General features: G+C 34.6%; 115 protein-coding genes, 2 tRNA genes, 4 pseudogenes, 2 riboswitches and 1 other annotated feature. Of the genes and pseudogenes, 27 read left to right on the forward strand and 94 right to left on the reverse strand.

Annotated elements, in window-relative coordinates; all coding sequences use genetic code 11:
* Window positions 1-95: 95 nt before the first annotated feature.
* Window positions 96-785 (reverse strand): histidine phosphatase family protein, encoded by a 690-nt coding sequence (locus FD18_RS00005; RefSeq protein WP_057717963.1) that lies wholly within the window; start codon window positions 783-785, stop codon window positions 96-98.
* 270 nt (window positions 786-1,055) lie between these two features.
* Between FD18_RS00005 and FD18_RS00010 the strand changes: the two genes are divergently transcribed.
* Window positions 1,056-1,640: a DJ-1 family glyoxalase III gene (locus FD18_RS00010; RefSeq protein ID WP_057717964.1), complete on the forward strand. Its 585-nt coding sequence runs from the start codon at window positions 1,056-1,058 to the stop codon at window positions 1,638-1,640.
* Between the two features lie 236 nt (window positions 1,641-1,876).
* On the opposite strand, the gene FD18_RS00015 is transcribed toward FD18_RS00010, so the two are convergent.
* From FD18_RS00015 to FD18_RS00040, 6 genes are all read right to left on the reverse strand, one after another.
* Window positions 1,877-2,743, reverse strand: coding sequence for an NmrA family NAD(P)-binding protein (locus FD18_RS00015; RefSeq protein ID WP_057717965.1), 867 nt, complete (start codon window positions 2,741-2,743; stop codon window positions 1,877-1,879).
* 306 nt (window positions 2,744-3,049) lie between these two features.
* Complete coding sequence (locus FD18_RS00020; protein WP_057717966.1) at window positions 3,050-3,601, reverse strand: DUF7010 family protein; 552 nt, start codon at window positions 3,599-3,601, stop codon at window positions 3,050-3,052.
* Window positions 3,602-3,675: 74 nt separating this feature from the next.
* Window positions 3,676-4,278 (reverse strand): MBL fold metallo-hydrolase, encoded by a 603-nt coding sequence (locus FD18_RS00025; protein WP_235499833.1) that lies wholly within the window; start codon window positions 4,276-4,278, stop codon window positions 3,676-3,678.
* Between the two features lie 592 nt (window positions 4,279-4,870).
* Window positions 4,871-6,073: an AlbA family DNA-binding domain-containing protein gene (locus FD18_RS00030; protein WP_012845659.1), complete on the reverse strand. Its 1,203-nt coding sequence runs from the start codon at window positions 6,071-6,073 to the stop codon at window positions 4,871-4,873.
* A complete protein-coding gene (locus tag FD18_RS00035; protein WP_057717967.1) occupies window positions 6,073-8,844 on the reverse strand; it encodes a DNA methyltransferase in 2,772 nt (923 codons plus the stop codon). The genes FD18_RS00030 and FD18_RS00035 overlap by 1 nt, the downstream gene beginning before the upstream one ends.
* A gap of 23 nt (window positions 8,845-8,867) precedes the next feature.
* Entirely contained in the window at window positions 8,868-9,830 is a 963-nt protein-coding gene (locus FD18_RS00040) for a hypothetical protein (protein WP_057717968.1), read from the reverse strand.
* Between the two features lie 127 nt (window positions 9,831-9,957).
* Here FD18_RS00040 and FD18_RS00045 point away from each other — a divergent pair, with 127 nt between their 5' ends.
* The 6 genes from FD18_RS00045 (at window position 9,958) to FD18_RS00070 (ending at window position 14,540) form a co-directional block, all read left to right on the forward strand.
* Window positions 9,958-10,269, forward strand: a complete 312-nt coding sequence (locus FD18_RS00045) for a hypothetical protein (RefSeq protein ID WP_057717969.1) — start codon at window positions 9,958-9,960, stop codon at window positions 10,267-10,269.
* Entirely contained in the window at window positions 10,266-11,348 is a 1,083-nt protein-coding gene (locus FD18_RS00050) for an ATP-binding protein (protein ID WP_057717970.1), read from the forward strand. The genes FD18_RS00045 and FD18_RS00050 overlap by 4 nt, the downstream gene beginning before the upstream one ends.
* A 167-nt stretch (window positions 11,349-11,515) precedes the next feature.
* Entirely contained in the window at window positions 11,516-11,878 is a 363-nt protein-coding gene (locus FD18_RS00055; RefSeq protein ID WP_157053590.1) for a hypothetical protein, read from the forward strand.
* A gap of 185 nt (window positions 11,879-12,063) precedes the next feature.
* On the forward strand, window positions 12,064-13,164 hold the full coding sequence (locus FD18_RS00060) for a Rep family protein (protein WP_083486730.1): 1,101 nt from the start codon (window positions 12,064-12,066) through the stop codon (window positions 13,162-13,164).
* A 58-nt stretch (window positions 13,165-13,222) separates the two neighbouring features.
* Window positions 13,223-13,411 carry a hypothetical protein gene (locus FD18_RS00065; RefSeq protein ID WP_057717972.1) on the forward strand — a complete coding sequence of 63 codons (189 nt, stop codon included), beginning with the start codon at window positions 13,223-13,225 and terminating at the stop codon, window positions 13,409-13,411.
* Between the two features lie 76 nt (window positions 13,412-13,487).
* Entirely contained in the window at window positions 13,488-14,540 is a 1,053-nt protein-coding gene (locus FD18_RS00070; RefSeq protein WP_057717973.1) for a site-specific integrase, read from the forward strand.
* A gap of 69 nt (window positions 14,541-14,609) precedes the next feature.
* Here the strand turns inward: FD18_RS00070 and rpsI are convergent, their stop codons facing one another.
* From rpsI to rpsL, 38 genes are all read right to left on the reverse strand, one after another.
* Window positions 14,610-15,005 carry a 30S ribosomal protein S9 gene (gene rpsI / locus FD18_RS00075; protein ID WP_057717974.1) on the reverse strand — a complete coding sequence of 132 codons (396 nt, stop codon included), beginning with the start codon at window positions 15,003-15,005 and terminating at the stop codon, window positions 14,610-14,612.
* Window positions 15,006-15,018: 13 nt separating this feature from the next.
* Window positions 15,019-15,462, reverse strand: a complete 444-nt coding sequence (gene rplM / locus FD18_RS00080; RefSeq protein ID WP_003647806.1) for a 50S ribosomal protein L13 — start codon at window positions 15,460-15,462, stop codon at window positions 15,019-15,021.
* A gap of 102 nt (window positions 15,463-15,564) precedes the next feature.
* Entirely contained in the window at window positions 15,565-16,356 is a 792-nt protein-coding gene (gene truA / locus FD18_RS00085) for a tRNA pseudouridine(38-40) synthase TruA (protein ID WP_057717975.1), read from the reverse strand.
* A gap of 3 nt (window positions 16,357-16,359) precedes the next feature.
* On the reverse strand, window positions 16,360-17,157 hold the full coding sequence (locus FD18_RS00090) for an energy-coupling factor transporter transmembrane component T family protein (protein WP_057717976.1): 798 nt from the start codon (window positions 17,155-17,157) through the stop codon (window positions 16,360-16,362).
* Window positions 17,157-18,020 carry an energy-coupling factor transporter ATPase gene (locus tag FD18_RS00095; RefSeq protein ID WP_057717977.1) on the reverse strand — a complete coding sequence of 288 codons (864 nt, stop codon included), beginning with the start codon at window positions 18,018-18,020 and terminating at the stop codon, window positions 17,157-17,159. The genes FD18_RS00090 and FD18_RS00095 overlap by 1 nt, the downstream gene beginning before the upstream one ends.
* Window positions 17,996-18,844, reverse strand: coding sequence for an energy-coupling factor transporter ATPase (locus tag FD18_RS00100; protein WP_057717978.1), 849 nt, complete (start codon window positions 18,842-18,844; stop codon window positions 17,996-17,998). The genes FD18_RS00095 and FD18_RS00100 overlap by 25 nt, the downstream gene beginning before the upstream one ends.
* Before the next feature lie 178 nt (window positions 18,845-19,022).
* Window positions 19,023-19,406 (reverse strand): 50S ribosomal protein L17, encoded by a 384-nt coding sequence (gene rplQ, locus FD18_RS00105; RefSeq protein WP_003649454.1) that lies wholly within the window; start codon window positions 19,404-19,406, stop codon window positions 19,023-19,025.
* A 26-nt stretch (window positions 19,407-19,432) separates the two neighbouring features.
* A complete protein-coding gene (locus FD18_RS00110) occupies window positions 19,433-20,371 on the reverse strand; it encodes a DNA-directed RNA polymerase subunit alpha (RefSeq protein ID WP_057717979.1) in 939 nt (312 codons plus the stop codon).
* Window positions 20,372-20,416: 45 nt separating this feature from the next.
* On the reverse strand, window positions 20,417-20,806 hold the full coding sequence (gene rpsK, locus FD18_RS00115; protein WP_003647813.1) for a 30S ribosomal protein S11: 390 nt from the start codon (window positions 20,804-20,806) through the stop codon (window positions 20,417-20,419).
* A gap of 24 nt (window positions 20,807-20,830) precedes the next feature.
* Window positions 20,831-21,178 carry a 30S ribosomal protein S13 gene (gene rpsM / locus FD18_RS00120; protein WP_057717980.1) on the reverse strand — a complete coding sequence of 116 codons (348 nt, stop codon included), beginning with the start codon at window positions 21,176-21,178 and terminating at the stop codon, window positions 20,831-20,833.
* Window positions 21,179-21,211: 33 nt separating this feature from the next.
* The gene (rpmJ, locus tag FD18_RS09210) at window positions 21,212-21,328 is read right to left on the reverse strand and encodes a 50S ribosomal protein L36 (protein ID WP_003647815.1); all 117 of its coding nucleotides are present in this window, start codon (window positions 21,326-21,328) and stop codon (window positions 21,212-21,214) included.
* A 14-nt stretch (window positions 21,329-21,342) separates the two neighbouring features.
* Complete coding sequence (gene infA, locus FD18_RS00125; protein WP_003647816.1) at window positions 21,343-21,564, reverse strand: translation initiation factor IF-1; 222 nt, start codon at window positions 21,562-21,564, stop codon at window positions 21,343-21,345.
* A 74-nt stretch (window positions 21,565-21,638) separates the two neighbouring features.
* The gene (locus FD18_RS00130) at window positions 21,639-22,292 is read right to left on the reverse strand and encodes an adenylate kinase (protein WP_057717981.1); all 654 of its coding nucleotides are present in this window, start codon (window positions 22,290-22,292) and stop codon (window positions 21,639-21,641) included.
* Window positions 22,293-22,304: 12 nt separating this feature from the next.
* On the reverse strand, window positions 22,305-23,600 hold the full coding sequence (secY, locus tag FD18_RS00135; protein WP_057717982.1) for a preprotein translocase subunit SecY: 1,296 nt from the start codon (window positions 23,598-23,600) through the stop codon (window positions 22,305-22,307).
* Window positions 23,600-24,040 (reverse strand): 50S ribosomal protein L15, encoded by a 441-nt coding sequence (gene rplO, locus FD18_RS00140; RefSeq protein WP_003649460.1) that lies wholly within the window; start codon window positions 24,038-24,040, stop codon window positions 23,600-23,602. Before rplO ends, secY begins: the two co-directional genes overlap by 1 nt.
* 25 nt (window positions 24,041-24,065) lie before the next feature.
* Complete coding sequence (gene rpmD, locus FD18_RS00145) at window positions 24,066-24,251, reverse strand: 50S ribosomal protein L30 (RefSeq protein WP_024273012.1); 186 nt, start codon at window positions 24,249-24,251, stop codon at window positions 24,066-24,068.
* 9 nt (window positions 24,252-24,260) lie between these two features.
* Window positions 24,261-24,785, reverse strand: a complete 525-nt coding sequence (gene rpsE / locus FD18_RS00150) for a 30S ribosomal protein S5 (RefSeq protein ID WP_003647820.1) — start codon at window positions 24,783-24,785, stop codon at window positions 24,261-24,263.
* 17 nt (window positions 24,786-24,802) lie between these two features.
* Entirely contained in the window at window positions 24,803-25,162 is a 360-nt protein-coding gene (gene rplR, locus FD18_RS00155; protein WP_004895852.1) for a 50S ribosomal protein L18, read from the reverse strand.
* 27 nt (window positions 25,163-25,189) lie between these two features.
* Window positions 25,190-25,720 carry a 50S ribosomal protein L6 gene (rplF, locus tag FD18_RS00160; protein WP_057717983.1) on the reverse strand — a complete coding sequence of 177 codons (531 nt, stop codon included), beginning with the start codon at window positions 25,718-25,720 and terminating at the stop codon, window positions 25,190-25,192.
* A 24-nt stretch (window positions 25,721-25,744) separates the two neighbouring features.
* Window positions 25,745-26,143, reverse strand: coding sequence for a 30S ribosomal protein S8 (gene rpsH / locus FD18_RS00165; RefSeq protein WP_003647823.1), 399 nt, complete (start codon window positions 26,141-26,143; stop codon window positions 25,745-25,747).
* A 24-nt stretch (window positions 26,144-26,167) separates the two neighbouring features.
* Window positions 26,168-26,353 carry a type Z 30S ribosomal protein S14 gene (locus FD18_RS00170; protein ID WP_003647824.1) on the reverse strand — a complete coding sequence of 62 codons (186 nt, stop codon included), beginning with the start codon at window positions 26,351-26,353 and terminating at the stop codon, window positions 26,168-26,170.
* A gap of 14 nt (window positions 26,354-26,367) precedes the next feature.
* Complete coding sequence (rplE, locus tag FD18_RS00175) at window positions 26,368-26,910, reverse strand: 50S ribosomal protein L5 (RefSeq protein ID WP_057717984.1); 543 nt, start codon at window positions 26,908-26,910, stop codon at window positions 26,368-26,370.
* Window positions 26,911-26,924: 14 nt separating this feature from the next.
* Window positions 26,925-27,164: a 50S ribosomal protein L24 gene (rplX, locus tag FD18_RS00180; RefSeq protein ID WP_057717985.1), complete on the reverse strand. Its 240-nt coding sequence runs from the start codon at window positions 27,162-27,164 to the stop codon at window positions 26,925-26,927.
* A 20-nt stretch (window positions 27,165-27,184) separates the two neighbouring features.
* Window positions 27,185-27,553: a 50S ribosomal protein L14 gene (rplN, locus tag FD18_RS00185; RefSeq protein WP_003647826.1), complete on the reverse strand. Its 369-nt coding sequence runs from the start codon at window positions 27,551-27,553 to the stop codon at window positions 27,185-27,187.
* A gap of 33 nt (window positions 27,554-27,586) precedes the next feature.
* Window positions 27,587-27,853: a 30S ribosomal protein S17 gene (gene rpsQ, locus FD18_RS00190; protein WP_003647827.1), complete on the reverse strand. Its 267-nt coding sequence runs from the start codon at window positions 27,851-27,853 to the stop codon at window positions 27,587-27,589.
* A 22-nt stretch (window positions 27,854-27,875) separates the two neighbouring features.
* Window positions 27,876-28,073, reverse strand: a complete 198-nt coding sequence (rpmC, locus tag FD18_RS00195; protein WP_003647828.1) for a 50S ribosomal protein L29 — start codon at window positions 28,071-28,073, stop codon at window positions 27,876-27,878.
* Window positions 28,063-28,500 carry a 50S ribosomal protein L16 gene (gene rplP / locus FD18_RS00200; protein WP_057717986.1) on the reverse strand — a complete coding sequence of 146 codons (438 nt, stop codon included), beginning with the start codon at window positions 28,498-28,500 and terminating at the stop codon, window positions 28,063-28,065. The genes rpmC and rplP overlap by 11 nt, the downstream gene beginning before the upstream one ends.
* Before the next feature lie 2 nt (window positions 28,501-28,502).
* Window positions 28,503-29,171, reverse strand: a complete 669-nt coding sequence (gene rpsC, locus FD18_RS00205) for a 30S ribosomal protein S3 (RefSeq protein WP_003649464.1) — start codon at window positions 29,169-29,171, stop codon at window positions 28,503-28,505.
* 14 nt (window positions 29,172-29,185) lie between these two features.
* Window positions 29,186-29,539, reverse strand: coding sequence for a 50S ribosomal protein L22 (rplV, locus tag FD18_RS00210; protein WP_003649465.1), 354 nt, complete (start codon window positions 29,537-29,539; stop codon window positions 29,186-29,188).
* Between the two features lie 20 nt (window positions 29,540-29,559).
* Window positions 29,560-29,847: a 30S ribosomal protein S19 gene (gene rpsS, locus FD18_RS00215; RefSeq protein WP_003647831.1), complete on the reverse strand. Its 288-nt coding sequence runs from the start codon at window positions 29,845-29,847 to the stop codon at window positions 29,560-29,562.
* A gap of 21 nt (window positions 29,848-29,868) precedes the next feature.
* Window positions 29,869-30,705, reverse strand: a complete 837-nt coding sequence (rplB, locus tag FD18_RS00220; RefSeq protein ID WP_057717987.1) for a 50S ribosomal protein L2 — start codon at window positions 30,703-30,705, stop codon at window positions 29,869-29,871.
* A 19-nt stretch (window positions 30,706-30,724) separates the two neighbouring features.
* A complete protein-coding gene (rplW, locus tag FD18_RS00225; protein ID WP_004895873.1) occupies window positions 30,725-31,021 on the reverse strand; it encodes a 50S ribosomal protein L23 in 297 nt (98 codons plus the stop codon).
* A complete protein-coding gene (gene rplD / locus FD18_RS00230; RefSeq protein WP_057717988.1) occupies window positions 31,021-31,638 on the reverse strand; it encodes a 50S ribosomal protein L4 in 618 nt (205 codons plus the stop codon). The genes rplW and rplD overlap by 1 nt, the downstream gene beginning before the upstream one ends.
* Before the next feature lie 14 nt (window positions 31,639-31,652).
* Window positions 31,653-32,282 (reverse strand): 50S ribosomal protein L3, encoded by a 630-nt coding sequence (gene rplC / locus FD18_RS00235; RefSeq protein WP_057717989.1) that lies wholly within the window; start codon window positions 32,280-32,282, stop codon window positions 31,653-31,655.
* Between the two features lie 26 nt (window positions 32,283-32,308).
* A complete protein-coding gene (rpsJ, locus tag FD18_RS00240; protein WP_003647835.1) occupies window positions 32,309-32,617 on the reverse strand; it encodes a 30S ribosomal protein S10 in 309 nt (102 codons plus the stop codon).
* Window positions 32,618-32,885: 268 nt separating this feature from the next.
* On the reverse strand, window positions 32,886-34,982 hold the full coding sequence (gene fusA / locus FD18_RS00245) for an elongation factor G (RefSeq protein WP_057717990.1): 2,097 nt from the start codon (window positions 34,980-34,982) through the stop codon (window positions 32,886-32,888).
* Window positions 34,983-35,011: 29 nt separating this feature from the next.
* The gene (gene rpsG / locus FD18_RS00250) at window positions 35,012-35,482 is read right to left on the reverse strand and encodes a 30S ribosomal protein S7 (protein ID WP_004895884.1); all 471 of its coding nucleotides are present in this window, start codon (window positions 35,480-35,482) and stop codon (window positions 35,012-35,014) included.
* Between the two features lie 23 nt (window positions 35,483-35,505).
* Window positions 35,506-35,913: a 30S ribosomal protein S12 gene (gene rpsL, locus FD18_RS00255; RefSeq protein WP_003647838.1), complete on the reverse strand. Its 408-nt coding sequence runs from the start codon at window positions 35,911-35,913 to the stop codon at window positions 35,506-35,508.
* Between the two features lie 166 nt (window positions 35,914-36,079).
* Between rpsL and FD18_RS00260 the strand changes: the two genes are divergently transcribed.
* Window positions 36,080-36,751: a prepilin peptidase gene (locus tag FD18_RS00260; RefSeq protein WP_057717991.1), complete on the forward strand. Its 672-nt coding sequence runs from the start codon at window positions 36,080-36,082 to the stop codon at window positions 36,749-36,751.
* A gap of 73 nt (window positions 36,752-36,824) precedes the next feature.
* Here FD18_RS00260 and rpoC read toward each other — a convergent pair whose 3' ends face one another.
* From rpoC to pth, 17 genes are all read right to left on the reverse strand, one after another.
* Complete coding sequence (gene rpoC / locus FD18_RS00265; protein WP_057717992.1) at window positions 36,825-40,496, reverse strand: DNA-directed RNA polymerase subunit beta'; 3,672 nt, start codon at window positions 40,494-40,496, stop codon at window positions 36,825-36,827.
* Between the two features lie 17 nt (window positions 40,497-40,513).
* A complete protein-coding gene (gene rpoB / locus FD18_RS00270; RefSeq protein ID WP_057717993.1) occupies window positions 40,514-44,152 on the reverse strand; it encodes a DNA-directed RNA polymerase subunit beta in 3,639 nt (1,212 codons plus the stop codon).
* Window positions 44,153-44,352: 200 nt separating this feature from the next.
* A complete protein-coding gene (locus FD18_RS00275) occupies window positions 44,353-46,821 on the reverse strand; it encodes an ATP-dependent Clp protease ATP-binding subunit (protein ID WP_057717994.1) in 2,469 nt (822 codons plus the stop codon).
* Between the two features lie 162 nt (window positions 46,822-46,983).
* Window positions 46,984-47,057, reverse strand: a tRNA-Pro gene (locus FD18_RS00280).
* A 40-nt stretch (window positions 47,058-47,097) separates the two neighbouring features.
* Window positions 47,098-47,172 (reverse strand) — tRNA-Gly (locus FD18_RS00285).
* A 101-nt stretch (window positions 47,173-47,273) separates the two neighbouring features.
* The gene (gene lysS, locus FD18_RS00290; RefSeq protein WP_057717995.1) at window positions 47,274-48,815 is read right to left on the reverse strand and encodes a lysine--tRNA ligase; all 1,542 of its coding nucleotides are present in this window, start codon (window positions 48,813-48,815) and stop codon (window positions 47,274-47,276) included.
* Between the two features lie 14 nt (window positions 48,816-48,829).
* A complete protein-coding gene (dusB, locus tag FD18_RS00295) occupies window positions 48,830-49,837 on the reverse strand; it encodes a tRNA dihydrouridine synthase DusB (RefSeq protein WP_057717996.1) in 1,008 nt (335 codons plus the stop codon).
* Window positions 49,838-49,895: 58 nt separating this feature from the next.
* Complete coding sequence (gene hslO, locus FD18_RS00300; protein WP_057717997.1) at window positions 49,896-50,771, reverse strand: Hsp33 family molecular chaperone HslO; 876 nt, start codon at window positions 50,769-50,771, stop codon at window positions 49,896-49,898.
* A 50-nt stretch (window positions 50,772-50,821) separates the two neighbouring features.
* On the reverse strand, window positions 50,822-53,464 hold the full coding sequence (locus tag FD18_RS00305; RefSeq protein WP_057717998.1) for a YfhO family protein: 2,643 nt from the start codon (window positions 53,462-53,464) through the stop codon (window positions 50,822-50,824).
* 58 nt (window positions 53,465-53,522) lie between these two features.
* The gene (locus FD18_RS00310; RefSeq protein ID WP_057717999.1) at window positions 53,523-56,204 is read right to left on the reverse strand and encodes a YfhO family protein; all 2,682 of its coding nucleotides are present in this window, start codon (window positions 56,202-56,204) and stop codon (window positions 53,523-53,525) included.
* Window positions 56,205-56,292: 88 nt separating this feature from the next.
* Entirely contained in the window at window positions 56,293-58,419 is a 2,127-nt protein-coding gene (gene ftsH / locus FD18_RS00315) for an ATP-dependent zinc metalloprotease FtsH (protein WP_057718000.1), read from the reverse strand.
* Between the two features lie 83 nt (window positions 58,420-58,502).
* Window positions 58,503-59,798, reverse strand: a complete 1,296-nt coding sequence (tilS, locus tag FD18_RS00320; protein ID WP_057718001.1) for a tRNA lysidine(34) synthetase TilS — start codon at window positions 59,796-59,798, stop codon at window positions 58,503-58,505.
* A gap of 24 nt (window positions 59,799-59,822) precedes the next feature.
* Window positions 59,823-60,176: a S1 RNA-binding domain-containing protein gene (locus FD18_RS00325; RefSeq protein WP_057718002.1), complete on the reverse strand. Its 354-nt coding sequence runs from the start codon at window positions 60,174-60,176 to the stop codon at window positions 59,823-59,825.
* Window positions 60,176-60,553, reverse strand: coding sequence for an FtsB family cell division protein (locus FD18_RS00330; RefSeq protein ID WP_057718003.1), 378 nt, complete (start codon window positions 60,551-60,553; stop codon window positions 60,176-60,178). The genes FD18_RS00325 and FD18_RS00330 overlap by 1 nt, the downstream gene beginning before the upstream one ends.
* A gap of 88 nt (window positions 60,554-60,641) precedes the next feature.
* Window positions 60,642-60,884, reverse strand: coding sequence for an RNA-binding S4 domain-containing protein (locus tag FD18_RS00335; RefSeq protein WP_057718004.1), 243 nt, complete (start codon window positions 60,882-60,884; stop codon window positions 60,642-60,644).
* Between the two features lie 9 nt (window positions 60,885-60,893).
* Complete coding sequence (mfd, locus tag FD18_RS00340) at window positions 60,894-64,391, reverse strand: transcription-repair coupling factor (RefSeq protein ID WP_057718005.1); 3,498 nt, start codon at window positions 64,389-64,391, stop codon at window positions 60,894-60,896.
* Window positions 64,392-64,393: 2 nt separating this feature from the next.
* On the reverse strand, window positions 64,394-64,951 hold the full coding sequence (gene pth, locus FD18_RS00345) for an aminoacyl-tRNA hydrolase (protein WP_057718006.1): 558 nt from the start codon (window positions 64,949-64,951) through the stop codon (window positions 64,394-64,396).
* Between the two features lie 199 nt (window positions 64,952-65,150).
* Here pth and FD18_RS00350 point away from each other — a divergent pair, with 199 nt between their 5' ends.
* Together FD18_RS00350 and cbpA are read left to right on the forward strand one after the other, a co-directional pair.
* Window positions 65,151-66,122 carry an L-lactate dehydrogenase gene (locus FD18_RS00350; RefSeq protein WP_004898900.1) on the forward strand — a complete coding sequence of 324 codons (972 nt, stop codon included), beginning with the start codon at window positions 65,151-65,153 and terminating at the stop codon, window positions 66,120-66,122.
* A gap of 143 nt (window positions 66,123-66,265) precedes the next feature.
* Window positions 66,266-66,946, forward strand: coding sequence for a cyclic di-AMP binding protein CbpA (cbpA, locus tag FD18_RS00355; RefSeq protein WP_057718007.1), 681 nt, complete (start codon window positions 66,266-66,268; stop codon window positions 66,944-66,946).
* A gap of 54 nt (window positions 66,947-67,000) precedes the next feature.
* Here cbpA and alr read toward each other — a convergent pair whose 3' ends face one another.
* From alr to glyA, 10 genes are all read right to left on the reverse strand, one after another.
* A complete protein-coding gene (gene alr / locus FD18_RS00360) occupies window positions 67,001-68,131 on the reverse strand; it encodes an alanine racemase (RefSeq protein WP_057718008.1) in 1,131 nt (376 codons plus the stop codon).
* Window positions 68,131-68,490 carry a holo-ACP synthase gene (gene acpS, locus FD18_RS00365; RefSeq protein ID WP_057718009.1) on the reverse strand — a complete coding sequence of 120 codons (360 nt, stop codon included), beginning with the start codon at window positions 68,488-68,490 and terminating at the stop codon, window positions 68,131-68,133. The genes alr and acpS overlap by 1 nt, the downstream gene beginning before the upstream one ends.
* A 73-nt stretch (window positions 68,491-68,563) precedes the next feature.
* Window positions 68,564-70,021, reverse strand: a complete 1,458-nt coding sequence (gene cshA / locus FD18_RS00370) for a degradosome RNA helicase CshA (RefSeq protein WP_057718010.1) — start codon at window positions 70,019-70,021, stop codon at window positions 68,564-68,566.
* Window positions 70,022-70,036: 15 nt separating this feature from the next.
* Window positions 70,037-71,404: a UDP-N-acetylmuramoyl-tripeptide--D-alanyl-D-alanine ligase gene (locus FD18_RS00375; protein WP_057718011.1), complete on the reverse strand. Its 1,368-nt coding sequence runs from the start codon at window positions 71,402-71,404 to the stop codon at window positions 70,037-70,039.
* 165 nt (window positions 71,405-71,569) lie between these two features.
* Complete coding sequence (locus FD18_RS00380; RefSeq protein ID WP_004895935.1) at window positions 71,570-71,821, reverse strand: type B 50S ribosomal protein L31; 252 nt, start codon at window positions 71,819-71,821, stop codon at window positions 71,570-71,572.
* Window positions 71,822-71,931: 110 nt separating this feature from the next.
* Window positions 71,932-73,569, reverse strand: a complete 1,638-nt coding sequence (locus FD18_RS00385; protein ID WP_057718012.1) for an APC family permease — start codon at window positions 73,567-73,569, stop codon at window positions 71,932-71,934.
* A gap of 76 nt (window positions 73,570-73,645) precedes the next feature.
* Window positions 73,646-74,410: an ABC transporter ATP-binding protein gene (locus FD18_RS00390; RefSeq protein WP_057718013.1), complete on the reverse strand. Its 765-nt coding sequence runs from the start codon at window positions 74,408-74,410 to the stop codon at window positions 73,646-73,648.
* Complete coding sequence (locus FD18_RS00395; RefSeq protein WP_057718014.1) at window positions 74,403-75,302, reverse strand: ABC transporter permease; 900 nt, start codon at window positions 75,300-75,302, stop codon at window positions 74,403-74,405. The genes FD18_RS00390 and FD18_RS00395 overlap by 8 nt, the downstream gene beginning before the upstream one ends.
* Window positions 75,299-76,291, reverse strand: coding sequence for a tryptophan ABC transporter substrate-binding protein (gene trpX, locus FD18_RS00400; RefSeq protein ID WP_057718015.1), 993 nt, complete (start codon window positions 76,289-76,291; stop codon window positions 75,299-75,301). The genes FD18_RS00395 and trpX overlap by 4 nt, the downstream gene beginning before the upstream one ends.
* Before the next feature lie 285 nt (window positions 76,292-76,576).
* A complete protein-coding gene (gene glyA, locus FD18_RS00405; RefSeq protein WP_057718016.1) occupies window positions 76,577-77,812 on the reverse strand; it encodes a serine hydroxymethyltransferase in 1,236 nt (411 codons plus the stop codon).
* Between the two features lie 150 nt (window positions 77,813-77,962).
* Between glyA and FD18_RS00410 the strand changes: the two genes are divergently transcribed.
* Entirely contained in the window at window positions 77,963-79,378 is a 1,416-nt protein-coding gene (locus FD18_RS00410) for a C69 family dipeptidase (protein WP_057718017.1), read from the forward strand.
* A gap of 180 nt (window positions 79,379-79,558) precedes the next feature.
* Complete coding sequence (locus FD18_RS00415) at window positions 79,559-80,002, forward strand: hypothetical protein (RefSeq protein ID WP_057718018.1); 444 nt, start codon at window positions 79,559-79,561, stop codon at window positions 80,000-80,002.
* A 28-nt stretch (window positions 80,003-80,030) separates the two neighbouring features.
* Here FD18_RS00415 and FD18_RS00420 read toward each other — a convergent pair whose 3' ends face one another.
* The gene (locus FD18_RS00420; RefSeq protein WP_057718019.1) at window positions 80,031-80,483 is read right to left on the reverse strand and encodes a hypothetical protein; all 453 of its coding nucleotides are present in this window, start codon (window positions 80,481-80,483) and stop codon (window positions 80,031-80,033) included.
* Between the two features lie 82 nt (window positions 80,484-80,565).
* Here FD18_RS00420 and FD18_RS00425 point away from each other — a divergent pair, with 82 nt between their 5' ends.
* Window positions 80,566-81,282 carry a DUF4097 family beta strand repeat-containing protein gene (locus FD18_RS00425; protein WP_057718020.1) on the forward strand — a complete coding sequence of 239 codons (717 nt, stop codon included), beginning with the start codon at window positions 80,566-80,568 and terminating at the stop codon, window positions 81,280-81,282.
* A gap of 81 nt (window positions 81,283-81,363) precedes the next feature.
* On the opposite strand, the pseudogene FD18_RS09215 reads toward FD18_RS00425, so the two are convergent.
* The 4 genes and pseudogenes from FD18_RS09215 to FD18_RS00440 all read right to left on the reverse strand — a co-directional run.
* Window positions 81,364-81,785, reverse strand: a pseudogene (locus tag FD18_RS09215) (phosphopyruvate hydratase); the annotation flags it as partial.
* Between the two features lie 60 nt (window positions 81,786-81,845).
* Window positions 81,846-81,992 (reverse strand): annotated as a pseudogene (locus FD18_RS10460) (phosphopyruvate hydratase); the annotation flags it as partial.
* Window positions 81,988-82,251 (reverse strand): hypothetical protein, encoded by a 264-nt coding sequence (locus tag FD18_RS00435; protein ID WP_057718022.1) that lies wholly within the window; start codon window positions 82,249-82,251, stop codon window positions 81,988-81,990. The pseudogene FD18_RS10460 and the gene FD18_RS00435, both read right to left, overlap by 5 nt.
* Before the next feature lie 67 nt (window positions 82,252-82,318).
* On the reverse strand, window positions 82,319-83,500 hold the full coding sequence (locus tag FD18_RS00440; protein WP_057718023.1) for an AEC family transporter: 1,182 nt from the start codon (window positions 83,498-83,500) through the stop codon (window positions 82,319-82,321).
* Window positions 83,501-83,848: 348 nt separating this feature from the next.
* Between FD18_RS00440 and oxc the strand changes: the two genes are divergently transcribed.
* The 3 genes from oxc (at window position 83,849) to FD18_RS00455 (ending at window position 87,661) form a co-directional block, all read left to right on the forward strand.
* Complete coding sequence (gene oxc, locus FD18_RS00445) at window positions 83,849-85,585, forward strand: oxalyl-CoA decarboxylase (protein ID WP_057718024.1); 1,737 nt, start codon at window positions 83,849-83,851, stop codon at window positions 85,583-85,585.
* Between the two features lie 5 nt (window positions 85,586-85,590).
* Window positions 85,591-86,949, forward strand: coding sequence for a formyl-CoA transferase (frc, locus tag FD18_RS00450; protein WP_057718025.1), 1,359 nt, complete (start codon window positions 85,591-85,593; stop codon window positions 86,947-86,949).
* Window positions 86,950-87,148: 199 nt separating this feature from the next.
* A complete protein-coding gene (locus FD18_RS00455) occupies window positions 87,149-87,661 on the forward strand; it encodes a hypothetical protein (protein ID WP_057718026.1) in 513 nt (170 codons plus the stop codon).
* A 109-nt stretch (window positions 87,662-87,770) separates the two neighbouring features.
* Here FD18_RS00455 and FD18_RS09950 read toward each other — a convergent pair whose 3' ends face one another.
* Together FD18_RS09950 and FD18_RS00460 are read right to left on the reverse strand one after the other, a co-directional pair.
* On the reverse strand, window positions 87,771-87,986 hold the full coding sequence (locus tag FD18_RS09950; RefSeq protein ID WP_235499834.1) for a hypothetical protein: 216 nt from the start codon (window positions 87,984-87,986) through the stop codon (window positions 87,771-87,773).
* 7 nt (window positions 87,987-87,993) lie between these two features.
* Complete coding sequence (locus tag FD18_RS00460) at window positions 87,994-88,920, reverse strand: YncE family protein (protein WP_235499835.1); 927 nt, start codon at window positions 88,918-88,920, stop codon at window positions 87,994-87,996.
* Window positions 88,921-89,082: 162 nt separating this feature from the next.
* Here FD18_RS00460 and FD18_RS00465 point away from each other — a divergent pair.
* Window positions 89,083-89,590, forward strand: a pseudogene (locus tag FD18_RS00465) (GNAT family N-acetyltransferase).
* 65 nt (window positions 89,591-89,655) lie between these two features.
* Here FD18_RS00465 and FD18_RS09220 read toward each other — a convergent pair.
* A pseudogene (locus FD18_RS09220) lies at window positions 89,656-90,873 on the reverse strand (metal-dependent hydrolase family protein).
* A 12-nt stretch (window positions 90,874-90,885) separates the two neighbouring features.
* Window positions 90,886-92,514 (reverse strand): peptide ABC transporter substrate-binding protein, encoded by a 1,629-nt coding sequence (locus FD18_RS00480; RefSeq protein WP_057718029.1) that lies wholly within the window; start codon window positions 92,512-92,514, stop codon window positions 90,886-90,888.
* 62 nt (window positions 92,515-92,576) lie between these two features.
* Window positions 92,577-92,821, reverse strand: a binding site (T-box leader).
* Window positions 92,822-93,200: 379 nt separating this feature from the next.
* Here FD18_RS00480 and FD18_RS00485 point away from each other — a divergent pair.
* Window positions 93,201-94,112, forward strand: a complete 912-nt coding sequence (locus FD18_RS00485; protein WP_057718030.1) for a prenyltransferase — start codon at window positions 93,201-93,203, stop codon at window positions 94,110-94,112.
* A 92-nt stretch (window positions 94,113-94,204) separates the two neighbouring features.
* On the opposite strand, the gene FD18_RS00490 is transcribed toward FD18_RS00485, so the two are convergent.
* The gene (locus tag FD18_RS00490) at window positions 94,205-94,579 is read right to left on the reverse strand and encodes a YjdF family protein (protein ID WP_057718031.1); all 375 of its coding nucleotides are present in this window, start codon (window positions 94,577-94,579) and stop codon (window positions 94,205-94,207) included.
* 209 nt (window positions 94,580-94,788) lie between these two features.
* Between FD18_RS00490 and FD18_RS00495 the strand changes: the two genes are divergently transcribed.
* Window positions 94,789-95,322, forward strand: coding sequence for a TetR/AcrR family transcriptional regulator (locus tag FD18_RS00495; RefSeq protein ID WP_057718032.1), 534 nt, complete (start codon window positions 94,789-94,791; stop codon window positions 95,320-95,322).
* Window position 95,323: 1 nt separating this feature from the next.
* Window positions 95,324-95,908 (forward strand): NAD(P)H-dependent oxidoreductase, encoded by a 585-nt coding sequence (locus FD18_RS00500; protein WP_057718033.1) that lies wholly within the window; start codon window positions 95,324-95,326, stop codon window positions 95,906-95,908.
* 58 nt (window positions 95,909-95,966) lie between these two features.
* Here the strand turns inward: FD18_RS00500 and FD18_RS00505 are convergent, their stop codons facing one another.
* Window positions 95,967-97,250 (reverse strand): Fic family protein, encoded by a 1,284-nt coding sequence (locus FD18_RS00505; RefSeq protein WP_057718034.1) that lies wholly within the window; start codon window positions 97,248-97,250, stop codon window positions 95,967-95,969.
* A 375-nt stretch (window positions 97,251-97,625) separates the two neighbouring features.
* Between FD18_RS00505 and FD18_RS00510 the strand changes: the two genes are divergently transcribed.
* Together FD18_RS00510 and FD18_RS09225 are read left to right on the forward strand one after the other, a co-directional pair.
* On the forward strand, window positions 97,626-98,603 hold the full coding sequence (locus FD18_RS00510; RefSeq protein WP_057718035.1) for a helix-turn-helix domain-containing protein: 978 nt from the start codon (window positions 97,626-97,628) through the stop codon (window positions 98,601-98,603).
* 200 nt (window positions 98,604-98,803) lie between these two features.
* Entirely contained in the window at window positions 98,804-98,869 is a 66-nt protein-coding gene (locus tag FD18_RS09225; protein ID WP_228764854.1) for a putative holin-like toxin, read from the forward strand.
* A gap of 159 nt (window positions 98,870-99,028) precedes the next feature.
* Here FD18_RS09225 and FD18_RS00520 read toward each other — a convergent pair whose 3' ends face one another.
* Entirely contained in the window at window positions 99,029-99,538 is a 510-nt protein-coding gene (locus tag FD18_RS00520) for a YbhB/YbcL family Raf kinase inhibitor-like protein (RefSeq protein ID WP_057718037.1), read from the reverse strand.
* A 160-nt stretch (window positions 99,539-99,698) separates the two neighbouring features.
* Entirely contained in the window at window positions 99,699-100,331 is a 633-nt protein-coding gene (locus tag FD18_RS00525) for a TetR/AcrR family transcriptional regulator (protein WP_057718038.1), read from the reverse strand.
* Window positions 100,332-100,537: 206 nt separating this feature from the next.
* On the opposite strand from FD18_RS00525, the gene FD18_RS00530 reads away from it, so the two are divergent.
* Entirely contained in the window at window positions 100,538-100,930 is a 393-nt protein-coding gene (locus FD18_RS00530) for a hypothetical protein (protein ID WP_057718039.1), read from the forward strand.
* Between the two features lie 471 nt (window positions 100,931-101,401).
* Here FD18_RS00530 and FD18_RS00535 read toward each other — a convergent pair whose 3' ends face one another.
* Window positions 101,402-102,427 (reverse strand): zinc-binding alcohol dehydrogenase family protein, encoded by a 1,026-nt coding sequence (locus tag FD18_RS00535; RefSeq protein WP_057718040.1) that lies wholly within the window; start codon window positions 102,425-102,427, stop codon window positions 101,402-101,404.
* 147 nt (window positions 102,428-102,574) lie between these two features.
* Between FD18_RS00535 and FD18_RS00540 the strand changes: the two genes are divergently transcribed.
* Window positions 102,575-102,910 carry a winged helix-turn-helix transcriptional regulator gene (locus tag FD18_RS00540; protein ID WP_023599169.1) on the forward strand — a complete coding sequence of 112 codons (336 nt, stop codon included), beginning with the start codon at window positions 102,575-102,577 and terminating at the stop codon, window positions 102,908-102,910.
* Between the two features lie 244 nt (window positions 102,911-103,154).
* Here FD18_RS00540 and guaA read toward each other — a convergent pair whose 3' ends face one another.
* Window positions 103,155-104,708, reverse strand: a complete 1,554-nt coding sequence (gene guaA, locus FD18_RS00545) for a glutamine-hydrolyzing GMP synthase (protein ID WP_057718041.1) — start codon at window positions 104,706-104,708, stop codon at window positions 103,155-103,157.
* A 187-nt stretch (window positions 104,709-104,895) separates the two neighbouring features.
* On the opposite strand from guaA, the gene FD18_RS00550 reads away from it, so the two are divergent.
* The 3 genes from FD18_RS00550 to FD18_RS00560 all read left to right on the forward strand — a co-directional run bounded on the left by FD18_RS00550 (window position 104,896) and on the right by FD18_RS00560 (window position 107,794).
* A complete protein-coding gene (locus FD18_RS00550) occupies window positions 104,896-105,672 on the forward strand; it encodes a hypothetical protein (protein ID WP_057718042.1) in 777 nt (258 codons plus the stop codon).
* Between the two features lie 43 nt (window positions 105,673-105,715).
* A riboswitch (purine riboswitch) is annotated at window positions 105,716-105,814 on the forward strand.
* 72 nt (window positions 105,815-105,886) lie between these two features.
* Window positions 105,887-106,462, forward strand: coding sequence for a xanthine phosphoribosyltransferase (locus FD18_RS00555; RefSeq protein WP_057718043.1), 576 nt, complete (start codon window positions 105,887-105,889; stop codon window positions 106,460-106,462).
* A gap of 3 nt (window positions 106,463-106,465) precedes the next feature.
* Window positions 106,466-107,794, forward strand: coding sequence for a nucleobase:cation symporter-2 family protein (locus FD18_RS00560; protein ID WP_057718044.1), 1,329 nt, complete (start codon window positions 106,466-106,468; stop codon window positions 107,792-107,794).
* Window positions 107,795-107,887: 93 nt separating this feature from the next.
* Here FD18_RS00560 and FD18_RS00565 read toward each other — a convergent pair whose 3' ends face one another.
* Genes FD18_RS00565 through lysA form a run of 7 tightly spaced genes read right to left on the reverse strand, consistent with a single transcriptional unit; the run spans window position 107,888 to window position 115,036 of the window.
* On the reverse strand, window positions 107,888-108,946 hold the full coding sequence (locus tag FD18_RS00565; RefSeq protein ID WP_057718045.1) for an aspartate-semialdehyde dehydrogenase: 1,059 nt from the start codon (window positions 108,944-108,946) through the stop codon (window positions 107,888-107,890).
* Window positions 108,939-110,123, reverse strand: a complete 1,185-nt coding sequence (locus tag FD18_RS00570) for an aminotransferase class I/II-fold pyridoxal phosphate-dependent enzyme (protein ID WP_057718046.1) — start codon at window positions 110,121-110,123, stop codon at window positions 108,939-108,941. Before FD18_RS00570 ends, FD18_RS00565 begins: the two co-directional genes overlap by 8 nt.
* A 15-nt stretch (window positions 110,124-110,138) precedes the next feature.
* Window positions 110,139-110,918, reverse strand: coding sequence for a 4-hydroxy-tetrahydrodipicolinate reductase (dapB, locus tag FD18_RS00575; protein WP_057718047.1), 780 nt, complete (start codon window positions 110,916-110,918; stop codon window positions 110,139-110,141).
* Window positions 110,911-111,849: a 4-hydroxy-tetrahydrodipicolinate synthase gene (dapA, locus tag FD18_RS00580; protein ID WP_057718048.1), complete on the reverse strand. Its 939-nt coding sequence runs from the start codon at window positions 111,847-111,849 to the stop codon at window positions 110,911-110,913. Before dapA ends, dapB begins: the two co-directional genes overlap by 8 nt.
* Before the next feature lie 2 nt (window positions 111,850-111,851).
* A complete protein-coding gene (locus FD18_RS00585; protein ID WP_057718049.1) occupies window positions 111,852-113,000 on the reverse strand; it encodes an N-acetyldiaminopimelate deacetylase in 1,149 nt (382 codons plus the stop codon).
* Between the two features lie 2 nt (window positions 113,001-113,002).
* The gene (dapD, locus tag FD18_RS00590) at window positions 113,003-113,713 is read right to left on the reverse strand and encodes a 2,3,4,5-tetrahydropyridine-2,6-dicarboxylate N-acetyltransferase (RefSeq protein ID WP_057718050.1); all 711 of its coding nucleotides are present in this window, start codon (window positions 113,711-113,713) and stop codon (window positions 113,003-113,005) included.
* Between the two features lie 18 nt (window positions 113,714-113,731).
* Window positions 113,732-115,036 (reverse strand): diaminopimelate decarboxylase, encoded by a 1,305-nt coding sequence (gene lysA, locus FD18_RS00595; RefSeq protein WP_057718051.1) that lies wholly within the window; start codon window positions 115,034-115,036, stop codon window positions 113,732-113,734.
* Between the two features lie 93 nt (window positions 115,037-115,129).
* Window positions 115,130-115,311, reverse strand: a riboswitch (Lysine riboswitch).
* Window positions 115,312-115,343: the final 32 nt, after the last annotated feature.

The following is a 115,343-nucleotide window of genomic DNA, read 5'->3' on the forward strand; positions in this document are numbered from 1 at the left end:
TTAGTTGCTTGATTCTTTTTCAAAACTATTCATCAACAGGATTTGACAAACAGCCCAAATTTATATTAAAAAAGATGCAACTTGATAGCTGCATCTTATAAATTTGGTATATCAGTATTTTTAACACCGTAATTAATTATTCTAAATTTTCCATTATCATCAATAATTCCTCGCGTAACACTTCCGTTATCTGGAAATGGAATATCATGATCATGACTAGTTTGATCCCAATACTTAATTCCTAAAGTTTTAATAAAGTCACCATGAGAAACTATTAAGACTCTTCCGACCCCCTTAGTTTCTTCAGCTAATTGACTAATTGCCTGATTCATTCGATTATCTAAAGCTTCTGCATCTTCTGCTAAATGACGTGGGTCAGCTTTTTTAGTAGCTTCACGAAAATCATGAATTCCTAAAGTCTGAATAATTTTTACCACATCACTTGTAGGCTCCATTCCGCCGGCCTTGGCAACCTTTTTCCAAGTTTCATCAATATCGTCACCCTCAAAAGTACCGAAAAATACTTCACGAAATGCTGGGAACTTCTTAATCTTTCCTATTTCTGAAACCTCATTTGCATTCGCAATTAAGTGAACTGTATCAATGGCTCTCTTCAAATCAGAACTATACATTTTATCAAAGTGAACCTGAGATAGATTCGATGCAGTTACTTTTAAATCATTAATTCCTTTTACAGTTAATGGTGAATCTGCCCAACCTTGAACCTTATTCAATTGATTGAACATCGTTTCCCCATGTCTTACTAAATAAACTTCAGTAGCCATCTTTTTACCCTCTTTTCTTAAATTGTTTCACAAATTCTGTCTCAATTATCTCAATGTTAACAGAATACTGCGTTAATTCAAGTATTTTAAAAAACACTACTATATTTAGTGTTTCACAATTTTTCCTAATACAATATCTTTCGCTAATTTTTCCTCTATATTTATATACGCATTTTCTTGATTCTTTTTTAATCTTCAAATTAAAAAATATTATTTTAATGCGTTAAAATAAAAAATGTATAGTACTTAATAAAAAAGGAGGACTTTTAAATGACAAAAGTAGCTGTTGTCTTCGCAGATGGCTGTGAAGAAGTTGAAGGCCTTAGCGTTGTTGACGTATTACGTCGATTAAATATTGATTGTGATATGGTCGGTTTAGATAAAAAAGAAATTAATGGTGACCACCATATTTTACTTACTTGTGATAAAGTTGTGGATGATTCACTTCTTGATTATGACTTAGTTGCCTTCCCTGGCGGAAGAACTGGCGCTTTGAACTTGAGAAATAACAAAAAGCTCGCTGACTTAATGATTCAAAGAAATAAAAATGGTAAATGGGATGCTGCAATGTGTGCTGCTCCAATTGCTTTAGGACACTATGGCTTACTTGAAGGAGCTAACTACACTTGTTATCCAGGTTTTGAAAAACAAATCGAAGAAGAATGTCCAAATGGCCACTTCAGCACTGATATTACTGTTGTGGATAAAGAACACAAAATCATTACTAGCCGCGGACCTGCTACTGCTTGGGCCTACGCCTACACTATTGCTCGTACCTTAGGCTATGATACTAAAGAATTAGAAAAAGCTATGCTTTACGATTACTTAGCTAAGAATATTGATCAAAGTCTCTAATTATTTTTATCGAAAAAGAGATCAGATTTTAATGTCTGATCTCTTTTTTCGTATATAACAGTTAAAATAATAAGATAACTTTTAATTCATACCTAAATTAAAAGTACGTGTAGCTAATAGCAAACTTACGGTCTTTTCTCAGCATTGCGTCTACACTTATAATTACAATTAATTTTTCTCTAAGCACTTACTATATTTAGTATAACATATTTTATTTTAAATTAAACCATTAGGAACTATAATCGCGCAATTTGATAACCATTTCTTAAAAAGTGTTCCATCTCTTCTGGTTCTCTTCCAGTTAGCCTATGAAAATCATCAGACGTCGCACTCAGCAAGCCTTTAGCACCACCTGCATACATTGAAGCAAGTTCTACTCCATCACCTTCATCAGCATAAATTTTAGCAAATTCATCGGTTGTCACTGGTGCATAACCGATTTGATGATCTGTAATTCGAGACATAATATAAGATAGCTCAACCATATTATAATTTTTATCCATACTTAAAAGATATGTTTGTCCCTGATCTCTCATCACTGGTTGCATAGCTAAACAAGCAATTGCATGTGCACTATCATTACGAGTTATAAATGATAATGGCTTAGCTCCAACCGGATAAATAATATTCTTACGTTGAATCAACTCATCTAAGTCCGGAACTAATGGATCGGCATAAAGACTATTTTTTACAATGCTATATTCAATTCCTGAGCTAGCAAGTCTTCTTGGTACATATGCATAAAATGGGGACATCACAAATGGATTATTCTCTTGATCTGCGAAAAAACTTACAAAAATCAATTTAGATTTAGCTTCTTTTACAACTTGTAAAACATTTTCAAATTCTGTAATTCTTTTCTGCAAGTTATAAGTAATGCTTGGAATATAAATCACCAAGTCAATACCAGAAACGGCCTTTTGAAGGGTATCTAAATCAAAATAGTCCAGCTTTACTTTTTCAACATCTAAATCGTCAAACTTATTTGACTTTTTTAAATTATGAATTCCAACTCGAATATTATTTTCAGGCGTCATATTTCGAAGCCAACGGGTTATCTTTTCGCCTAAATTACCTGTCGCTCCAGTAATTAAATATTTCATATAAATAATATAGAACCTTTCTTAAAATTAACTTTCTACATTATTATAGTTCAAAGCTCTCACAAATTCTTAAGATGGGTTTAAATATCTAAAGTTACTTTTTATCAACTAAGTCTTTTCTCTTCATTTCCAAAATTTATAGCGCAATGATACTACTTCAAATAAAAATCCAAATTCAAAAATCGATCTTAGCCAATTCCACTCAATTTTATTACGCAAGAGTGCACCACAAAGAAATACGAAGCCCACAAAATATGCAGCATATAAATTTTCTTTTAAATCTTGGTACTTTTTATACTCTTACTTTTAATCGTTTAACGAATCCTCTATTTCTCGTTTATTTTCCAAAACTAAAGTAAATCCGAATACTAACTCGATTATTATCATCAGACTAGCCAAAACTACCAAAGAAGACGTTAGTCCAATAAATAAAGCTAAAAATGAAATAACTATCGAAAATATTAAATATGATTTTGATTTGTATAGCCAACTATAAGGTAATAGGTGCGCTCCAAAAATAATAGCAATAACCATTACCATCTTGTTTGGAATTGCTGAATAAATCCACATGGCAATCAACAAATATAAAATTTGATTTGATGAGAGTAAAACTCCTAAAACAGTTAAGGGATTATCCTTATTCTGAAAATCAATTTTTAATAATTTAGACATCAAAAATGCAATTGGTAATAACAATGCTGTGCACATAAATGTAAATAAATTCTTAGTAAGAAGAGGCATTGAAGAAAGATTAACTAGCAAAATCCCTATCCAAATTATTACTGAAGTGAAAATAAAGTGTAGCCCGCGCTTTTGTTTAATAATGCAATCGTTTCTTAAAGCATCAAGGTTATTCATATAGCTTTCCTCGTTTTAATCTTAATATTTGTTTTTTATCATATAATATTATTTTTATTTAGTCTATACTCTTTTTATTTGTGACCAATCAGAAATAATTTCATCTGCATAATGAGCAAAATGAACTTTTTTACATTTGCATATTTCAATTTTTCCCAGCTTTTTGTTAAAACAGGATTATCGTATAAGGCTACCTGTTCAATAGGATATAAGTCACCAACAAAAGCTTCACCATTATCTAAAATATAAGAAACTGAACAATTACTATGACCAGGCGTACCTAATATTTCCCCATCTATACCACATTTCTTTAAAAATTTTCTACTTTTAGTAATAGGTAATACTAACACTTGTTTATCTTTTATGGGCTCAAATTCACTATTTCTTTGTCTTTCAAAAATATAATCTGACTGATGAATATATTTTAGCTGAGAGTCTAACACAACTAATTTAATACCATAATCAGCAAGAACTTGTGCTAATCTCATATGATCAGGATGATAGTGTGTTATAAACAAATAATCAATGTTTTGAAGTTTTAAGTCATATTCACCTAATTTCTTAAAAAATCTAGATAATGTACCCACCCAATCCGTATCGATTAAAATTGTTTTCTTTGTACCCTGAATCAGATAACACTTCGTGTTGCCATACTTGATTTTAATGACTTTAACCATTATTAAATCTCCAAATCAAACTATATTAATTAGCTCTAAAATTAAACAATAAGGCTTAATTTTTTCTTTGTCTATATTTTTTTGACTATTTATTAAAACTACTATAATATTTATATTTTTTATTTTATAGTTCAAATATTCATTAGAAAGCAAAAAGACACCTCTTGCGAGATGTCTTTTCGTATAAACGTAATATATAAATATTAACGCTTTGAGAACTTGTAGCTAGCAAAACTGGAACAATTATCCATTTTCAATAATTAATATCCATTCGATTCCATACTATTTTTGAATTAATTCACCATATAATGGAAGAAAACGGAATAAAATTCTTTAACTTGGAAAGCATTGTGACCAATTGTAACCAATTTAGGTCGATTATCTTACTTAACTTCATCCTTAGTTGGATGGAGTTTTTTTGATATAAAACAATTAAGAAATAGGTTTACAATATAATTCTTTCTATAAAGTAATTGATCAATAAGTTCAAACGCTTGCCTAAAATTCAATTATTTAACACCTCGTACTTGCGAGTTATTGCCAGTTCTATCAATGAAATTTTTGTCCTCTATTTTCTTGTCTAACACCATTTTTATCTTTCTTTACTAACTTTTGATTGAATAAACCTTTTTATATAATCTGCAGTATTTTGTTCTGTACACATTTGCTCAACCGCATTAATAAACTGCGGTAGCTGTGCCCTATTCAATTCTGCCTCGAGTTTAGCTTTTGCGTATTTTAATTGGTCTGATGAAGGTCTCACAAAACTTCTAACGGTATCAAGATCTTCTTCAAGCAACTTACATATTTGTTCCTTCTGAATTTCGTCTTTAAAAATTACTATATTTTTTAATAAAGTATCTTTCTGAAAAGCATCAGGACTAATACCTCTTTCTCTATTATTTAAGAAAAATTGTTCTATTTCAAAATCTAATGAGTCCGTCAATAAGTACTGAAAATATAATGGCTTGTCACTCAAAGGATTCAAAGAACCTATATTGGGCGCCACTGTTAAAAATCTTATTCCATCAAGCCAAACAACCATAATTTCTTCCAATATCTGTCCGTGATACATGAGTTTTAAAGTATCCCAATTAATCGTAATTCTTGTCTGATTGAGAGAATATGATTCTACAATATTACGTCCCTCATCATTGTTCTCTAGATACATGCAGTAATCAGGGTCAAATATATATCTAAAACCAACTTTATCAGTTTCAAAGTATTCCCAGTTATCTATTTCACGTAATCTAGCCTTATATATTTCTCTCGGAGGTAAATCTAAATGAAGTCTTTTCTTCCAAAGCCTTTCAACTTGAAAATCTGTTGCAGTTCCATTAATAGGCGTTTCAATATTATTTAACCTACAAAAAATTTGACCTGGTCTAATAACATTCTTACATTGTTTTGGATGATACTCCTCATTTAAAAACACAGGAACATCATCACTATTCTTAACAATAATTACATCTATTTCATGATTATCTATTTTTAAACTTTTAACCTTAGTATTAGGAACAGAGTGATTAGCAATTGGTAAATCATTTATATATTGAGTTAATTTATCGGTAGTGAGTCTATTTTTATCACCATCTACACCTACAACTTTAAGATCAGAATCTCTAACTCCAATTATCAGATAACAATCCTCATGATGGGTTGTATTAACAAAAGCAAAGATATCTTTTATCATTTCATCTCGGTGATGTTTGTCATACCATTCTAGCTTAAAATCATGGTATACATCTTCATCTACTTTTATAAGACTATTGATCTTTTTTTCAAAATCTGTCATCACTTTTCCTCAGCTATCAATTTTTCATACATCTTAAACAAGTGAGCAACAGCATCACTTTCTGTAGTTCCCTTAACAGGTAACCCATAGGCTTCCATCACTGCACGATCATTATCTTGATGCGCCTTAAGCAATTCTCTTGGCATAGTTAACGGATCATAGAGATCTGCTAGAGAACTATCTGGATATAATGCACGTGCATCTAAGATAGCTTGAGCTGTTTTTTCAATTTTTTCTTTTTGCTTTTCCGTTGGAGAAGGCCATGGAAAATTATTATAAACAATTCTTGCAGAATAAGCATAATCACTTTTCATTCTTCCAGCCACCGTTCTCATCCATGCCATATGCATATTAGATTCTAATATTCCAAAGTCATATAAACTAGCATCCGGTAAAATTTGTGAATTAGTATTTGCAATAACATCTTTACTGACAAAAGCCATTGGAATATATTTTCTCTGCTGTGACGATACAACAGGAATCATTAAATAATCTACATTTGGTTGTCTATCTTCAGTAAATAAAGCCGGCATATCAGACCAACTTTGTGTACTTTTCTTTTTGCTTGCTAATCGACTAGCTTGTACCCTCTTTAAACGTTCCAATACTAATGGCATCTTTTTTAATTCGGCTGGGCGACAATCTTTTAACCATAAACAATATCTATATCTATTATTTATTAGATCACTAGCACCCATATATCTTTTTATGTAAGCTTCTGTAATAGGTTCTTGAGTAATTAGTTCACTTTTTTCTATATCATTTAATATAAGATTCCCGCCATCTGTAGGTTGACTCCCTTTTCGTATAATTTTTCTGTCAGCTTTTATAGGCCTACTTCTAGAAGTAACAATTATATTTGGCGCAGATATTAAGTATGGACTAATATTATCTACCTTATTGACTAATTGTCCATCAAATATCAACTTTGTAGACCGTTTAAGATATGAAAAGCCTATAATTACACAATGCACATGAGCTTGAGTCTTGGCCTCACTATTCCATACAAATGATCTATAAGCATAATTAATATTTATTTTATTTTTCAACATAATACTCCAAAGTATTGGTACCTGTTGGCCTTGTGTTATTGAATTTGTAGATACAAAGCTAGTTTCTATTTTTGCATCTTTCATATACATCATTGCTTTATAATACCAGCCAGATACATAATCTATCCCCTTTAACTTTTTAGATAAATGTGAAATATCTTCTTTTTGATCTTCGGATTCATATTTTGTTCCTATAAAAGGAGGATTCCCCATAACGTAGTGACAAGCATAGTTTGGAAGAACATCGTTCCAATATATTCTTAGTGCATTACCTTCATGAATATTTGTATATGTCTTTAATGGTAAGAAATCCCAATCGGCATAGAAAATATCTTTAGTTTCTTCTAGCATCTGACTTTCGGCAATCCATAAAGCAGTCTTTGCAACAGATACAGCAAAGTCATTAATTTCAATCCCATAAAATTGTTGAATAGATACCTTAATAATATCTTGAGCCTGTCCAACATCAAGAGAAGGATTAGGATAAATTAGCTTAATAGCATCATTTTCCAATCGCCTCAATTGTAAATATGTTTCAGTTAAGAAATTGCCCGAGCCACAAGCAGGATCAAAGAATGTTAGATTAGCTAATTTATCTTGAAATGCACTAGCCTTCTTCTTTAATTTTGCCGGTTGCTTGACCTTCTTTATTTCATTCAATTCATCCTTCAATTCATCTAAGAATAATGGATCAATTACCTTATGAATATTTTCTATAGAAGTATAATGCATCCCTCCTTGACGTCTAGTATCTGGGTTCAATGTTGATTCAAATACTGCACCAAAGATAGTAGGACTAATTTCAGACCAATCAAATTCATCACTTGCTTTGCTAAGTAATAAATCTCTCAATTCATCAGTAAATGGCGGAATCTCAATATTTTCATCTGAAAACATCCCACCATTAACATATGGAAATTGGGCTAATTTAGGTTCATCATCTTCAAGATATGGATCACGATCTTTAATTTTTGTATCCAGTACTTTGAAAAGGTTAATCAAAGCTTTACGCATATGTCTGGCATCAAATTCTTCAAGATAATCATGAAACATATTCTTTTTACCGAAAATGCCAGCATCTTCAGCATACAAACAAAATACGATCCTTACACAAAGTTGGTTAATACTCTTTTGAGAATGTTCACTATCTGGATTTTTGTATTGATCTAAAAGTTCATCATAAATTTGACCAACTAGTTCACCCGCACTTAAGGAAACCTGTTTTTCTTTTTCTAGATGTTCATTACTCTTATCTACTAAGAATTCAAGTTGATAATAGCTAGTTTCAAGGTCTTTTAATTCAATCTTCACCGGTTCTGAATTAGGATGTTCCATATCATAGATACGAAATTCTCTAAAGTTACAAGTAACAATCCAACGTGGTCGGCGTGAATATGGTAATGCAGCAGAATATCTTTGAGCCTGTTGAAAGGGTGTTAATAACCTTCCATCTGATTGTTTAATTGCCTTATCTAAATCCTTATTACTTCCTTTTTGTTCAATCATCACATGTGTTTGCTCAATGTAGCCATCAATAAAACTATCGTGTGATAATTTTACTTTTTCTTCAAACTTAATGAAGTTTTCTGGATTTTCAACACCTAAAACTTCACGCAACAAAGACAGCCAAAATGATTGACTGTCTTGTTTTTCTCTTCCACGATCTTTCCAATCTTGTATAAATTGTTTTGCATTTCTTTTTTGAGTTGTTACATCCATACTGAAACTTTCTTTTTTAAATTCTATTTTCTTTTTCCAAATAAATCGTTATTTTCCAGCATTACTTTAGATGAACTTTTATAAAAAGTTTCATCCTCACTAATTCCCAATTTCGCCAATTCATTTAAATAAAATTCATCCAATTTTCCTACCCACTCAATCAACAAATTTATTGCTGTATTAAAGCATAATATATTTTCATCTGTAGTGTCATTAAAAAGATACATTCTAAAATAATTATAATTGTAATTGTTAACTTTCGACCTATCTTCATTCAACAAAAATTCCAAGTCAGGTCTTAAATTTTCAAAGCTTTTACTTAGTAAATCGAACATAAAATTTGGTGGAAATAAATATAAATTATTTTTTTCATTCGTCATATGAAGATTGGTATCAGAATATTCAAAAAACGTGTATGGAGGTTGTGGTCTGGTTAGTATCTCATAACTATGACTTTCATCAATCTTTCCTTCTATTAATCTGTTTAGTGTAATTTTATTAAAAATATCTTTTCTATCCTCTTCGGTACGAATTATTAAAGATATTAAATAATCTAAATTTAGGTAATTTTTTGACCTATTATTACTGGATATTACAAAACCAATATTATACATATTTAGTGAAATATTTTTATCACCAATATCGAATGTTTTAATGAAATCAGCAATATAATTGTAAACTTTCATTAAATATTCAGTAGCATTAGCAGGTATAAGAAAAAGGCTTTCAATATAATCAATTACACAAATTTTGCATAAAGCTTCTCTAATTATTGGCTCTTTGGGTCGATTTCCCCTTCTCCAACTAAAAATATTTGAATTACCACTCTTCATTTCTGAAGTATCAATTGGTATCGCAAATTCTTTAGGAATCATTTGATTCATTTTACGCGCCATATCATTTTGTGAATCTGAATGACCTCGAAGATATTCATTTATAAATCTTGGAAAATTATTATTTGGTATTGGATACTTAGGTTTAGGCATATTAATAAACCTCCTCCGTCAAAAGTTGTGATTATAAAGATGTACGTGTAAAAGAACCTCTTTCAAATTAAAGTAGATAGTGAAGATGAGCTGATCTTAAAAAAATACTAGAAAGAAGTTTTCAACAATGAAAATTAAACGTAATTCAGGTTATTCAGAACCTACAGCTAAATTATACATTGATTCTCATGAATCAATCTATTCTTTATCAAATGAACTCATTGCCCAAGTAAAATGGGTAGATCAAAAGCCTACAGATGAAATCATCGGCTATCAAGCTTGGTTTATTGGGGAGAATACTGAACCTTTTAAAGTGAAATTCACAGATAGAATTTCACTTCCTCCTAAGTTCACTAAAGTTAAATTTCAGACCCTAGAAGCGTGTGAAGTTGGTAATAACGTATACTTTCGAGCAAAAGGAATTGAGGTACAAAAATGATAAGAGATATAGAAGATATCCCTCGCTATTTGACTCAATGCCTTAACATGTCATTGGATCTGGCAGGAGAAACTAGCTATACAAATAGCTTTAAGGTGAAAATATTGAAAAATGGTTTTTTGTTTATTCCAAGATTACCAGCTAGCTATATTTTAGATACTGATTTATATCAACGTATTTATAAAATAGCGAATGCTTCTCTTTATCCCTACAAATCTTTATTAAAGCAATCTACGATGTATTTAGTAGAAACAGATGAATATGATTTTGGCAGCAAAAGAGCCTTCTACTATCCATGGACAAATGTAAGCAGAAGGCTTCAAATAACCGATATGAAATCATACCTTAACTCTAATACTAATAAATATATAGATATCATGCAAAATGTTTCTATTAATTATGATAAAGCAACTTCAATTTTGATAGCAGGAAATTCAGGAGCTGGTAAATCTTATGCCTTAACTTACTTTTTGACAATTCTTCATCTAAAAAATATATCCGATCTGTATATCATTGATCCTAAGTGTGATGTGCCAGCTCGGTGGTCACACATATACGGTTTAGATAGTAGAACGATATTTCCAACTGAGGAGATGTCTAATAGTGATTTTGTGAGTCGGTGTAGCGATATACTCTCAAAATTAGTTAAAATTATTTATCAACGCCAAAGGATCTTGTACCAAGACCCTCATCATGAATTTAAACATATAACTATATGTATAGATGAGGTATTGGCTTTAACTGACGGCCTACCAAAGAAAATAAAAGATAGCTTTTTCTCCTTACTGTCTCAAATTTCTTTACTTGGTAGAGCTACACGAGTTCATCTACTTTTAGTAAGTCAGCGCTTTTCAAATGATGCGTTACCCATTGCCGTAAGAGAACAGGCCAACGTTTGCTTGCAACTTGGTAATATCAACAAGAAAACAACTCAATTTCTATTTGATATTGATCCAGACGGTATTCTTATCCCTACAGGAAAAGGTACAGGTCTCTTTCAAATCACAGATAATGAACATCCTTTTCAGGTGTTGCCATTATTAACGCCTACATACAGTTTGAAAGAAGGTATACTATGAGCCCGATATCCAATACATATAAACCAGCACCAATAAAATTTTATTTACCACTAGTATTAGTATTCAGTACAAGTTTACTGATTATAATCAATTGGTTTATTTATAAGTTAAAAGGTCTTATTCTGCAACATCTCGTAATAGCTACCTTTCTGTTATTAGTAATAAGCATGGTATTTATTTTTTACCAAATTATAACTAAAGAATTTATTTCTTATATAAAATCTTTGATTTTAACAAAGAATATTCGTCAAATGCTAGTCATTCCTGCAGAGACTAATAATTACACAGGACAGACCAAAATAAATAATGTCAATAATATTTATAATTCCTGCTTAAAATACACTTATGCAGAATATAAAGAAAATAAATTGTATATTTGTTTGCGCATTCCCAATAATCTAACAGCATCTAAACTACTTGAAGATAGGATGCAAAAACTGTGGGAAGCAATTGATAGTAGTCAGAAGGAATATTCATTTTCAAATTTAGAAAGACAGGGACATTACTATATCCGATCAGGAAGAAAATAAAATAGTGCGAGTGCCGTAGCCCGCGTGCCCTGTCAAGGGAAAACGCGGAAGCGTAGGCACTCGCACTTTTATTCAAGTATCCCGTGTAAAAATGCAATGTATCCCTATCATACTGGGGCTGAGAGCTTGTTATCAGCCCCGACAACTAATTGTGTAAAACGTGTAAAGGAAGGGGAAAACAAAATGTGAAAAAGGCAATTAGAGCCAGACAATTCATGTACACTCAGGATCTTAACCATTTACCATTTAAAAAAGAAGATTTAAAGACAATATTAGAAAAATCCTCTGCCGAAGAATGGGCCTACATACTTCATAATAAAGATATTGACAAAGATGGAAAAACTATCAGACCTCATTTTCATGTAGTTCTGAAGTTTAAGGATGCAAAAACAATTTCTCGTATTGCTAAATTATTCAATGACAAACAAGAATATATTGAAGTTTGGAGAAACACGATTGGTAATGCATATAGTTACCTAATTCATGAAACTAGGAATGCCAAAGATAAGCACCACTATAGTCCTACTGAAGTTATATCATCCTTTGATTTTGAAACGAGAATCAAACAGATTAGGAAAAAAGTTGCTAAACCATCTAAGAAAGATATAGACGACTTAATAGACGATTATTCTAACGAAATTTTGACAAAAACTGAACTTCAAGAAAAAATTGGAGTTCTTGAAATGGCAAAACACAAAACTTTATTAGATCATATTGAGGACATCTTAGCCTATAAAAAGCATCAACAATTTCTCCAAGACTTTAAAGGACAAAAATGCACAACTTATTGGATTTATGGAGAATCAGGGATTGGTAAAACAAAAATGGTTCGTGAAATTCTTGAGCAACTTCATCCAAATAATTTTGTAATTCTCGGTTCACAACGTGACCACTTTCAGGAATACCGTGGAGAAGAATTTATAGTCATCAATGATTTACGTCCCCGTGACTATGAATACGGTCAATTGCTGACTCTACTTGATCCTTGGGAAATAGATAAGATGGCACCTGCAAGGTATCATGACAAATATCTCAATGCACGTGCAGTTTATATCACTACTCCATATAGTCCTATAGCCTTTTACCAAGGAGCAAACATAGTAAATGGTTTAATAGATTCATTTGAACAATTAAATAGGAGAATCATTACGCTACATTTAACAGAAGATAATTACGATGAGATGAAAGCTGATCTAATAAAAGAGGACCAGATAGCCGAAGCAATTTGGAAAATAAAAAAGCAAAAAAATACCAGTCATACTGATAGTGAGAAAAATAATGATTAGCAACTGGTAATATATTTAATTCCACTTTTGTTTCTTAGATAATTTTAGGAGAAACTTTATGGCTAAATTACTTACTCGTGAAGAAGCTTCAAAGTACATCGGTATCGATCCGAAAACTTTTGATAAAGTTTTTCGTGCTAATCCTGACTTTAAAAGATTTCCACTAAGTGACCATAGCGAGCGTTTTACTATCGAAAGTATTGAAGACTTCATAAAACAAAAAGAAACAACTTTAAAGAAAATTTGATTGAAGGTCGACCATCTGCTACATTAAATCTAGTAAGATGATCGACCTTTTATTTTTGAAAGGACGATTTAAATATATGGCAACTATTGAAGAACGTGGCTCTTCCTACAGAGCTAGAGTAACAATTTATCAACATGGAAAGCGTGATTATTTAACCAAAACATTTAAAACAGAAAATGAAGCTAAAGTTTGGGGTACTACTCTAGAACTTGAAAAAGCAAAAGGTAAAGCTATTGCTCATCAAAATACACTTTTTAAGGATTTTTATTACTTATATGTGCATACCATCAAAATTAATGATGTTAGAAAAGCTACATTCAATAATTATGTAAAAGCTGGATTAGTAATTAATAATCTCTTTCCTACTGCCAAACTAGGAAAACTAGATGATGTACAAATGCAAAAAATTTTAGATAAGTATGGAGAAACACATTCTAAAAAGACTGTAGTTGAATTATTAAAGAAAATTAGGACAGCTCTTCGTTATGCTTACGCAAAAGGATACATTTATAATGACTTTGCTAGTCTGCTTAAAGCTCATGGTAAGGAATTACCTAAACGTAATAAAGCTTTATCAATGTCTGATTTAACTAAGTTAAAACATTATTTACTTGAACATACAGACGATGAATTTAACCTAATGGTTTTACTTGAAATTAGTACTGGTTTACGACGTGGTGAAATTTTGGGTATCAAACCAGAAGATGTGCATTATGATGGCCAATATTACTGCGTTGAAGTAAGAAGGTCAATAAGTCCGACTACTGACGACACTAAATTAAAAACTAAACATTCTAGACGTAGTGTAACTATTCCAAAAGATGTTTATGACCTATTAAAAACAATACCAAGTAAAGATTCGGGCTACCTATTTGATTGGTTTAGTTTCAAGCAATCTGAGCTACTTAAAAAATTACTCAAAAAAATAGGTATCCCCTCAACCACATTTCATGGTTTAAGAGATACCCACGCTTCTTTTTTATTCAGTAATAATATTCCTTTATCCTATGTTAGCAGAAGATTAGGACATGATTCAATCTTAACTACTGAAAAATATTATTTAGAATTAATGCCAGAAAAAAAGCACTCGCAAGATGCGAATGCCTTAAATCTATTGGCTTCCCTATAGTATTGTGACCATAGGTGACCATTTGAAGTCTCGAAAACGTTGATATAACAACATTTCTGATAGTAAATATTAACGCTTTGAGAATTGTGAAGCTTTGCGGGCTTTCTTCAAACCTGGCTTCTTTCTTTCCTTCATTCTTGGGTCACGAGTTAACATGCCAGCCTTCTTAAGTGGACCACGGAAATCTGGGTCAACTTCAAGAAGTGCACGTGCAATACCTAAACGAATTGCACCAGCTTGTCCTGAGAAACCACCACCGTTAACATTAACTTCAATGTTGTATTGACCTTCAGTTTCAGTTAATGCTAATGGTTGCTTCATATCTTGAACCAAGTTAGGGTATGGAATGTACTTAGTTACGTCTTCTTTGTTAATGGTAATTTGACCATTGCCTGGTACTAAACGTACGCGGGCAACAGAATCTTTACGACGACCAGTTCCAGCGTAAGCTGCTTGTTGTGCCATTATTTAAAACCTCCTAGATTAATTCGTTGATGTCTAACTTTTCAGGCTTTTGTGCTGCGTGTTCGTGGTCTTCACCAGCGTAAACATGCATCTTCATGAATTCTTGGTGACCAAGAGTATTCTTTGGCAACATGCCTTTTACAGATAATTCAACTAATCTTACTGGGTTCTTAGCTAATAATTCACCGGCAGGAGTAGCTCTTAAACCGCCACGGTAATCTGAGTGGTGGTAGTAGATCTTATCAGTTGCTTTTTTACCAGTCAACTTCAATTTACCTGCGTTAACAACAATAACATAATCACCAGTATCAACATTTGGTGTATATTGAGGCTTATTCTTACCTCTTAAAATTGATGCTACAGCAGTTGATAAACGACCAAGTGAAACATCAGTCGCATCGATAACATACCACTTACGTTTAATATCACTAGTTTTAGCTAATGGGGTAGTACGCACTTTAAATTCCTCCGTTTTTCTTCTGTTTGACAAACAATAAGTTTCCGGGGCCTATCGTGGACAAACATACGTATACTAATTTACGTCGTTTTGTCCAAAAAGTCAATCTTTTTTAAGGTCTAATCGATATTTTTTAGGAACATCTTCATAAAAAACATGCTGTAAATATAAACCACTTGCAGGTGCCGTTGTTCTAACTTCTTGACGATCTTTGGCCGCCAAAACTCGTGGTATATCATCTACTGGCCGTTTCTTATTGCCAATTTCCAATAACGTACCAACTAAGATCCTCACCATATTATATAAAAAGCCATTTCCAATAAAGTCAAAAATAATTTTTTTATTATCTGGATCAGAAGTGATATTTACGTAATAAATTGTTCGAACTTTATCAACAATTTGTCCACCACTTGCTGCAAAACTAGTAAAATCATGTTCCCCGATCAAGTCTTTAGCAGCTTTTTGCATTAGTTGAATGTTTAAAGGATATGGATAATGTCCCGTATAAAAACGATTAAAAGGATCAGTAAAACGATGTTGATCTACAATATAGCGATACCATTTTCCTTTAGTTGAATATTGCACATGAAAATTGGAATCTACAATTTCACTATCAAAAAACACTGTATCAATCGGCATGAGTGCATTTAAAGCTAGCATCATATTCTTAGCAGGGATCTTTTTCCCAGGATAGTCAAAATGTATTACTTGTCCTTTTGCATGAACTCCAGCGTCTGTTCGTCCAGAACCATGTACAACTACTCTTTTTCCCTTAGTCATCTTTTTCAGTGCTTCTTCTATTACTCCCTGCACTGTTCGTTCATTTGGCTGAATTTGAAAACCATGAAAAAGATGCCCATCGTATGCCATTGTTAATTTATATCTTGTCGTCATTGTTTAATATGTCCTTGTAAGCAATAAAATTAGTGTTAAGAGCGTGAAATAGCCCAAGTTAATCCAATCATACTTTGACCACTTTAAAACGCGATAACGTGTCCTTTTTGCCCCTTCTCGGTAGCCTCTTGCTTCCATTGCGGTTGCCAAATCAATTGCGATTGTTAAAGAACCAATGAATAATGGAATTAAAATTGGAATAATTGAATGAATTCTTTTAATTAATCCTCCACTGTTAAAATCAGCTCCTCGCGCTCTCTGCGCATTCATAATTCTAACAGCTTGATCTAATAATATGGGTACAAATCTAAGAGCAATGGACATTACAAGAGCAATCTGAGCAACTGGCACTTTTAAGTAACCTAATGGCTTTAAAATCCATTCCATTCCATCGGCAATCTCCAAAGACGTTGTAGTTAAAGTAAGAACAGTAGAAATTAAAATAATCATTACAAAACGAATGAAAATAAAAATAGAATTTTGAATACCATATTCACTAATATTCAAAATTCCCCAGTGCCAATATATTTTTCCACCAGTAGTAAAAAACAATTGTAAAACTGATGTAAAAAGAATCAACCAAATTAAAGGTTTGACACCATCCCAAAAAACTTTTGGTTTTAACTTCGTAGCCCAAACTGCAAGTAGAGTAAAAATAGATAAGAACAAGTAAGATAACCAATTATTAGCCAAGAAAATAATGACAATGAATAAAAATGTAGCAATTATCTTTCCCCTTGGATCCATTTTATAAATAATTGAATCACCCGGAATATAACGTCCAATAATTATTTTGCTCATTAATTTCCTCCCTTCGCTCTTAACTCTTTTGAAATCTCTTCTACTAGCGATTCAACAGTAAGTGGCATCGATGAAAAATGAAAACCAACTTTTTGCAAACTACGAGCTAACTTACTCGGGGCGGGTTCATCTAAATAATGCTTTTTTACCCAATCGGCATCTGAAAAAACTTCTTTTGGACTAGCATGTTTAATCATGTGCCCTTGTTCTAGGACCAACATGTCATCCGCATATTTACTTATATCGTCCATATTATGAGAAATTAGAATCACTGTATGTCCCAGTTTTTGATAATTTTTAAAGATGTCAAATATCTGCTTTTGGCCTTCTGGATCTAATCCAGCAGCTGGTTCGTCTAGACATAAGATATCTGGTTCATAAGCCATTACTCCAGCAATCGCTACTCGTCGCATTTGTCCTCCAGAAAGTTCAAACGGAGATTTACTCATAGTTTCCTCTGGGAGACCTACTTTTTCAATCCAGCGTATAGCTTGCTCTTTAGCTTTTTCTTCTGAAAAGCCAAAATTAAGCGATCCAAACATTACATCTTTAAGAACAGTTTCTTCAAAAAGCTGATTTTCTGGAAACTGAAAAACCAAACCAACTTTTTTTCTTATTTCTTTTAATACTTTATTTGGTGTATCAACAGTAATAGTTTGATTAGCAATAGTAATACTCCCCTTACTCGGCAGTAATAATCCATCAAAATGCTGCATCAATGTCGATTTGCCACTACCAGTATGACCCGCAATTGCTACAAAAGATCCATCTTTTATTTCAAAAGATATGTTACTTAATCCCTGAGTTTGAAAAGGGGTTCCGGGAGCATAGACGTAATCTACATTTTTAAATTTAATTGACACAAATAGTTCACCAACTTTTTTTCATTATCAATTTCTTGAGGAACAGATATTCCCCGCTTTATAAGTTTGTTTTTAACCTTATAAAATAATGGTAGTTCTAAACCAGCACTTTTAATTAAAGATTCATCTTTAAAAATCTCTATTGGTGAGCCACTAGCAAGAAGGGTTCCCTGGTTTAAAACAAGTATTTGATCTGCTTGAGACGCCTCATTAATATCATGCGTAATCGAAAATATAGTCAACCCATTTTCTTTTTGTACTTTTTTAATGAGGGCTAGAATCTTATCTTTCCCTGCTGGATCCAGCATACTAGTTGACTCATCTAAAATAATTAATTTCGGACCAATTGCTAAAATTCCTGCAATAGCTACTCTTTGTTTTTGACCACCAGATAAATATTGTGGCTCACTTTTTTGAAATTTTAACATTCCTACCTGATTAATTACATCATGAACAATGGTTTGCATTTTTAATCTTGGAACTTGTCTATTTTCTAAGCCAAATGCTACATCATCTTCAACAGTTGCTCCCACGAATTGATTATCAGGATTTTGAAATACAATACCTACCTTATCTCTAATATCCCACATCGTCTTTTCATTAAGAGTAATTCCATCAATTTGGATTAAAGTTTCAGAGTTTTCATCAGGTAAAAGGATTCCGTCTAACAGACGAGCAATTGTCGACTTCCCACTACCATTATGACCAACTAAGGTTGTCCATGAACCTTTTGGAATATTAAAGCTAACGTCGTTTACAGCTGGATGTTTTGTGTCCTTATAAGTAAAGGAAAGATGCTGAACCGTTACTATATTATCTTTCATAAATATCACTACTCTTTTTCTGTATATGCCATTGTATCAATTATAAAAAAAGAGCAAAAAAAAATCATCCACAAAGAGGGATGATTTAACATCTAAGCTAGACTAGGCAAAAGCCACCATCATCACGCTTATTCTCGCTTTTGTGAAAGATTTATAAAATAATATTAAATTAACGTTATTAAACTAATTCAATGATTACCATTGGAGCAGCATCACCCTTACGTGGGTTAGCTAACTTATACATTCTAGTGTATCCACCATTACGATCTTTGTAACGAGGTGCAATATCACTGAAAAGTTTTTGAAGTGCTGATTTTACAACAACTGCATCTTTTTCTTCGTGAATATCAGCGATTTCATTACGAACAAAAGCAGCAGCCTTTCTTCTAGCACTTAAATCACCGCGTTTACCTAAAGTAATCATTTTTTCGGTAGTTTTACGGATTTCTTTAGCACGGGTTTCAGTAGTAACAATGCGTTCGTTCATGATCAATTGGGTAGTCATTTCTCTAAGCATTGCTTTTCTGTGTGCACTATCGCGACCTAATTTACGGTATGCCATGAGTTTTCCCTCCTTATTATTCCAACTTAGTCATCTTGACGAAGTGATAGACCAAGGTCGGCAAGTTTATTCTTTACTTCTTCTAATGACTTACGTCCTAAGTTACGTACACGCATCATATCTGCTTCAGATTTATCAGTTAATTCTTGAACAGTATTAATTCCTGCACGTTTCAAGCAGTTATAGGAACGAACAGATAGATCAAGCTCTTCGATCGTCATCTCAAGCTTCTTCTCGTTCTTATCGTCCTCTTTTTCTACCATTACATCATCAAACTGCGCATCCATATCAGTAGACATAAATACTTTGAAGTGTTCTACAAGAATCTTCGCAGCGAAACTAAGGGCATCATTAGGTGTGATTGAACCATCAGTCCAAATTTCTAAAGTTAATTTGTCATAATCGTCTCTTTTACCAACACGAGCACTTTCAACTTGGTAGTTAACTTTTTTGATTGGTGAAAAGAGTGAATCAACGGGGATGACACCAATAGGCATGTCATCTGTCTTGTTTTCACTTGCGGGAACATAACCACGACCAGATTTGATCGCAACGTTCATATGCAAATGGCCACCATCAGCAATACTACAAATATATTGATCTGGATTTAAGACCTCAATATCAGAGTCGACCTTTAAATCGGCAGCAGTTACGATTGCTGGACCAGTTACATCGATTTCAGCAATTTTTTCTTCATCTGAGAGTGACTTTAATTCTAGTTTCTTCAAATTAAGAATAATTTTCGTGACGTCTTCTCTTACGCCAGGAATTGTTGAAAATTCATGCAATACTCCATCAATCTGAATGTAAGAAAGTGCCGTCCCTGGAATAGAAGTAAGTAAAACTCGACGGAGTGAGTTACCTAAAGTAGTCCCGAAACCGCGTTCCAGTGGTTCGACAACAAACTTACCGTATGCCTCCTCTTGGTCTACTACGGTAATATTTGGTTTTTCAAATTCAATCATTACTGGGCCCCTTTCAAAACGTAATGTCCTGCACGCAGGAATAAACTAGACACGACGACGTTTTGGTGGTCTGGAACCGTTGTGCGGCACTGGAGTAACGTCGCGAATTGCAGTAATTTCAAGACCTGCAGCTTGAAGTGCTCTAATAGCAGCTTCACGACCTGCACCAGGTCCCTTAACTGAAACTTCAACATGCTTCATGCCTTGATCCATTGCAGATTTTGCAGCTGCTTCTGCAGCCATTTGAGCAGCAAATGGTGTAGACTTACGACTACCCTTGAAACCTAAAGCACCAGCGGAAGACCATGCGACTGCGTTACCTTGTACATCAGTAATCATGACCAAGGTATTGTTAAACGTAGAATGAATATGAGCAACGCCGCTTTCAACATGCTTCTTTACACGGCGTTTACGTGCTGTTTTCTTTGCAGCCATTAACTTAACCTCCTATTTAATAAATTATTTTCTCTTTGAACCCTTACGAGTACGAGCATTGTTCTTGGTATTTTGACCACGAACAGGCAAGCCACGACGGTGACGAATACCACGGTATGAACCGATTTCAACTAAACGCTTAATGTTAAGACTAACTTCACGACGAAGATCACCTTCAACACGGTATTTATCTACTTCGCTACGTAATTTTTCTTGATCTTCTGGAGTCAAGTCATTAGTACGAACATCTTCAGAAATACCAGCATCTTTACAAATCTTTTTTGCAGTTGGTTCACCAATACCATAGATATAAGTTAATGCGACTACAACTCTTTTATTTCTGGGTAAGTCAACACCAGCAATACGTGCCATTAAATTGCACCTCCTAATAAAAATATATAACTATTAACCTTGACGTTGTTTGTGCTTAGGGTTTGCAGAGCAAATCACCATAACACGACCATGTCTTTTGATAATCTTGCAATGTTCACACATTGGTTTAACAGATGGTCTAACTTTCATGTTTGCCTCCGTAATTACTTAATAAAACGATACGTAATCCTACCCTTAGTTAAATCATATGGTGATAATTCAACTGTTACTCTATCACCAGGTAAAATTCTAATGTAGTGCATTCTAATTTTACCAGATACATGAGCTAAAATAGTTGCACCATTTTCTAATTCAACTTTAAACATAGCATTAGGCAAGGTATCAACTACCTTACCTTCAACTTCGATGACATCTTCTTTTGCCAAAATTGTTCCTCCACATGAACAAATAAGTCACACTTAGGCATTATAACACGGAACGTAAAAAAAACAATAACTGACTAATCTTTACTTAAAATTTTGTCAATGTCTTCAAATACTTTTTCCGGAGTTTGTTCACCGTTAACAGTTGAAAGAATTCCCTTTTCTTCATAAAAATCACGAAGTGGAGTATTCATCTTCTTGTTAACTTCTAAGCGATTTTTAACAACTTCTGGCTTGTCATCCTCGCGTTGGAAAAATTCATGTCCACCGCAACGATCACAAGTACCTTCTACCTTAGTTGGATTTGAAATTTTGTTATAAGTTGCACCACAATTTTTACAAATGTAGCGTGCTGATAAACGTTTTATTAAAACATCTTCATCAACATCAATTGCAATTACATTAGTTAACGGTTTATCTAACCGCTTAGTTATATCTTCAAGAAGTTCAGCTTGAACAGTGGTTCTTGGAAATCCATCTAAAATAAAACCGTTCTTAGTATCAGGTTGCTTAAGACGTTCTTCAACTAACTTAGCTGTAACTTCATCTGGAACTAAATTACCTTTGTCAATATAACTTTTAGCTTCTAAACCAACTGGAGTTTCATTAGCCATAGCCTCTCTAAACATATCGCCAGTAGAAATATGAGCTAAATGATACTTATCCACAATGCTTTCAGAAGCTGTTCCTTTGCCCGCACCAGGCAAACCTAAAAGAATTAAATTAATCATTTTTATCCTTACTTATCTAATAAATCCAACGTATTCGCGCTTCATTAGTAACCCATCAACCTGACGAGCTAATTCTAAAACCACACCAATGACGATTAAAAGACTTGTTCCACCTAGTCCAATTGAACTTGGAAGACCAAAAATATTCGTAGCAAGTTGTGGCAATAGGGCTACAAGTCCTAAAAATACCGCACCTACTGTAGATAATCTAATCAAAATTTTAGATACATATTTCTGTGTATCTTTTCCTGGCCAAACGCTAGGAATATAGGCTCCTTGCTTTTGCAAGTTCTCAGCCAACTTTTCTGGATTTACTTGAACAAAGGCATAGAAGAAAGTGAACAAAATAATTAATAGTGTATAAATTAATGCACCTGGTGTGGTTTGTAAACTAAAAATTTGATTACAAATCTTAAACCATTGTTCATTTCCATGAGATCTTTGGAAAGCCATCAAAATTGTAGCTGGTGTAATAATAAAGGAACTGGCAAAAATAACTGGAATAACTCCAGAAACGTTAACCTTTAATGGTAGGAAACTTTCGGAGCCACTTGTTGCTGCTCTACGAGTATATTGTATAGGTACTCGTAAATCAGCCTGTTGAAACCATGTAACAAATTGAGTTACTAGTAAAATGGCAATAATGATCGCGATGAAGAACAATATCCCTTGCCAACGATCGCTAGCACTATTATTTATAATGAAATCTTTAAACAATTGATAAATTCCATTCGGAAGGCGAGAAATGATTCCTGCAAAAATAATTACAGATACTCCATTTCCCAATCCCTTATCAGTGATTTCATCACCTAGCCAGGTCAAAAGCATTGTCCCAGCCGTCATAATAATGGCAATCTCAATATAAGTTTGAGGAGTTTGTGTTTTAACCAAACCCATTTCAGTTAAAACATTAAAACCAAGAGTAATACCAAGACTTTGAACGAAGGCAACTACTAAAGTAAGATAGCGTGTTACCTGATTTGTTTTTCGTCTTCCGACTTCTCCTTGCTTTCCCCATTCAACTAATTTAGGAACAATATCCATTTGGAGTAATTGGATAACAATCTGAGCAGTAATGTAAGGTGAAACACCAAGTGAAAAAATAGAATATGTATCTAGTCCACCACCACTTACTGTATCCAACATTGGGACCAAACCAGTTTGTGCAACCTGTGTAATAGCTTTTGCATTAACACCCGGAACTGTAATATTAGCCCCGATACGATAAAGCAATAGGATAAAGAGAGTGAAAAAGATTTTTGATCTAATATCTTTATCCTTAAAGGCGTTCTTCAAGGTCGAGAACATTAGATCACCTCAACAGTTCCGCCAGCGGCTTCAACAGCTTTTTTAGCAGCTTCTGAGGCTTTATTAACTTTTACAGTTAACTTAACCTTTAATTCACCGTTAGCTAACAACTTAACTCCTGCAAGTTCTTTTTTAACTAAACCTGATGATTTTAATGTATCGATAGTTACTTCACTACCATCATCAAATCTATTTAAATCATTTAAATTAATAATAGCGTATTCTTTGCGGTTAACATTCTTAAAACCACGCTTAGGCATTCTTCTGAATAATGGCATTTGACCACCTTCGAAACCTAAACGAGTCTTACCACCAGTACGAGCTAATTGACCTTTTTGTCCGCGACCAGCAGTTTTTCCGTAACCACTAGAAGTACCACGACCAACACGCTTTCTGTTGCGACGTGAACCTTCATTTGGTTTTAATTCATTAAGCTTCATTAATTGGCACCTCCTTGGATTCTAATTACTTATTAACCTCTTCAACTGAGATCAGGTGAGCAATCTTCAATAAAGCGCCACGAGTTGCAGCGTTGTCTGGAAGAACAACAGTGCTATTTACCTTACCAAGACCAAGAGCTTTAACAATTTTTCTTTGTTTTGGAAGACGGTGTGCGACGCTTTTAATTAAGGTAACTTTTAAATCCATTATTTAATCTCCTTAATCTTCTAAGCTTTTTGCTGACTCACGAAGCTTCAAAACATCTTCACGAGTCTTTAATTTACTCAAACCGTCCATAGTAGCACGGATAACGTTGATTGGTGTATTTGAACCAAGTGATTTAGAAGTAACGTCTGAAATACCAGCTAAATCCATGATAATACGAACAGCACCACCAGCAGCAACACCAGAACCAGCTTCAGCAGGCTTCAACATAATGTTACCAGAACCGTAATGGCCCATAACTTCATGTGGAATAGTAGTACCAACAGTAGGTACCTTAATCATTCTCTTCTTACCAGCTTCAACAGCCTTGCGGATAGCTTCTGGGACTTCTTGAGCCTTACCAGTACCAAAACCTACATGACCTTTTCTATCGCCGACGATTACAACAGCAGCAAATCTCATGCGACGACCACCCTTAACAACCTTGGTGATCCGGTTAATTGCTACTAATTGATCTTCAATATCGTCTTTTTTACGATCTTTACGAGAATCTCTACGAGAATCGTTGCGGTTTGCCATTAGTTAATTCTCCTTTCCTAGAATTCTAATCCGTTTTCACGTGCTGCATCAGCAAGAGCTTGTATACGACCGTGGTATAAGTAACCACTTCTATCAAATACAACACTCTTGATATTTTTCTTAGCAGCAGTTTCAGCCAAAGCTTTACCTACTTCAGCAGCTTGTTCCATCTTAGAACCTTCAGCTGAAATATTTTTATCATTTGTTGAGGCACTTGCAAGCGTTACACCCTCTACATCATCAATTAATTGAGCGTAGATGTTTTTGTTTGAACGGAAAACACTTAAGCGTGGGCGCTCAGCAGTACCAGAAATCTTTCCACGAATACGTTTATGACGCTTTAAGCGTAATTTGTTTTTATCTGGTTTAGAAATCACAATTTCACCTCAAAAATTTTCTATTTATTATTTACCAGTCTTACCTTCCTTGCGACGTACATATTCATCTTCGTAACGAATACCTTTACCCTTATAAGGTTCTGGTGGACGAACATCACGAATTTCTGCCGCAAATTGACCAACAACTTGTTTTGAAATACCTTCAACTTCAATTGAAGTTGCTGATGGAGTCTTAACAGTAATACCTTCTGGTGCTTCAAATACAACTGGGTGAGAGTAACCAACATTTAATGTTAATTTCTTACCTTGTGCAACTGCACGGTATCCAACACCAACCAAAGTTAACTTCTTAACATATCCATCAGTTACCCCTTCAATCATGGAAGCAAGATTTGCTCTTTCAGTACCATGAAGAGCTTTGTCAGCTTCACTTGAACGGCTAAAATGAATTTCTCCATCTTTTTGTTCAAAGGTAATGCGTGGATCAAAGTATCTAGTAAGTTCACCTTTTGGTCCCTTAACAGTGATATCGTCACCATTCTTGGTAACTGTGACCTTTTCAGGAACCTCGATGACCTTTAAACCAATTCGGCTCATTAATAGTTCTCCTTTCTGTCAAAATTACCAAACGTAAGCAATAACTTCGCCGCCGACGTTCTTTTCTCTAGCTTCTTTATCAGTAATCACACCTGCAGAAGTAGAAATGATAGCAATACCAAGACCATTAAGAACTTTTGGTAAGTTTTCTGCACTTACATAGTTTCTTAAACCAGGCTTAGAAATACGCTTTAAACCTGAAATAACACGTTCATTATTAGGACCATATTTCAAGAAAATCTTGATCATACCTTGTTTGTTGTCATCTTCAACTTGGTAATCGCGAATAAAGCCTTCGTTCTTTAAGATTTCACTAAGTGATTTCTTCATTGATGATGCAGGAATCTCAACAGAACTGTGTTTTGCCATATTAGCATTTCTAATTCTAGTCAAGTAATCTGCAATAGGATCTGTCATGACCATTTAATTTGCCTCCTTTACCGTTAATTACCAACTTGCCTTTTTAACACCAGGAATTTGACCCTTGTGTGCTAAGTCTTTTAAGCAAATACGGCATAATTTGAACTTGCGGTAAACAGAGTGTGGACGGCCACATCTCTCGCAACGAGTGTATTCACGAGATGAAAACTTAGCAGGACGATGATTTCTGACGATTTGTGATGTTTTAGCCATTAATGTCCTCCAAATTATTTAGCAAAAGGCATACCAAACTCAGTAAGAAGTTCACGAGCTTCTTCATCTGTGTTGGCAGTAGTTACAATAACAACGTCCAAACCTCTAACACGGTTTACCTTGTCGTAGTCAATTTCTGGGAAAATTAATTGTTCTCTGATACCTAAAGTGTAGTTACCACGACCATCGAATGATCTTGAACTAATTCCACGGAAATCACGAACTCGAGGAAGAGAAACGTTGATCAACTTGTACAAGAAATCGTACATTCTATCTCCTCTAAGAGTAACCTTAGCACCAATAGACATACCTTCACGTAAACGGAAGTTTGCGATTGATTTCTTAGCTTTAGTAATCAAAGGCTTTTGGCCTGAGATTAAAGTTAATTCTTCTACAGCTTCATCAAGATTTTTCGCATTAGAAACTGCATCACCGACACCCATGTTTAACACAATTTTTTCAATTTTAGGAATTTCCATAACTGAATTGTAGTTAAACTTTTTGTTCATAGCTGGTGCGATTTCATTTGAATATTTTTCTACTAAACTGTTTGCCATATTCGTCCTCCCTCCTATTTATCGTTATTTTCTTTTTTAGCAATAACTTTTACATTAGATGCATGGATAGAACCTTCTTTTTCTACCACACCACCATTAGCGTTGGCTTGTGAAGGTTTCTCATGCTTTTTGATCTTATTAACACCTTTGACAACGATACGGTTAGTCTTGGCGTTGACTGAAAGTACAGTGCCTTCTTTGCCTTTATCTTTACCGGCAATAACTTTTACTTTGTCACCTGTTTTAACAAACATCAGTGCACCTCCCTAAAAAATTATAAGACTTCAGGAGCAAGAGATACGATCTTCATGAAATCGTGCTCACGCAGTTCACGGGCAACTGGCCCAAAAATACGAGTTCCACGAGGACTCTTATCAGCATTAATTACAACTGCTGCATTTTCGTCGAACTTGATGTATGAACCATCTTCACGGCGTGCACCTGATTTTGTTCTAACAATAACTGCTTTTACAACATCACCTTTTTTGACAACGCCACCTGGTGTTGCTTGTTTAACAGCAGCAACTACGATATCACCAATATTACCGGTCTTACGCTTAGAACCACCTAAAATCTTGATAACTAGGAGTTCTCTTGCACCGGAGTTGTCAGCAACCTTTAAACGGCTTTCGTGTTGGATCACTAGTTTATCCTCCCCTCAATAAAATCCGCGTAATTAAATTGACTTCTTAACAATCTTAGTTAGACGGTAACGCTTCGCATGTGATAATGGACGGGTTTCCATGATACGAACAGTATCGCCAATCTTAGCTTCGTTGTTTTCATCATGAGCGTAATACTTCTTTGAGTACTTAATACGCTTCTTATAAACAGGGTGGTTCTTGTAAGTATCTACAACAACTGTAATAGTCTTATCCATCTTGTCAGAAACAACTCGACCTTGGTATACGTGACGATTATTTCTTTCGTTAGTTTCGCTCAAGTTAATAACTCCCTTCCGTTAACTAATTCTTGCTCAATTCTTTTTCGCTAAGAATTGTCTTAATTCTAGCAATATTCTTGCGGACTTGTCTCAAGCGAGCGGTGTTCTCTAATTGACCCGTTGCTTGTTGGAAACGCAAATTAAAAAGTTCTTCTTTATATTGCTTTTCCTTTTCTAACATTTGATCAGTGGTTAATGCTCTGATATCTTTAGCCTTCATTAGATTCGCCACCTACTTCCGAACTCTTCTTAACAAACTTAGTCTTAATTGGAAGCTTGTTTGAAGCAAGTCTTAAAGCTTCACGAGCAACGTCTTCTGAAACGCCCCCGATTTCAAACATAATCTTGCCTCTTTTGACAACAGCTACCCAACCAGCTGGTGCACCTTTACCGGAACCCATACGAACACCAACACCTTTTGCAGTGTAGGACTTTTGTGGGAAGATTCTAATCCAAACACGGCCACCACGCTTCATGAAACGAGTCATAGCAACACGAGCGGCTTCGATTTGTCTATTAGTAATCCAGTGAGATTCAACAGCTTCTAAACCATATTCACCAAATGCAATGGTCTTTCCACCTTTGGCTTCACCACGCATTTTACCGCGAAATTCACGACGGTGCTTTACACGCTTAGGTACTAACACTATTAGTTTCCTCCCTTCGCTTTCTTAGAAGGTTTGTTTTTACGTTGTGGCAAAATTTCACCACGGTTAATCCAAACCTTAACACCAATTTGACCATAAGTAGTTGCAGCTTCTACCCAAGCATAATCAATATCTGCTCTTAAAGTATGAAGTGGGACACTACCTTCAGTATGCCATTCTCTTCTTGCCATATCAGCACCATTCAAACGACCAGCGGTTTGAACTTTGATACCTTTAGCACCAGAACGCATAGATCTTTGAGTTGCTTGACGAGTTGCACGTCTAAATGCAATTCTTGCTTCAAGTTGACGAGCAATACCTTCACCAACTAATTTAGCATCTAAATCAGGCTTCTTAATTTCAACAATATTAATGTGAACGTTTTTCTTAGTTAAAGCGCTAAGTTGTTTTCTCAATGCTTCAACTTCTTTACCACCTTTACCAATAACCATACCTGGCTTAGCAGTGTGGATAGAAATGTTAATTCTGTTTGCAGCACGTTCAATTTCCACAGTGGAAACAGATGCATCAGCTAACTTTTCAGAGATGAACTTTCTAATACGTAAATCTTCATTTAAAGTGTCAGCGTAGTTTTTGTCTGCATACCACTTTGCTTCCCAATCACGGTTAACACCGAGACGGAAACCATTTGGGTTAATCTTTTGACCCATTAAATTTACCTCCCTTAATCGTTCTTCTCAGATACTACAACTACTACGTGGCTAGTTCTCTTGTTAATTGGAGAAGCCATACCTTTAGCACGTGGACGGAATCTCTTTAAAGTTGCACCTTCGTTAACGTATGCTTCAGATACGTAAAGATTTGCACTTTCAAGATCGTAGTTGTGTTCAGCATTTGCAATAGCTGACTTCAAAACTTTTTCAACGATTGGGGAAGCAGCTCTTGGCGTAAATTGTAAAATTGCGAGAGCTTCTGCAACACTCTTTCCACGAATAAGGTCTACTACCAAACGGGCTTTTCTAGGAGCGATGCGAACTGTTCTTGCTTCAGCTTTAGCTGAACTAATTTGTTCTGCCATTTAGATGTCTCTCCTTCCTATTATTTACCTACTGTAGTAGTGGCCTTATCAGCGACCTTGTGACCGCGGAAAGTTCTAGTAGGTACAAATTCACCTAACTTATGACCAACCATATCTTCAGTAATGTATACTGGCACATGTTTTCTTCCATCGTAAACAGCTATTGTGAAACCAACAAAGGAAGGGAAAATAGTTGAACGACGAGACCATGTTTTAATTACTTGCTTCTTTTCGGAACCTTCTTGGGCTTCGATCTTCTTTAAAAGGCTTGCATCAGCAAAAGGACCTTTTTTAATACTACGGCTCATTAATTAACCTCCTTCGTTTAATTACTTGTTACCTTTACGGTGACGAATAATAAGTTTTTCACTTCTAGCCTTAGAGTTTCTAGTCTTAATACCACGAGACTTCTTACCCCATGGAGTCATAGGTTGTGGACGACCAACTGGAGCCTTACCTTCACCACCACCATGTGGGTGATCGTTAGGGTTCATTACGGAACCACGAGATTGTGGACGCTTACCCAACCAACGCTTACGACCAGCTTTACCTAATTGAATTAATGAGTGTTGTTCATTACCAACAGAACCAATAGTAGCACGGCAAGTTGATAAAATTTTACGAACTTCACCACTTTGAAGTCTAACTAAAGTGTATTTACCATCATTACCAAGAACTTGGGCAACAGTACCTGCACTTCTTACTAATTGACCACCTTTACCAGGTTTTAATTCAATATTGTGAATTTCAGTACCAGCTGGAATAGCAGATAATGGTAATGCATTACCTGGTTTAATATCAGCATTTGGACCAGATTCAACAACAGTACCAACTTCTAAACCTTTAGGTGCTAAAATGTAAGCCTTAACACCATCAGTGTAATGAAGAAGAGCAATGTTAGCAGTTCTGTTTGGATCGTATTCGATAGCTTTAACAACTGCTTTTACATCGTCCTTGTTACGCTTGAAGTCAATGATACGGTATTTTTGTTTGTGACCACCACCACGGTGTCTAACAGTAATATGACCGTATGAATTACGACCAGCAGTATGACTTTGAGATTCAAGTAAAGTCTTTTCAGGCTTTTTCTTGGTAATTTCAGCAAAGTCGGAAGAAGTCATATTACGTCTGCCGTTTGTAGTTGGCTTATATTTGATAATTGCCAATTGACTGACCTCCTATTTACTAATTTTCTTTATTATCATTGAAGATCTTAATATCATTAGAATCTTCAGTTAAAGTAACGATTGCTTTTCTACGGCGAGCAGTCTTACCAGTGTAACGACCAACTCTCTTTTCTTTACCGCGAACATTCATAATGTTGACATTTTTAACTTTTACATCAAAAATTTCTTCAATAGCATTACGAACTTGAGTCTTGGTAGCTGATACAAGCACATCAAAAGTATACTTCTTATCATCCATTAAATTCATGGATTTTTCGGTAACTACAGGCCGTAAGATGATATCACGTGCATCCATTATGCCAAAACCTCCTCAATTCTCTTAATAGCGTCTTGAGTTAATACAAGTTTTTGGTAGTCAACCGCATCAACAACATTTAAGCCATTAACAGGTACAACTTTCACTTTTGGAAGATTCTTACCTGATAATTGAACATTCTTATCATCAGACACAACTAAAACCTTGCCAGAAACATTAGCATTATTTAAGATAGCCTTTAATTCTTTAGTCTTAGGTGCTTCTAAAGTTAATTGATCAAGAATGATTAAATCTTTGTCAGCAACTTTTTGGGAAAGAACTGACTTCATAGCTAAACGACGTGCTTTACGAGGCATATCCATCTTGTATGAACGAGGAGTTGGGCCAAATACAGTACCACCACCACGCCATTGTGGAGCTCTAATAGAACCTTGACGAGCACGACCAGTACCTTTTTGTCTCCAAGGCTTCTTACCACCGCCACGAACAGCTGATCTATTCTTTACAGCAGAAGTACCTTGACGCTTACCAGCTCTTTGTCTAATGATAGCATCAAAAACAACACTTTCATTAGGTTCAATACCGAAGATTTCTTCATTTAAATCTACATTACCTGCAGACTTACCTTTTTGATCGATAATTTCTAAATTAGCCATTATAGTCCTCCTTCCTATTTAGCAGCTTTAGCAGCAGATTTTACAAAAATTAATGAGTTCTTTGCACCTGGAACATTACCCTTAATTAAAAGTACGTTCTTTTCAGGTACAACTTTTTCAATTACTAAGTTTTGTACGGTAACTTTCTTGCCACCCATGTGACCAGGTAACTTCTTACCCTTAGGTACACGATTAATGATTGAACCCATTGAACCTGGGATTCTGTGGTATCTAGAACCGTGGGTTTCTGGACCTCTTGATTGGCCCCAACGCTTGATGTTACCTTGAGTACCATGACCTCTTGTAGTTCCAGTAACGTTCACTACGTCACCTTCACTAAATGAGTCCACCGTGATTTCTGAGCCGACTTCGTAATCCTTAAGCTCGACATCGCGGATTTCCCGAATGAAGCGCTTAGGTGAAGTCTTTGCTTTTGCAGCATGACCTTTGGCAGGTTTGTTGCTCAATACTTCACGCATATCTTGGTAACCTACTTGAACTGCTTCGTAACCGTCTGATTCGTTAGTTTTAACTTGTAAAACAACGTTAGGGGTTGCTTCAATAACAGTTACAGGAACCAAGATACCGTTTTTAGTGAAGATTTGAGTCATACCGACCTTTCTTCCTAAGATTCCTTTGGTCATGATTACACCTCCATATATGTTTTAAATTATAATTTAATCTCGATATCAACGCCGCTTGGTAAATCAAGCTTCATTAATGAATCAACAGTCTTAGGTGTTGGATTCAAAATATCAATTAAACGCTTGTGTGTACGGATTTCAAATTGTTCACGTGAATCTTTGTTCTTGTGTGGTGAACGTAAAACAGTGAATAAAGTTCTTTCCGTAGGTAGTGGAACAGGACCAGAAATTTGTGCTCCTGTTCTTTCAGCAGTAGCTACGATCTTAGCAGCTGATTCATCGAGAATACCATGTTCGTATGACTTTAATCTAATACGAATTTGTTGACTTGCCATCTAATAACCTCCTTCGTCTTCTTTAAAAGATGACTAGCTCGGCAAAAATTACCGACTCACCTCTGTGGCAATGCAGCCTGGTGTGCCGCAACCTTTTGCGTCAAAGCATTGCTTCTGTGCATGGAGTATACCCCTCCAATATTTTCGCACGTTTACTATTGTACTGTGTCTTTCCTTAAATATCAAGCTTTCTCGACATTTTATTTTATTTTTTTGCAAAAAAAGAGATATCTTTTGATATCTCTTTTTATTACTATCTATTTAAATATTATTCAGCGTCTTCTCCACCACGTTTTTTGATGATTTCTGCTTGAATAGATTTAGGGGTTGGTGAGTAGTGATCAAATACCATTGTAAATGTACCACGGCCTTGAGTTGATGAACGTAAAGTAGTTGCATAACCAAACATTTCTGAAAGTGGAACAAATGAATTGATTACCTTAGCACCAGCTCTGTCTTCCATACCTTCCATAGAACCACGACGTGCTGTAATTGATCCCATTACATCACCTAAGTATTCTTCTGGAGTAGTTACTTGAACTTTCATAATAGGTTCAAGAATAACGGCACCAGCCTTAGAAGCAGCGTTTCTCAAAGCAAGAGAAGCTGCAACCTTGAAGGCAGCTTCTGATGAGTCAACTTCGTGGTAGCTACCATCGTATAACTTAGCCTTGACATCAATTAATGGGTAACCTGCAAGAACACCATTCTTCATAGCTTCTTGTAAACCTTGGTCAACTGAAGGGATAAATTCACGAGGAACGACACCACCAACGATAGCGTCTTCGAATTCGTAACCTTTACCTTCTTCGTTTGGAGTAAATTCAATCCAAACGTCACCATATTGACCTTTACCACCAGATTGACGAACGAATTTACCTTGTGCTTTAGCTTCTTTAGTGAAGGTTTCACGGTAAGCAACTTGAGGTTCACCAATAGTTGCTTCAACGTTAAATTCACGTTTCATACGTTCAACCATGATATCCAAGTGTAATTCACCCATACCAGAAATCAAAGTTTGACCAGTTTCTGGGTTAGTTTCTGCACGGAAAGTTGGATCTTCTTCAGTAAGTTTTTGTAAAGCAACATCCATCTTATCACGGTCAGCTTTTGACTTAGGTTCAACAGATACTTGAATAACTGGATCTGGAACTTGTAAGCTTTCCAAAATAAGTGGGTGATCTGGATCAGTTAAAGAATCACCAGTAGTAGTGTTCTTCAAACCAATGGCACCAGCAATATCACCTGAGAATACTTCTGGAATTTCAGTTCTTGAGTTAGCGTGCATTTGAAGTAAACGACCAACACGTTCACGAGCATTCTTTGATGCGTTTAATACGTAAGAACCAGATTGAAGTGAACCAGTGTAAACACGGATGAAAGTTAAACGTCCAACGAATGGATCAGTCGCAATCTTAAATGCTAAAGCTGCAAATGGCTTCTTATCGTCAGCCATAAGTTCAACCTCATCACCAGTCTTAGGATCATGAGCAACATAAGGTTTTACGTCAAGTGGAGATGGTAAGTAATCAATAACACCATCAAGCATCATTTGAACACCCTTGTTCTTAAATGCTGAACCAGCATAAACTGGGAAGAATTCTAAGTTTAAAGTAGCCTTACGGATAGCTGCTTTTAATTCATCATTAGAGATTTCTTCTCCACCAAGGTACTTATCCATAATACCGTCATCAACATCAGCAACAGCTTCAATTAATTCGTTACGACGCTTTAAAGCTTCTTCCTTGTATTCATCAGGAACAGGAATAGTATCCCATTTTGAACCAAGCTTATCTTCATCGTAAACATCAGCTACCATGTTAATTAAGTCAATAACACCTTCAAAAGTATCTGCTGAACCAATAGGCATTTGAACAGCTTGTGCATTTGCGTTCAAGCGTTCATGTAATGACTTAACTGACTTATCAAAGTCGGCACCGATCTTGTCCATCTTGTTAACGAAAACAATACGAGGAACACCGTAAGTTTCAGCTTGACGCCAAACATTTTCAGTTTGTGGCTCAACACCAGCTTGAGCATCAAGAACAGTTACGGCACCATCAAGAACACGGAGTGAACGTTCTACTTCGATAGTGAAGTCAACGTGTCCTGGGGTATCAATAATGTTAATTCTGTAATCCTTCCATTGAGCAGTAGTAGCTGCGGAAGTAATAGTGATACCACGTTCTTTTTCTTCGTCCATCCAGTCCATTTGTGAGTCACCTTCGTGAGTTTCACCAATTTTGTGGATCTTACCAGTATAGTACAAAATACGTTCAGTAGTAGTAGTTTTACCGGCATCGATGTGGGCCATGATACCAATGTTACGTGTCTTATCCAAAGGGAATTCACGTTTGTTAGCCATAAGATTAATCTCCTTTTACAAACTAACGATTAGAAGCGGTAGTGAGCAAATGCACGGTTTGCTTCTGCCATTCTGTGGACGTCTTCACGTTTCTTAACTGCTGAACCAGTGTTGTTAGCAGCATCCATAATTTCGTTTGCAAGACGTTCATCCATAGTATGTTCATTACGTAAACGTGCGTATGAAACAAGCCATCTTAAGCCAAGAGTAGTTCTTCTTTCTGGACGAACTTCAACTGGGATTTGGTAGTTAGAACCACCGATACGGCGAGCTTTAACTTCCAAAACTGGCATAACATTGTTCATTGCTTCTTCAAAAACTTCAACTGGTTCCTTACCAGTCTTATCTTGAATAATACCAAAAGCATCGTAAAGAATTGAAGATGCCTTTGCTTTCTTACCATCAATCATTAAGTGGTTAATTAACTTAGTAACCAATTTAGAGTTGTAAACTGGATCTGCTAAAACATCTCTCTTAGCAATATTACCTTTTCTAGGCATTAGTAGTCCCTCCTATTAACTGTTTAACCCTTCTTAGCACCGTACTTAGAACGGCCTTGTTTTCTACCATCAACACCTGCAGTATCCAAAGCACCACGGATGATGTGGTAACGAACACCAGGAAGGTCCTTTACACGACCACCACGAATTAAAACAACGGAGTGTTCTTGTAAGTTGTGACCAATACCGGGGATGTAAGCAGTAACTTCAATTAAGTTTGAAAGACGAACACGAGCGTACTTACGTAAAGCTGAGTTAGGCTTCTTAGGTGTCATAGTACCTACACGTGTTGCAACTCCACGCATTTGAGGTGCTGGGTTGTAGTTCATCTTTTTCTTCATGCTGTTGTAAGCATAGTTTAAAGCTGGTGAATCAGATTTAGTCGTCTTTGAGTGACGGCCCTTTCTAACCAATTGGTTAATTGTTGGCATTAAAATTTCCTCCTAAAATTGTTCACACATCCGGGAGTTTCTTTTCTGGCCTCACGGACATCATGTTTTTAATAGCACAATGGCTAGTTTAACACGATTTTTTGATTACGTAAACAATTAAAAAAATTTTTTTGATTTTGCGTATATAAATATTGGAGGTTAAATCATGTCAAAGTTTTATATTTATTTGTTTAATTTTATTATTGGCAGTATTATCGGATCTCATCTATTAGTAGTGGTACAGCGTTTTGAAACAGAAAACTTTATATCTTCAACATCTCACTGCGATAGTTGCAAAATTCCACTTACCCTTCTTAATCAAATCCCTATCTTTTCTTTTATAAAGTATAAGGGACACTGTTTTTTCTGTAAAACTACAATTCCTATCGAAACGTTTTATTGCGAACTTCTAGGGGGAATCGCATTTTTACCATTAAATCCCTATACTGATCAATTCTCCTATTTATTAGTTACTTTCATTTTTTTAATCAGCATTTTTGATTATTTTGATCAATCTTTTCCCTTATCAACAATTCTGCCATTAATTTGGATTATAACTTTTTCTTCTCCAAAGTTAAGCTATGATTTTATAGAATGGATGTTAATTATAATAGTAATTTCAGTTTTTTTATTAATGAATTTAAAAAATAAGCTTGGACTCGGAGATACACTTATTTTTATTATTCTTATTTTTTATTACAACTTTTATATTGCACAATATATTTTCCTTATAGCTTCTATTTTCTTATTTCTTCTCTATGTAATAAATCATGAAAAACGGCCTCTGCCTTTTATTCCCTTTATATTTTTAAGTATCACTTTTTATAATTTTGTTTAAACACACAAAAAAAGCCTATTCACAAGAGCGAATAGGCTTTTTTAACACAAATGTTTAAGTTATGAAAGGAGTATTAATCAGCTGAACCGTTATCCTTTTCTGCATCAGCAGCTGCTAATTTCTTTTCAATATCAGCTATAGAATATACTGATTTTTTCTTTTCATCTTCAGGAACATCAACTTTAGGTTCCATTTCACGGTAAACTGGCATACCAGTACCTGCAGGAATAATCTTACCAATAATAACATTTTCCTTAAGACCAAGTAATGGATCGTTCTTGCCGCGAATAGAAGCATCAGTAAGAACACGAGTAGTTTCCTGGAATGAAGCTGCAGATAAGAAACTGTTAGTTTCAAGGGCAGCCTTGGTAATACCAAGAATTACACTTTGTGCAGTTGCAGGAATACCACCAGAAATAATTACTTCACGGTTTCTTGCCTTAAATTCACCAATATCCATTAATTCACCTGGTAAGATATCAGTTTCACCTGGGTCAAGAATACGAACCTTTTGAAGCATTTGACGTGCCATAACTTCAACGTGTTTGTCGGCAATTTCTACACCCTGCATTCTATAAGCCTTTTGAATTTCACTTAGAATGTATTTTTCGGTAGTCAATGCATCACGTACACGAATCAATTCCTTAGGATCGATAGAACCAAGGGTTAACTTATCTCCACGTACAACATGATCTCCTTCAGCAACTGCTACTGAAGCAGTATATGGTACGTCATAAGTACGAGTATCAGTTTGTCCCTTAACGGTAATTTGACGAGTGTGTTCGGCTGGATCTTCTTCAATTGAAGTTATTTCACCAGTTACTTCAGAAATTGTAGCACGTCCCTTAGGATTACGTGCTTCGAACAATTCTTGAACACGTGGAAGACCTTGAGTGATATCTGCAGCACCAGCAACACCACCGTTGTGGAAGTTACGCATAGTTAACTGAGTACCAGGTTCACCGATAGATTGTGCGGCAACAGTACCAACAGCTTCACCAACTTCAACGTCGTCACCAGTAGCAAGGTTCATACCATAGCACTTCTTACATACACCATGTTGAGTGTTGCAAGTAAATACGGAACGAATTGTTACCTCAGTAACACCAGCATCTACGATCTTGTGAGCCATATCTTCGTCCATTAAGACATCAGCTGGACAAATTACTTCATGAGTTTCTGGATCGTAAACACTCTTAGAAGTGTAGCGACCAACCAAACGGTCAAATAATGGTTCAATCATTTCATCGCCTTCAGTAATTGCGTGAACAGTTAAACCACGATCAGTGCCACAATCTTCTTCACGAATAATGACATCCTGAGCTACGTCTACCAAACGACGAGTTAAGTAACCAGAGTTGGCAGTCTTCAAGGCGGTATCCGTCATACCCTTACGAGCACCGTGAGTGGACATGAACATTTCCAAAACAGACAAACCTTCACGGAAGTTCGAAGTAACAGGAATTTCCATCATTCCTCCGTTAGGAGCGGCCATCAAACCACGCATACCAGCAAGCTGGGTAAAGTTAGAAATGTTACCACGAGCACCAGAATCGGCCATAATTGTAATTGGGTTTCTTGGTGCATGAATTTGAGCAATTTCATTTTGAACAATGTCTTTACAATTATTCCAAATACTAATTACTCGATCATGTCTTTCTTCATCAGTGATTAAACCACGACGATATTGTTTAGACACAACATCAACTTTCTTACGAGCTTCAGCAACGATGTCATCCTTATCAGTGATTGTCGGAATATCTTCAACACCAATAGTTAAACCAGAAGTTGTACATACGGTGTAACCTAATTCCTTTAAATCATCCAAGAAGTCTGAAGTTCTTTGAACCTTGTAATCCTTATAGATCTGTGCAATAGAATCTGACAAGAAGCCCTTCTTAAAGGCTTGTCCAAGTTTCATATTATCAAGCTTCTCATGAATATCTTCACCTGGTTGCAAGAAGTATCTCTCATCAAGCGGATGAGTAAGATTTTCTTGAGTAGGATCGTTAATGTAGAAAAAGTCCTTAGGAAAAATTTGATTGAAGACTAACTTACCATAAGTAGTCACAAAAATTCCATGTTCATAACCTTTTGGCCATGGCTTTTCAGGCATTGAATCAGCTGCCAAACCGATACGAGTATGGTAGTGAATATCACCATTTGCATAAGCAATAGCTGCTTCTGCTGGTGAATCAAAAATCATCCCTTCACCTTCACGACCACGTTCAGCTTGAGTTAACCAATAGTTACCTAAAACGATATCCTGTGAAGGAGTAACGATTGGTTTACCATCTTTAGGAGCAAGGATATGGTGAGCAGCTAACATAAGTAAGCGAGATTCTGCTACAGCTTCATCAGACAATGGAACGTGAATAGCCATCTGGTCCCCATCAAAGTCGGCATTGTAAGCTTCACAAGCAAGTGGGTGAAGACGAATTGACTTACCATTTACCAAAACTGGTTCAAATGCTTGAATACCTAGACGGTGAAGAGTAGGGGCACGATTCAAAAGAACTGGTCTTTCCTTAATAACATCTTCTAAGATGTCCCAGATATCATCATCTTCGCGATCAATCTTACGCTTAGCATTCTTAATATTAGATGCTAAACCGCGTTTTACTAATTCATGCATTACAAATGGCTTAAATAATTCCAGAGCCATTGGACGTGGTACACCACATTGATAAAATTTCAATTTAGGTGAAACATCAATAACTGAACGACCTGAGTAGTCAACACGTTTACCAAGTAAGTTTTGGCGGAAACGTCCCTGCTTACCTTTCAACATGTGAGAAAGAGACTTAAGTGGACGGTTACCTGGTCCGACCACTGGACGGCCACGTCTACCGTTATCGATTAATGCATCAACAGCTTCTTGAAGCATACGCTTTTCATTTTGAACAATAATTCTTGGTGCATTTAAATCTAACAATCTCTTCAAACGGTTGTTACGGTTAATTACACGTCTATATAAATCGTTCAAATCAGAAGTAGCAAAACGTCCACCGTCAAGTTGAACCATTGGTCTTAAGTCTGGCGGAATAACTGGAATACAATCCATCACCATCCATGATGGCTTATTACCAGAGTTCTTAAATGCATCTAAGATATCTAATCTTCTGATAGCACGAGTTCTCTTTTGACCAGTAGCAGTCTTTAATTCTTCTTTTAAATCATGAACTTCCTTATCAATATCTACTTGTTCAAGAAGTTCTTTTACAGCTTCGGCACCCATTTTAGCTTCAAAACGGTTGCCAAATTTTGCTTTCTTTTCACGATATTCAGCTTCTGTAAGAAGTTGCTTATCTTCAAGATCGGTATCACCTGCGTCAATTACAATATATGCAGCAAAATAAATTACTTCTTCAAGAGCACGAGGTGAAATATCTAAAACTAATCCCATACGAGATGGAATACCTTTGAAATACCAGATATGTGAAACTGGTGCAGCCAATTCAATGTGGCCCATGCGTTCTCTTCTAACTTTAGCAGAAGTTACTTCTACACCACATCGATCACAAACAATACCGCGATAGCGAATACCCTTGTACTTACCACAAGCACAAGACCAGTCTTTAGTTGGTCCGAAAATTCTCTCATCGAACAAACCATCTTTTTCTGGTTTCAAAGTACGATAGTTGATAGTTTCTGGCTTTTTAACTTCGCCATAAGACCAACTTCTGATCTTGTTTGGAGAAGCCAAACCAATTTGCATACTTTCAAACTTATTTACGTCGATCAAAAGTTTAACCTCCTAGATTACTTAGAAACCTTATCATCAGATGAAGTTGAAGAATCACTCTGATCTACAGGTTCAGCTGATTTATCATCTTTCTTTGCAGCTTCTTCGGCCAACTTCTTCTTTTCTTGTTGTTCAGCAAGCTTAGATAAAGTATCAATGTTGAAGTGATCATTAGAATCATCATCCATGTCACGTAATTCAATTTCCTTATGATCCATATCTAAGACTTTGATATCCAAACCTAAGGATTGAAGTTCCTTAACAAGAACTCTAAATGATTCTGGAACACCTGGTTTTGGAATTCTTTCGCCCTTGACAATAGCTTCATATGCCTTAACACGACCAACAACGTCATCTGACTTGTAAGTCAAGATTTCTTGCAATGTGTATGCAGCACCATAAGCTTCAAGAGCCCAAACTTCCATTTCACCGAAACGCTGTCCACCAAATTGTGCTTTACCACCAAGTGGTTGTTGAGTAACAAGTGAGTAAGGCCCGATTGAACGTGCGTGGATCTTATCGTCAACCATGTGAGTCAACTTCAAGTAGTACATGATACCTACTGAAACACGGTTGTGGAATGGTTCACCAGTACGTCCATCGTAAAGAACAGTCTTTCCGTCTTTACCAATACCAGCTTCACGAACCATCTCCCACATATCATCTTCAGAAGCACCATCAAATACTGGAGTAGCAACATGAATACCTAATTGCTTAGCAGCAATACCTAAGTGTAATTCAAGAACCTGTCCAATGTTCATACGTGAAGGCACACCCATTGGGTTCAAACAAATGTCTACTGGACGACCATCTGGTAAGTATGGCATATCTTCTTCAGGACAAACTAAGGCAATAGTACCTTTGTTTCCGTGGCGACCAGACATCTTGTCACCAACCTGAATTTTACGCTTTTGAACAATGTAGACACGAACCATCTTATTTACACCAGGTGGTAATTCATCTCCTGCTTCACGAGTGAAGACTTGTACGTTTTGAACAATACCGCCACCACCATGTGGTACACGCAAGGAAGTATCACGAACTTCACGAGCCTTTTCACCAAAGATTGCGTGAAGCAAACGTTCTTCAGCAGATAATTCAGTAACACCCTTAGGAGTTACTTTACCAACTAAGATATCACCATCTTGAACTTCGGCACCAATACGTACGATACCTTCTTCGTCAAGATCTTTAAGTGCATCTTCACCAACGTTTGGAATTTCACGTGTGATTTCTTCAGGTCCAAGTTTAGTATCACGAGCTTCTGATTCATAATCTTCAATATGGATAGAAGTGTAGACATCATCTTTAACCATACGTTCAGAAATCATTACGGCATCTTCATAGTTATACATGTTCCAGGTTAAAAAGGCAATAATTGGGTTCTGACCTAAAGCCAGTTCACCATTTTCCATTGCTGGACCGTCAGCAATAACTTCATCAGCTACTACTCGCTCGCCTTGCTTAACAGCTGGAGTTTGGTTGTAGTTCTTAGTTGCATTTGACCGACGGAATTTTTCAAGAACATACTTATCTAAAGTATCGTCGTCTCTTCTAATTCTAATTTCGTTTGCATCAACATATTCAACTACACCAGGAGCCTTAGCTACTAATGCATCTCCAGAGTCGTGAGCAGCACGATATTCCATACCAGTACCAACGATTGGTGCATGTGGATTAATCAATGGAACAGCTTGACGTTGGTGGTTAGCACCCATCAAAGCACGGTTAGAGTCATCGTTTTCAAGGAAAGGAATACATGCAGAAGTAACTGAAACTACCTGTTTAGGAATAACGTCCATGTAGTCAATCTTATCGGGTGTAACTTCAAGGTTATCTTCCTTGTGACGGGCTAAAACAATTTTATCTTTGAATGAGCCGTCTTCGTTTAATGGAGCGTTGGCACCAGCAATGATGTAATTATCTTCAACATCAGCAGTTAAGTAATCAATCTTGTCAGTAACCTTATGAGTATCCCAAGAAACACGACGATACGGAGTTTCAATAAAACCGTACTTATTAACAATAGCATAAGTTGCTAATGAGTTAATCAAACCAATGTTAGGTCCTTCGGGTGTTTCAATAGGACATAAACGACCATAGTGAGTATAGTGCACATCACGAACTTCATAACCAGCACGGTCACGAGACAAACCACCAGGTCCTAAAGCAGACATACGACGCTTGTGAGTTAACTCACCAAGTGGGTTGTTTTGGTCCATGAACTGTGACAACTGTGAGGAACCAAAGAATTCCTTAACTGAAGCAACAACAGGACGAATGTTAATTAATTGTTGTGGTGTAACAGTAGAAATATCTTGAATAGACATTCTTTCACGTACAACACGTTCCATTCTTGCTAAACCTATTCTAAATTGATTTTGAAGTAATTCACCAACACGACGAATACGACGGTTACCCAAGTGATCGATATCATCAGTAGTTCCAATATTGTCTTGAAGATCAAAGAAGTAGTTAATTGATGCCAATACATCAGCTGGGGTTAAGTGCTTAACATCATCAGCAATATGACCATTAGACATTAATTTAACGACACGTTCAGGATCCACTTTAGAATATACTTTAATTTCCTGAACTGTTACTGGATCAGACAATACCCCTTCTTTTGAAGGTTCATAAGTTACCATCTTAAAGTCATCACGATCTAAGTAAGGAGATAACTTATCAAGTACTTCATGAGTTACTACATCGCCCTTCTTAGCAATGATTTCACCAGTATCAGGATCAGCTAAAGTTTCAGCCAAAGTTTGTCTTAATAAACGATTCTTTAAAGAAAGCTTCTTATTGATCTTATAACGACCAACTGGAGCTAAATCATATCTTTTTGGATCGAAGAATCTAGCATATAAAAGTGAACGAGATGAATCAGTTGTCTTAGGTTCACCTGGACGTAATCTTTCGTAAATATCTTTTAATGCTTCTGCAACACGAGAATCAGCAGGGTTCTTGTGGATATCTTTTTCTAAAGTGAAACGAAGAGAATCACTTTCGCCAAACATATCAGCAACTTCACTGTCAGATCCAAATCCTAAAGCACGGATTAAAACAGTTAAAGGAAGTTTACGAGTACGATCGATACGAACATAAGCTAAATCTTTAGCATCAGTTTCATATTCAAGCCATGCACCACGGTTAGGAATAACTGTAGCACCAAAAATTTGACGGCCATTTTTATCAAAATCTGAATGATAGTAAACACCAGGAGATCTAACCAACTGAGAAACAATAACTCTCTCAGCACCATTAATAACGAAAGTACCTGAATCTGTCATTAATGGAAATTCTCCAAAGAAGACATCTTGAGTCTTAATTTCTCCAGTTTCATGGTTAGTTAACTTCAAAGTTACATGAAGTGGAGCAGAATAATTAGCATCATGATCACGTGCTTCTTCAAGAGTGTATTTTGGTTTCAAAAGTTTGTAGTCAACAAACTCTAAAGAAAGTTTTCCTGAAAAGTCTGAAATCGGCATAATGTCATCAAACATTTCACGAATACCTTCATTAAGAAACCACTTGTAAGATTGCGTTTGTACATCAGTCAAGTTAGGCAACTTCAATACTTCTTTAATTCGAGAGAAGCTACGTCTTGTCCGGTGACTACCGTAGTTCACAGCGTGTCCTAACAAAGAAAACATCCTTTCTTATACAAGAATCTAAATTATTACATTTGTGTTACAAATTGCAAAAAGACAAAATTTGGGTACAAAAAAACAAAAACAACATAAAAGTCGTTTTTGTTTTATCATCTCGCTGGACAATAGATCAGCGAAATCCTGAATTTCAGCCTTTTAAACGTTTAGTATTTTACACTTATATTACTAATTTGTCAAAAAAACTAATTTTCAACTAGAGACTTACTATCACCAACAATTGTAAACTTCAATTTTCCTTGACGTGCACCAATCTTTACGGTTTGACCTGCCTTAACTTTCTCGCTAATCAAATCTTCAGCAATTACATCTTCAAGTTCATGTTGGATTGCACGACGTAAAGGACGTGCTCCCATTTCGGGATCAAAACCGTCTTTAGCTAAAACATCTAAGGCTGCTGGTGATATTTTCAACGTGATATCTTTTCTAGCTAATCTATCAACTAAATGGCTTGTCATTAAACTAACAATTTCACGCAATTGTTCCTTAGTTAAACTATCAAAGACAACAGTTTCGTCAATTCTATTTAAAAACTCTGGTCTAAAGAATTGCTTAACAGCTGCTGAAACTTTTTCTTGTTGAATCTTATTCTTATCTTCATTATCAGCCGCAAATCCAACCGTCTTATCTTCTTGCAAGCTGCGTGATCCTAGGTTAGAAGTCATAATAATAATTGTATTTCTAAAGTCAACTTTTCTTCCCTTAGAATCAGTTAAAAATCCTTCGTCTAAAACTTGCAAAAGTAAATTAAAGACATCCGGGTGAGCTTTTTCAACTTCATCTAGTAAAATTACTGAATAAGGATTACGTCTTACTCTTTCTGAAAGTTGACCACCTTCTTCATAGCCAACATAACCAGGTGCAGAGCCGATTAATTTGCTAGTCGCAACTTGATCCATGTATTCAGACATATCTACACGAATAATGTTGCGTTCTGAACCAAATACTGCTGCCGCTAAAGCTTTAGCTAATTCTGTCTTACCCACTCCAGTAGGGCCTAAGAATAAGAAAGATCCAATTGGCCGATTTTCATCTTTAATACCGCTTCTACTACGTCTGATTGCACGACTTACTGCACCAATTGCTTTATCTTGTCCAATTACTCGTTCATGTAAAATACTTTCTAAGTGGGCTAAACGTTTAGTTTCGCTCTTCTTCATTCGAGTTACTGGCACGCCAGTCCATTCAGATACAATTTGGGCAATTTTATTTGAATCAACAATTGCTTTCTTAGAGTTCTTATTTTCAACCTTTTCAACTAATTTATCTCGACTTTTTGTAAGTTTGCTTTCTTCATCACGTAACTTAGCAGCTTTAACAAAGTTTTGATTCTCAGCAGCTTGTTCTTTTTGATGAATCACATCATTAATTTGAGTATCTAGCTTAGTTAATCGAGGATCCACCTTACCAATGGCTTGAATTTTTTCAGCTGCACTAGCTTCATCAATCAAATCAATTGCCTTATCTGGCAAGAACCGATTTGCAATATATCTAGTTGAAAACTCTACGGCATCCTTAATTGCTTCATCTTCAATTTTTACATTGTGGAACTTTTCATATTTTGGTCTTAAGCCTTTTAAAATATCCACAGTTTCTTCTTTTGAAGGTTCACCAATCTTTACCTGTTGAAAACGTCTTGCCAAAGCTTGATCTTTTTCAATGTACTTTTGATATTCGTCAAAAGTAGTTGCACCAATCATCTGAATGTCACCACGAGCTAAAGATGGTTTCAAAATATTTGAAGCATCAATTGCACCTTCTGCTCCGCCAGCACCAATCAACGTATGCATTTCATCTACAAACAAAATAACTGAACCATCACGTTGAATTTCTTTTAAAATTTTCTTCATTCTATCTTCAAATTCACCGCGATATTTCGTTCCGGCAATTAAGCTTCCCATATCTAAAGCCATTACACGTTTCTTAGCTAAATTGTCAGGAACTTCTCGATTCACAATAGCCGAAGCAATTCCTTGGGCTACCGCTGTTTTACCAACTCCGGGTTCCCCTACTAAAACTGGATTATTTTTAGTTCTTCGAGATAAAATTTGAATTACTCGTTTTATCTCCTTATCTCTCCCAATTACCGGATCAATTGCACCTTCACGTGCTCGTTTATTCAAATTGACACTTACTTTATCTAAATTAGGCGTTAGAGACTTACCCTTTTTATTTCCAGTTGAAGATGACATCCCCAAAGTATTATTTTCTTGTCCAGCGTCATCCATAAAACTGTCATTTATATCTTGACTTAAATCACGTGGGTCTATACCAATGTTCTTTAAAATCAAGCTTGCTAAAATTTGATCGCTGGCTAGTAAACCTAACAAAATATGTTTTGTTTCAATTTGAGGTGTCCCTAGTTCGTCAGATTTTTGTTTAGCAAAGTTTAAAACTAAGCTTAGACGTGGGGACATTTCCATATATGTAGCTTTGGGACTTGAACCATAGCCTGTATATCTCTCAATTTCTTCTCGCACTAAGGTTGGTGTTACATTTCTTTCACGCAAAAGCTTACCAGCATCTCCGTTAGCTTCAATTACTAAAGCAAGCAAAACATGCTCCGTTCCAATAATTCGATGGTGAAAGTTTCGTGCTTGCTCTTTAGCAATTTCAAGAACATTCTTTGCACTATCACTATATGATTTTTCCATTTTGCACCGCCTTATTTTTTTAAGATCATACTACAATCTTTAGACAAATATCTTACACTTACAATTAGTAAATGTAAACTATTTGATATTTCATAAACATTATATACAAAAAAGTTCGTCTTTCTAAACTTAAGACGAACTTTTTAATAAAATAATATTCAATCGGGATGACAGGATTTGAACCTGCGACTTCTACGTCCCGAACGTAGCGCTCTACCAAGCTGAGCCACATCCCGAATAACAAAAAAGACTCACACTTCGGTGAGTCTTTTATACTGGAGCGGAAGACGGGATTCGAACCCGCGACCCCCACCATGGCAAGGTGATGTTCTACCACTGAACTACTTCCGCAGTACATTTATTAGTATAGCAAAACATCATCTTATTGCAAGTGTTTTTTGAAAAAATTTCAAAAAAATAGATCATCATTAATGATGATCTATTTTTCAACTTTATTTATTCTTCTTTTCCATATCAGCCTTAACTTCCGCATCAACACTTTCAACCTTTTCAGGACGCATTGTTGGGAAGAGTAAAACATCACGAATAGCTGGAGCATCAGTTAATAGCATTACCAAACGGTCAATACCAATACCTAAACCACCTGTAGGAGGCATACCGAATTCCATAGCACGAAGATAATCTTCGTCAATCATGTCGGCTTCGTCGTTACCAGCTTCTCTTTCAGCCATTTGTTCTTCGAAACGGTGGCGTTGATCATCTGGATCATTTAATTCTGAGAATGCATTACCGTATTCTGCACCCATGATGAAGATTTCAAAACGATCAGTAAATCTTGGGTCATCAGCATTCTTCTTAGCAAGTGGTGATACTTCTACAGGATGTCCATAAACAAAAGTTGGTTGAACAATTGAACCTTCACCGAATTCCTCAAAGAATGCGTTGATGATATGACCAACTTTCCAGTAGCTTTCATAGTGAACATGATGTTCATCAGCAACTTTTCTAGCTTCTTCAATAGTCATTGGCTTCCAGAAGTCAACACCAGTCTTTTCTTTGATTAAATCAACCATATGAACACGACGGAATGGCTTACCTAAGTCAATATCAGTACCTTGATAGTTGATCTTACCATCTGGTGAAACAACCTTAGCGGCTGCCCTAATAATTCCTTCTGCTTCATCCATTACATCATGGAAGTCCCAGTATGCAGCATAAGTTTCAAGTTCAGTAAATTCTGGATTGTGCTTAGTATCAAGTCCTTCATTTCTGAATACTCGACCAATTTCATAAACTCTTTCCATACCACCAACAATCAAACGCTTCAAAGGAAGTTCCAAAGCAATTCTCATGTACAGATCAATATCCAAAGCATTGTGGTGGGTAATAAATGGACGTGCTTCGGCACCACCTGGAATATTGTGAAGAACTGGAGTTTCAACTTCTAAGAAGTCCTTATTATTCAAATAGTCACGAATAGCTTGAATAATTTGAGTACGATGAACGAAACGCATGTAACTATCACGATTTGTAATTAAATCAAGGTAGCGTTGACGATAAATTTGTTCAACATCTTTTAAGCCATCCCACTTATTAGGTAATGGGCGAAGAGCCTTTGATAGGAAAGTAATATGAGTTGCACGAATAGTTAACTCACCAGTGTCAGTCTTCATTACTTCACCATCGATACCTAAGAAGTCACCGATATCAGACTTTTTGAAGATCTTGTAGTTATCTTCACCAACAATATCTTTACGTACATAAATTTGGATCTTACCAGTACGGTCATAAAGATCGGCAAATCCTACCTTACCCTTACCGCGTTTTGCAAGCATACGACCTGCAATTTTAGTTACAGGCATATCAGCATTCAATTCATCTTTATCTTCGTTACTATACTTTTCATTTAAAGTACGAGCTAAGTCTTGACGATCAAACTTTCTCACACCAAAAGGTTCAATACCATTTTCACGCATTTCGTCCATCTTTTCACGACGAGCGATTAGTTGGTCGTTCATTTCATTCTTTGCCACTCTAAAAACTCCTTTTATTGGTTAATTTGCTTTTGCCTCGCTTCATATTTTTCCACAAAATCATCTAGCAAGTCAAAAACTTCTTGTTTCGTCCAAACATCATTTATTTTAGCACGGGTTCGAGCTGAACGGGGAATTCCTTTTAAATAATACGCTGCTTGGCGTCTAAATTCAGGAACTGCAACCTTTTCACCTTTAAGTTCAATCAGTCCATTTAATTGATTTTTAGCTGTTGCAACCTTTTCTTCAACTGTTTGCGGACGTAATTTTTCACCAGTATCTAAATAATGAACCATGTCTTTAATAATCCATGGGTTACCTAAAGCAGCTCTTCCTACCATTACAGCATCTGCACCAACGTCTTCAAGCATAGCCTTAGCTTTTTCAGGAGTGGTAACATCCCCATTACCAACAAAAGGAATAGTTAATGCATCCGCTACATCCTTTAAAGTCTCCCAATCAGCTTCGCCCATATACATTTGTTTTCTTGTACGTCCATGCATTGCCACTGCACTAGCGCCTGCTTCTTGAGCAGCAAGGGCATTTTCGACAGCAAAGATATGCTTTTGATCCCAACCAGTTCTCATCTTTACAGTTACTGGCTTCTTCACGTTTCTAACTACGGCATGAACCATTTGATAGATCTTATTTGGATCTAACAGCCATCTAGCTCCTGCGTCTGTTTTAGTTACTTTGGGAACAGGGCATCCCATATTGATGTTAATAATATCAGCTGCAGTATGTGTATCAACATAGTGCGCAGCTTCAACTAATGTCTCTTCACTACCACCAAAAATTTGGATACTCATTGGATGTTCACGTGGATCAACTGTTAACATCTCAAGAGTTTTTTTGTTGCGATAAATAATTCCATGATCAGAAATCATTTCACAAACAACTAATCCTGCCCCAAATTCCTTACATACTACTCGGAAAGCAGCATTTGAAATTCCAGCCATAGGTGCAACTACTACACGATTAGGAATTTCAATATCCCTAATTTTCCAACTATCGTTTTTCATACTTGCTCATCCTTTCAAATACCTAATATCATAGCAAAACTATTCATTACACACCACTTTAATTTGCTTTCTTAAGTACATCTTTTAATTCATCTTCAGTAAAGTGATACTTTTCTTTACAAAAACGACAAATAAGTTCAGCACCATGATCTTTTTCAATCATTTTCTTTAATTGCTCTGGTTTTAAAGTAGCTAAAATTTTACTGTACTTTTCTTTTGAACAATCACATGCAAAAGATACATTTTCCTTATCCAAAATTTTACAATCAGTACCTAAAATTCTTTCTGCCAGATTTTCAGGAGTCATACCATCTAAAAACAAAGTTGAAAGATTAGGCAAAGCCTTGATTCTCTTTTCAACTTGAGCTAATTGTTCATCACTAGCACCTGGTAAAGCCTGTAATACAAAACCTCCAGCAGCTCCAATGCTATTATTAGGCTCAACAAAAACAGAAAGACCAACAGCTGACGGAATTTGTTCTGATTTTGCTAAATAATATGTAAAATCTTCTGCAATCTCTCCACTTACAATTGGTACTTGACCTGTATAAGGTTGTTTTAATCCTTGATCTTTAGTTACTTCAAGCCATCCTTCGCCAACAGCCTTAGCTACATCAATATGACCATCTTTTTTAGGAGGAAGTGCAATATGCGGATTTTGAACATAACCCTTGATCGTTAAATCAGCCTTTGCAGTTACTACCGTAGCTCCTACAGGTCCATTTCCAAGTAATCTTACTGTCAATTCATCTTTATCCTTCAGCAATGCAGCTGATAAAAGAAGACCACCAATTAAAGTTCGTCCTAATACAGCTGATGATGCACTCCAAGTGTCATGTCTTTTTTGTGCTTCACTTACTAAGTTTTTAGCATTTACAGTAATTAATCTTAAATTTTTAGTTTTATCGATCGCCTTAACTAAATAATCGCTCATTTTCTCCTCCTAAAAAATAAAGCCTATAAAATATAGACTTTATTCTTTGACTAATACCTTTTCTTTTTTAAATACAAATTAAATATAACTAGTAGGATTATACCTATAATACTTGTTAAAGCTCCAATAAGCAATCCAGGGGTTTGATATCTCAAAACTACTGAATGCTTGCCTGGTTTCATCTTCAAGCCAATAAATACACCTAAAGTTCGATTAATTTTAACGTCTTTTCCATCAACTTCTGCTCTCCAGCCGTTGCTATAAGGAATTGTAGTTACCAAATTCTCATCCTTTGATATTTTTACTCTTCCAGCTAAATAGTCGTTATTAAATTTAGATAATTTTAAGGCCTGAGATTTATTAACTTTTGAAAGCTTTGCTTCTAATAAATTCGAATTAATATTAACTAAGCGTGGTAAATTCATTCTTAATGAACGTTTATCGCCATCTAGAACTAACTTAATTTGCACTTGTCCGTCCTGATCAGCTTGAACACCAACTAATTGTTTAACTTGAGGCTGGAGACGCACATCCTTTTTATCAACAACTAAGCTTAAGTCGTTTTTAACTTTTCCGACTTGTCTTGCATGATAAGTAGTCAGTGGATCCGCAAAGCCCATCAAATCTTTATCTAGCATTACATATGCAGCTTCTCGCGGTTTTAAACCAGTATAAGTAAAAATGACGCTTCCAGCTTTATCAGACGTTCTAGTAATTTCAATTTTATTATTCTTTTGTTCTACGCTAGCATTTTCTGATTTAGTTTTAGTCTTCTTTTTACTATAAGTTAAAACGTCTCCCCGAGTTTCGGTTAAAGAATTTAAAACTAAATTTTGATTATAAATTGGATTATCTTGTTTAAATTTTAAATTATTTGATAAGTTACCGGCAAAAGCAATTGGCAGACTTTGAGTTTGATAAACCGTATACTGCTTCCTTCTTAGTAAAACACGATTATTTTTCAAATCATCTCTTAAACCATAACTAATATATTCAGGAGAAATACTTTGACTAGCTAAAGAACTATTGATAAAAGTACCAACATTTAAGATCGCATCAGTGACAACTGTGCCAGTTTTATAAAAATAATAATAACCATATGCAGATAAACCTAAGTTAGCATATAATGCACTGATTCTAGGATCATTGTTAGAAGAAAAAATTTCTACACCTTTATAATCAAATGCATAACTTTCACCGCGATCATTATTTAAAAAATAATTTTTAGCAATTCTTTGCTTTTTAATACTTGCTGGTAAAGAATTAAATAATTGTTGATTTTCTGTGATATAGCTAGAGTAAACATTACTTTTCATTCCCATTCGACTCAAAGCCAAATATCCACTACCAGCTATTTCAATTACGCCAATCATTACCAAAATAAAGCGGATTGCCTTATTACCAGCAAAGTATAAGAGAATACTAAAAATAACTATTAAACTCAATGAAATTAATAGATAACTATCGAAATTTCCATAGTGTTTTCTCAGGATAACAACTATTAATCCAAGTGCTAAATAAATTCCAGCAGCCCAGATCAACTGTCTTTTACTTAGATCTAAATTTGTTAATTCCTTAGCTGCTAAAAGCAAAATCCAAAAAATAATAATAAAGCTAAAGCGATATGGAAAACCAACTGGTTTTTGACCCCCATGCCAGAAAAGATAGATCTTTGTTTGTATTAAGCTAAGTACAAAAACAAGGCCAATTACTAAATTAATAATTCTTTCTCTACGCGAATTTTTGTTATCAATAAAATATAAAATAAAAACAATAATTGCTAGCGTTCCAACAAATAAAAGCGGCGACCCATTGAAAGAATTTTTCATAAACAAAGCAGAGATACTTTTAGCTGCTGAAGAAATAGGACTTAATCTAAAGCCTTCGTTAATAGTATGTTCTGTTAACTTATTATTAGCTAAATTCATCCATGTTGGTAATGTAATAACTGCACTCATCAAGCCACTGATTAATGAACTAAGTGCAAATTCCACTACTTGTCTAATAAAAATCTTTTTTTCTCTAAAATAATTGATTGTATAAGCTAGAAAGGCAAGTACCATGAAAATACATATCATGTAGCCAATATAGTAATTAAAAATAATTGCACAGGCTAGCAAGATAGTATAAAGAATCCATTTTCTCTTTGTTATACCCCTAAGTAAGGAATAAATAAGTAATGGAAGTAAAATTACACCATCAAGCCACATTAAGTTTGCTGCATAACCAATAGAATACGCACTTAACCCATAAATAATACCAAGTAGAATTGAGTAGATTTGATTTTTGAATTTAAAAAGTTTCAAAATCAAAAAAGTAAATGCAGCACTGGCTAACCCTAACTTAATAACAATTATTACGTAGAGAGCTATATTGATTTGACTTGCTGGAAATAGCAAAATAATTAAATTAAATGGACTTGCAAGATAATAACCAATATTACCTGCCATATCCGCACCTAATCCATTAGAAAAACTAAATTGTAAACTACTCCAGTTTCCTAAAAGCAAGTGGCGAAGATATTGAAAAAATGACAAATATTCATCAGGTAAATCTCCGCCCCATAACACACCACCAAAAAATGGATTAGCATGTGCCAAGGTTGATATAATTCCAAAAATTATGATGGTAATTACAAAACTAATACTGCTTAGCTTTATAACCTTCTTATTTTCTTTGCTCAAATATTTCATTCTTAGCCTTACTCCCAAATACACCCCTCTAAAAACAAACATTAGAGGGGTGTATTACTTATTTATTCTCATTACTTGATTTATCAGCTTGTTTGTTTTTCTTTAAATACCAAGTATAAATTACTAAAGAAATTATTCCTACAATGCTTATTAAAGCACCGATCAGTAAACCTGGTGTCTTATATCTTAACGTCACTTGATGTACACCTGGCTTCATCTTTAAGCCAATAAACACCTTTAAAGTACGATTAATTTTAACAGGTTTGCCATCAACTTCTGCTTTCCAACCTTTACTGTAAGGAATCGTAGTTACCAAGCTTTCATTTTTATCAATTTTTATATTTCCAGCCACATAACTATCTCTAAAGGCAGAAAACTCCATTCGTCTGTTATTAGCCTTATTTACCTTATTAGTTAAAGCTGATTGATTAATACTTACAAAACGTGGATACTTGAAGTCAACTCGGTTTGCTCTTCCATCCAAAGTCATTTTAATTGTAAGTTTTCCATCTTTATCTGCCTGAACACCAATAAGTTGATCAGTGTATTGTTGTAGATGAATATTTTTACCATTAATAGCTACTGTGAATGGAAGTCTATAATCTGGATTCTGCTTCAATTGATAACTATCTAAAACAATAATTTGATCCATTAAGTTTTTACTGAACCTAATATATCCAACCTGTTTTGGTTTCAAATTATCGTATGTAAAAGTCATTGTACCTGGTTTATCTTGAGTGATCCTCTCTGATTTAAACTTTCCCTTAGCAAATTTAAGTTTAATATTATTAGACTCTATTTTTGCTTGTTTTGAACTATAGCTTAAAACATCTTCCTTAGTTTGAGTCAAAGAATTAAGAACCAGATTTTGATTATAAACTGGATTTTCTTCCTTAAACTTCAACTTATTAGATAAGCCTCCAGCAAATGCAAATGGCAAAGTCTCATTTCGATATACAGTTTTATTTCCTTGCTTTAAGATAACTGGATGGTTTTTCAAATCGTTTCTTAAACCATAGCTAACATATTCTGGAGAAATACTTTGATTAGTTAAAGAACTATCAATAAATACCTTTACATTAAAAATAGCATCTGTAACTACACTACCAGTTTGATAATAATAAAAGTAACGAAAAGTTGAAAAACCAAGATCAGTCATCAAAGAACTAATTCTAGAATCGTTATTTGAAGAAAACTCTTCCATACCGCGATAGCCGAAAGTATATCCTTCACCGCGGTCATTGTTCAACTCATAATTCTTAGCAAGGCGTCCCGACTTATCAGAAGCAGGTATTCTTGAAATGATTTCTTGATTTTCAGAAACATAAGCTGGATAAGCATTACTCTTCATTCCCAAGTGATTCAAGCCAATATAAGCATTGCCCGCGATTTCAATTAATCCTACTAAAAGTAAAGTTACGCGAACAAATCTTTTATCTGAAAAATAAACTAAGATTCCAAAAATAATTACTATTAAAACAGCAACCCAAGCATAAATATTCCACGGTCCAATTCGACGTCGAATATAAACAGCAGCTAAACTTACTAATAAATATATTCCAGCTGCAACAAGCCTTTCCTTTTTATTCTCGTTTTTATATTCACTTAAATTCGATAATTCTTTAGCGGCTAAAAGCAAGATCCAAAATACAATAATAAAGCCAAAGCGATATGGATAAGCAATAGTCTGTTGACCACCATGCCAGAGCAAGTACACCTTAGGCACAGTAATGCTTAATACAAAGATAAATCCAATAACTAAATTAGTAATTCTTTCTTTAATTGAATTATGTGAATCAATAAAGTAAAGAACAAACACAATTAAAGCTAACGTTCCTACAAAAATTGGCGCCCAATCATTATAAGTATCACCAATAAACAGCCTTGATATAGCTTTCCCACCACTTATTAAAGTCTTAATTTCAAAATTAGAATTGAAGTCAGCCTGAGATAGTTTATTGCTAGAAAGGTTAAGAAAAGTCGGCAAAATAACTACTGCACTAATTAACCCACTGATAATAGAACTAATTGCGAATCCAATAAATTGATGAATAAATAACTTACGATTTGTAAAACTATTAACTGTATATGCAAAAAATAGAATTACTAAAAAGATACATATCATGTATCCAATGTAGTAATTAAAAATAATTCCACAAGCAAGTAAAATGCTGTAGGCAAGCCATTTATTAGTCTTAATTCCTCTCACTAAGGCATAAGCTATCAATGGAAGTAGGACTAAACCATCAAGCCACATTACGTTTCCAGCATAAGCTACAGAATAACCACTTAAACCATACGCAATTCCTAAAAAGATAGGATAAGCTTGATAATTAAACTTAAACCACTTTAAAGTCAACCAAGTAAAAGTGCCACTCATTAATCCTAATTTAATTAGAATTATGACGTATACTGCTACATTCATTTTGCTTGCAGGGAAAAGAAAAATAACAAAATTCAATGGACTAAGTAGATAATAACCAATATTTCCAGCCATATCTCCACCTAAACCATTTAAGAAAGTAAATCCTGCACTACTCCAATTGCCAACCATTAAATGTCGATAATACTGAAAAAAGGATAAGTATTGATTTGGTAAATCTCCACTATATAGAACTCCACCTAAGATTGGATTACAATCCGTTAAAGTAGATAAAAGGAAAAAGAGCACTACTGTTGTTAAACAACTTATTACGCTTAACTTTAAAATCTTTTTGTCTTTTTTACTTAAATATTTCATTCTTACTTAATACCAAAAAACTCCTTTCTAAAATCTGTAATTTCAGTATTAGAAAGGAGTATATAAACATTACTCTTGCAATAAATCCTTACTTATCCTTGTCTTCATCTGAATTATCTTTATCAGAATCTTTATGTTCAGATGGTGGATTAAGTGGAATATCGTCAATATTCTTATGATCATCAGGAAGTGGATGAATATCTTCTTTATCATCCTTGCTTTCAGTTTCTTCTCTTTGTTGATCCTTCTTTTCCATTGCAGCCTTAGCTTCTTCATAAGTTGAAGCCTTAGATTCACTTGGAAATTCATTTTCATCATTTTCAGGCATCTTACCAGTCTTGAATAATGAAAGAATTTGTTTTTCGTTCAAAGTTTCATACTTAAGAAGTGCTTCTGCAATAATCTTATGCGTCTCCCGGTGACTCTTAATGATATCAATAGCTTGTTTGTGACCTTCATCAAGAATTTCCTTAACTGCTTCGTCAATCTTAGCAGCTGTGGCTTCACTATATGGTTTAGTGCCGTATGGTGATTGCATACTTGGAGATTCAAGTTCAGTCATACCAACATCAGTCATACCATATTGAGTAACCATCCCACGAGCAATGTTAGTAGCTTGTTCAAAGTCATTTGAAGCACCAGTTGATTTATCACCAACAACTACTTCTTCACCTGCACGACCACCCATTAAACCTGCAACTTGTTCCATTAATTGCTTCTTAGTGATGATATTTTCATCTTCCTTTGGAAGCATAATGTTGTATCCGCCAGCACGACCTCTAGGTACAATAGTAACTTTACGAACAGTTCTAGAATCACTAAGGACTAATCCAACAATTGCGTGCCCTGCTTCATGGTAGGCAACACGTTTTCTTTCTTCTGGAGAAATAACAGTGTCTTTCTTAGCAGGTCCGGCAATAACTCTGTCTTCAGCTTCATCAATATCAGATGCAGTAATTTCAGTCTTATTACGACGAGCAGCAACTAAAGCAGCTTCGTTTAAAACATTTTCAAGATCAGCACCAACAAAGCCCGGAGTTTGACGTGCCACTTCCTTTAAGTCAACGTCTGAGGCTAAAGGCTTATTCTTAGCATGAACCTTTAAAATAGCCTCACGACCTTTAACATCTGGACGACCAACTAAAACTTTACGGTCAAAACGTCCAGGACGAAGAAGTGCAGGATCAAGAACATCAGAACGGTTAGTAGCTGCCATAACAATGACACCTTCATCACCTTCGAAACCGTCCATTTCAACCAACAATTGGTTCAAAGTTTGTTCTCTTTCATCGTGGCCACCGCTAACACCGTTGCCACGCTTACGTCCAACAGCATCAATTTCATCGATGAAAATGATACTTGGAGCATTCTTCTTAGCTGTTTCAAATAAGTCACGTACACGAGAAGCACCGACACCAACAAACATTTCTACAAAGTCTGAACCAGAGATTGAATAGAATGGTACGCCAGCTTCTCCAGCAACTGCACGTGCAAGCAAGGTCTTTCCAGTACCAGGAGGGCCCTCAAGGAGCACACCAGCCGGAATTCTAGCACCTAGTTTAGTATATTTTGATGGATTCTTTAAAAATTCAACAATTTCAACTAGTTCTTGCTTTTCTTCTTCTTCACCAGCTACATCTGAAAATCTAACCTTGTTCTTGCTTGGATCTTGTGGTTTAACATGAGACTTACCAAAGTTCATCATGCCTCCACCACGGCCTTGTCCACCTTGATTCATCATCATCCAAAGCATGACAATGAAAATCAAAGTTGGAACAAGCATTACAATCGTAGAGATCCAAGTTCCAGATTGAGATTCCCCTTGTCCAGAAATAGATGCCCCACTCTTTTGGGCAAGATCTGAAACTGTCTTAACCATTGAGTCATTTTGAAGCATCGTAGTACTGAATCGGGTTACTTCATTACTACTTTGTGAACTTGGAATTAGTCCAAATCCAGTATTATTTTGATTATTTGACTTTTGAGCTTTCTTATAAGATCCAGTAACCGTATATACACCATTAGATGGTTGTATATTGATACTCTTGACTTTACCCGCCTTTAAATCCTTTACTAATTGAGAATAACGGATATTTTCTGTGGAACCATTACTACCTGAGCCACCCATGGCCCAATTGATTCCAGCCAAGAGGATCACGAATACTATGATATAGAAAAGACCGTTAGAAAGCAGTCTATTTCTTCTATTTTTCATCTATAAACCTCCGCGACACTTCTTGGAATTACTCCAACGATTTTACCACAAAATCCACTTTTACCATAGGACTTTGCATAAACTTAAGAATAAACATATACATTATAGCGAGCAAAATCTGAATTATATTCTTGATTTTGATAAACATTTTCAACATAAACTGGCTCTTTGTCCTGCCAAATAGTTAAGCAATATGGACGCAATATCAGAGGAATACCATTTTCTGCAAACTTTTTCTTAGCTTTTGTTTGCTTTCCATTAGCTAACTTTAGCTTATCACCTTGTGATAAATTTCCAACTTCTAAAAGTCCCATCTTTTTTCCATAAAAATATCCAACTTGCTTCTGTGATTTTTTATAGAGTGAAATTAAATATTTTTTTCCGTTTATACAGAATTCTTCGTCTAACTTTATCAATTTTCTATTATGATCAATCCCTGGCAATTTACTCTTATTGATTACATAATAATAATTTTGATAAAAAATCAGCTGAAAACCATCTTTATTATAAGTTGCACTCTGATTTAAATAAATTTCAGTAAAGTGAACATGCCGATGCCACTTTTTATAAATTAGATAATCAAAGAAAGCTGGCAATTGATTGTCACTTAGTTTTTTCAAGTCTTTTATTTGACCTCGTAACCAATTTTTAAAATCAACCGGCATCATAATACTTTCAAACAAACTATTTTGACAGTCGGACAACAAATCCATTTCCTTGCTGAAACGATATGCATTATCAACTAAATGGTCTGTTTCTTGCTTTAACAAAGGAACAACATGATGTCTAAGCCTATTTCTTAAAGTATCATCTTCAAAATTAGTTTCATCCTCGATAAAACTTAAATTGTTTTGCTTATCATAATTTAAAAGTTCAACTTTTGAATATTTAATCAAAGGTCTTAGCAACTGCATTGAGCCGAGTCTTCCAACAATTTGAAGACTATTCATTTCAGCTGCATCTCCCGAGCGAATAAACTTTAATAAAATATTTTCAATTAAATCATCACCATGGTGAGCCGTCATCAAATAATCAATTTGATATTTTTTACCAACATCCTTCAAAAATGTATATCGATATTCTCGAGCTTTCGCTTCAATACCTGCTTGAGGATGTAACTCATTTGGCCATTTTTTCTCTACCAATTTTATATCAAAAGTCACTGCTAATTTCTTTAGCAATTCACTTTCTAAATAACTGTCACTTCTTAAACAATGATCTAAATGAGCAACAATTAATTGTTCTGAAGGATCAGGCAAAAAATTAACCAACATATGAAGTAAAGCAACCGAATCTGGGCCGCCACTTGCTGCCAATAAAACTTTTTTATTTTTTATTTCAATCTTATTTTCAGTAAAAAAATTTGTAAATTTTGTCATTGTTAAATAAAAAAGTGACCACTATTAGTCACTCAACTCAATTGAATTCTTTAAATCTGCTATTTTCTTATTTGCGTCTTCCACTAAACTTACTAATGGAGCAAAATCTTTACTCTCTTTAAATTCATTAGTTGGATCAATTAAATCTGGATTATTTACCTGGCTTAGTGACAATGAAATTTTTCCTTGGTGATTATTAATAATAACCACCCGTACTTCATCTCCAATATTGTATTTATTTTTGGCACTCTCCCATTTATCACCAAAGTCTTTATAAAAAATCAGACCGTGATGATGGTGGGGAAGTGTAACAAAAAAGCCAAGTTTAGTAATATTGTTAATTTTAGCGTTTAATCTTAATCCAATTGGAAATTTCACTAATAATCCTCCTCTTTTTCAGGAAGAGTATAAATTGATTCACCAGATTTAGAATAATAAAACTTATAACGAATTACTTTAGCCACATAGTCAGGATCTTTTAAGTCAGCAACCTGCGCTTTTAATTTCTTATTAGTTTTGTTAACTTGATTTAACTCCGTCTTATTTGCTTGAATCTGGTTATTAATTCGACCAGTCTGGACATGAACCATAATTAATTGTAGCCCAAAAATTAAAAATGCAATTGCAAAACAAGCAATAATTCGATTTTTCCTTACACGATGAACTTCTTTTTCTTTCCTAGCGGCTTTGCGTCGCAGGCGCGCTAAACGTTCTTCATCGCTTAAGGCATTATAAAGTCGTGGCCCTCTTTGCATACACGTGTCCCTGCCTTTTCGTCATTATTCTAAATCTTAATTATATCACCACTTATTATTAATATAACACCTTACTCTTCCATTGTCATTAATCAATTAGCTCATACAAATCGCTTGCTTCCGCCTTCTTGGTTGTTTCTCTTAAGTCAAGTACTCGCGCTTTGATTTGTTTAGTACCGAATCCGATTTCAATAACATCGCCTAATTTTACATCATAGCTAGACTTTACCACGCGATCATTAACTTTTACTCTTCCTTGATCGGCCATTTCTTTAGCGACAGTACGTCTTTTAACTAATCTGGATACTTTTAAAAATTTATCGATTCTCATTATGTTCTCCTATCTTTGAACAATATCACTAGCTGCTTCTAAAAATGTATGCAACTCCTTAAATAATTGTCTTGTACTCATATTCTTCTCAAGCTCAAGCATTACATTTAGTCTCTTTTCCGGATCCATATTAATCCTTGCTCGAAGTGACACATGTTCTAAAGCCTTAAAAATATTTGGCCCTTCTAATTCTTCGCTTGCTCGATTATTAAAAATAACCTGCAATTTATCATCCGCTTTTTGAGTAATAGATATTACTTGGGCTAAATCGGCATCTGCCTTAACTGTAGATACATTTAACAAATTCTCTACTGGCAGTGGATAATCTCCAAAACGATCAATTAATTCATCCGCAATATTATCTGCTTCTTTTTGATCATTAATGCCTTTAATCTTTTTATAGAACTCAATTTTCTGTTCTTGATCAGAAATATACTCGTCTGGAATATAGGCTTCTAAATTAAATTGAACTTCTGCGTTAGACTTAACAGCAACTTTTTTACCTTTTCGTTTCTTGATTGCATCATCAAGCATCTGAGCATACAAATCATATCCAACACTGTCAATAAAGCCATGTTGCTGTTTCCCAAGCATATTACCGGCTCCTCGAATTGATAAATCTCTCATTGCAATCTTAAAGCCAGAACCCAATTCTGTGAAATCACGGATTGCACTAAGTCTTTTTTCACAAATCTCCGTTAAAACCTTCTTAGGCTGATATAAGAAGTATGCATATGCTAATCGCGCACTTCGTCCAATTCGCCCACGTAGTTGATAAAGCTGACTCAATCCATAGTGGTCAGCATCTTCAACAATCATCGTGTTGACATTCGGCATATCAACCCCAGTTTCAATAATAGTAGTTGTAACTAAGATATCAAACTCGTTCTTTGAAAAGCGATACATAATATCTTCCATCTGATTTTCACTCATTCGACCATGAATGTATTCGATTTTAGCTTCTGGAATTAGTTCCTCTAAACGACTAACTACTTTATCAATATCATCAATTCGATTATGCAGGAAAAATACCTGGCCATTACGTTTCATTTCTCTTAAAACTGCTTCGCGTACTATACTTGGCATCTCTTCCATGACGTAAGTTTGAATTGGATATCTATTAGTTGGCGGGGTTTCCATAACTGAAAGATCTCTTACCCCAACCATTGACATATGAAGAGTACGTGGAATTGGTGTGGCTGTCAAAGTTAAAACATCAATATTAGCTTTTAATTCCTTTAGTCGCTCCTTGTGTTTAACACCAAAGCGCTGTTCCTCATCTACTATTAGCAAACCAAGATCTTTAAATTTCACATCTTTTGATAGTAAGCGGTGCGTACCAACTACCATATCAATTTTTCCATTTTTCACGCCTTCAATTATTTCTTTAACTTCTGCTGGAGTTTGGAAACGTGATAAAAGCGCGCAGTTTACTGGAAAATCTTTAAATCGATCCTGCATATTTTCAAAGTGCTGCTGGGCCAAAATAGTGGTTGGAGCTAAGAAAGCTACCTGCTTTCCATCGCGCATTGCTTTAAAAGCAGCCCGAAGAGCAACCTCTGTTTTACCAAAACCAACATCTCCTACTAATAAACGATCCATTGGTTTTGGTCGTTCCATATCAGCCTTAATTTCTCGAATAGAACGGAGTTGGTCTGGTGTTTCTGGATATGGGAAAGCATCTTCAAATTCTTTTTGTAAATCATCATCAGGTCTAAAGGCAAATCCTTTTTCTGACTCACGTTTTGCGTATAATTCAATTAAATCATCAGCAATATCTTCAACTTTTGATTGAACACGTTTTTTTGTTTTTGCCCATTCTGAACTTCCGAGTTTATTGATATGTGGAACTCTTCCTTCAGAAGCTACATATTTTTGAACTAGGCCTAATTGATCAGCTGGAACAAATAACTGGTCATGATGTTGATAAGTAATAGTAATATAATCGCGCTTTTTACCATCTGACTCTAAAGTTTTTATTCCTTCAAACCGTCCAATACCATGATTAACATGAACAACGTAATCTCCGGGCTTTAGTTCATTATAGTTTCGCAAACGCTGAGCATTTTCCAGAGTTTTAATTCTCTTTCGATGATGTGGTCTTTGATTAAAGAGTTCACGTTCAGTTAAATAAACCAAATCTAAACTAGGAATAGCAAATCCATGTGCAAAATCGCCTACAGTTATCTGTGCCTTACTTTCTATAATTTGATCTGATTTAACAATTGGAATATCTACACCGTAATCAACTAAATTTTGAGCAATCTGTTTCGCACGCGTTTCTGAATCAGCCTGCAAAATAACCGTGCTTTTCTCATTAGCAAAACGTGTTAACTCACTTTTAATCAACGGCATTTGACTAAAAAATTGCTGAACTTCACGTGTAGTAAAGTTAAGAATTTGTTCAAATTTTAAACGACCCATTCCCTTTTGAAAAAGCGAGAATAATACTTGTGCCTGTTTCGCTCTTTGAATTACTCGTTCAAAATTATAACGCAATTTTTGACTGTTCAGCATTGCACCTGATTTTATTTCTTCAGATATAAATGCTTCATTTTGAGCATCAACATCAGCAACATTCTTCTTAATTGTCTGCCAATCATCAAATAAAAGAAGTCCATCTTTATTCAAATAGTCGATTAAATTAAATGATTTAGGAAGTAAGTAGTCAATTAAAAATGCATAGTTTTCGGGAAGACCGTTGGCTTGTAATAAATCAATCGCCTTTACAAAATGATTTTTTACACTTTCTTCATCGGCAATCGATTCTTTCATGTCTAGCTTGATCTTTTCTGCAGCTTCATGAAGGTTATGATCTGAGAATACTCTATCTAATGCTGGCCCGATTGAAATACTTTCTCTTTCTTCTAAACTCCTTTGAGTTGCTGCATCAAATTCTTTTACTGTGTCAACTTCATCACCGAAAAATTCAACACGAACCGGATTCTCTTGATCCAAAGGATAAATATCAAGAATATCTCCTCGACGTGCAAATTCTCCAGGCCGGGCTACAATGCTCTCTCTTCGATATCCAGCATGTATTAGCCAAGTTGTCAATTTATCTAGATCAAATTCAGCTTCTGGCTTAAATACCTGTTTTGTCTTAATGAAGTCTCGTGGATCACTTAACTTGTATTGTAAAGCTTGAGCAGTTACAACAACAATTCCAGCTCTTTTTTCAGTTAAAAACTGTAATGCTTGTAGCCTTTGACTAACTTCATCAGGAGAAGCAGTCGCCGTTTGCGTTGCGATTGTCGCATCAACTGGAAAACTAAACACCATATCATCAGGTAATAAATTTCCTAGTTCATCTAACAACGTTTGTGCTTTTTCTTCACTATCTTCTACTAAAATCATAGGCTGCTGCAATTTCTTTAACATCTGCATTAAAACAGCAGCAAATGCTCCTGAATTTACGCCTGTTAAAAGCGAACGTTTTTCCTTCGGAGCTTGTTCAATAAATGTATTTAATTCTTTATCTTTATTAAGTAATTCTGTAATATTCATTTCTAATTATACTGATTCATTAAATATTGGGCATTCTTCCCCTTAATGAAATCATTAATGACATTTTCACTCACTTCAAAAGCTGCATTCATTAGCTTCTGTTGTTCATCATTAAAAGGACTTAATACCCAAGAAACAACACTTTCTTTTTGAGGATGACGAATTCCAATCTTCAAGCGATTAAAATTATTAGTTCCTAAACAAGCCATAATACTTTTAATTCCATTATGACCTCCTGATTTTCCATTTGCACGAATTCTAATCTTTCCAATTGGCATATCCATATCATCATGAATAACCAAAATATCTTCTGGAGCAATTTTAAAGAAATTGGCTACTTGTGCAATTGACTTTCCTGAATCATTCATAAAAGTCTGTGGTTCAAGAAAAATTACATCTTCACCATTGATCTTTTGCTTTGTCCATAAGCCATCAAACTTATCCTTATCTAAATTCAAATTATTCTTATTTAAATAATGGTCCAATGCCATAAAACCTGTATTATGCTTGGTTTTATCATATTTTTTACCGGGATTACCTAAACCTGCAATTAACTTCATTGATTTTGCCCTCTTTACCTATTTACTTTTCAAATATATATCTTTTCGCTCTTGAGATTATAGCACAGGCTTTACTTACAATTAATTAATTGTTTCTTTAATTTCATTTTGTAGAAATTATATTTTTAAAATTTAATTTCGAATATGCTATAATCTTTATTGTTAAATAAATCACTAATATGGAAGGAAGTATTAGCAAATGTCAGAAGAAAAAATTCATAAGATTATTCTTGTTGGTGACGGTGCTGTAGGTTCTACTTACGCATTCTCATTAGTTCAACAAGGTATTGCACAAGAATTGGGTATCGTTGATATCGTTAAAGAAAGAACTCAAGGTGATGCTATTGACTTAGCAGACGCAACTCCTTGGATCGCACCAAAGACTATTTATTCTGCAGAATACTCTGATGCAAAAGATGCTGACTTAGTTGTTATTTCTGCTGGTGCTCCACAAAAGCCAGGCGAAACTCGTCTTGACCTTGTTAACAAGAACTTAAAGATTTTATCTTCAATCGTTGAACCAATTGTTGAATCAGGTTTCAATGGTATTTTCTTAGTAGCTGCTAACCCAGTTGACATTTTAACTCACGCAACTTGGAGAATGTCAGGATTCCCTAAGGATCGTGTTATCGGTTCAGGTACTTCACTTGATACTGGTCGTCTTCAAAAAGTTATCGGTGAAATGGAACATGTTGATCCACGTTCAGTTAACGCATACATGCTTGGTGAACACGGTGACACTGAATTCCCAGTATGGAGCTACAACAATGTTGGTGGCGTAAAAGTTAGCGACTGGGTAAAGGCTCACCCAGAAGTTGGTGAAAACAAGCTTGAAGCTATCCACAAGGAAGTTGCTGATATGGCTTACGATATCATTAACAAGAAAGGTGCTACTTTCTACGGTATCGGTACTGCTTTAGCATTTATTACTAAGGCCATCTTGAACAACGAACACAGAGTTCTTCCACTTTCAGTACCTATGGATGGTGAATACGGCTTACACGATATTCACATTGGTACTCCAGCAGTTGTTGGTCGTCACGGTTTGGAACAAGTTATTGAAATGCCATTAAACGCTGACGAACAAGCTAAGATGGAAGCTTCTGCAAAGCAATTGAAGGAAGTTATGGACAAAGCCTTCAAAGAAACTGGCGTAAAAGTTCGTCAATAATTCTTCAACATTTTATTGAAAAAGCATTCACTTTGTGTGAGTGCTTTTTCTTTCTCAAAATTAAAGTTGTTTAATCAGCCTTTAATTTTTATATAAAACTATGGTATAATGGCTTGTAAAATTCAGATGTGTGGAGGAAAATCATGCTAATCAAATCTCTTGTTTATAAAAAAGATTACTTAACTACAGTCAATGAAAAAGCCACTCTTGCCGAAGCATTAAAAGTTCTAGAAGATTCTGGCTTTCGTTGTGTTCCTATTTTAGATGATACAGGAACTATTTTCCGTGGTAACATTTATAAAATGCATATCTACCGTCATAAGTCTCAAGGCGGCGATATGAATTTGCCAGTAACTTACTTATTAAAAAATGCTACTAAGACAATCAAAGTAAATTCACCATTTTTCCGTGTATTCTTTAATATTAAAGACCTTCCATACATCGCTGTATTGGATGAAGAAAATCATTTTTACGGAATTTTAACTCACTCTCGTTTGCTCGACATGCTTTCTGATGCGTGGAACATTAAGAATGGATCATATGTTTTAACTATTCTTTCCGACAATGATCGTGGTAATTTAGTTAAAATGACAAAAATTATTTCTAAGTACAGTAACATTGCTGGTTGTCTAACATTAGATGTTAAAACTGGCGAATTAGTTCGCCGTAACTTATTCACGCTTCCTATTGGCGTATCTCGCGAAACCATGACAGCAATTGTAAACCGTCTTGAAAAGAAGGGATTTGTAGTTGCTGAAATTGAAGACCTTCAATCTGGTCTCACAATTCGAAGTGCAGAACAACCTGGGGAATTAAAAGCCTAGATACATTTTTTAATTAAAAAGCTCGTTAACCTAATTGGCTAGCGAGCTTTTGTTTTATTCTTCATAATATGCACGTGGCAAACGATCATTTAACAAACATGCAACTTCATAATGAATCGTATCAACATAATCAGCTGCAGCTTTAATGTTATTTGGATCATTAGGATTATCAGAAATAATAACTACTTTAGTTCCAAGTGGCATTTCTTTTGGCATTTTAACCATGAATTGATCCATACAAATTCGACCAACAATTGGACAGTAAGTATCTCCTACCTTTACTTTAAAGCCTTGGAATTTTCTAATAAATCCATCCGCATAACCAACAGGTACAGTTCCAATAATTGTATCTTCGTCCGCAACAAATGTAGATCCATATCCGACTCCATCACCTTGATGAATAGTTTTAACGTGAGTTAATTCACTTTCAAAAGATAAAGCTGGATCCAAATCAATATTTGACTTCAAATCAGGTGAATCAGGATTCGAAGATGGATTTAAGCCGTAAATACCAATTCCAAAGCGGACTAAATCACTCTTGATTCCATTATGAAAAATACTTGCCGCAGTATTATCCACATGAATCCATTTGGGCTTAACAGTAAGTATGCTCTTCATATGATTAAACTTTTCACATTGATGTTTAAAGTAAGTTTCGTCACTACTATCAGCTGAAGCAAAATGAGCAAACATTCCTTCAACAAAGAAATTATTATTGTCTTTAAAAAATTCATTAGCTGCAATAAAATCTGCATCTTCGTTAAATCCAATGCGGCCCATACCTGAGTCAACGCCTATATGGATTTTCAATCGTAAATTTGCATCTTTTAAATATTTTTCAGCCTCTTTAAGCCACTCCAAGTTTGGAACAGTTAATGATACATCATTTACTGCAGCAATTGGAACATATTCTGGAGAAACAACACCCAAAACCAAAATAGTTTTAGTAATATCAGCTCGTCTTAACTCTAAAGCTTCATCTAGAATTGCAACACAAAATCCCGCTACACCTACTTCATCTGCAACCTTAGCTACTTTTACAGCTCCATGACCATAGCCATTGGCTTTTACTACTGCAAGCATCTTTTGATTGGGTTCTAGATGCTCCATTTCATTTTCAAGATTTCTCTTAATTGCGCCCAAATTTACCTTTACTACGGCTGGACGATGAATTCCTGGAACCATTAATTTAATTCCTCCAAAACTACAAATGTTATAACCTCATGATCATCATGTGTGATACTAGGAAAAATATTTCCAGAAAACTTAGTTGACGTCATTACTGGATGACCTAAATCATCCCATAAAGTTTCAATATCTTGAAAACCAACATATTTACCTAAGCCAGTTCCCATTGCTTTAGAAAAAGATTCCTTCAAAGAAAAACGTCCGCCAAGATATTCAACCTTTCGTTTTCCATTTAATTGTTGATATTGTGCAAATTCTTTAGGAGTTAATACTCTTTTGGCGAATTTGTCACCTTTTTCAACTATCTTCTTCATGCGCTCAACTTCAACTGAGTCAATGCCTACGCCTCTAATCATTATTTTTACCTCACACATTGATACATTATATTACAAAAAAGAGCTGTAGCAACTACAGCTCTTTTTAACAAAATCAGTCTTTCTTCTTTATAACGAAGTCATGTTTTCTACCACCACGACGAGCATTTGGCTTACGATGATATCTTTCATTTCTATCTCCGCCACGCTTAAAATTACGTTTAAAGTGATGATTATTATTACCATGTTTTGATTTAAATGGTAATGGTTTTTCAGGTGTAATCTTCACTTTTACGCTTTCAGCATCTTTAGATAGATCCTTTAATAAAGCTGCAACCAAATCTACCGCGGAGTAATCATCAAGAAGCTGGGCTGCTCCTTCAGTATATTTAGAAAGATCACTATCTAATAATTCTGCTACCTTTTTATTCGCTGCACTTAATTGTCCCTTAAAGGCCTCTTCATCAGTTGGTGGTTTAAGTGGCATCATCTTTTTGTGCGTTAATTGTTCAATTGTACGCATGTAGCCAATTTCATTTGGTGTAACAAAAGTTACTGACATACCATTTTGACCAGCACGTCCAGTTCTACCAATCCGGTGAACATAAGAGTCTGGATCTTGAGGAATGTCATAGTTATAAACATGACTAACGCCAGAAATATCCAAACCACGAGCAGCTACATCAGTTGCCACTAATATATCCAATTTACCCTTACGAAATCTTTTCAAAACGCTCATTCTCTTAGCTTGAGAAAGATCGCCATGAATTCCAGCTGCATTGTATCCACGCGCCTGTAATCCACGCGTTAATTCATCAACACGTCTCTTAGTTCTGCCAAAAATAACGGCAAGATCAGGATTTTGAACATCAATTAATCGACATAAAATATCAAATTTTTCGTTTTCTTTTGCTCTTACAAAATATTGATCAATTAAGTTAGCCGTTAATTCTTTTCCTTTAATTTTTACAATTTCAGGATCATTCATAAACTTTTCGCCAATTCGTAAAATTGGTTTTGGCATAGTTGCTGAAAATAACAACGTTTGATGTCTGCTAGAAGCATAATTTAAAATACTCTCAATATCTTGGATAAAGCCCATATCAAGCATTTCATCTGCTTCATCTAAAACAATTGTCTTTACCTTAGAGATGTCAATTGTTCCTCGTTTTAAGTGATCAAGTAAACGTCCCGGCGTTCCCACTAAAATTGCAGGTGTTTGTTTTAAAGCACGAATTTGACGACGAATATCTGCACCGCCATAAACTACTTGAACACGTGCCTTTTCATCACGACCTAGACGAAAAAGTTCTTCTTGCGTTTGAATAGCCAATTCACGAGTAGGTTCAATAATAATTGCTTGAATTGAATCATGTTGCTTATCCAACTTTTGCAAAATTGGTAAACCAAAAGCTGCAGTTTTACCAGTACCAGTTTGTGCTTGACCAATTACATCTTTTCCCTCTAAAACTAAAGGAATGGTCTTTTCTTGGATTGGCGTAGCTTCTTCAAAACCTGAGCGTTTAATTGCTTTCAAAATCTCAGGCTTTAAGTTCATTTCAGAAAATTTCAAATATCTAATTCCTTCCTACATTAGGCGGTCTAAAACCTTTTCTAAATGCATTCCATGTGATCCCTTTAACATAACAATATCATTAGGTTTGATATCATTCTTTAAGTCATCAACCATACGATTCATTTCTTCTTGTGAATAGTAATGTAAATTAGCTACTTCATACTTATCTACAAGTGCATCGTATAAATGCTTCATCTCAGGACCATATAAATATAATTCGTTAATAATTGCTGGATCTAGTGCGTCAGCAAGTGAAGCATGAAGTTCTGAGGATTCATCTCCAAGCTCTAACATATCGCCCAACACTGCGATTCTGCGGCCACCATTTTCAACCATTACTTGTCCAAATGATGTCGTAACAGCCTTAACAGCAGTTGGATTTGAGTTGTAGACATCATCCATAATTGCTTCGCCTACATCACCTTTTTTCCACTGCATTCTATTTGCCGTTGGAGTAAAGTTAGCCAATGCTTGAGCAATTTGCTCATCGTTTTCACCAAAATGACGGCCAACACTAATAGCTGCAAGAGCGTTTGAAACATTATGCTTGCCAATCATTGGAATCTTAAATTGTTGCTTTGAATCATTTACTTCAAACGTAGCATGATGCATATAAGATCTAAATGTAGTCGCAAAAATAGTATCTTCTTCTCTAAAGCCAAAAGTACTCTTATCTTGCTTAATCTTAGCTGCACGTTCTTGTAATAAAGGTTCATCCCCATTGTAGATAAACTTACCGTCTTCTTTTAAGAAATCAGTAATTTCCATCTTTGCATCTGCAATCTTATCTCTAGTGCCAAAGAATTCAATATGGGCTTCACCAATCATAGTGATCACACAAACATCAGGTCTTACTAATTCACTTAAGTGATGTAATTGGCCAGGACGATCCATTCCCATTTCAAGTACTAAAATTTCAGTAGATGGTTTCATCTCTAAAATTGTTACGGGAACACCAATTTCATTATTAAAATTAGCTTGTGTCTTATGCACGTTAAATCTCTTAGATAAAACGGCCGCAATCATATCCTTAGTTGTGGTCTTACCATTTGATCCGGTAATTCCAACCACAGTTGGATTAACTTTGCCTAAATAATATTTAGCTAAAGCTTGAAGTGCAGTTAATGGATCATCAACTTCAACAACCGGCACATCTGTAGGCATACCTTCATGTCCTTTTTTCCATAAAGTTGCTTCTGCACCATTTGCCATTGCATTAGATACAAAATCATGTCCATCTCTTGCACCTGCTAACGGTACAAACAAAGAATTGGGAGTCGCTTTTCTTGAGTCAAAAACAACGGATGTAATGACTTTATCTTCTCCCATATTAACTGAACTATTTAATGCTTTAGCGATCTCAGCAAGTTGCATTTTCATAATAAATAAATTACTCCTACCTAAAATTGCATGTATCCCTATTATACTGACTTCTATCTCTAAGAAAAAGGTCACATGCATATCAATAAGAATTATACCACGTTAAGCATAAAAAAAGAGCAGTCCAAAGTGGGCTGCTCTTTTCGGTAAAAATACCAAGAATTCTTAGTTCTTTGAAGACATACCGTACTTCTTGTTGAATTTTTCGATACGACCATCTGCTTGAGCAAACTTTTGCTTGCCAGTGTAGAATGGGTGAGAATCTGAAGAAATTTCAACACGAACTAATGGATAAGTCTTACCTTCGAATTCAACTGTTTCTTCTGGCTTTAAAGTAGAGCCAGCTACGAACTTAGCACCAGTTGCTGAGTCCATGAAAACAACTTCTTGGTAATCTGGATGAATCCCTTTTCTCATTGTTTAATACTCCTTTGCCATGACCAATATTTCAGATCATAGATTATTTCACGACTAGTTAAGAATAGCACCTTTCTAACGAGAATTCAAGCTAATTTATAGTTTACCCTTTATTCTTCGCTTTCTTTAAGCCTAATCTTTTCATTAACTTTGATTGCAGCCGGATCAATTTTCTCTAAACTAGTATCAATAGCTAGTTTATAGAAAATTAACGATACAGCCGCAATTACTAAAAAGTCCCAAGGATAGGTAATCCAGTTTTGTCCTCCAAAACCATCACTACCACAATAAGACATAATTGAAATGAATATCAAATAACCTAATAACCAAGCTGCATGTTTAAATTGAGCTTTAAAATTCTTCTTTTGGTATTTGACTTCATAATAAAAGTAAATTGGGATTCCTAAAACAATTACTAAAATAACTTGAATAGTTGTTGGCCACATTGCCCAATAAATCGCTAAGCTCGTTAAAACAAAAGTCAAAGGAGCAAACCATTTCATATATGAAGGTTTATACGGTCGATCCAAATCTGGGGCAATCTTTCTTAAAGTAATTGTAGTTACCGGACCAGTTAAATAAGCAATTAAAGTTGCACATGTAATAACTGTAGCTAATAAATTCCAGTTTCTAAAAACACTAACTAAAATGATTGCCAAAACTAAATCAGTAACCATTGCAAAACGAGGTACTAAATAGCGTCTGTTGAGTCTGCTAAGCCAAGCTGGTAAGTGCTTTGTATGCGTCATCGCTGCTAAAGCTCTAGAAGCTGTTGCTACAAAGGCTACACCTGTTCCAAAGGGAGAAACAAATGCATCCATATAAAGTAAGATTACTAACCAATTAATCCCTAATAAAATTGCAATGTCTGCAAACGGAGATGCAAAATTAATTCCATGCCATGAATCTTTAGCAATCATTGCAGGATCTAATGCTCCAATAAAAGCTACCTGAAGCAAAATATAAATTGCTGCCGTTATAAACATTGATATTAAAACGCCACGAATAATATTTTTACGCGGATTTTCTAGTTCTCCTCCAATATTAATAACCGTTTGAAAAGCATCATACGACATAATAATACCGGCACCAGATGCTGCTTCAAAAATTGCACGACTACCATATGGCATAAATGTTTGCACATCATGACCAAAATTAGCAGGATGAAAACTAGATGCAAACAGCATGATAATTGTTAACGTAGGCAATAATACCTTAAAGATAGAGATCAAATTAGTGAAATGCGTCATGATCTTAATTGACCAAAAATTAATCAAAGTAAAGATAATCATAAACGCAAATACTATTAATAATCCAGGTGTAGTAATATTTCCATCTTGCATAAAATGATGAGTCCAGTTAGCCCATTTCCATGGCCACGAACTCATATATTGAACTGCAGCTACAGCTTCCATTGGTACCAAAGTTACTAATGAAATCCAATTAGCCCAAGCCGCAATAAAGCCCAGCATTGGTCCATGACTGTATTGAGCATACTTACTCATTCCACCGCTTTCAGGAAACATTGTTCCTAATTCAACATAGGTTAAAGCAATTGCGATAATAATAATTGCACCAATTATCCAAGACAAAACCGCTGCGGGTCCAGCAATTCTAGCTGCTGAACCAGAGCCAAAAAGCCACCCTGATCCAATTAATGAATTAAGGGCTAACATGATTGCTGAAAATAAACTTATTTTATGTCCCTTATTATTCAAATTTTTTCTTACTCCCCCTTTATTAGACATTTAAAATATACCTAAACACAGTTAGAAATCATTTTAACCAAAAAAACTAGAACCGACAAGCAGCGCTAGTTTTCTATTAATCATCAAAATAAGCATAAAGATCACTTACTTTTAATTTCTTTTTTTCTGGCTCATTAATATCAACCTTAACTCTCCCATCCTTTAAAACTAAAAGACGATTTCCATATTTTAAAGCATCTTCCATATGGTGCGTAATCATTAAGGCAGTCAGTTTATTTTCCTTAATCTGCTTATCAGTTACAGCTAATAAATTTTCACTAGTATGTGGATCTAGAGCTGCCGTATGTTCATCTAAGAGTAAAATATCAGGCCTTTCAATAGTTGCCATCAGAAAGCTCAATGCTTGTCTTTGTCCTCCAGATAAGCCTTCGACAAAGCTATTCAACCGATTTTCTAAACCGTTATTCATCACCCTAGCCATTTCTTTAAAATGAGGAATGTTTTCTTTCAATTTTCTAATCTTTAAAAATCTTTTTTTCCCTCTATTGGTGGCTAATAGTAAATTTTCAGCCACTGTCATTCTTGGAGCAGTTCCCATTTTAGGATCTTGAAAAACTCGTCCAATAAACTGAGTTCTTTTTTCTTCACTCATCTTAGTAATATCTTGACCATCATGAAGAATCTGACCGCTATCTGGTTTTAAACTACCTGCAATTGTGTTAAATAATGTAGATTTTCCCGCACCATTAGTTCCAATAATTGTAATAAAATCACCAGATTTAATTTTTAAATTAATCCCTTTTAAAATAGGAATAATTTCGCCATCCGCTGTTTTAACAGTAGTTTTTACATCTTTTAATTCTAGAGTTGATTTAGTCATGCTTGTTTACACCTCTCTTTATCGGCTTTTTTAAATGCGTAACTTTTTCAAGTTGTGGCAGCATCATGCAAAGTGCCAAGACAATTGAAGAAATTAAATTCAAATCATTAGCAGAAAATCCTAACTGTAATACTGCTAATAAAATCAAACGATAAATAATACTGCCTAAAGTTACAGCTACTAATCGCTGATTTAAAGTTAATTCACCAAATGCTACTTCACCGATGATAATTGAAGCTAGAGCAATAACAATAGTTCCAATTCCCATATTAATATCAGCATAACCATTATTTTGCGCAATTAATGCTCCACATAAGGCAACTATTCCGTTTGAAAGCATTAAACCAATAATTACCATAAAATCTGTATGGATACCTAATGATTTCGCCATCTTAGGGTTATCACCTGTTGCAATAAACGCTTGACCAAAATCTGTATTTAAAAAGAAAATCAATATCCCAGTAATTACAACTACGATTCCAATTCCTAGAAAAACACTATTAAAATATTGAGGTAAATTTTCTAAAAATTCATTGTTGAGTAATGTCTTCTTACCAATCAGTGAAATATTAGAACCGCCCATAATTCTTAAATTAATAGAATAAATTGCCGTCATTGTTAAAATACCAGCAAGTAGAATTGGAATTTTTCCTTTTGTATACAAAAGCCCCGTCACTAATCCAGCTATCATTCCTGCAACAAACGCTAATAATGTTGCTAAATAAGGCGACATACCATGTGAAATATTAGCAACAGCAACAGCCGCTCCTAGGGGAAAAGTACCTTCTACTGTCATATCAGCAAAATTTAAAATTCTAAAGGTTAAATACAGTCCTAATCCTAAAAGTGCCCATAGTAATCCTTGGCCAATTGCAGATACAATTAAATTCATTTATATACAACTCCTTTTCTCTGACAATCTTTAAGAAATCTTGCAGGAATTTGCAAATTTAATTTTCTAGCTTCTTTTAAATTAACAATTGGTTCTCCCGTTTTCACTCTCTCAACTGGTAAAGAACTAACTTTTTTACCCTTTAAAATTTCAATAGTCATCTTTCCAGTCATTTTTCCTAACTCATATTGATTAACACTATAAGTTGCAAGACCACCTTGTTTTACCATAGTTGCTGCAGCAGGGAAAATTGGCTTTTTAACAACATTTCCATTTTTAACAAGAGTTTCCATTGCTCCGGCAATAGTATTGTCAGTTGGAACAATTACAGCGTCTACTTGACTAAACATTTGCTCCGAAACTTGATTAAGATCATTGCTATTAGCAATTGAAAAAGACTTTAAATTTATTTCTCTCTTTTTACATTCACGCTCAATCTCATGAAAGCCGCTAACTGCAGAAGAATCACTAGAAGTATAAATTACTCCTAAAGTCTTTAAATTAGGTAAAAATTCCCTAATTAAATCCAATTGTTGCCTAATTGGAGCAGCATCTGATACACCAGTAATATTTTTTTCGGGATGTCTTTCATTTTTTACTAGCCCACTAGTTTTTGGACTTGTTACAGCACCTAAAACTATTGGAATCTTATTGGTTGTATTCGCCAATGCTTGGGCAGCTGGAGTAGTAATTCCAACTAATACTCTTGACTCCTCATCAGTTAGCTTTGTTGCCATCGTACGTAAATTACTCTGATCATTATTTGCATTTTGATAGTCAATTTTGATATTTTTTCCATTTACGTAGCCCTCTTCTTTCAGCTCATCTCGAAAGCCGCGATATATCTCATCAAGAGCCGGGTGACGCATAAGAGTTAAGACACCAACTCGGGGAATTTTATTATTTTCTTCTTTTTGTTTATTTTCTCCAAAAAAAGCTATGGTTAGAAAAGCTACTAAAATTACAATTAATCCATACATTCTTTTCATAATTTTTCTCCAAAAAAACAGGAATCTATTTTCACATGCAGATTCCTGTTACTTTTTTATCACAAAAAGAAAAAGGTCTGCATGTTACTCCATGCAGACCACAATAAATACACAGCCAGCACAGATACAATCTGAATCTTTCAGGTTGCATCTTGCTTAACAACCTGATTTACTGGCCTTGCCAACGATTAATTTTCATAAACTTAGCTTGTGTATTCATAATTAACTACTCCTTAAAAAATTTAATTATATTGTAATTGGCTTATATTTTTCTGTCAATAGCTTTTATTTGATAGGATATTTCTGAACTAAATCCTTAATTCTTTCTTTTGCCTGAGCCAATACTTCTGTATCTTCAGGATTATCCAAAACTTCAATAATTATTTTAGCCACTTCTTTAGCATCAGATTCCTTAAAGCCTCGGCTAGTTATTGCTGGTGTTCCAATTCTTAATCCACTAGCAATAAATGGGCTTCGCTTATCACCAGGAATAGACTCTTTGTTAGTTGTAATATTTACTGAGTCCAGTAAATTTTGGGCATCTTTTCCCGTTATACCAGTATTGGTAATATCAATAATCATCAAGTGGTTATCAGTTCCACCTGAAATCACGCGAATCTTTTTGCTATTTTTAAATTCTTCAGCCATGGCTTTCGAATTTTTAATTACTTGATTAATGTATTGGGTAAATTCCGGCTGCAAATCTTCATAAAAAGCCTGAGCTTTAGCAGCAATAACATGTTCCAAGGGACCACCTTGTGTACCTGGAAAAAGAGCAGAATCAATTTTTTTACTTAATTCTTTATTATTAGATAAAATCATCCCTCCACGTGGACCACGCAAAGTCTTATGGGTAGTGGTAGTTACAACATCAGCAACTGGAAGTGGACTTGGATGAGCACCCACTGCAACTAAACCTGCAATATGGGCCATATCAACCATTAAATAAGCACCAACTTCATCAGCAATATCGCGAAATTTTTGCCAGTCAATAATTCTGCTATATGCGGAAGCACCAGCAATAATTAATTTAGGCTTATTTTCTAAAGCAATCTGATGAATTTTATCAAAATCTAACTCTTCAGTTTCTGGATTTAGGTCATAACTAACAGAATTAAAAATTTTTCCTGAAAAATTAACTTTTGAGCCATGGGTAAGGTGGCCCCCTGCATCCATTCCCATCCCCAAAATTGTATCTCCTGGTTTTAATAGAGCATTGTAAACAGTCATATTAGCTTGTGACCCAGAGTGTGGTTGAACATTCACATATTCTGCATTAAATAATTTTTTAGCATAGTCAATCGCCAATTGTTCTACTTGATCAATATATTGACAGCCACCGTAATATCTTTTACCGGGATATCCTTCTGCATATTTATTAGTTAAAACTGAACCTTGTGCTTCTCTGACAGCATCGGAAACAATATTTTCTGATGCAATTAACTCTATGGTATCTTCTTGCCTTTTTTCTTCATTCTTAATTGCATCCCAAAGTGCTGGTGCTTTCTCTCCATAATTCATCGATTAATTCCTCCCATGCTTTCAGAAACTTTATGCTTTACCAAAATTATACCTTATATTTGTTGTAAATTTAGCTTCAAGGTTTGCTTTATATTAGAAAGATCTTTTAAAATATAAATAAATACGTTAATAGAAAAGGAGCTTTTTTTAATGAAACAAACCGAATGTACTACTATCTTAGTCGGAAAAGATGCAACTATTGATGGTTCAACAATGATCGCTCGTAGTGAAGATGGTGGTCGTACTATTATTCCTGAAAGATTCGACGTGGTAATGCCAAAAGATCAACCAAAGCACTACGAAAGCGTAATTAGCCATCAAAAGATTGACGACGAAGATCTTCTTCCTAATCCACTTCGCTACACCAGCGCTCCTGATGCATCTGGAGAAAATGGAATCTGGGCAGCTGCTGGCATCAATTCAGATAATATTGCTATGACTGCAACTGAAACAATTACTACTAACTCACGTATTCAAGGAATCGATCCCTTGCTTAAAGAAGGCGGCTTAGGTGAAGAAGATTTTGTTACCTTGACCCTTCCTTACATTCACTCTGCATATGAAGGTGTTGAACGTGTAGGTTATCTACTTGAAAAGTATGGTACTTACGAAATGAACGGTATGGCCTTTTCTGATAAGAATGAAATTTGGTATCTTGAAACTATTGGTGGACACCACTGGGCTGCTAGACGTATTCCAGATAATGCTTATGTTATTGCACCTAACCGTTTAAACATTGATGAATTTTATTTTGATGACGATGATTTTGCTTCATCAAAAGATCTTAAAGATTTAATTGAAGAATATCACTTAAATCCAGATCTCGAAGGCTACAATTTACGTCATATTTTTGGCTCATCAACAATCAAAGATGCTCACTACAATAATCCTCGAGCTTGGTACATTCACAATTACTTTGACCCTGATTTTGGCGGCGAACCAAGTGACCAAGATCAACCATTTATTTGCCATGCAAACCGTAAAATCAGTATTGAAGATATTAAGTGGGCTGAAAGTTCTCACTACCAAGACACTCCTTTTGACGCATACGGTGATCAAGGTAGTGCTGAACAAAAGAAAACTTTCCGTCCGATTGGTATTAACAGAAACTTTGAAACTCATATTTTACAAATTAGAAATGATGTTCCAGAAAAAATTGCTGGTGTTCAATGGTTAGCATTCGGACCAAATACTTTTAATAGCATGGTTCCTTTCTACACTAATATCACTACTAGTCCAGCAAGTTTCCAAACTGGTCCTAAGTTTGATTTAAACAAGATCTTTTGGTTAAACAAATTAACTGCCCAATTAGGTGACACTAATTTCCGCGTTTACGGTGAATTAGAAGCTGACTTTGAACAAAAGAGTCTTGCACAGTGCCATAAGATTCAACACGAAACTGATAAAGAAGTCGAGAAATATTCTGGTGATGAACTTCAAGATAAGCTTAATGAAGCAAATCAAAAGATGGCTGATACAGTCTACAATAATACTGTCGAATTACTAGGTAACATGGTTAACGAAGGTCACGGATTAATGACTTTGAAATACGATTTACTTGATTAATTTGTAAAAATTCATGATATAAAAAGAACGTTGAGTGTAAAATTTAACGTTCTTTTTTATGGTCTAGGATATTATCTCCACTCCATTTTTATTATCAAAAAATTAATAAAAAATTTTGGGTATTCTTTGCGTATATATAATATGAAAAATATATCTAAAAGATAAAGAGGAGAACATAATATGCAAGGAATTTATGAAAATGTTAAAATTATTGGAATATTTTGTCGCTACGGGATTCAACAAAGTGTTGATAACAATGGAACATTTTATTATCGCCCTATAGTATACATGCGCAATTGTAAGAATCTGAACAATATAGATTTAAAATTACCAGAATATTTATTATTCAATTTAACTAAAGGATTTAAAGGACTAGGAGTATTAAATCCTGGAACAAAACTTGAAATACACTGTCGTCGTTATTTAAAAGAAAAACGTAATGATGGTTATGGTTATCCCACCAATATTGTAATTGCTAATAATCGACCAGCTTTTCCAGATGATCCTAATGTTTTAGCAGGAATGATTATGGTTAAAAATCAAGGTAATCCTGAAGCTGAAAACGACCCTATTAATACAGATCTAGTTGAAATATATAAGAATTGGCTAAAAAGTAAAGCGTAGAATAGTAACATTAAAAATTAAATCTTAGCTACTTTTTCACTTTCGGTGGACGAAGAGAGCCACGCTTAATTGTAATTGGTAACTGCTTTAAGTCTGCATAAACTCTTTCAAGTTCAGCCATAACTTTTTCTTCGTCTAATCCCTTTTCTTCAATTACATCTGCAGCTGCCTTAACGTAATTTCGCTTGTATTTTTTATTTATCTCATTCCAATTAACATTTGCAAAATTATTAGCTAACTTTTGATCATATGGCAATTTTTCTTGAAGCATCAAGACGGCAATCACTGGATATCCAGCATAGCCTTGCCAATAGCTGGCATTATCATTTGAATGGTACACATCATCATCCCAATCTACTGTGTAAGTTTTGGCTCCATTAGATGAAGTTACTTCTGCCTGATCTTTTGTTAAATTCACATGTTTATCCACAATTGCAGTATAAGCTTCTAGGATTTTTTGAATTGGTGGTAATTTTTTCATAAAATCTCTCCATTATTCATTTAGTTTACTTCGTTTAATAAATATAAGATAATTAATTCTAACTATATCTTAGGAGTTTATTATGAAAAATAATAATAAAAAGTTTATCTTAATACCTGTATTATCTTCATTAGTAATCCTGCTTTCAGCTTGCAGTATTATTGTTTCAAACCATGATGACAGTAAATCAGAAATCAAAACCACTATTAGCAATCACGGTTTTAATAAACTTGCAGTTTCAGTGGCTATTTCCGATATTTCTGTTAAATACGGAGATAAATATAAAGTCGAATATGCTGGTCCTAAAAATTTAAAACCAACTGTTAACAGAAAAAATGGTGCATTAACTATTAAACAATCGGCTCCTGGTATCCACCATATTAATGGAGATCCTACAATTACCATTACAGTGCCTAAGCAGCTGTTGAAAGATGTGACTTTGTCCACTAATGACGGCGATATTGAAATTGAAAATATTGCAACTACTAATTCAATATCTGTTGATACAAATGATGGCGATATTGACATCACTAACTTAAAAGCTCCACATGGCAAAATAGATACCAATGATGGCGACATTAACATTAGTAAATTAATCAGCAAAAATGGTTTTAAAGTTAATACAGATGACGGCGATATCAAGGTAAGTGATTCCACTTTCACCGGTTATAAACTTGACACAAGCGATGGAGATATTAAGGTTAAAGATAGCTCATCAAGCAGCACTTTTATAGAAAATAAAAATAGCTCCAATGTATTAACTGCTTCTACACAAGACGGCGATATTAAAATCAAATAGTGAGTAAAAAGACAGATCAATATGATCTGTCTTTTTTATGTTTGAAGTATTATTTTCTGATTACTATTTTTTTATCTATTTTTAGTCCATATCTATATTATTTGGAAAATGTGCCAAGCGCTCGTTTTCTACATCTATTTCTTGTTCAATTTCCAATAAGCGATTGTATTTTTCAACACATTCATTACGTGCTGGTGCACCTGATTTTAATTCAGCTGCATTAGTAGCAACTGTAAAGTCAGCGATAATGTATCTCCAGTTTCACCTGAGCAGTGAGATACCATAGTGGTCATATTATTCTTTCTAGCTAACCTGATCGCTTCTAAAGTTTCAGTTATCGTACCAATTTAGTTAACCTTAATCAATACCGCGTTACATAGCTTATCTTTAATAGCTTTTCTAACCAGCTTAGGATTAGTACATACATTATCATCTGCCACTACTTGTATCCTGTTACCAAATTTGGCAGTAAACTTTTCAAAATTATTCCAGTCACAGTCTCCTAAATATCGGTATAGAGGCTCGTTTTTAGATTTAGCTGCAGCTCTAGCAACTACCATTGAAACACCGAAAATTACTTTAGCGCCAAGCCGCGCCTTATTTGGCGTACCATCTAAACCAATCATTAAATTATCAATTGCAGTTTGATTGTATGAACTCTTTTCCCCTAAGACGTTATTAATTTCAATATTAACATTTGTTTCTTTAATCTTTTACCAAGTACAATTTATTACTTCTAGGAAATTCTATTTTTTGCAATTTTTTTATTCTTTTTAAAACTTCTGCTTCAGTCAAATTATTCCAAACAATTTTGTGATAGCCATTTTCAACAACTCGAAAATTATCCCCATTCTTTTCCACAAGAATGCTGCGATCCTTTTTATAAGTTAAAAATTTAAGTTTGTTACCATTACTCATCTTTCGCAATTCAATTCGTAAAAGTTTCAATAAATTTTTATTATCAATCATTTTTTATTCCTAACAAAAAGAGACAGATTATCTTCCTGTCTCTTAATTATATATACAAAAATTTTCTTTAAAACATATGTGCCAAGATTGGTAATAGCCAAATCCAGAAAATACAGCTTACTGCAAAGAATACAGTTGAAACTGCGACTGAACTTGCACCTTCCTTAACATAAATGTTGTAGCGACTAGAAATAATAATTCCAGAAAATGCTGGTGGCAAACCAGTTGCCAAACAAAGCATTGAAATCTTAGTAGGATCAGATCCCATACCACAGATATAAGCAGCTGCAACAATTACTGCAGGTGTTAAGAATAATCTGAAGAATGTGTTCCAGATAACTTCTTTATCAATTGAGAACTTAACTGTAGATAATGCCAAACCTGCTGCTAAGACGGCAACACCAGCGTTAGCCTTAGCAATTAAATCAAAAGTTGGAGCCCAAGAAGTTGGAATTCTAATACCAATTAAAACTAAAATAACTGCAATCAATGGAGCAGCAGCAACTGGTTGCTTAATTGCATTAATAACAGACTTCAAAGTTGGATTCATTGACTTATGAGGCTCATCTGCATGATCAGCAATTTCTGCTCGAGCTAAATCAATTTCACGCTCTATACCTTTTTCTTTCAAGGCCTTTGCTTCAGCATCAGTAACCGGAATACCATCAGGAATAGTCACCATAACCTTCTTTTTGGTTTTCTTTATGCCTTTGCCTTTTATATCCTCTACTTCTACTTTTGTTCCCTTATTACTAGGATTTGAAGTTGCCTGCTTCTTAGTAGCTGCCTGTCCTTTATTGATTAGTGCTAATCCTAAAGGAATAGTAATTGCATTAACTACAATAGATACAATACCAATAACTAAGTTAGTCGTTGCATTATTTCCATAAATAGGGTCCAAAACAGCAAAACCAAGGAATCCAATTGTTGGAGAACCTGCAATCAAGGCACAAACTGCAGCTTGTTGCGTAGTTCTGTGGAACAACAATTTATCTAAGTAGTAGCTCAACATAAATAGACCTACCACACCAACAATAGAAATTAACGTTAATATGATATCTTGCGCAAACATTTTTCTGGTAGCTTTAACAATTGAAATGAATAAAGCTGCTGGTAATGCGATATCAAGAACCAATTTGTTTAGTCCTTGTCTCTGATCATTATCAAAAAAGTAAAACTTTCCGCAGAGATAACCTAGTAACATAATCACCAAAATTGGGATTATGTCGTTAATTAGGATACTAATCATCTCTATACCTCTCTTATAATCAGTTCACGGTAAATATTCCTGACGAAATCTTCTTCATCATATAAATATAACCTTAATATAAAAATTAGCAAGCAAAAATTTCCGTATTCAATTAAATTAATTATTTAAATTACGATTTATTTGAGTATCAATTTATGAATTAATTTCATAGATAGCTTATTAAAAATAATATATATTTAAAAAGCAATTTTCCCTATATATAAAAAATTTTTTATCTTTTTTCTTGCTAAACCATTCAAAAAAGTCTATAAATTAACTGAACCCATTCTCATTAAGGGACGGCGTTCTTATATAATAAAAAATTATCATTACCATGGAGGTTACGTTATGGTAGATGACTCTTTAAATAGAACCGGTGCCAGTTTATTAATTGACGCTTTACAAAAAAATGGTATTAATAACCTATACGGGGTTGTGGGGATTCCAATTACAGATTTAGCAAGATTAGCTGAATTAAGGGGAATGAAGTATTATGGCTTTCGTCGCGAAGACTCGGCCGTAAATGCTGCCGCAGCTGCAGGATTTTTAACCAAAAATCCTGGTGTAGCAATGACTGTATCGGCTCCAGGATTTTTGAATGGACTAACTGCCTTAGCTCAAGCTACTAAAAACTGTTTTCCATTAATTATGATCTCAGGATCTTCAGAACGTCATATTATTGACTTATCTCAAGGTGATTACGAAGGATTAGATCAATATAACGTTGCTAAACCTTTCTGTAAGAAAGCTTATCGTGTTGATAGAGCTCAAGATGTTGGTTTAGCAGTTGCACGTGCAATTCGTACTGCAGTTTCTGGTAGACCTGGTGGTGTTTACCTTGACTTACCAGCTGACACTATCGCTCAACTTAATGATGATCTTGGTGAAAAGAACATGGGTGTTTACAAGTTAGTTGACCCAGCTCCATTACAAGAGCCAAGTGATGACGCAATTAATCGTGCCGTTGATATCATCAAACAAGCTAAGAAGCCTTTAATCATTCTTGGCAAAGGTGCTGCTTATGATAGAACTGAAAAACAAGTTCAAGAATTGATTAACAAGACTGATATTCCATTTTTGCCAATGTCCATGGCTAAAGGTGTTGTGCCTGATGACGATAAGCACTCTGCATCTGCAGCTCGTTCATTATCATTAAAGGGTGCCGACGTTGTTATTCTAATTGGTGCTAGATTAAACTGGATGCTTTCATACGGAAACGCACCACAATTCAACCCAGATGCTAAATTCATTCAATTAGACATTGATGCAACTCAATTTGATTCTGCACAAAAGATCTCTGCCCCACTTCAAGGTGACTTAACCTCTATCTTAAACAAATTAGTTCCAGCTCTTACTGCAACTGGATATAAGACCCCTTCCGACTGGCTTGATGCAATTGCTCAAGATACTGCAAAGAATGATGCTAAGTTTGCTAAGAGAATTAAAGCTGGCGAAACTAACCCAGAATTCGGTTACTATGGTGCTATTGAACCAATTAATGACTACTTCCAAGAACACCCTGATACTTATCTGGTAAGTGAAGGTGCTAACACACTTGATATTGGTCGTGACATGATCGGTATGAAACTTCCTCGTCATAGACTTGATACTGGTACTTGGGGAGTTATGGGCGTTGGCATGGGTTATGCTATCGCAACTGCTATTGAAACTGGCAAACATGTTGTTGCCTTAGATGGTGATAGTGCTTTTGGTTTTGACGGTATGGATGTTGAAACAATGTGCCGCTACAATCTCCCAATTACTGTTGTAGTTATTAACAACGGTGGTATTTACAACGGTATTGATAATGTTGTTCCTGATCAATTAGGTCCAACTACCCTTGATCCAACTGCTAGATACGATTTAATTGCTAAAGCTTTTGGCGGTGACAATTATTACGTAACTAATTATCAAGAAATGAAAGATACTTTTGCTACAGCTGTTGAATCTGGTCGTCCAAGTATCATTAATGTTCAAATTGATCCATCAATGGGTAAAGAATCTGGTCACATTGGCAATTTGAACCCATCCTTAAACTTAAAGCCGCTTGAAGAAGCTGAACAAGAAAAAATTGATAAGGAGTAATTAAAATGAGTGAAAATGAAAAAAACGAACAAAATGAATATGCTCCATTAAAAGGAATTAAAGTCATCGACTGGACTCAAGTACAATCTGGTCCTTCATGTACGCAACTTTTAGCATGGTTAGGTGCTGAAGTTATTAAAATTGAACGTACTGACACTGGTGACCCAACTAGAAACGAATTACTTGATATTAAAGATTCTTGGAGTCTTTACTTCTTACAATTAAACGCAAACAAGAAGTCTTTAACTGTTGATATCAAGGCTCCAGAAGGTAAGAAGATTATGTACGACTTAATTAAGAAAGCCGACGTATTCGTAGAAAACATTGCTCCTGGTTCTGCTGATAGAAATGGGTTTGGCTGGGATAAGCTTCATGAATTAAATCCTAAATTAATTTATGCTTCATTAAAAGGTTTCAACCAAGGTTCACGTTTTGAAAACGTTAAAGCTTTTGAACCAGTTGCTCAATCTGCTGGTGGTGCTGCCTCTGCTACTGGTTGGAACAAGGGGCCTAACAACGTTCCTACTCAATCAGCTGCTGCTTTAGGTGATTCAAACACTGGTATGCACTTAGCTATTGGTATTTTGGCAGCTTTACTTCAACGCGAACATACTGGTGAAGGTACTTTTGTTTACCAATCAATGCAAGACGCTGTATTAAACCTTTGCCGTATTAAATTACGTGACCAAATCATGTTAGATAACTTAGGTGCTCTTCCTCACTATGCAGTCTACCCTGACTGGAAATGGGGCAAAGCAATTCCTCGTGCTGAAAACACTGAAGGTGGTCAAGTTATTGGCTGGACTTACAAGGCCAAAGGTTGGGAAACTGATCCTAACGCTTACGTTTACATTGTTATTCAAAACGAAAACAAGAATTGGGATAAACTTTGCGAAGCAATGGGTCACCCAGAATGGGAAACTGATCCAAGATTTGTTGATTGGCAACACCGTCAATTACACAAAGAAGAACTTTACCCACTAATCGAAGAATACACAAAGCAATACGATAAATACACTCTAACTAAAGAACTTGGTGCTGCTGGTGTTCCTGTTGGTCCTGTTCTTGACTGGCATGAACTTGAAAACGATCCAGACTTAAACAAGGATGGCGCTATTGTTACTATCAATCAAGGCGGTAATCGTGGTAACTTTAAGACCATCGGTTTACCATTTACTCTTTCAAACTACAAGCCAGTTTACGATAAGGCTCCTGACCTAGGTGAGAACAACAAAGAAATTTTGTCTAAGTTAGGTTATGACCCAGATCAAATCGAAGATTTAGTTAACAAAGGCGTTATTTCTAAGGCTAAGGGTCCTAAGAATCCACGCGTTAAAGTAATTATTGATGGTAAAGAACAATAATTAATATTTGAATACATACAATAAAAAGCGGTTAGAATTGATTTCTAACTGCTTTTTATTGTATCAATTGTTTCCAAATTTTAATAAAGATTAACTAATTTTATAATTCATTAAAACCTTGACTTAATCACTATACTTTCTTTTAAAATGTAGCTATAATATCATTCAGATATAAATAAAAGAGGTGGATATTTTAGTCATGAAGGATAATTATACAATTGACCATGATATGTATCTTATGAATCATAAAAATGGCGATGTTCTAAAGGTAACTGTTGATAATAAAGATAAGTCATTAAAGAATTTGCAGCTTTATCGTCAAGATGGCCTTGGAAATTACTACTATGACAAAAATTCGCAGTTAAAGCATCAAGATAATTTAGCCACTAAAAAAGACATTGTTAAGGCAAGTAAAGAAATTGGTGCACATAATACCCACCATATCGATAAGTGGCATCACAAAGTTAAGCCAGTATACAATGCTGAACATAAAATCACTGACTTTGAACCAAAACTAGCCTTAGAGCATCACACTAAGATCAAAAATGCCAAAAGATATCTGCGTCATTTGAATCATCATCATGCAGATTTCTTATTTAGAGCTAATAAAGGATTGTTAAGACAACCTTTAAATTATCTCAAAGATGCAATTTACACTGACCGTAATAAAGAAATGGTTATTGCACATAAGGTACATAAGATTGCTAAATAGCAAAAATCCCAATGAAATGTATAAAAACATTTCGTTGGGATTTTTTGTTAATTATAAACTAATTCTCCGTGCATTCATATTTTTTACACTAAAATTGATACATATCCTACTATTTTTCAGAAATTATGCCATCATTATATTTAACTTTTAGCTTAATAACCCGATCCATATGGACCAAGTTAGGATTTTGCCGATACAAAGCTGTCGCAGATTCAAATAACAGATACACTTCTCCATCTTTACCAATAATCTGCTCTAAATATGGCGGTAAAATAATAGTCTTATCGGCTTGATTTAAATCAAGATTATAGTTTGGTTTGTTCAACTTATTTCTATAAAACTAGCAGCTGAGAATTGAAATCGCCATATGACTCAGATAATAAAATATCTTTTCTATCAAAACTAATTCCTTGTATTTGAGAATAGGTTGACCAATTTTCATCCGGAATAGCTAAATCATTCTCATTCTTATCTTTTTTAAATAAGCCCTTTTTGTTTAATTTATAGCCAAAAAGTTGACCGCCATGAATTTTATCAAAATATCCTACATAGATTTTATTTTTATGATATGTCAAATAAGATGTTTTTAAAGGTGCTGCTAGATTAGTCCCATGTTTAAATTTAATAGGTCTTTTCTGCCTTTTGAAATTATATCTCTCTAATTCCTTTAAACTCAATGATTGAACCTGAGCACGTTGATATTGATTAATTGTTGCAACCCATAGTCTATCGTGATCATCATCATAAGTAATACCACCTACATGATCAATATTATTCAGGGCAATAGTTTTTATAAAACGTCCAGTTTTAAAATCTAAGATCCATAGAACTGAATCAAATGTTTTACTTTTACTATAAGCTGAAATAATCAAATATTTATGATGAATTATAGCTAATCCTTGTGGATCCATGTCATATGCTATTCCAGGCTGACCTTGATTAGGCGGAGTATATTTAATAGCAACAGATTGAATTAGTCCCGGAATCACATAAAAGATAGGCTTTTGCTTAAAATTCAAATTTTTATAGACATCAGGATAAGTTTCAAATAGTACTGATTTGAAATCCTTAGTAGAATAAGCTGCGGGGCGAGTACTAGTATTGTCAACTAACGCAGGCTGCGATTTTATAGAGGGATGACGGCGCACTTCTTTCTTTTTATAATTAGTCCAAAGCATAAAAAATATTACACATGAAGTTAAAATGATCATTAAAATAATCCAATAATATAACTTTTTGGATATATTTTTATTTAACACCCAACATCCCTCGCTTTAGTTTAATAGTCTTTATTATCTATTCTAAAATATTCTTTTCTTACTATCATTTTAATATGCTGATTCATGTTAGAATCTAAAGAGTTTAATTTAACTTTATAATCGGCGTAAATCTTTCAAAATAAATATGAGGCTTAATTAATTATGATCGAAATCAAAAAAATAACTGTAAATAATAAAAACGATATTAACTTACCCAATCAACCATTCAAAATTTGGGGCAAATTAATTCCAAGTCTTAATAATGGAAAATGGGATTACAAAATTCAGAAGTTTGCCAAAATATCTCAATAATGTTTTCCAAATGAAAATTATCAATATAATTCAAATTTAATTTATATTGGTGCTTATGATAATAGCCGTTACATCGGACTAGCTATTTTTAGTAAATCTATGTTTAATTACTTATATTTAGATGACCTAAAAATTGATATAGATTACCGCAGACGTAATATCGGTAGTCAACTAATTGAAACTGGCCTAAGCGAAGCAAAACAGCTAAATTTACACAATCGCTCAAGATAATAACCTATCAGCTCGTCTTTCTTATTTAAATAATAAGTTTGAAATTGGCGGCTTCAACAATCGCAATTATCGCGGAACTGCTCAAGAAAGAAAAGCAGATATCTATTTTTATCGAGATTGTAAATAAAATTTAATGAAATAACAGTATAAAAAAGAGCCCGCATTTGCGAGCCCTTTTCTATAGTCGGATTTCTAAAATTTTCTTACACCATGTTGATATACCATTTTATCTTTTTGTTCAACAGAATTTACATTTTCAAGTGGATTCTCTTTTAAAACTAAAAAATCAGCGTATTTTCCTTCTTCAAGAGATCCATACTCATCATCAATCTTCAATAATTCTGCCGATCCTAGTCCTCCTGCACGAAGAGCTTGATAATTAGTAGCACCTGCACGTACTAATTCAGTCAATTCTTTTGCTGTATTTTCAAGTGGATTCTTGAACGTACCTGCGTCTGTTCCCAAAGCTAGTTTTACGCCAGCTTTAATAGCTTTACCAACATGTGCATAAAACGCATCTACATGCTGACACATTTTTTGATATGAAAAGTCTGTCATCTTCCCTTTACCATAAACTGCAATTTGATGACCAGCAATTAAAGTTGGCGATAAAAATGTTCCTTGTTTTTTCATAAGATCAATATCTTCATCATTAACATAAAAGCCATGTTCGATTGAATCAACACCAGCAACTACAGCATAGTGAATACCTAGCTCGCCTTCTGCATGAGCGCACACAGTCATATGCTTAGAATGCGCCTCTTATACCGCTGTCCTCATCTCTTCTAAAGATAATTCCGTATCATCGATTTGATCACCTTGAGACATAATGCCACCAGTTGCCATTAACTTAATATTTTTGGCTCCCTTTTTAAATTGTTCACGGACAGCCTTACGAACATCATCAGCTGAATTAACAAGGTGAGAATAATTAGGCGTACCATGACCATATTCTGGGGTTCCCAAAGGTCGATCAGAATGTCCACCTAAAATAGAAACTGGCATTCCTGCTGGTTTCATACCTGGACCTTCGAATGGAAAATCTTTTCGAATATTATTTAATTTTACATCCACATCATAAGGAGAACCACATCCCCGAAGATATGTAACTCCTCCTCTAAGTCCATTTTTTAAATCTTCTAATGCTTTATATGTGATCAAGGCCTCTGTTTCAGGATAATGATATTTACTTACGTTAACATAACCAACATGAGTATGCGCATTAATTAACCCAGACATAACATATTGTTTTTTCAGATCTACCTGATGTTCAACAGAATCCTCCATTTTTCCCGAACCAAGCGCCAATAACTTGCCGCTTTCATTATCGACCGTAAACCAAGCATTTTCTAGTAATTTATCTTCAATACCTACAAATAGATTACAATTTATAAAAGCAGTTTTTGTCATCTTTTCCTCCATTTATTTAGTTACATAAGTGTCTTTAAAGTTAAATTTTCCAAGTGAAAAGCCTAAATCATGTACGTTTTGTCTTACCATCCAAGCTTGACCATCATGAAATAGTGGAGTTAGTGGTTGTTCATTGTCTAATACTTGTTCTGCTTTAACTAAATATTGCAATCTCTTATTAACGTTCATTTCTTTACTTGATAGATCTAATAAATGATCATATTGCTTGTTAGACCATTTACCAAAGTTATAATTTTGTCCAGTTGCCATTACACTAAGCATTGCATAAGGATCATTAAACGCAGGATTTAAACCAGTATAGTCTACATCATAATCCCCATTAAGCATCTTACTTACTCTCGTAGTTTTTGGCATTGATTGAACATGAACTTCTACTTTATCACCAAAACTATTCTCAAATTGACTTTGCACATATTCTAAAACTTTTTTAGAAAGATCATCGTCATCCCCACCTAAAGTGAATTCAACTTTTGATTTGCCAAGTTCTTTTAATCCTTTGTTAAGCAAATTACGTGCTTCTTTTTTATTAAAATCAGTATACTTACTTGTAGCTTTCTTCTTTGCAAAATAATCATTGAAGTTTACACCATTAACAGTCTCCTGTGGACCTGTAAAAGTTGTAGCAACAGTATTTGCACCACCAATAGTAGAGGCTAGTTCTTTACGATTTAAGGCCATTGAAAATGCTCTTCTTAAATTGACATTAGCCATGTCCTTATTTTTTGAAACATTGTAAGTTAAATATTCAGTTCTATCTAGTTTAAATACTCGGTATTCTGTTTGATGCTTTAATTGCTTGGATGCTTGCATATCAAGAAATGCACCATCTAGCTTTCCACCTTGATAAAGATTGTAGTCAGTTGAAGGTGTTTTAATTACTGTGTAATTAACAGTATTTAATTTAACATCCTTTTTATCCCAGTAATAATTATTCTTTTTTAGTTTCCAGCTAAGATTTGTACCAGTCCATCCATCACTAACAAATGGACCATTATAAAGCATATACTTAGATGCAGTCCCATATTTTGAACCATACTTCTGAACTGCCTTTTCACTAACTGGATTCCAACTTGAAGCTGTCAATGTCTTAAAGTATGGAACGGGATGAGTCAAGTGAACTACCAAAGTATGTTTATCTTTTGCTTCTACTCCTAAAGAACTTGGATCTTTTTTCCCTGTCACAACTTCTTTGGCATTCTCAACTGCTTGATAATTATTTTGTTGCTGTGATTGAGTCTTAGGATCCATCATTCTTCTTAACGAATAAACAAAATCTTGCGCTGTAACAGAATCACCGTTGCTCCATTTAGCATTTTTTCTTAACTTAAACGTCCAAGTAAGTCCATCCTTACTTGCAGTTGAAGTTGTAGCCACGCCTGGCTTTACCTTTCCTTTATTATCTACACGATTTAATCCTTCAAATACATTTCCAGCTTGTTCTCCACTAGCTGTATCAACCATTTTATTCTGGTCTAAAGTTTGTACTTCTGAAGTTGTCATCCATGATAAAGATTTTTCATATTCTTTTGTATTATTTTTTCCATTAGAACAAGCAGTACAGAGTGTTGCCGCGCTCGCCATCATTGCTCCACTTGTCAAAACTTTCATCCACTTTTTCATACTAATATCCCCCTCGGATTAGCTAAGATAAACAAAAAACGCCCTACTAGATCAACTTGATCTAATAGGGCGTTTATTACGCGGTACCACCTATTCTTCGTTAGCAAAAAATACTAACCTCATGCACGTGCGGCCAATCAAATGATTAGCGATACGTCGCCGCTATAAAGGGCGGCCCCTGAAAATACTAATTGTCGTACTTTCCGCTCAAAGGTGATTTTCACGTAAAACTCGGCCGTCTTCTCACACCAAACGAAGATTCTCTGAAGACCACATTTCATGTTACTTTCCTTATCAAAGCTAAACTGTTATTTTTGTTAAAAATAATAATATCAAAAACAAATTATATGTCAATATAAATTTAATAAAAAAATAATTTTAATGTCATTTAGATATTCTCTCGTTTCTTTCGATTAACTATGTAAATACAAATTCTTTTTAGTAATTGTGGACGTTTTTTATTTTATAACGAAGTATTTGATTTCTGTTTCTTGCTTTTTCAATTAATCTCATACTTTGTGATATTTCTACTTATCAATCTATTCAGAATAGTCGCAAGTGCTTCCGCTATCCAAACTTTAGATTATCTTTCTGGTAGGTTCCCTTCATAATAATGTAAAGTATTTTTTCAACTAAGCAAAATTTATATTATAATTTTAAGTAATCACTATTTAAGGTAATTACTTATGAAAAAATATTCTATAATTCAAAAATTTAACGCACTTGTTCAAATACAAACAATTATCATTTCAGCCTTACCATATATTATCGGCTCATTAATGGCTAGTTATTATTATCATCATTTTAATTTAGTCTATTGGCTTTGGCTTTTTATAGCCGTAATTTCTTTTCATTTAGCCGTTAATGGTCATAATCAATATACTGATTATCTTCGCTATAAGAAAAATCACGTTACCAGTTACAATAACATTTTAGAAAAATTCGACATTTCTCGAAAATGGGCTAGAAATGTAATTATCTTATTAATTCTTGTTTCTGCCACTATTGGTATCATACTAAGCTTTAAAGTTGGCTGGATAATTCTTTTAATTGGTTTCTTCAGCTACTTAATTGGTTATTGTTACTCAGGCGCCCCTTATCCTATTTTAAAAACTCCCTTCGGCGAACCAGCTTCTGGGATTACAATGGGTTATAACATCACTCTTTTGGGGCTCTATATCAACATTTACAATATTCATCCCTTTGATGATTTTTTCTGGGCTAAGGCAATAATTGTTGCCTTCCCTGCGATATTTGTAATTGCTAATGTAATGCTAGCCAATAATATTTGTGACATGGAAGAAGATGTTAAAATTGGTCGTAAAACTCTTCCATATTACATTGGTCATAAGAATGCTTTGATTGTTTTATGCACATATTACGTTTTAGCATATCTCTTTTTAGTTTTAAGTATTGTCTTGCACTATCTCCCTACTCTTGCTTTATGCAGTTTACTTACCATTCCATTAGTTTATCATTCAACTAGAACCTTCGTTACGGATCCTCATAAAGAAACTACGTTTAAAGGAATTTTAATGAATGTTTTGTTAGTACTAGTCAGTGAAATCATCTTCTCGCTTATAGGATTAATATGGTAATAATTAATCTAAGCATAGTAAAAAGCTCGCAATTAATTGCGAGCTTTTGTTTATTAATGACCTCGATGTTTTTTTCGACGTTTAATTTGTTTTTATAAAAAGCTCTCTTTTTGCATTTCACGTTTTTTATCTTTATTCATCTTTTTTCTAGTTATTTTCGATTTCTCAAATTGCTTTTTTAAAGCTTGTTGAGCTTTAGTGCCAATTCCACGTTCCCGAACTTCTTTATGCGCTAATCTTTGAGCTCTTTTCGGGTTAATATGATGCATTACTTCCTTATCTCGAGTTGATTTGCTAAATTGTAAGTCAGAATAATGCTCATTCACCAAGTTAATTATTTTTGGCATCGTTGGCAATGAAGTTCCCATATTAACTTGAGCTACTTTATACTGAGTACCATCGAATTGTTCAAAAATCGCTTTATAGAATGGTTCATCAAAAATAATAGTTAATACACCTTTAATCATTATGTCCCCTCCTAAAAATAAGAGGAAAGAGGGACATCCTAGGAGGGAAGGTTACTGATATGAATAAATCATACATTCGGACTACCAACCGAATTGTGTTTTTACTTTCCTTAGCGTGTATTATAACAAATTATTTATCTTTTGTTATCATGATAACAGTGTTATCATAGACCTAAAAAGATAACTCTGTTATCAAGAAAGAAGATAAAATGACAACCGAAGAAAAAATTATAAATCAAACCATTCATCTAATCGACACTAATGGGTATCAAAACTTAAGTTTACGCAAACTTACAAAGGAACTGGGACTTACAACAGGTGCTTTTTATAGACATTTCAAAGACAAAAATGAACTATTTCAAAAAGCAGTAATCCAATTATCTAAACGATTTATTGAGCAGATCCCATTAAATGAAGATTATTCATCTAAGCAACAGTTACTCATTATTGCTAAAGATATTTGTCAGTCTATAACTATGCATCCCAACCAAATGGACTTCTTATTCTACCAATTGTCAGCACTAGATTTATATTCAAATGCTAATCAATATCCCTTTTTGCAGAAAGTAAAAGTTTTAATTACTAATCTTAATTCATCAACTACTCTTTCTGATCAAGATTTATTTATTCAAATCTGGTCCTTTATTCAAGGATATGCATTACTAATTAAAAATAAAATTACTCGCTATGACGCACAATTAGTGAAATACACTTTAGATCAACTTTTGAAAGGAAAAGATTAAAATGGACTTCTTAATCATCTATTGTCATCCTTATGAAAAAAGTTTTAACCATGCAATTTTAGAATCAGTAAAATCAAATTTAGCACATAAGCATAAAAGCTTTAAAGTAATTGACTTGTATCAAGAACAATTTAATCCTATTTATGACAAAGAAGAATTACGTTTATTTCATACTGGTAAAACTCATGATCTTCTAGTAACAAAATATTTAGATTACTTAAGAGAAGCTTCCGCAATAATTTTTATTACTCCACTTTGGTGGAATAGTGTCCCAGCAATGCTTAAAGGTTTCATTGATAAAGTGATGAAAGAAGGAAAAGGATTATCTCATACTGTAAGCAAAACTGGTATTCATGGCGAATTAACCAACATTAAACATACTTATGTCCTTACTACTTCAACTTCACCAACATTTTATGTAAAACTCTTTTTGGGAAATGGTATTAAACGAATTTTTGTTAATAAAACTCTAAAGCAATTAGGGATGCAAGATCGACATTGGATTCATTTTGGTGGCGTTACAAATTCTACACAACACCAGAGAATAGCTTACTTAACTAAGATTAATCACTATAATTTTTTATAAGAATTCTTAATTAAAGCCTTAGTCACTATGACTAAGACTAAAATGTACTCAATGTCATTTATATACTTAATTCATGCTGTTTAGGTTTAGAACAAATTTTATTAATCCAATTCATTTGTTCTAGCTGACTAATCGCAGACTTAGTTCGCCTAATGGAAATTCCACTCTCTTTAGAATTTAATTGAATGATATCTCTATCTCTAATTCCTAATTCTTTATTTCCAGCAAAAAGTTTAGATTCGGCTAAATAAAAAAGCACAGAGTAAATTGCTTTTTTATCATAATCATCAGTAAGCGATGCTACTCTTTTCTTAATATTATCTACAATTTGTACTAATTTTTCCTTATCATCACTTAAAGTTGACACTATTTCTTCTTGTTGTGCAACCAATAATTTCAACATCGCAACAATAAAAAACGTTAACTCTGCATAATTTTCTGCTTGATCAGCTTCTTTAAATATTCTGTAATATGTCTGAACACGCGAGTGAATAGCAGTAGCTACAGAAAAACCAGTAAAATGATCATACTTATGCGAAATGTACGTCGACAATAAATATCTTCCCATTCTTCCATTACCATCTAAGAAAGGATGCGTATTTTCAAAAAAGAAATGAGTAATCACGCTCTTATAAATTGGCGGTAAATCATCATTGTTCATAAATTCTATTAAACTAGTCAAAGATTCGTTTATGGCTTCTTCTGTCTGCGGAGGAACATGCACCGTATGAAGAGCATCCCCTATCCTTAGTTGTTCTCCCTCTGGCAATTTATCCCTAAACAGTTTTCCGTTAGGCAATTTGTTTTCTTCAATCTCTCCTTCTAATAGAGTGTCGTAAATATTTCGAAAGTCCTTAAGATTTTCAATTTTAATTAAATGCTCACTCTGAGTTTCTTGATACATTTTGATAGTTGACTGGAGTCGCTTATGGGAGGGACTTTTTCTATCTCTTTCATTATCACGAATAATTGTACTAATTTCTCCTCGATCAGTTTCTACTCCCTCTATTTTATTAGTATAGGTAATTTCAGAAACTAACAATGAATTTAAAAATTGTTGTTTGGCAATTCCAGGTAATTTTTTAGCAAGTTCTTTAATTTGATTGGAATTTTCTCTTAAATTATTTTCCAACTTAATAATTTCTGGTAAATAAACAAAAAATAATGGGTATTTATCAGTTTGGTTTTCTCTCTTATCGGTTAAGAGTGGATATAAATTTGTTTTAATTGTACTAAATCCATTCAAGCGTGATTGATAAATTTGGTCTATTTCTTCCTGACTTACCATTTGTGGCTTATGAAGATATTTTTCCTTAGATAATGAATGATATCCTTTCACCATCTTTATACTCACTTTCTTTGTTTATCTTTAACAAAAAGATCTTTTGTTACTTATCTTATTAAATACTGTAATTAATTATTAACAAAATGCCGGTTTTGTCAATAATCATTTTTATAATTTCGTTTAATTATTAACGAAGGTGGGATTTTGTTAATAAGATTCTAAAACAATTAGAGATATAAATCACTATTGGATTCATTTTGGTGGTGTCACAAATTCTACACAACACCAGAGAATAGCTTGCTTAACTAAGATTAATCACTATAATTTTTCCTTTCGCAACCATTAGTTGCCTACAATGCAATCAAAAAGTGGTTGTCTGCAACCGCGATTTTTAATAAATTGAAATCAATCAACAAGGAAAGGACAATCCATATGAGATTAGGTCAAAAAATCACGGAATTACGAAAAAAGAATAATCTTTCTCAAGAAGCCTTAGCTGAAAAAATGAATGTTAGTCGCCAAGCCGTTTCAAAATGGGAAAGCGATCAATCAATTCCCGATATCGAAAAAATCGTTAACTTGTCAGAATTATTTGGCGTCACCACAGATTATTTACTAAAAAGTGGTGCTCCATCTTTTGAAATTAAAACAGTAGACATTCCCGCAGAAGATAAATTACCTATTTTACCTGATGAATTAGTTCAAAAATATTTGTCTACTGCCAAAAAGAGTTCACAATTACGTGCTTTGGCAATAGCTCTTGCTATCTTCAGTCCAGCATGTATTAGTTTTTGCAGTGCTCTTTCAGGGCTCCTAATAGGTGCCAGTGATAAAATGCAATTAATCATTTCACTTATAGGATTTGCTGCAACCATTGTAATTCTTGCAATTGCATGTGGTCTTCTAGTTTATAGTTTTCTTATTATGCGTGAATTTAAGCAGTTAAATAAACAAAATTTTGACATTATAAAAGAGAAAGAGAGATTAAAGTCTACTATTCAATCATTTCACCATACTAATGATAAATATTTTGTTTTATCCTGCATCCTAGCAGTCTTAGGTATTATTGGCCCAGTAATGAGTGGTCTCAGCAACTCTAATGGGACAGTATCTCTTATTGCCTGGGGAATAACTTTCTCAATTTTCAGTGGCACCACATATTTCTTTATATCTTATATAGCGCAACTTCGGTATCTTTCTCTTTTAGTTAAATACAGAAAGCATCTGCCGTCTAACTTACACAAATTATTTGTTTACGGAAGCTGGATCTATATTCTTTGTATTTTAGGTATAGATTACATTGTTAGTAGATTTATTGAACCTAATTTTAGCGCTACGGGGGTTTTTTATTTAGGCATTGTCATCTATTGTCTATTTACATATTTTTTCATTAAGGAAAAAGCTAAATAAGTTTAATAGTAAAAGCCCGCGAAATTAATCGCGAGCTTTTTGACTAATCCATATTCTGTTGCAAACAAATTTTCGTTATAATTATATCCGCAGAAAGTTTTATGAGCGGTGGCTGCTTTTCCTCCTGGAGGTGAGTCCTATGGACCGACATCAATCAGAAAGGGTTCAGCCACATGAGCGTGTACGAGGCTATCTCGTTAATGCTGTTGTTTGGTACTTTTGTGTTAGCTTTGCTAACATATATCGACAACCACAACAAAAAATAAAAAACGCCGCTCAATTCATAACTTTGGCAGGTTTATTGAGTAGGCGCATGTCAACTTTATAACTTTAGCCGCCGCTCTTAAAGCGGGCTGCATGGGAGATCTTCGGATCTCCCTTTTTCTTTATCTAAATTATAGCATATTTATTAGTAACTTTGACTTTTACTTTGCTCTACTTGGAACTGAAATAGTCGCACTATCAATTATATGACCTTCCATTTTATGCAAAAAGTCGTTTAACCAATAGCCTTTTTTTAGATCAAGTTTTGTATCTAATGCATACACGGTTAAAGTGTAATAGTGCGTTTTATCAGGAGGCATCGGACCTGTATAGCCTTCAACTGGGCCAAAATTTTCACCTAAAAACCTGCTAATATTGCTATTATTTCCTTGGACGAAATCAAGGCTGGTATTCTTAGAATGACTAATATTAGCTGGAACATCTTGAACCGGAAGATTGGCAGCTAACCAGTGAATCCAAGTAAATCCACAGACTGGAACTGAATCAAAATCTCTAAAATATACGGCTAAAGTTTTTGCATTATCAGGTGCATCAGTAATGAAAATTGGGAAAGATCTACTAGGCTTTCCTTCAATCTTTTGATCAGCATTGGCAAATTTACTGTAGCAATCTGGAATAAATCCATTCATAGTTGGAATTTCTATTTTCATTGACGTATCCCCTAAAACTATCTTTTTAATTATTAGTCTTCTCATGCTACTTCCTATTTAAGTACAATTATTTCTCAATTGCCAACAAAACTACTTAATTCAATGCTTTAGGCAGCTATCGTGGAGTTCAGCCTAATATACTGTAAATTATTTATACTATCTATTTTTTATTTATATTCATAGAAGCTACTGGTGACTCACGTAAAAATGTAAGTATACTCTGACGAACGTCATATGGAGCTAATCTATCACTGTATTCAAGCAAAACTCTTACCATGCCAATGATACTATGTACAAATACCTGCACACTAATCATCATTCTCATTTGCTCTTTTTCGTCCATTTTTAACTCATCAATATTTTTCATCTGGCTCATACGCTTCATAATTTCCTCACAACCAGTCTGGAAAATCATATTATAAAAACGCGTATCTCCATTATCCGATAACAAGACTTGTATTTCTTTTTTATGTGCATAACAAAACTCAATGGTATTTTTTGTTGCATTTAAAATAGTTTCTAACTGATCTTCAAAAGGTGTATCTAAATCAAGCTCTCCTAGTGAATCACGATCTTTTTCAACATTTTTTAGATACTCTGCAACAAAGCTATCTTCTGTATCTCTTAGTAGATCATTGACATCTGAATAATATTGATAAAACGTTCTAGTACTTACGCCAGCTTTATCAATAATATCTTTTACTTTTAGCTCATGCACACTCTTATTTTCCAAGCAGCCTAAAAGAGCAGCAATTAAATTATTCTTTGTATTCTGTACTCTAATATCACTCAAACTTGTTCCTCACTTCTCTTTCCTAGATATTTACCATCTGTAGCTTTCTTTTACTTAATTATTAAAAATATTATATCAAAAGTAAAATAACTTTTTACTTTTGATATAAAAAGTTTTTCTTTTTCAACTTAGTTAATATTCATTGTTTTTACTTTTTTCAATTTATATACTTTAGGTGCTACAGTTAGAACAGGAATTGATATACGATGATTAATTTAAGCAACAATGATTATCAAATTAACAAAAAAGATCAAAAATTACTTAGACAATTTGAAAAACAAGTATTAAATTCTCAAATTTTATATCCTTTTCATCCGATTAGACATATCAATTGCGAATTTTTTCACTTTATTAAAAGTTCCGGAAAAGATCTATTAATTGATTTCGTTATGCAGCCACAAAAACGTAATTTGATTTTTTCAGAGCTACTATTTATTAGCTACAAATACTTAACTAAAGTTAGATACGGCATTGACGACTATTTCCTTAGAAAAAATTGGGTTAATCTGATTAATGTTTCATATACCAACGACATTATTACTAATGTCTCATCTTTCCTAACTAAGATCGATGAAGCAAATAAGCTTGAGTTTAATTAAATATTATAAAAAGCCTATTAAATCTGAAGTGCCATAGAAAAGTTAGCAGAACACAGAGTTAGGGAAGGAAACCGTCTTCTTCAAAGATTCAATCAACACAGTGAATGATATTCTGATAACCAAAGAATCAATACTTTTATATCAATACTAACTAAACTAATCGACTCTCTTTCATAAAAAGTCTAATATGAGTCATGAGGAAATAACGGTTAGACCGTTAGCTAATTAAGACATTAGTTAAGATTGGTTATAGAAAAAAAGCTCCACCAAAAGTTGGGGCTTTTTTCTTGGTGTATTTTACGCTAGGTTTGCAAACATATAGTGATTAACACAACTAAAAATAATTAAAATGCTATTTACTGTTTTTATTAATTTCTACCAGTCTAGCATTAGTGTTAAAAAAGCAAAAAAAGGCCCCTAGCTTGTAAACTAAGGGTCACTGGCAAACAATTAATGCTTGTAAGAACTATCTTAATTATTCTCCCAGTCAGAAACCACAACTTTTCCAGTCATGTGACCACTTTCCACTAATTTATGAGCCTTGCGTAAATTTGTTGCATTCAAAGGTGTTAATGACTTAGTCATAGTGCATCTAAGTTTACCACTATCTAACATTTGCGCGATTTTGTCTAAAATATCATGCTGAGTAATCATATCATCTGTTTGATAATAGGATTTTGTATACATCCATTCCCATGAAAAGTGTGCTTTCTTTTTAGTTAACAATCTCAAATTAATTGGACGATGGTTTTCAGTAATTGAAACAATGTGTCCTTCAGGCTTAATTAATTCACACATTTCTTTCCAGTGACCATCTAAATCTTTTAATTCCAAAATATAATCAACATACTTGAAACCTAATTTTCTCACTTGTTTTACCAAATCTTCACGGTGATTTACTACATAATCAGCACCATGATCTTGTGTCCATTTGATACTGTCTGGGCGAGATGCAGTAGCAATAACTGTTAGCCCTGCTAAATGTGCTAGTTGAGTTGCAACGGACCCTACTCCTCCAGCACCATTAATAATTAAAATTGTTTTATGTTGATTATTCTCTTGATTCCAGGTTAAATCCATTTGTTCAAATAAGGCTTCGTACGCGGTAAGAGAGGTTAAAGGCATTGCGGCTGCTTCATTATCTTTTAAAGTTTCTGGAGCATGACCAACTATTCTTTCATCAACCAGTTGATACTCACTATCACTACCTGAGCGAATAAATGAACCTGCATAAAATACACGATCACTAGGTTTAAAAAGGCTAACCTTAGATCCTACTTCTTCAACTACACCACATGCATCCCAGCCAATTACTTTTGGAGTCTTTAAAACTGAATGTCCTCCTTTTCTTACTCCAATATCTACTGGATTGACTGATACTGCATTTACTTTTACCAGCAAATCATGTCCCTTAGCAGTAGGCTTTTTCATTTCAAAGTCAATCAGGCTTTCAGGATCATCAATTTTCAAATGTTTTTTAAATCCAATTGCTTTCATTTTTATCTCCTTTTCTATTTACTAATTAATTGTAAGTGTAATATAAATAAAAACAAGAAGTGAATTTTTTCTTACTAAGTAACAAATTCTTCCCTAGCTCGATCCAATATAAAGATTTAAAATGAATTATTATATCGAGGTGAGAGAATGCCACATCATATTTATAATTGTGCCGAAGGTTGTCCTGTTGAAAGCACACTTCAAATTATCTCAGGCAAATGGAAAAGCGTAATTATCTATCATTTAATCAAAGAAAAGAACTGTCGCTTCAATGAATTGCAGAAGTTGATGCCTAATTGTTCAAGACGAATGTTATCACTGCAATTAAAAGAATTAGAAAACGATCAAATTATTGCTAAAACGATCTTTCCAACCGTGCCGCCTAAAACCAGTTATCAATTAACATCATTAGGTAAAACTCTTACTCCATTAATTCTAGAAATGGAAAAATGGGGAAATAAGTATAATCAATTACATGAATAAAAGCCCTTAGTTTTTATACTAAAGGCTTCTTATTTTGGCATACTTTGGCAAACATGATACTTCTTCGAATCAAATATCATCTTCTCCAATTACTGCTATTACAAAGGTTTTACCATGCATCCCTATTTATATTTTTGGCATACATTTTGACATACAACCTTATCTTTTTTTATTATTTTTGAGCTGGTTTCATTCCTTTAAATGCTTTTAAATCAAGGTTTACCATTCAAATTACATTGTCTACTTATTCCCATTCAATAGTGGAAGGTGGCTTACTGGTAATATCGTAGACTACGCGGTTGATGTGGTCACATTCATCTACGATTCTAGTAGAAATCTTGCTTAATACCTCCCATGGTAATTTAGCAAAATCAGCAGTCATTCCATCAATTGAAGTTACGGCACGAATACCAATCGTGTAGTCATAAGTACGGCCATCCCCCATAACACCAACTGAACGAATACCTGGAAGAACAGTGAAATATTGCCAAACATCTTCTTGAAGTCCTGCTTTTTTAATTTCATCACGTAAAATTGCATCACTTTCGCGCACAATCTTAAGCTTATCCTCAGTAACTTCGCCAAGAACGCGAATTCCAAGACCTGGTCCTGGGAATGGTTGACGCCATACTAAATCATGCGGAATGCCTAATTTTTCGCCAAGAACGCGAACTTCATCCTTGAAAAGCTTACGAAGTGGCTCAATCAATTCAAAATGCATGTCTTTAGGAAGTCCACCAACATTGTGGTGAGATTTGATTGTTTGTGCAGTATTAGTACCTGACTCAATGACATCCGTATATAAAGTACCTTGAGCTAAGAAATCAACATCCTTTAACTTCTTAGCTTCTTCATTGAAGACCTCAATAAATTCCTTACCAATGATCTTACGCTTTTGTTCAGGATCAGTTACTCCCTTGAGTTCGTTCAAGAAACGTTCTTGTGCGTTAACGCGAATAATGTTAACTCCAAGATCCTTATTCAAAGCTTTCATTACTTGATCGCCTTCATCTTTACGAAGCATCCCGTGATCAACAAAGATTGCAGTTAACTGATCCCCAATTGCTTTATGGAGTAGAGTTGCCGTAACACTTGAATCTACCCCACCAGAAAGTCCCAAGATAACTTTCTTATCGCCAACTTTTTGACGAATTTCGTCAACTTGCATATCAATAAAGTCATCCATAGTCCAGTTAGCTTTCGCACCACAAACTTTAAAAGCGAAGTTCTTTAAAATATCTAAACCATATTCTGAATTACGAACTTCAGCATGAAATTGAATACCATAGAATTTCTTTTCATCATTGGCTATTGCAGAAATTGGACAATTCTTACTCTTTGCAGTAACCGTAAAACCTTCTGGAGCCTTAGTTACTAAATCTCCATGACTCATCCAAACGTATTGTTCTTTAGGCAAACCTTCAAATAACACTGCATCGGAATCCGTTACTTCAATATCAGCACGACCATATTCTGAATTATCAGCTTTTTCAACGTTGCCACCTAGGTCATAACTCATTAATTGCATCCCGTAACAAATACCCAAAATTGGAATGCCAAGCTTAAAAATTTCAGGATCAACTTTTAATGCACCATCATCATAAACACTGTTTGGTCCACCAGAAAAAATGATTCCCTTTGGATTCATTTTCTTGATCTTATCAATGCTTAAATCATGTGGTAAAAGTTCTGAATAAATACCAAAGTCACGGATTCGACGAGTAATCAATTGGTTATATTGACTACCAAAATCAAGAACAATAATCTTGTCAAAATCGTTTAGATTAGTCTTAGACACAATTTTCTCCTTCTAAAAAATAATTCATCCTTATTTACTAGAAACTTTACTAAGAAAAATTCAATTGGTCAATCATTAATTTATAATTTAATTTCACAAGCATTAAAATATCGTTCTCATAGTCTGTTATATAAAATTAAAGTAAAACTATATTACTTCAGCTTTATATACAAAAGAGGTGACTTTTATGTCTGAAAGAGATTATCTATCTCAGTCTTCTGTTCAAGAATTCTTAACTGCAAGAAAACGTAGCTCAACTTTTATTGCTACTGGAGTGATGCTTTGTATTTTTTCACCGATCACTTTATTGCTTTTAATCAGTCTAACCAAATTAGGTACTCTAACTTCATCCATCAACTTTGCAACCGGAATTGGAGTAATTGCTATACTAGTTCTCGTTGCCATCGCTACTGCCTGCTTTATTGCCGGTAATTACTGGCTAAAAGTAAACGAAAATTATGAATATGAAGATTGTAATCTTTCCGAGGAATTGCATAAAAAAATTCTCAAGGAAAGTAGAGATTACGAAAACAAACACTGCATCTTTAAAATTATTGGTATCGCTTTTTGTATTCTGTCTGCTATTCCTCTTATGAGTGGTGCTTTATTCACTGATGCTCTCTCCAATAGTCGATTAGATGATTTTATGACTGGCCTTTCTTCAATTACAATTTTTCTTGTTGGTATTGGTGTCTTTTTCTTGGTTAAAACTAATATTGTTCACGATAGTTTTAATATTATTTTGCAAATAGATGATTATACTACAGAGAAAAAAGCTGGCAAAAAAATCATTGAAAAATATGCAAGCATTTATTGGATGATAATTGCTTTTATCTACCTAGCCTACAGCTTTTTGAGCAATAACTGGCAACAAAGCTGGGTTATTTGGCCACTCGCAGGCGTGGCATATGGAATTTTCGAAGCAATTTTATCTTTAAAAAAGAAAAAGGCAATTTCAGAGTAGCAGCTTCTAAAAAGCTACTTGTGTTCGGAAAATGATTCTGCTACACTCTAAATATCAAAATATCTATATATCGTCGTAATAAGGTCGACAGTTTCTACCCGGAACCAATTAATTCTGGACTATAGGTAATCGATGTCATAAGTAGCAGTACAAAGGACTTCTTTTACCCTAATTCACGGGTAGAAGGGGTCTTTTTTTATGCAGGAGGAATAAATTGAAATTACTTGAGGAACGGATTCGCAAAGATGGAGAGGTATTGTATGAAAGCGTTTTAAAAATTAACTCTTTTCTTAATCATCAAGTCGATCCAGAACTTATGATGCAAGTAGGCAAAGAATTTAAGCGTTTATTTGAAAATGAAAAGATCACTAAAGTTCTTACTTGCGAAGCTTCAGGAATTGCACCTGGTATCATGGCAGCTTATCAATTGGGTGTTCCAATGGTTTTTGCAAGAAAGAAAAAGCCATCTACTCTCAACGATGCTGTTTATTGGGCAGACGTATTTTCTTATACCAAAAAAGTTAATAACAAAATTTGTGTTGAAAAGAAATTTTTAAGTAGTGATGACCATTTATTAATTATTGACGATTTCTTAGCACATGGTGAAGCTGTTAAGGGAATGCTTAATATTGCCAAACAAGCAGATGCATCTGTAACAGGTGTCGGCGTAGTGGTAGCTAAAGAGTTCCAAGGTGGTAGTGACTGGGTTAAAGAACATGGTTATCGTCTTGAAGCCTTAGCTAGAATTGCCACCTTTGAGAATAATCAAGTGCATTTTGTAGGAGAATAATAAATGAAGCATATGCAAGTTAACCACAAAAAAGCAGCTCTATTAGGTTTGCAGCACTTATTAGCAATGTACTCAGGAGCGATTGCAGTTCCTCTTTTAATTGGGACAGCTTTAAAATTCAACTCCACACAAATGACTTATCTAGTTTCAATTGATATTTTCATGTGTGGTTTAGCCACTGCGCTACAGCTCTTCCGTAACCGTTATTTTGGAATTGGCTTGCCAGTTGTCTTAGGATGTGCAATTCAAGCAGTTGCTCCTCTTCAAATGATTGGTAAAAAATTTACTATCGGCACAATGTACGGTGCTATTACTGTAGCCGGTATTTTCGTATTTTTAGTTGCTGGTTATTTTTCAAAAATAAAGAAACTCTTTCCGCCCGTTGTAACAGGAAGTTTAATCACAGTTATCGGGCTTTCCTTAATTCCAGTTTCTATTCAAAATCTTGGTGGCGGTAATTCTGCAGCTAAAAATTTCGGTGATCCTAAAAATCTTTTAACTGGCTTTATAACTGTAGCAATTATTCTTGCCCTTCAAGTTTGGGGAAAAGGATTTATCAAATCCATCGCTGTTTTAGTGGGGTTAATTGTAGGAACCCTAATTGCCAGCACTCTTGGTATGGTTTCACTTACTCCAGTTGCTCAAGCTTCTTGGTTCCACTTACCTCAACCTTTTTACTTTGGAATGCCACAGTTCGAGTGGTCATCTAGTTTAACAATGATCATTATTGCTCTCGTTTCAATGGTTGAATCTACTGGAGTATTCTTTGCTATTGGTGATTTACTCCACAAAGATATCACAAGCGATGACCTCAAAAAAGGTTATCGTGCTGAAGGGCTCGCACAGATCCTTGGTGGAATCTTTAACACATTCCCCTACACTACTTTTTCACAAAATGTTGGTTTACTTGAATTATCAGGTATCACTACTAAAAGACCTATTTACTGGGCATCAGGCTTTTTAATGTTAATGGGATTATTGCCAAAATTTGGTGCCTTAGTAACTATTATTCCAAACTCTGTTTTGGGCGGAGCAATGTTAGTAATGTTTACTATGATTGCCGTTCAAGGGATGCGGATGCTTAAACGCGTTGATTTTGAGGATACTCGCAATATTTTAATCGTTGCTATTTCAATTGGCCTCGGCTTAGGCGTTACTGTTTATCCACACGTTTTCCAAGCTTTACCTGAAACTGTTCAGTTACTCCTTGGAAATGGTATTGTTGTAGCTAGTTTAAGTGCTACTATCCTCAACCTATTATTTAAAGGAAAATCCGGTTTAGAAGAACAACATATCCCTGCTGCACCAGAAAAGATTGAAATACAACATTAATTAACAAAGTCTTAACATCCCCTCTAGGATGTATATCTATAAATAAAAAGATTCGAGAAAATATCCTCGAATCTTTTTTATTGCTATTTTAGTTTATACTAAGTTCATTTTTACCAAATATTCTGCATTTTCAACAGTATTCCATGCAGCGCCTTTCAACAAGTTGTCCGCAACTACCCACATATTAAAAGCACCCTTATTTTCATAGTCAGGTCTTATCCGGCCAACAAATGTATCACGTGACCCTTCCGCAGTAATCGGCTGTGGATATATTTGATTCTTAATATCATCTTGCAAAACAACCCCTGGAAAATCTGCAATTGCATTCATAATATCTTGCGCAGTAGCAGCTTCATCTTCCACTGTAAAGTAAACACTTTCTCCATGTGCAATCGGTACTGGAACACGAACACAAGTAGCAGTCACCTTAATATCTTGCGAATTTATGTCATTAAGCATAATCTTCTTAGTTTCATGAATCATTTTCCATTCTTCATGAGAATAACCATTATCTTCTAAAACATCAATTTGTGGTAACAAGTTAAATGCTAAAGGATAATGTTTTTTATCACCTTTAGTTGGTAAAATTTTTGCACCGTTTTGCATATCTTTACCATCCAAATAGTCCTGAGTTTCCCTTTTTAATTCTTCAATTGCAGCTTGTCCAGCACCAGAAGCTGCTTGATAAGTAGAAACAATGATTTGTTTCAAGCCAAACTTTCTACGTACTGGTTCAAGTGCCATTACCATTTGAATAGTTGAACAGTTAGGATTAGCAATAATGCCATGGTGATTTTTTAAGGCTTCTGGATTAACTTCTGGTACTACTAATGGTACATCTTCATCCATTCTAAAAGCACTAGTATTATCAACACAAACCGCTCCACGTTTAACTGCTTCTGGCAGGAACTTTTTAGAAACTCCACCACCAGCTGATGATAAAACTAAGTCTATTCCATCAAAAGATTCTGGAGTAGTTTCTTCAACAGTTAATTCTTGATCTCTAAATTTAAGTACTGTTCCAGCTGATCTAGATGAAGCAAGCAATTTAACGCTTTTAACTGGAATCGTTGACTGAGCTAATTGTTCAATCATTCTTCTACCAACAGCACCCGTAGCACCTAAAATCGCAACATTATATTCTTTAGTCATCTTCATTATCCTCTTTCAAAAATTCGCTAATCCTTTTCATAGCAATACGTAAGCTATCATCTGACGAAGCATATGATAAACGTACATATCCTTCGCCACCTGGTCCAAAAGCACTACCAGGAGTAACTCCAACTTTTTTCTTAAAAGCTAAATCAAGTGCAAATTGCATATCATCTTTACCATATTTTGCCGGAATTTTAGCAAAAATATAAAACGCTCCCTGTGGATTAACAACATCAAAACCGAGATTGGTTAGTTCATTAAATACAAATTTACGTCTTTTTTCATAAATTTTTCGATATTTTTCAACGTCTTCGTATCCATTATTTAATGCTTCAATAGCGGCAGCTTGAGAAGAATCAGTTGTTGTAGTTACCATCAATCCATGAACTTTACTTACTTGTTCCATTACCTTTTTAGGGCCAGCAATATAACCTAAACGATAACCAGTCATTGCATGAGATTTTGATAAACCTGAAATATATAAAGCACGCTCAGGAATTTCAGTAGCAATTGAATAATGATCAACGCCGTAGGTTAAAGAACTATAGATTTCATCGGTAATTACATAGAGATGATATTTTCTAATAATCTGAGCTAGCTGTTTAATTTCTTCCTTTGTATATTCAACTCCAGTGGGGTTAGTAGGATAATTCAAGATAATCGCTTTTATATTAGGCTCTGTTTTAAGGGTCGTTTCTAATTTTTCAGCCGTCAATTTAAAATTATCGACAGCAGTATTTACAAGTGAATATTGCACGCCTGCCAAGTTGGCAACAGGCCAATATAAAGAAAAGACTGGTGTTGGTACTAAAATTTTATCTTCGGGATTAAGCAGAGTAAAAATAGCTGCATTAATTGCTTCAGTAGCTCCAACTGTTGCTACAATCTCACTTTCGGGATCATATTTAACTTGAATTTTTTGCGCTAAAAAATTACTGATAGCTTCCAAAAGCTCCCTTTTTCCTTTTTGAGGAGCATAATGTGAATCATTATTTTTAATACTTTCAATTGCGGCTTGTTTCACGTGTTCTGGCGTATTTAAATCTGGCTCACCCAAAGTTAACTTAATAATACCTGGGATTTTTGAAACTTTATTATCAAAAATTCTAATTCCTGATGGCTTTAAATTCTGAACTTTTTCACTAAAATGAAGATCATTAGCTAATTCTGGCATTTTAGTCCTCACAATCTATAAAATATTCTCTAACCCAATTACCAGTTCATTCAAAGCTGATACCTTTTCAAGAGCAACTTTTACCCCACTCATAAATGATTCACGGTCGAAAGAATCTTGTCTGATCGTTAAAGCTTCACCATTTCCTCCAAACAATACTTGTTCATGAGCAATATATCCTGGTAAGCGCACTGAATGAATCTTAATTCCTTGATAATCACCACCGCGAACATTTTTTAAACTTTCAACTTCATCAGGAGCTGTTTCATGTTCAGGACGATTTTCTGCAATTAACTTTGCGGTACTTAAGGCAGTACCGGACGGAGCATCTTTTTTATCTGCATGATGCATTTCAATAATTTCCACATCTGGAAAGTATTTTGCTGCTTCTTTAGCAAATTTCATCAATAAAACTGCTGACATTCCAAAGTTAGGCGCAATTAACCCGCCTACTTGCTCTTTTCTAGATAAAGCAAGTAATTCTGTTTCTTGATCATCACTTAACCCGGTAGTACCAACAACCGGCGAAATATGATGGTTTAGCGCAAATTTAACATTTTCATATACTGCAGTCGGTGTTGTAAAATCAATCCAAATATCAGCTATGTCTTCTGGAATTTCACTTATCTGTTTAAAAATTTGAGCAGCTTTTGGTAGAGAATATTTTTCTGGATCATTTTTTGCTATCGGACTAAGACCTGCTACGATTTCAAAATCATCCATTTTATTTACCAAATTAACGGCTTTTTGTCCCATTGCGCCGGTAAAACCTGCAATTAATACTTTTTTAGTCATCTTTTTCAACTTCTTTTCCTAAATCCAGTGCTAATTTATTCATCAATGCATCATCACTTAACCCTAATTTTTGAGCAAGGATAACTTTTTCTTCATTATTTAAACTAACTAATGGTAAACGGCAATCTCCAGTATTAAATCCTTGCGCATTTAATACTGCTTTAACTGGCGACGGTGATGGATACATAAAAAGAGCTGCCATTTTTGGTGTAAGCCAGCGTTGTAATCGAGCAGCTTCAGGGTAATTACCTGCATATAGATTATCGTACATTTTTCTCATTTGTTTTGAATAAATATGAGAAGCAACTGAAACAACCCCATTAGCCCCAAGCAATCGAGCAGTTAAAGCTTGACTATCTTCACCAGTAAAGACTTGGAAGTCACTATCTTTGTGGTCAATAATATATTCCAATTCTTCTAAACTTGCACATTGCTTAATTCCCTTAATATTTTCTACATGAGAAAGTTGTACAATCGTTTCTTGATTCATCTTTACACCAGTCCGACCAGGGATATTGTAAATTAAAATTGGTAGATTTACATTTTCCGCTACTGCCGTAAAGTGAGCTACCATACTACGTTGATTAGGTTTGTTATATGGCGGTACCACGATCAAGGCATAGTCTATTCCCTTAATTTTAGCCACTTCATTGGTAAAAGCAACTGTTTCAGCTGTATTATTACTTCCAGTCCCAGCAATCACTGGTACTCGTCCATTAACAATTTCACCAAACTTTGTGTAAAGTTCAATTTTTTCGTCATGAGACAATTCAGGTGTTTCACCTGTCGTACCACCAATGACAAAACCATTAGTACCTTGATTAATTAAATAATTGGTTAACTTTTTCAAGCTATCAAAATTAATTTTTTTATTTTCACCAAATGGTGTCACAATAGCCGTTAACAAATCAGCATCCCTTAATCCTATCATTTTTAATTCTCCATTCTATCAATCAAAAATCTCTTAACTGCGTCAACTCCGCGCATAATGCTCTTTTCATTAGGTGTTAAAGTAGCTGAATGAAGTTCTGAATCATCTTCTACTCCCAGCCAAAACATTACGCCTGGAAACTTAGCCAATAAAAAGCCAAAATCTTCTCCTGTCATTGCTGGTGGAGTCTCAATGTATTTAACTTCAGGATTATTTTTCATATATGAAATAAACTTTTTAGTTAATTCAGGATCGTTCTCAACTGGCCAATAACCGCCTTGATTTAATTCCAACTTTACTTCCATATTGTAGCTGCGAGCAATTCCCTGACATACATCTCTTAAACGATCATCAATTTCTAGAATCATTTTTTGAGTTAGACCCCGAATAGTGCCCTCAATACGTGTATGACCTGCAATTACATTTCGAATCGTTCCTGCTTCAACCTTACCCAAAGTGATAACACCACTTTGAATAGGATCAATACTACGCGAAATAATTGTCTGGATTTGCATAATTAAACTAGCACTTGCTACTACGGTATCATTAGCATTTTGTGGAAAAGCAGCATGTCCACTTTTACCATTTACATCAATATTAACTTCTGTTGTTCCAGCAAATAAAGTTCCTAGCCGACAGCCAATTGCGCCCGCTGGTAAATTAGGATTATCATGCAAGCCATAGAATTCATCAGGTTTAAATTGATCATGAAAGATTCCTAGTTCATAAGCCTTTTTACCGCCACTCTCACTTTCTTCAGCTGGCTGAAAAAAGAACAATAAATTATCTTTAGGCTGATTTTCACTAAAATAACTCAAAAGTCCTAAGGCAACTGTCATATGAATATCATGTCCACAAGCATGCATTATATTTGAATGTTTTGAGGAATACGATAGGCCTGTTTTTTCAGTTACTGGTAAAGCATCAATATCTGTACGATAACCAATTGTTCGCTTAGGATTACTTCCTTTAACCAAGACTAATATTGCCGTTGGTAATTTTTGGGGAATCTCTATTTCTAAATAGTCTTGTTTTAATTGATCAATAATACTTAAAAGATAATCATGAGTTTGAAATTCTTTTAGCGCAAGTTCAGGAATTTGATGTAAATGCCGTCTAATTTCAATTAATTCTGCTTCACTTAAAATCATCTTTATATCTTTCTTAAATTATCTTCAAGGCCCGTTTTACTTTTAGTCTTTTCGTCAATATTTTTAATAAACTTAGCAGGCACTCCGGCCACCATTGTATGAGGAGCAACATCATGCGTTACAATTGCACCAGCTGCAATTACTGAACCTTCACCCACATGAACGCCTTCAATTACAACAGCGTTTGCGCCAATTAAAACATTATCGTCAATTCTGACTGGTTGAGCTGAAGCTGGTTCAATTACACCCGCAAGCACGGCATTTGCACCTATATGACAGTGCTTACCAACAATTGCACGTCCGCCTAAAACAGCACCCATATCAATCATTGAGTTATCACCAATTTCAGCACCAATATTGATAATGGCACCCATCATAATGACTGCATTTGCACCAATTTCAACTTGATCACGAATAATTGCTCCTGGTTCAATGCGAGCATTAAACTTTTTCAAATCAAGCAAGGGAACAGCGGAATTTCTAGCATCATTTTCAATCACATAGTCGACTATTTTATCTTTATTATTATCTAAGACTGTCTTAACCATTTTCCAGTCTCCAAAAATCACACCACTATGATCTTCAACAAATGTTTGAATATCTTCAGGAAATTTAATTTCACTTAATTGTCCTTTAAGATATACCTTAACAGGGGTCTTTTTAGGGGCATTGCCGATGTAGTTGATAATACTTTGTGCATCTAATTTTGTCATATTAATCTCTTTTCTAAATTAAACATTATAGCTTTGGTCTAAATGAACTAGATCTACTAAAGACTCACGTTTAATTACAACTTGAGCCTGACCATTTTCAGCAAATACAACTGCTGGTCGAGGATTTCGATTATAATTTGAAGCCATTGAATAACCATAAGCACCTGTATCTAGCATCGCTAAAATATCTCCTGGCTTTACATCTGGAAGTTCTGCATCAGCCAAAATATCTCCAGACTCACAATATTTACCAGCAAGGTGAACCTTTTGAATAGTCTTTTTTCTAGGATCATTAGCTAAAATAGCTTCATATTTTGCTTGATAAAGTGCAGGACGAATATTGTCGCCCATTCCTCCATCAACTGCTAAATAAGGAATAAGACCAGGAACATCTTTCCTACTGCCTACTGTATATAAATTGTATCCAGCCGGACCAACAATTGAACGTCCGGGTTCAATATCAATCTCAGGAATTGGAAAATTATTTTTAGCAGCTTCACTTTTAATTGTTTTAATGATTGCTTTAACAAATTCTTCTGGCTTTAATGGATGATCTTCAGCAACATATTTAATCCCAAAACCGCCACCCACATTAATAACTTGAGCAGTATAGTCATGGTTCTTACGCCAAGAAACTGCAATTTCGATTAGCTTGGCCGCTGCCATTTCAAAGCCATTCAACTCAAAAATTTGTGAACCAATATGAGCATGTAATCCAAGCATGTGCATTCGCGGATTAGCTAAAACTTTTTCTAAGGCCAAATCTGCTTGACCAGATTCAATGTCAAAACCAAATTTGCTATCAACTTGACCGGTTTGGTCATATTCATGAGTATGAGCTGAAATTCCTGGCGTAACTCTAAGCATGACATTAATCTCACTATTATTTTTTTCTAGCACTTCATTAAGTAAGTCAATCTCATAAAAATTATCAATCATAATCTTGCCCACATGTTTTTTTACGGCCATTTCTAATTCTGCTTTAGACTTATTATTGCCATGAAAACTAACACGCTCCATTGGAAAGCCAGCCTTTAGTGCTGTATAAAGTTCTCCAGCAGATACAACATCCGTAGATGCACCTTCTTCACTTGCTACTTGATACATTGCAATTGCCGCAAAGGCTTTGCTGGCATAGCTCACAGCATAATCAACTTGTTCTTCTTCAAAAACTTTCTTAAAAGCTCTAATTTGATGACGAATTTGATTAACATCGTACACAACAAGTGGTGTCCCGTATTCTCTAGCTAAATCTATACTATCTACACCACCAATAGTTAAATGACCTACTTGATTAATTTGATTTGTTACTTGCGAGTTCATCTTTCTACCTACATTTCTAAAAAAGTAGAAGCGCTAACAAAAAAGTCCATTGTTTGCGCTGAACAAACAATGGACTAAAAAAGCTTTTAATCTTATGATCGATAGCGCTCCGCGAATTTTGATTTTCGCGACAGTTTGCAGTCTCTTAAACTACAACCCAGCAAATAATATTTCGGCAAGATATTATCACTTCGGCAACTTTCCCTTTCACAATTAATCATAGTTTTGCCAAACTCATAATTGCTACTATTGTCAGTTGCGCCTCTTCGAATTTAATTAAATTGTATATTTTATTAAAAAAACAGTC

It is taken from the genome of Lactobacillus taiwanensis DSM 21401, from assembly GCF_001436695.1.
In the GTDB taxonomy this organism is placed as follows: Bacteria; Bacillota; Bacilli; order Lactobacillales; family Lactobacillaceae; genus Lactobacillus; species Lactobacillus taiwanensis.

Coding starts and splice junctions, on each gene's coding strand:
- FD18_RS00005 (WP_057717963.1), bottom strand. CDS start 785: ATGGCTACTGAAGTTTATTTAGTAAGACATGGGGAAACGATGTTCAAT.
- FD18_RS00010 (WP_057717964.1), top strand. CDS start 1,056: ATGACAAAAGTAGCTGTTGTCTTCGCAGATGGCTGTGAAGAAGTTGAA.
- FD18_RS00015 (WP_057717965.1), bottom strand. CDS start 2,743: ATGAAATATTTAATTACTGGAGCGACAGGTAATTTAGGCGAAAAGATA.
- FD18_RS00020 (WP_057717966.1), bottom strand. CDS start 3,601: ATGAATAACCTTGATGCTTTAAGAAACGATTGCATTATTAAACAAAAG.
- FD18_RS00025 (WP_235499833.1), bottom strand. CDS start 4,278: ATGGTTAAAGTCATTAAAATCAAGTATGGCAACACGAAGTGTTATCTG.
- FD18_RS00030 (WP_012845659.1), bottom strand. CDS start 6,073: ATGACAGATTTTGAAAAAAAGATCAATAGTCTTATAAAAGTAGATGAA.
- FD18_RS00035 (WP_057717967.1), bottom strand. CDS start 8,844: ATGGATGTAACAACTCAAAAAAGAAATGCAAAACAATTTATACAAGAT.
- FD18_RS00040 (WP_057717968.1), bottom strand. CDS start 9,830: ATGCCTAAACCTAAGTATCCAATACCAAATAATAATTTTCCAAGATTT.
- FD18_RS00045 (WP_057717969.1), top strand. CDS start 9,958: ATGAAAATTAAACGTAATTCAGGTTATTCAGAACCTACAGCTAAATTA.
- FD18_RS00050 (WP_057717970.1), top strand. CDS start 10,266: ATGATAAGAGATATAGAAGATATCCCTCGCTATTTGACTCAATGCCTT.
- FD18_RS00055 (WP_157053590.1), top strand. CDS start 11,516: ATGGTATTTATTTTTTACCAAATTATAACTAAAGAATTTATTTCTTAT.
- FD18_RS00065 (WP_057717972.1), top strand. CDS start 13,223: ATGGCTAAATTACTTACTCGTGAAGAAGCTTCAAAGTACATCGGTATC.
- FD18_RS00070 (WP_057717973.1), top strand. CDS start 13,488: ATGGCAACTATTGAAGAACGTGGCTCTTCCTACAGAGCTAGAGTAACA.
- rpsI (WP_057717974.1), bottom strand. CDS start 15,005: ATGGCACAACAAGCAGCTTACGCTGGAACTGGTCGTCGTAAAGATTCT.
- truA (WP_057717975.1), bottom strand. CDS start 16,356: ATGACGACAAGATATAAATTAACAATGGCATACGATGGGCATCTTTTT.
- FD18_RS00090 (WP_057717976.1), bottom strand. CDS start 17,157: ATGAGCAAAATAATTATTGGACGTTATATTCCGGGTGATTCAATTATT.
- FD18_RS00100 (WP_057717978.1), bottom strand. CDS start 18,844: ATGAAAGATAATATAGTAACGGTTCAGCATCTTTCCTTTACTTATAAG.
- rplQ (WP_003649454.1), bottom strand. CDS start 19,406: ATGGCATACCGTAAATTAGGTCGCGATAGTGCACACAGAAAAGCAATG.
- FD18_RS00110 (WP_057717979.1), bottom strand. CDS start 20,371: ATGATTGAATTTGAAAAACCAAATATTACCGTAGTAGACCAAGAGGAG.
- rpsK (WP_003647813.1), bottom strand. CDS start 20,806: ATGGCTGCAAAGAAAACAGCACGTAAACGCCGTGTAAAGAAGCATGTT.
- rpsM (WP_057717980.1), bottom strand. CDS start 21,178: ATGGCACGTATTGCTGGTGTTGACTTACCCAGAAATAAAAGAGTTGTA.
- rpmJ (WP_003647815.1), bottom strand. CDS start 21,328: ATGAAAGTTAGACCATCTGTTAAACCAATGTGTGAACATTGCAAGATT.
- FD18_RS00130 (WP_057717981.1), bottom strand. CDS start 22,292: ATGATTAATTTAATTCTTTTAGGTTTGCCTGGTGCGGGCAAAGGAACA.
- secY (WP_057717982.1), bottom strand. CDS start 23,600: ATGTTCTCGACCTTGAAGAACGCCTTTAAGGATAAAGATATTAGATCA.
- rplO (WP_003649460.1), bottom strand. CDS start 24,040: ATGAAGCTTAATGAATTAAAACCAAATGAAGGTTCACGTCGCAACAGA.
- rpsE (WP_003647820.1), bottom strand. CDS start 24,785: ATGGCAAACCGCAACGATTCTCGTAGAGATTCTCGTAAAGATCGTAAA.
- rplF (WP_057717983.1), bottom strand. CDS start 25,720: ATGAGCCGAATTGGTTTAAAGGTCATCGAGGTTCCTGAAAAGGTCACA.
- rpsH (WP_003647823.1), bottom strand. CDS start 26,143: ATGGTCATGACAGATCCTATTGCAGATTACTTGACTAGAATTAGAAAT.
- FD18_RS00170 (WP_003647824.1), bottom strand. CDS start 26,353: ATGGCTAAAACATCACAAATCGTCAGAAATCATCGTCCTGCTAAGTTT.
- rplE (WP_057717984.1), bottom strand. CDS start 26,910: ATGGCAAACAGTTTAGTAGAAAAATATTCAAATGAAATCGCACCAGCT.
- rplX (WP_057717985.1), bottom strand. CDS start 27,164: ATGTTTGTTAAAACAGGTGACAAAGTAAAAGTTATTGCCGGTAAAGAT.
- rpmC (WP_003647828.1), bottom strand. CDS start 28,073: ATGAAGGCTAAAGATATCAGAGCATTAACCACTGATCAAATGTTAGAA.
- rpsC (WP_003649464.1), bottom strand. CDS start 29,171: ATGGGTCAAAAGATTAACCCAAATGGTTTCCGTCTCGGTGTTAACCGT.
- rplV (WP_003649465.1), bottom strand. CDS start 29,539: ATGGCAGAACAAATTAGTTCAGCTAAAGCTGAAGCAAGAACAGTTCGC.
- rpsS (WP_003647831.1), bottom strand. CDS start 29,847: ATGAGCCGTAGTATTAAAAAAGGTCCTTTTGCTGATGCAAGCCTTTTA.
- rplW (WP_004895873.1), bottom strand. CDS start 31,021: ATGGATGCACGTGATATCATCTTACGGCCTGTAGTTACCGAAAAATCC.
- rplD (WP_057717988.1), bottom strand. CDS start 31,638: ATGGCTAATTTAGAAATTATCGATCAAAAAGGTAAGTCTGCAGGTAAT.
- rplC (WP_057717989.1), bottom strand. CDS start 32,282: ATGACCAAAGGAATCTTAGGAAGAAAGGTCGGTATGACTCAAATCTTC.
- rpsJ (WP_003647835.1), bottom strand. CDS start 32,617: ATGGCAAGTCAACAAATTCGTATTAGATTAAAGTCATACGAACATGGT.
- fusA (WP_057717990.1), bottom strand. CDS start 34,982: ATGGCTAACAAACGTGAATTCCCTTTGGATAAGACACGTAACATTGGT.
- rpsG (WP_004895884.1), bottom strand. CDS start 35,482: ATGCCTAGAAAAGGTAATATTGCTAAGAGAGATGTTTTAGCAGATCCA.
- rpsL (WP_003647838.1), bottom strand. CDS start 35,913: ATGCCAACAATTAACCAATTGGTTAGAAAGGGCCGTCACTCAAAGACG.
- FD18_RS00260 (WP_057717991.1), top strand. CDS start 36,080: ATGTCAAAGTTTTATATTTATTTGTTTAATTTTATTATTGGCAGTATT.
- rpoB (WP_057717993.1), bottom strand. CDS start 44,152: ATGTTTTCTTTGTTAGGACACGCTGTGAACTACGGTAGTCACCGGACA.
- FD18_RS00275 (WP_057717994.1), bottom strand. CDS start 46,821: ATGGAAAAATCATATAGTGATAGTGCAAAGAATGTTCTTGAAATTGCT.
- dusB (WP_057717996.1), bottom strand. CDS start 49,837: ATGAAAAACGATAGTTGGAAAATTAGGGATATTGAAATTCCTAATCGT.
- hslO (WP_057717997.1), bottom strand. CDS start 50,771: ATGAGCGATTATTTAGTTAAGGCGATCGATAAAACTAAAAATTTAAGA.
- FD18_RS00305 (WP_057717998.1), bottom strand. CDS start 53,464: ATGAAATATTTGAGCAAAGAAAATAAGAAGGTTATAAAGCTAAGCAGT.
- FD18_RS00310 (WP_057717999.1), bottom strand. CDS start 56,204: ATGAAATATTTAAGTAAAAAAGACAAAAAGATTTTAAAGTTAAGCGTA.
- ftsH (WP_057718000.1), bottom strand. CDS start 58,419: ATGAAAAATAGAAGAAATAGACTGCTTTCTAACGGTCTTTTCTATATC.
- tilS (WP_057718001.1), bottom strand. CDS start 59,798: ATGACAAAATTTACAAATTTTTTTACTGAAAATAAGATTGAAATAAAA.
- FD18_RS00330 (WP_057718003.1), bottom strand. CDS start 60,553: ATGCAAAGAGGGCCACGACTTTATAATGCCTTAAGCGATGAAGAACGT.
- FD18_RS00335 (WP_057718004.1), bottom strand. CDS start 60,884: ATGAGAATCGATAAATTTTTAAAAGTATCCAGATTAGTTAAAAGACGT.
- mfd (WP_057718005.1), bottom strand. CDS start 64,391: ATGAATATTACAGAATTACTTAATAAAGATAAAGAATTAAATACATTT.
- pth (WP_057718006.1), bottom strand. CDS start 64,951: ATGAAGTTAATTGCAGGTTTAGGTAATCCCGGTAAAAAATATGATAAA.
- FD18_RS00350 (WP_004898900.1), top strand. CDS start 65,151: ATGTCAGAAGAAAAAATTCATAAGATTATTCTTGTTGGTGACGGTGCT.
- cbpA (WP_057718007.1), top strand. CDS start 66,266: ATGCTAATCAAATCTCTTGTTTATAAAAAAGATTACTTAACTACAGTC.
- alr (WP_057718008.1), bottom strand. CDS start 68,131: ATGGTTCCAGGAATTCATCGTCCAGCCGTAGTAAAGGTAAATTTGGGC.
- acpS (WP_057718009.1), bottom strand. CDS start 68,490: ATGATTAGAGGCGTAGGCATTGACTCAGTTGAAGTTGAGCGCATGAAG.
- FD18_RS00375 (WP_057718011.1), bottom strand. CDS start 71,404: ATGAAAATGCAACTTGCTGAGATCGCTAAAGCATTAAATAGTTCAGTT.
- FD18_RS00380 (WP_004895935.1), bottom strand. CDS start 71,821: ATGAGAAAAGGGATTCATCCAGATTACCAAGAAGTTGTTTTCATGGAC.
- FD18_RS00385 (WP_057718012.1), bottom strand. CDS start 73,569: ATGTCTAATAAAGGGGGAGTAAGAAAAAATTTGAATAATAAGGGACAT.
- FD18_RS00390 (WP_057718013.1), bottom strand. CDS start 74,410: ATGACTAAATCAACTCTAGAATTAAAAGATGTAAAAACTACTGTTAAA.
- FD18_RS00395 (WP_057718014.1), bottom strand. CDS start 75,302: ATGAATTTAATTGTATCTGCAATTGGCCAAGGATTACTATGGGCACTT.
- trpX (WP_057718015.1), bottom strand. CDS start 76,291: ATGAAAAGAATGTATGGATTAATTGTAATTTTAGTAGCTTTTCTAACC.
- glyA (WP_057718016.1), bottom strand. CDS start 77,812: ATGAATTATGGAGAGAAAGCACCAGCACTTTGGGATGCAATTAAGAAT.
- FD18_RS00410 (WP_057718017.1), top strand. CDS start 77,963: ATGAAACAAACCGAATGTACTACTATCTTAGTCGGAAAAGATGCAACT.
- FD18_RS00415 (WP_057718018.1), top strand. CDS start 79,559: ATGCAAGGAATTTATGAAAATGTTAAAATTATTGGAATATTTTGTCGC.
- FD18_RS00420 (WP_057718019.1), bottom strand. CDS start 80,483: ATGAAAAAATTACCACCAATTCAAAAAATCCTAGAAGCTTATACTGCA.
- FD18_RS00425 (WP_057718020.1), top strand. CDS start 80,566: ATGAAAAATAATAATAAAAAGTTTATCTTAATACCTGTATTATCTTCA.
- FD18_RS00435 (WP_057718022.1), bottom strand. CDS start 82,251: ATGATTGATAATAAAAATTTATTGAAACTTTTACGAATTGAATTGCGA.
- FD18_RS00440 (WP_057718023.1), bottom strand. CDS start 83,500: ATGATTAGTATCCTAATTAACGACATAATCCCAATTTTGGTGATTATG.
- oxc (WP_057718024.1), top strand. CDS start 83,849: ATGGTAGATGACTCTTTAAATAGAACCGGTGCCAGTTTATTAATTGAC.
- frc (WP_057718025.1), top strand. CDS start 85,591: ATGAGTGAAAATGAAAAAAACGAACAAAATGAATATGCTCCATTAAAA.
- FD18_RS00455 (WP_057718026.1), top strand. CDS start 87,149: ATGAAGGATAATTATACAATTGACCATGATATGTATCTTATGAATCAT.
- FD18_RS00480 (WP_057718029.1), bottom strand. CDS start 92,514: ATGAAAAAGTGGATGAAAGTTTTGACAAGTGGAGCAATGATGGCGAGC.
- FD18_RS00485 (WP_057718030.1), top strand. CDS start 93,201: ATGAAAAAATATTCTATAATTCAAAAATTTAACGCACTTGTTCAAATA.
- FD18_RS00490 (WP_057718031.1), bottom strand. CDS start 94,579: ATGATTAAAGGTGTATTAACTATTATTTTTGATGAACCATTCTATAAA.
- FD18_RS00495 (WP_057718032.1), top strand. CDS start 94,789: ATGACAACCGAAGAAAAAATTATAAATCAAACCATTCATCTAATCGAC.
- FD18_RS00500 (WP_057718033.1), top strand. CDS start 95,324: ATGGACTTCTTAATCATCTATTGTCATCCTTATGAAAAAAGTTTTAAC.
- FD18_RS00505 (WP_057718034.1), bottom strand. CDS start 97,250: ATGGTGAAAGGATATCATTCATTATCTAAGGAAAAATATCTTCATAAG.
- FD18_RS00510 (WP_057718035.1), top strand. CDS start 97,626: ATGAGATTAGGTCAAAAAATCACGGAATTACGAAAAAAGAATAATCTT.
- FD18_RS00520 (WP_057718037.1), bottom strand. CDS start 99,538: ATGAAAATAGAAATTCCAACTATGAATGGATTTATTCCAGATTGCTAC.
- FD18_RS00530 (WP_057718039.1), top strand. CDS start 100,538: ATGATTAATTTAAGCAACAATGATTATCAAATTAACAAAAAAGATCAA.
- FD18_RS00535 (WP_057718040.1), bottom strand. CDS start 102,427: ATGAAAGCAATTGGATTTAAAAAACATTTGAAAATTGATGATCCTGAA.
- FD18_RS00540 (WP_023599169.1), top strand. CDS start 102,575: ATGCCACATCATATTTATAATTGTGCCGAAGGTTGTCCTGTTGAAAGC.
- FD18_RS00550 (WP_057718042.1), top strand. CDS start 104,896: ATGTCTGAAAGAGATTATCTATCTCAGTCTTCTGTTCAAGAATTCTTA.
- FD18_RS00560 (WP_057718044.1), top strand. CDS start 106,466: ATGAAGCATATGCAAGTTAACCACAAAAAAGCAGCTCTATTAGGTTTG.
- FD18_RS00565 (WP_057718045.1), bottom strand. CDS start 108,946: ATGACTAAAGAATATAATGTTGCGATTTTAGGTGCTACGGGTGCTGTT.
- FD18_RS00570 (WP_057718046.1), bottom strand. CDS start 110,123: ATGCCAGAATTAGCTAATGATCTTCATTTTAGTGAAAAAGTTCAGAAT.
- dapB (WP_057718047.1), bottom strand. CDS start 110,918: ATGACTAAAAAAGTATTAATTGCAGGTTTTACCGGCGCAATGGGACAA.
- dapA (WP_057718048.1), bottom strand. CDS start 111,849: ATGATAGGATTAAGGGATGCTGATTTGTTAACGGCTATTGTGACACCA.
- FD18_RS00585 (WP_057718049.1), bottom strand. CDS start 113,000: ATGATTTTAAGTGAAGCAGAATTAATTGAAATTAGACGGCATTTACAT.
- dapD (WP_057718050.1), bottom strand. CDS start 113,713: ATGACAAAATTAGATGCACAAAGTATTATCAACTACATCGGCAATGCC.
- lysA (WP_057718051.1), bottom strand. CDS start 115,036: ATGAACTCGCAAGTAACAAATCAAATTAATCAAGTAGGTCATTTAACT.